This window comes from Metabacillus flavus (genome assembly GCF_018283675.1).
Taxonomy (GTDB): Bacteria; Bacillota; Bacilli; order Bacillales; family Bacillaceae; genus Metabacillus_B; species Metabacillus_B flavus.
The window spans coordinates 3,446,433-3,561,775 of record NZ_JAGVRK010000001.1; the positions used below are offsets into that span (position 1 = coordinate 3,446,433).

General features: G+C 42.7%; 114 protein-coding genes, 4 pseudogenes and 1 riboswitch (2 of these 119 cut by a window edge). Of the genes and pseudogenes, 21 read left to right on the forward strand and 97 right to left on the reverse strand.

Annotation, left to right across the window (positions count from 1 at the left end):
- From ppaX to J9317_RS17770, 19 genes are all read right to left on the reverse strand, one after another.
- Window positions 1-206: the start of a pyrophosphatase PpaX gene (gene ppaX, locus J9317_RS17680; protein WP_211561068.1), read on the reverse strand. It extends 442 nt beyond the left edge of the window; 206 of the gene's 648 nt are visible here — the first part of the coding sequence; it begins with the start codon at window positions 204-206; its stop codon lies off the left edge, out of view.
- Window positions 181-1,140: a nucleoside recognition domain-containing protein gene (locus J9317_RS17685; RefSeq protein ID WP_211562484.1), complete on the reverse strand. Its 960-nt coding sequence runs from the start codon at window positions 1,138-1,140 to the stop codon at window positions 181-183. The genes ppaX and J9317_RS17685 overlap by 26 nt, the downstream gene beginning before the upstream one ends.
- Before the next feature lie 15 nt (window positions 1,141-1,155).
- The gene (gene lgt / locus J9317_RS17690; protein ID WP_211561070.1) at window positions 1,156-1,968 is read right to left on the reverse strand and encodes a prolipoprotein diacylglyceryl transferase; all 813 of its coding nucleotides are present in this window, start codon (window positions 1,966-1,968) and stop codon (window positions 1,156-1,158) included.
- Between the two features lie 28 nt (window positions 1,969-1,996).
- A complete protein-coding gene (gene hprK / locus J9317_RS17695; RefSeq protein WP_211561072.1) occupies window positions 1,997-2,923 on the reverse strand; it encodes an HPr(Ser) kinase/phosphatase in 927 nt (308 codons plus the stop codon).
- A 207-nt stretch (window positions 2,924-3,130) separates the two neighbouring features.
- Window positions 3,131-3,991 carry a metallophosphoesterase gene (locus J9317_RS17700; protein ID WP_211561074.1) on the reverse strand — a complete coding sequence of 287 codons (861 nt, stop codon included), beginning with the start codon at window positions 3,989-3,991 and terminating at the stop codon, window positions 3,131-3,133.
- Window positions 3,992-4,100: 109 nt separating this feature from the next.
- Window positions 4,101-4,466 (reverse strand): phage holin family protein, encoded by a 366-nt coding sequence (locus tag J9317_RS17705; RefSeq protein ID WP_211561076.1) that lies wholly within the window; start codon window positions 4,464-4,466, stop codon window positions 4,101-4,103.
- Window positions 4,459-4,662 (reverse strand): PspC domain-containing protein, encoded by a 204-nt coding sequence (locus tag J9317_RS17710; protein ID WP_211561077.1) that lies wholly within the window; start codon window positions 4,660-4,662, stop codon window positions 4,459-4,461. The genes J9317_RS17705 and J9317_RS17710 overlap by 8 nt, the downstream gene beginning before the upstream one ends.
- A gap of 5 nt (window positions 4,663-4,667) precedes the next feature.
- On the reverse strand, window positions 4,668-5,786 hold the full coding sequence (locus tag J9317_RS20940; protein WP_211561079.1) for a DUF4097 family beta strand repeat-containing protein: 1,119 nt from the start codon (window positions 5,784-5,786) through the stop codon (window positions 4,668-4,670).
- Between the two features lie 63 nt (window positions 5,787-5,849).
- Entirely contained in the window at window positions 5,850-6,167 is a 318-nt protein-coding gene (locus tag J9317_RS17720; protein ID WP_211561081.1) for a magnetosome magnetite crystal formation protein family, read from the reverse strand.
- 95 nt (window positions 6,168-6,262) lie between these two features.
- Complete coding sequence (gene uvrA, locus J9317_RS17725; RefSeq protein ID WP_211561090.1) at window positions 6,263-9,136, reverse strand: excinuclease ABC subunit UvrA; 2,874 nt, start codon at window positions 9,134-9,136, stop codon at window positions 6,263-6,265.
- A gap of 6 nt (window positions 9,137-9,142) precedes the next feature.
- Complete coding sequence (gene uvrB, locus J9317_RS17730) at window positions 9,143-11,122, reverse strand: excinuclease ABC subunit UvrB (protein ID WP_211561093.1); 1,980 nt, start codon at window positions 11,120-11,122, stop codon at window positions 9,143-9,145.
- Window positions 11,123-11,317: 195 nt separating this feature from the next.
- Window positions 11,318-11,554, reverse strand: a complete 237-nt coding sequence (locus J9317_RS17735; RefSeq protein WP_035404627.1) for a CsbA family protein — start codon at window positions 11,552-11,554, stop codon at window positions 11,318-11,320.
- Window positions 11,555-11,631: 77 nt separating this feature from the next.
- Complete coding sequence (locus J9317_RS17740; protein ID WP_211561095.1) at window positions 11,632-12,357, reverse strand: glycerophosphodiester phosphodiesterase; 726 nt, start codon at window positions 12,355-12,357, stop codon at window positions 11,632-11,634.
- A 69-nt stretch (window positions 12,358-12,426) separates the two neighbouring features.
- A complete protein-coding gene (locus J9317_RS17745) occupies window positions 12,427-13,761 on the reverse strand; it encodes an ABC transporter substrate-binding protein (RefSeq protein ID WP_211561097.1) in 1,335 nt (444 codons plus the stop codon).
- Between the two features lie 139 nt (window positions 13,762-13,900).
- The gene (locus J9317_RS17750; RefSeq protein WP_211561099.1) at window positions 13,901-14,713 is read right to left on the reverse strand and encodes a carbohydrate ABC transporter permease; all 813 of its coding nucleotides are present in this window, start codon (window positions 14,711-14,713) and stop codon (window positions 13,901-13,903) included.
- Window positions 14,710-15,597, reverse strand: coding sequence for a carbohydrate ABC transporter permease (locus J9317_RS17755; protein ID WP_249292563.1), 888 nt, complete (start codon window positions 15,595-15,597; stop codon window positions 14,710-14,712). The genes J9317_RS17750 and J9317_RS17755 overlap by 4 nt, the downstream gene beginning before the upstream one ends.
- Before the next feature lie 32 nt (window positions 15,598-15,629).
- Window positions 15,630-16,745, reverse strand: coding sequence for an ABC transporter ATP-binding protein (locus J9317_RS17760; RefSeq protein ID WP_211561103.1), 1,116 nt, complete (start codon window positions 16,743-16,745; stop codon window positions 15,630-15,632).
- A gap of 27 nt (window positions 16,746-16,772) precedes the next feature.
- On the reverse strand, window positions 16,773-17,354 hold the full coding sequence (locus J9317_RS17765) for a glycerol-3-phosphate responsive antiterminator (protein ID WP_211561105.1): 582 nt from the start codon (window positions 17,352-17,354) through the stop codon (window positions 16,773-16,775).
- A 262-nt stretch (window positions 17,355-17,616) separates the two neighbouring features.
- A complete protein-coding gene (locus J9317_RS17770; RefSeq protein WP_211561113.1) occupies window positions 17,617-18,273 on the reverse strand; it encodes a haloacid dehalogenase type II in 657 nt (218 codons plus the stop codon).
- A 137-nt stretch (window positions 18,274-18,410) separates the two neighbouring features.
- On the opposite strand from J9317_RS17770, the gene J9317_RS17775 reads away from it, so the two are divergent.
- The 3 genes from J9317_RS17775 (at window position 18,411) to yidC (ending at window position 20,734) form a co-directional block, all read left to right on the forward strand.
- Window positions 18,411-19,505 (forward strand): oxidoreductase, encoded by a 1,095-nt coding sequence (locus J9317_RS17775; RefSeq protein WP_211561114.1) that lies wholly within the window; start codon window positions 18,411-18,413, stop codon window positions 19,503-19,505.
- A gap of 96 nt (window positions 19,506-19,601) precedes the next feature.
- Complete coding sequence (locus J9317_RS17780; protein WP_211561115.1) at window positions 19,602-19,973, forward strand: hypothetical protein; 372 nt, start codon at window positions 19,602-19,604, stop codon at window positions 19,971-19,973.
- Window positions 19,916-20,734, forward strand: coding sequence for a membrane protein insertase YidC (gene yidC, locus J9317_RS17785; RefSeq protein WP_211561116.1), 819 nt, complete (start codon window positions 19,916-19,918; stop codon window positions 20,732-20,734). Before J9317_RS17780 ends, yidC begins: the two co-directional genes overlap by 58 nt.
- A 269-nt stretch (window positions 20,735-21,003) precedes the next feature.
- Here the strand turns inward: yidC and J9317_RS17790 are convergent, their stop codons facing one another.
- Window positions 21,004-22,593, reverse strand: coding sequence for a peptide chain release factor 3 (locus J9317_RS17790; protein WP_211561117.1), 1,590 nt, complete (start codon window positions 22,591-22,593; stop codon window positions 21,004-21,006).
- Window positions 22,594-22,892: 299 nt separating this feature from the next.
- On the opposite strand from J9317_RS17790, the gene J9317_RS17795 reads away from it, so the two are divergent.
- Window positions 22,893-23,948, forward strand: a complete 1,056-nt coding sequence (locus J9317_RS17795) for an NAD(P)H-dependent flavin oxidoreductase (RefSeq protein WP_347880538.1) — start codon at window positions 22,893-22,895, stop codon at window positions 23,946-23,948.
- Entirely contained in the window at window positions 23,945-24,382 is a 438-nt protein-coding gene (locus J9317_RS17800) for a GNAT family N-acetyltransferase (RefSeq protein WP_211561119.1), read from the forward strand. Before J9317_RS17795 ends, J9317_RS17800 begins: the two co-directional genes overlap by 4 nt.
- A 377-nt stretch (window positions 24,383-24,759) precedes the next feature.
- On the opposite strand, the gene J9317_RS17805 is transcribed toward J9317_RS17800, so the two are convergent.
- Entirely contained in the window at window positions 24,760-25,341 is a 582-nt protein-coding gene (locus J9317_RS17805) for a histidine phosphatase family protein (protein WP_211561121.1), read from the reverse strand.
- 134 nt (window positions 25,342-25,475) lie between these two features.
- A riboswitch (SAM riboswitch) is annotated at window positions 25,476-25,579 on the forward strand.
- A 107-nt stretch (window positions 25,580-25,686) separates the two neighbouring features.
- Between J9317_RS17805 and J9317_RS17810 the strand changes: the two genes are divergently transcribed.
- The gene (locus J9317_RS17810; RefSeq protein ID WP_211561123.1) at window positions 25,687-26,463 is read left to right on the forward strand and encodes an alpha/beta hydrolase; all 777 of its coding nucleotides are present in this window, start codon (window positions 25,687-25,689) and stop codon (window positions 26,461-26,463) included.
- A gap of 3 nt (window positions 26,464-26,466) precedes the next feature.
- On the opposite strand, the gene J9317_RS17815 is transcribed toward J9317_RS17810, so the two are convergent.
- From J9317_RS17815 to J9317_RS17825, 3 genes are all read right to left on the reverse strand, one after another.
- Window positions 26,467-27,033, reverse strand: coding sequence for a biotin transporter BioY (locus tag J9317_RS17815; protein ID WP_211562486.1), 567 nt, complete (start codon window positions 27,031-27,033; stop codon window positions 26,467-26,469).
- A 70-nt stretch (window positions 27,034-27,103) separates the two neighbouring features.
- Window positions 27,104-27,856: a VOC family protein gene (locus tag J9317_RS17820; protein WP_211561130.1), complete on the reverse strand. Its 753-nt coding sequence runs from the start codon at window positions 27,854-27,856 to the stop codon at window positions 27,104-27,106.
- Between the two features lie 63 nt (window positions 27,857-27,919).
- The gene (locus J9317_RS17825; protein WP_211561131.1) at window positions 27,920-28,072 is read right to left on the reverse strand and encodes a hypothetical protein; all 153 of its coding nucleotides are present in this window, start codon (window positions 28,070-28,072) and stop codon (window positions 27,920-27,922) included.
- Between the two features lie 311 nt (window positions 28,073-28,383).
- Here J9317_RS17825 and J9317_RS17830 point away from each other — a divergent pair, with 311 nt between their 5' ends.
- The 4 genes from J9317_RS17830 to J9317_RS17845 all read left to right on the forward strand — a co-directional run bounded on the left by J9317_RS17830 (window position 28,384) and on the right by J9317_RS17845 (window position 34,907).
- On the forward strand, window positions 28,384-31,086 hold the full coding sequence (locus J9317_RS17830) for a M14 family metallopeptidase (protein WP_211561132.1): 2,703 nt from the start codon (window positions 28,384-28,386) through the stop codon (window positions 31,084-31,086).
- A 772-nt stretch (window positions 31,087-31,858) separates the two neighbouring features.
- Window positions 31,859-33,142: an ABC transporter substrate-binding protein gene (locus tag J9317_RS17835; RefSeq protein ID WP_211561134.1), complete on the forward strand. Its 1,284-nt coding sequence runs from the start codon at window positions 31,859-31,861 to the stop codon at window positions 33,140-33,142.
- An 80-nt stretch (window positions 33,143-33,222) separates the two neighbouring features.
- A complete protein-coding gene (locus J9317_RS17840) occupies window positions 33,223-34,083 on the forward strand; it encodes a carbohydrate ABC transporter permease (RefSeq protein WP_211562488.1) in 861 nt (286 codons plus the stop codon).
- The gene (locus J9317_RS17845; RefSeq protein ID WP_211561136.1) at window positions 34,083-34,907 is read left to right on the forward strand and encodes a carbohydrate ABC transporter permease; all 825 of its coding nucleotides are present in this window, start codon (window positions 34,083-34,085) and stop codon (window positions 34,905-34,907) included. Before J9317_RS17840 ends, J9317_RS17845 begins: the two co-directional genes overlap by 1 nt.
- 167 nt (window positions 34,908-35,074) lie before the next feature.
- Here J9317_RS17845 and J9317_RS17850 read toward each other — a convergent pair whose 3' ends face one another.
- The 7 genes from J9317_RS17850 to J9317_RS17875 form a co-directional block, all read right to left on the reverse strand.
- Entirely contained in the window at window positions 35,075-36,079 is a 1,005-nt protein-coding gene (locus J9317_RS17850) for an inorganic phosphate transporter (RefSeq protein ID WP_211561138.1), read from the reverse strand.
- A 16-nt stretch (window positions 36,080-36,095) separates the two neighbouring features.
- On the reverse strand, window positions 36,096-36,719 hold the full coding sequence (locus J9317_RS17855) for a DUF47 domain-containing protein (protein WP_211561140.1): 624 nt from the start codon (window positions 36,717-36,719) through the stop codon (window positions 36,096-36,098).
- A 288-nt stretch (window positions 36,720-37,007) separates the two neighbouring features.
- On the reverse strand, window positions 37,008-37,508 hold the full coding sequence (locus tag J9317_RS20945) for a substrate-binding domain-containing protein (protein WP_347880568.1): 501 nt from the start codon (window positions 37,506-37,508) through the stop codon (window positions 37,008-37,010).
- Window positions 37,505-37,999, reverse strand: a complete 495-nt coding sequence (locus J9317_RS20950; protein WP_347880539.1) for a LacI family DNA-binding transcriptional regulator — start codon at window positions 37,997-37,999, stop codon at window positions 37,505-37,507. Before J9317_RS20950 ends, J9317_RS20945 begins: the two co-directional genes overlap by 4 nt.
- Window positions 38,000-38,200: 201 nt before the next feature.
- Window positions 38,201-39,571, reverse strand: coding sequence for an MATE family efflux transporter (locus J9317_RS17865; RefSeq protein ID WP_211561142.1), 1,371 nt, complete (start codon window positions 39,569-39,571; stop codon window positions 38,201-38,203).
- A 196-nt stretch (window positions 39,572-39,767) separates the two neighbouring features.
- Entirely contained in the window at window positions 39,768-41,462 is a 1,695-nt protein-coding gene (locus tag J9317_RS17870; RefSeq protein WP_249292227.1) for a choice-of-anchor I family protein, read from the reverse strand.
- A gap of 396 nt (window positions 41,463-41,858) precedes the next feature.
- Window positions 41,859-42,410 (reverse strand): STM3941 family protein, encoded by a 552-nt coding sequence (locus J9317_RS17875; RefSeq protein ID WP_211561144.1) that lies wholly within the window; start codon window positions 42,408-42,410, stop codon window positions 41,859-41,861.
- Between the two features lie 181 nt (window positions 42,411-42,591).
- Here J9317_RS17875 and J9317_RS17880 point away from each other — a divergent pair, with 181 nt between their 5' ends.
- Window positions 42,592-43,299 carry a DUF421 domain-containing protein gene (locus J9317_RS17880; protein WP_211561152.1) on the forward strand — a complete coding sequence of 236 codons (708 nt, stop codon included), beginning with the start codon at window positions 42,592-42,594 and terminating at the stop codon, window positions 43,297-43,299.
- A 496-nt stretch (window positions 43,300-43,795) separates the two neighbouring features.
- Here J9317_RS17880 and J9317_RS17885 read toward each other — a convergent pair whose 3' ends face one another.
- From J9317_RS17885 to J9317_RS18050, 34 genes and pseudogenes are all read right to left on the reverse strand, one after another.
- Window positions 43,796-44,977, reverse strand: coding sequence for a PDZ domain-containing protein (locus J9317_RS17885; RefSeq protein ID WP_431190713.1), 1,182 nt, complete (start codon window positions 44,975-44,977; stop codon window positions 43,796-43,798).
- Window positions 44,978-45,135: 158 nt separating this feature from the next.
- Window positions 45,136-45,486 carry a swarming motility protein SwrAA gene (locus tag J9317_RS17890; protein WP_211561156.1) on the reverse strand — a complete coding sequence of 117 codons (351 nt, stop codon included), beginning with the start codon at window positions 45,484-45,486 and terminating at the stop codon, window positions 45,136-45,138.
- Between the two features lie 401 nt (window positions 45,487-45,887).
- Window positions 45,888-47,357, reverse strand: a complete 1,470-nt coding sequence (locus tag J9317_RS17895) for a S41 family peptidase (RefSeq protein WP_211561158.1) — start codon at window positions 47,355-47,357, stop codon at window positions 45,888-45,890.
- A gap of 194 nt (window positions 47,358-47,551) precedes the next feature.
- On the reverse strand, window positions 47,552-48,895 hold the full coding sequence (locus tag J9317_RS20955; RefSeq protein ID WP_211561160.1) for a murein hydrolase activator EnvC family protein: 1,344 nt from the start codon (window positions 48,893-48,895) through the stop codon (window positions 47,552-47,554).
- 78 nt (window positions 48,896-48,973) lie between these two features.
- Window positions 48,974-49,864 carry a permease-like cell division protein FtsX gene (gene ftsX / locus J9317_RS17905; protein ID WP_211561162.1) on the reverse strand — a complete coding sequence of 297 codons (891 nt, stop codon included), beginning with the start codon at window positions 49,862-49,864 and terminating at the stop codon, window positions 48,974-48,976.
- Window positions 49,857-50,543: a cell division ATP-binding protein FtsE gene (gene ftsE, locus J9317_RS17910; protein ID WP_211561164.1), complete on the reverse strand. Its 687-nt coding sequence runs from the start codon at window positions 50,541-50,543 to the stop codon at window positions 49,857-49,859. The genes ftsX and ftsE overlap by 8 nt, the downstream gene beginning before the upstream one ends.
- A gap of 291 nt (window positions 50,544-50,834) precedes the next feature.
- Window positions 50,835-51,146, reverse strand: a complete 312-nt coding sequence (cccB, locus tag J9317_RS17915; protein WP_211561166.1) for a cytochrome c551 — start codon at window positions 51,144-51,146, stop codon at window positions 50,835-50,837.
- Between the two features lie 44 nt (window positions 51,147-51,190).
- Window positions 51,191-52,057, reverse strand: a complete 867-nt coding sequence (locus J9317_RS17920; protein WP_211561168.1) for a YitT family protein — start codon at window positions 52,055-52,057, stop codon at window positions 51,191-51,193.
- A 195-nt stretch (window positions 52,058-52,252) separates the two neighbouring features.
- Window positions 52,253-52,609: a hypothetical protein gene (locus J9317_RS17925; protein WP_211561169.1), complete on the reverse strand. Its 357-nt coding sequence runs from the start codon at window positions 52,607-52,609 to the stop codon at window positions 52,253-52,255.
- A gap of 69 nt (window positions 52,610-52,678) precedes the next feature.
- A complete protein-coding gene (locus J9317_RS17930) occupies window positions 52,679-53,050 on the reverse strand; it encodes a hypothetical protein (RefSeq protein ID WP_211561170.1) in 372 nt (123 codons plus the stop codon).
- Between the two features lie 96 nt (window positions 53,051-53,146).
- A protein-coding gene (gene prfB / locus J9317_RS17935; RefSeq protein WP_249292230.1) for a peptide chain release factor 2 occupies window positions 53,147-54,245 on the reverse strand; the annotation gives its coding sequence in 2 pieces (ribosomal slippage) (window positions 53,147-54,181 and window positions 54,183-54,245; 1,098 coding nt in all).
- A 112-nt stretch (window positions 54,246-54,357) separates the two neighbouring features.
- Window positions 54,358-55,152, reverse strand: a complete 795-nt coding sequence (locus tag J9317_RS17940) for an alpha/beta hydrolase (RefSeq protein WP_211561174.1) — start codon at window positions 55,150-55,152, stop codon at window positions 54,358-54,360.
- Between the two features lie 227 nt (window positions 55,153-55,379).
- Complete coding sequence (locus J9317_RS17945) at window positions 55,380-55,529, reverse strand: hypothetical protein (RefSeq protein ID WP_211561175.1); 150 nt, start codon at window positions 55,527-55,529, stop codon at window positions 55,380-55,382.
- 97 nt (window positions 55,530-55,626) lie between these two features.
- A pseudogene (secA, locus tag J9317_RS17950) lies at window positions 55,627-58,136 on the reverse strand (preprotein translocase subunit SecA).
- Window positions 58,137-58,351: 215 nt separating this feature from the next.
- Window positions 58,352-59,620 (reverse strand): arginine deiminase, encoded by a 1,269-nt coding sequence (arcA, locus tag J9317_RS17955; RefSeq protein ID WP_211562492.1) that lies wholly within the window; start codon window positions 59,618-59,620, stop codon window positions 58,352-58,354.
- A gap of 161 nt (window positions 59,621-59,781) precedes the next feature.
- The gene (locus J9317_RS17960; protein WP_347880540.1) at window positions 59,782-60,156 is read right to left on the reverse strand and encodes a globin family protein; all 375 of its coding nucleotides are present in this window, start codon (window positions 60,154-60,156) and stop codon (window positions 59,782-59,784) included.
- The gene (locus tag J9317_RS17965; RefSeq protein ID WP_211561177.1) at window positions 60,153-60,458 is read right to left on the reverse strand and encodes an antibiotic biosynthesis monooxygenase family protein; all 306 of its coding nucleotides are present in this window, start codon (window positions 60,456-60,458) and stop codon (window positions 60,153-60,155) included. Before J9317_RS17965 ends, J9317_RS17960 begins: the two co-directional genes overlap by 4 nt.
- Window positions 60,459-60,630: 172 nt before the next feature.
- Entirely contained in the window at window positions 60,631-61,200 is a 570-nt protein-coding gene (gene hpf / locus J9317_RS17970) for a ribosome hibernation-promoting factor, HPF/YfiA family (RefSeq protein WP_035404754.1), read from the reverse strand.
- A gap of 332 nt (window positions 61,201-61,532) precedes the next feature.
- The gene (locus J9317_RS17975) at window positions 61,533-61,916 is read right to left on the reverse strand and encodes a DUF8042 domain-containing protein (RefSeq protein WP_211561179.1); all 384 of its coding nucleotides are present in this window, start codon (window positions 61,914-61,916) and stop codon (window positions 61,533-61,535) included.
- Between the two features lie 117 nt (window positions 61,917-62,033).
- A complete protein-coding gene (locus tag J9317_RS17980) occupies window positions 62,034-62,246 on the reverse strand; it encodes a hypothetical protein (protein ID WP_211561180.1) in 213 nt (70 codons plus the stop codon).
- Between the two features lie 116 nt (window positions 62,247-62,362).
- Window positions 62,363-62,926, reverse strand: coding sequence for a DUF5381 family protein (locus J9317_RS17985; protein ID WP_211561182.1), 564 nt, complete (start codon window positions 62,924-62,926; stop codon window positions 62,363-62,365).
- A 14-nt stretch (window positions 62,927-62,940) separates the two neighbouring features.
- A pseudogene (locus tag J9317_RS17990) lies at window positions 62,941-63,375 on the reverse strand (hypothetical protein); the annotation flags it as partial.
- 236 nt (window positions 63,376-63,611) lie between these two features.
- On the reverse strand, window positions 63,612-63,962 hold the full coding sequence (fliT, locus tag J9317_RS17995) for a flagellar protein FliT (RefSeq protein WP_211561187.1): 351 nt from the start codon (window positions 63,960-63,962) through the stop codon (window positions 63,612-63,614).
- Window positions 63,962-64,363: a flagellar export chaperone FliS gene (gene fliS / locus J9317_RS18000; RefSeq protein WP_211561190.1), complete on the reverse strand. Its 402-nt coding sequence runs from the start codon at window positions 64,361-64,363 to the stop codon at window positions 63,962-63,964. Before fliS ends, fliT begins: the two co-directional genes overlap by 1 nt.
- 16 nt (window positions 64,364-64,379) lie before the next feature.
- Window positions 64,380-65,873: a flagellar hook-associated protein 2 gene (locus J9317_RS18005; RefSeq protein ID WP_211562496.1), complete on the reverse strand. Its 1,494-nt coding sequence runs from the start codon at window positions 65,871-65,873 to the stop codon at window positions 64,380-64,382.
- Between the two features lie 24 nt (window positions 65,874-65,897).
- Window positions 65,898-66,242, reverse strand: coding sequence for a flagellar protein FlaG (gene flaG, locus J9317_RS18010; protein WP_211561191.1), 345 nt, complete (start codon window positions 66,240-66,242; stop codon window positions 65,898-65,900).
- A 114-nt stretch (window positions 66,243-66,356) separates the two neighbouring features.
- Window positions 66,357-66,680, reverse strand: coding sequence for a DUF5381 family protein (locus tag J9317_RS18015; protein ID WP_211561193.1), 324 nt, complete (start codon window positions 66,678-66,680; stop codon window positions 66,357-66,359).
- Between the two features lie 322 nt (window positions 66,681-67,002).
- Entirely contained in the window at window positions 67,003-69,105 is a 2,103-nt protein-coding gene (locus tag J9317_RS18020) for an ADP-ribosylglycohydrolase family protein (RefSeq protein WP_211561195.1), read from the reverse strand.
- A gap of 18 nt (window positions 69,106-69,123) precedes the next feature.
- The gene (locus J9317_RS18025) at window positions 69,124-70,275 is read right to left on the reverse strand and encodes an ADP-ribosylglycohydrolase family protein (protein ID WP_211561196.1); all 1,152 of its coding nucleotides are present in this window, start codon (window positions 70,273-70,275) and stop codon (window positions 69,124-69,126) included.
- Window positions 70,276-70,287: 12 nt separating this feature from the next.
- Window positions 70,288-71,742, reverse strand: a complete 1,455-nt coding sequence (locus J9317_RS18030; protein WP_211561197.1) for an extracellular solute-binding protein — start codon at window positions 71,740-71,742, stop codon at window positions 70,288-70,290.
- A gap of 37 nt (window positions 71,743-71,779) precedes the next feature.
- On the reverse strand, window positions 71,780-72,658 hold the full coding sequence (locus J9317_RS18035) for a carbohydrate ABC transporter permease (protein ID WP_211561198.1): 879 nt from the start codon (window positions 72,656-72,658) through the stop codon (window positions 71,780-71,782).
- A complete protein-coding gene (locus J9317_RS18040; RefSeq protein ID WP_211561200.1) occupies window positions 72,659-73,558 on the reverse strand; it encodes an ABC transporter permease in 900 nt (299 codons plus the stop codon).
- A 90-nt stretch (window positions 73,559-73,648) separates the two neighbouring features.
- Window positions 73,649-73,960 carry a DUF4387 domain-containing protein gene (locus tag J9317_RS18045; protein ID WP_211561202.1) on the reverse strand — a complete coding sequence of 104 codons (312 nt, stop codon included), beginning with the start codon at window positions 73,958-73,960 and terminating at the stop codon, window positions 73,649-73,651.
- Window positions 73,944-75,317 (reverse strand): acyclic terpene utilization AtuA family protein, encoded by a 1,374-nt coding sequence (locus J9317_RS18050; RefSeq protein WP_211561204.1) that lies wholly within the window; start codon window positions 75,315-75,317, stop codon window positions 73,944-73,946. Before J9317_RS18050 ends, J9317_RS18045 begins: the two co-directional genes overlap by 17 nt.
- Before the next feature lie 210 nt (window positions 75,318-75,527).
- Here J9317_RS18050 and J9317_RS18055 point away from each other — a divergent pair, with 210 nt between their 5' ends.
- Window positions 75,528-75,944 (forward strand): VOC family protein, encoded by a 417-nt coding sequence (locus tag J9317_RS18055; protein ID WP_211561207.1) that lies wholly within the window; start codon window positions 75,528-75,530, stop codon window positions 75,942-75,944.
- A 148-nt stretch (window positions 75,945-76,092) separates the two neighbouring features.
- Window positions 76,093-76,605: a Uma2 family endonuclease gene (locus J9317_RS18060; RefSeq protein ID WP_347880569.1), complete on the forward strand. Its 513-nt coding sequence runs from the start codon at window positions 76,093-76,095 to the stop codon at window positions 76,603-76,605.
- 101 nt (window positions 76,606-76,706) lie between these two features.
- Here J9317_RS18060 and J9317_RS18065 read toward each other — a convergent pair whose 3' ends face one another.
- Window positions 76,707-77,147 carry a cell wall hydrolase gene (locus J9317_RS18065; RefSeq protein WP_211561211.1) on the reverse strand — a complete coding sequence of 147 codons (441 nt, stop codon included), beginning with the start codon at window positions 77,145-77,147 and terminating at the stop codon, window positions 76,707-76,709.
- 190 nt (window positions 77,148-77,337) lie between these two features.
- Here J9317_RS18065 and J9317_RS18070 point away from each other — a divergent pair, with 190 nt between their 5' ends.
- The 6 genes from J9317_RS18070 to J9317_RS18095 all read left to right on the forward strand — a co-directional run bounded on the left by J9317_RS18070 (window position 77,338) and on the right by J9317_RS18095 (window position 82,978).
- Entirely contained in the window at window positions 77,338-77,970 is a 633-nt protein-coding gene (locus tag J9317_RS18070; protein ID WP_211561213.1) for a hypothetical protein, read from the forward strand.
- Between the two features lie 33 nt (window positions 77,971-78,003).
- On the forward strand, window positions 78,004-78,660 hold the full coding sequence (locus tag J9317_RS18075) for a hypothetical protein (RefSeq protein WP_211561215.1): 657 nt from the start codon (window positions 78,004-78,006) through the stop codon (window positions 78,658-78,660).
- Between the two features lie 130 nt (window positions 78,661-78,790).
- A complete protein-coding gene (locus J9317_RS18080) occupies window positions 78,791-79,450 on the forward strand; it encodes a hypothetical protein (RefSeq protein WP_211561217.1) in 660 nt (219 codons plus the stop codon).
- Between the two features lie 624 nt (window positions 79,451-80,074).
- Window positions 80,075-80,680 carry a hypothetical protein gene (locus J9317_RS18085; RefSeq protein ID WP_211561219.1) on the forward strand — a complete coding sequence of 202 codons (606 nt, stop codon included), beginning with the start codon at window positions 80,075-80,077 and terminating at the stop codon, window positions 80,678-80,680.
- Window positions 80,681-80,688: 8 nt separating this feature from the next.
- Window positions 80,689-82,626 (forward strand): DUF6792 domain-containing protein, encoded by a 1,938-nt coding sequence (locus J9317_RS18090; protein ID WP_211561221.1) that lies wholly within the window; start codon window positions 80,689-80,691, stop codon window positions 82,624-82,626.
- 16 nt (window positions 82,627-82,642) lie between these two features.
- The gene (locus J9317_RS18095) at window positions 82,643-82,978 is read left to right on the forward strand and encodes a hypothetical protein (RefSeq protein WP_211561222.1); all 336 of its coding nucleotides are present in this window, start codon (window positions 82,643-82,645) and stop codon (window positions 82,976-82,978) included.
- A 440-nt stretch (window positions 82,979-83,418) separates the two neighbouring features.
- On the opposite strand, the gene J9317_RS18100 is transcribed toward J9317_RS18095, so the two are convergent.
- The 10 genes and pseudogenes from J9317_RS18100 to J9317_RS18145 form a co-directional block, all read right to left on the reverse strand.
- Window positions 83,419-83,793 carry an immunity 22 family protein gene (locus J9317_RS18100; RefSeq protein WP_211561223.1) on the reverse strand — a complete coding sequence of 125 codons (375 nt, stop codon included), beginning with the start codon at window positions 83,791-83,793 and terminating at the stop codon, window positions 83,419-83,421.
- A 12-nt stretch (window positions 83,794-83,805) separates the two neighbouring features.
- Window positions 83,806-85,764 (reverse strand): LXG domain-containing protein, encoded by a 1,959-nt coding sequence (locus tag J9317_RS18105; protein WP_211561225.1) that lies wholly within the window; start codon window positions 85,762-85,764, stop codon window positions 83,806-83,808.
- 8 nt (window positions 85,765-85,772) lie between these two features.
- A complete protein-coding gene (locus J9317_RS18110) occupies window positions 85,773-86,054 on the reverse strand; it encodes a YwqI/YxiC family protein (RefSeq protein ID WP_211561226.1) in 282 nt (93 codons plus the stop codon).
- A gap of 15 nt (window positions 86,055-86,069) precedes the next feature.
- Window positions 86,070-86,438: a YwqH-like family protein gene (locus J9317_RS18115; protein ID WP_211561227.1), complete on the reverse strand. Its 369-nt coding sequence runs from the start codon at window positions 86,436-86,438 to the stop codon at window positions 86,070-86,072.
- 211 nt (window positions 86,439-86,649) lie between these two features.
- Window positions 86,650-87,462: pseudogene (locus J9317_RS18120) on the reverse strand (DUF2262 domain-containing protein).
- Window positions 87,463-87,617: 155 nt separating this feature from the next.
- The gene (locus tag J9317_RS18125) at window positions 87,618-88,664 is read right to left on the reverse strand and encodes an ADP-ribosylglycohydrolase family protein (RefSeq protein WP_249292232.1); all 1,047 of its coding nucleotides are present in this window, start codon (window positions 88,662-88,664) and stop codon (window positions 87,618-87,620) included.
- A 13-nt stretch (window positions 88,665-88,677) separates the two neighbouring features.
- Window positions 88,678-90,843, reverse strand: coding sequence for an ADP-ribosyltransferase (locus tag J9317_RS18130; RefSeq protein WP_211561228.1), 2,166 nt, complete (start codon window positions 90,841-90,843; stop codon window positions 88,678-88,680).
- A gap of 25 nt (window positions 90,844-90,868) precedes the next feature.
- Window positions 90,869-91,135, reverse strand: coding sequence for a DUF5344 family protein (locus J9317_RS18135; protein ID WP_211561236.1), 267 nt, complete (start codon window positions 91,133-91,135; stop codon window positions 90,869-90,871).
- Between the two features lie 510 nt (window positions 91,136-91,645).
- Window positions 91,646-92,266 (reverse strand): ADP-ribosylglycohydrolase family protein, encoded by a 621-nt coding sequence (locus J9317_RS18140; RefSeq protein ID WP_347880570.1) that lies wholly within the window; start codon window positions 92,264-92,266, stop codon window positions 91,646-91,648.
- Window positions 92,267-92,310: 44 nt separating this feature from the next.
- Window positions 92,311-92,940, reverse strand: coding sequence for a hypothetical protein (locus tag J9317_RS18145; RefSeq protein WP_211561238.1), 630 nt, complete (start codon window positions 92,938-92,940; stop codon window positions 92,311-92,313).
- 125 nt (window positions 92,941-93,065) lie between these two features.
- Here J9317_RS18145 and J9317_RS18150 point away from each other — a divergent pair, with 125 nt between their 5' ends.
- Entirely contained in the window at window positions 93,066-94,010 is a 945-nt protein-coding gene (locus J9317_RS18150; RefSeq protein ID WP_211561240.1) for an endonuclease, read from the forward strand.
- Window positions 94,011-94,398: 388 nt separating this feature from the next.
- Here the strand turns inward: J9317_RS18150 and J9317_RS20690 are convergent.
- From J9317_RS20690 to J9317_RS18210, 12 genes and pseudogenes are all read right to left on the reverse strand, one after another.
- Window positions 94,399-94,515 (reverse strand): annotated as a pseudogene (locus J9317_RS20690) (flagellin); the annotation flags it as partial.
- Between the two features lie 341 nt (window positions 94,516-94,856).
- The gene (locus J9317_RS18160; RefSeq protein WP_211561242.1) at window positions 94,857-95,705 is read right to left on the reverse strand and encodes a flagellin N-terminal helical domain-containing protein; all 849 of its coding nucleotides are present in this window, start codon (window positions 95,703-95,705) and stop codon (window positions 94,857-94,859) included.
- A gap of 173 nt (window positions 95,706-95,878) precedes the next feature.
- Window positions 95,879-96,097 carry a carbon storage regulator CsrA gene (csrA, locus tag J9317_RS18165; RefSeq protein ID WP_211561244.1) on the reverse strand — a complete coding sequence of 73 codons (219 nt, stop codon included), beginning with the start codon at window positions 96,095-96,097 and terminating at the stop codon, window positions 95,879-95,881.
- Window positions 96,098-96,109: 12 nt separating this feature from the next.
- Window positions 96,110-96,529: a flagellar assembly protein FliW gene (gene fliW / locus J9317_RS18170; RefSeq protein WP_211561245.1), complete on the reverse strand. Its 420-nt coding sequence runs from the start codon at window positions 96,527-96,529 to the stop codon at window positions 96,110-96,112.
- Window positions 96,530-96,550: 21 nt separating this feature from the next.
- Complete coding sequence (locus J9317_RS18175) at window positions 96,551-97,120, reverse strand: DUF6470 family protein (RefSeq protein ID WP_211561246.1); 570 nt, start codon at window positions 97,118-97,120, stop codon at window positions 96,551-96,553.
- 53 nt (window positions 97,121-97,173) lie between these two features.
- A complete protein-coding gene (gene flgL / locus J9317_RS18180; RefSeq protein WP_211561247.1) occupies window positions 97,174-98,067 on the reverse strand; it encodes a flagellar hook-associated protein FlgL in 894 nt (297 codons plus the stop codon).
- Window positions 98,068-98,077: 10 nt separating this feature from the next.
- On the reverse strand, window positions 98,078-99,631 hold the full coding sequence (gene flgK, locus J9317_RS18185; protein WP_211561248.1) for a flagellar hook-associated protein FlgK: 1,554 nt from the start codon (window positions 99,629-99,631) through the stop codon (window positions 98,078-98,080).
- Window positions 99,632-99,649: 18 nt separating this feature from the next.
- Complete coding sequence (locus J9317_RS18190; protein WP_211561249.1) at window positions 99,650-100,132, reverse strand: flagellar protein FlgN; 483 nt, start codon at window positions 100,130-100,132, stop codon at window positions 99,650-99,652.
- A gap of 18 nt (window positions 100,133-100,150) precedes the next feature.
- Window positions 100,151-100,411: a flagellar biosynthesis anti-sigma factor FlgM gene (flgM, locus tag J9317_RS18195; protein ID WP_211561252.1), complete on the reverse strand. Its 261-nt coding sequence runs from the start codon at window positions 100,409-100,411 to the stop codon at window positions 100,151-100,153.
- Window positions 100,412-100,491: 80 nt separating this feature from the next.
- A complete protein-coding gene (locus J9317_RS18200) occupies window positions 100,492-100,908 on the reverse strand; it encodes a TIGR03826 family flagellar region protein (RefSeq protein WP_211561253.1) in 417 nt (138 codons plus the stop codon).
- A gap of 57 nt (window positions 100,909-100,965) precedes the next feature.
- A complete protein-coding gene (locus tag J9317_RS18205) occupies window positions 100,966-101,652 on the reverse strand; it encodes a ComF family protein (protein WP_211561254.1) in 687 nt (228 codons plus the stop codon).
- A complete protein-coding gene (locus J9317_RS18210; RefSeq protein WP_211561255.1) occupies window positions 101,649-102,986 on the reverse strand; it encodes an ATP-dependent helicase ComFA in 1,338 nt (445 codons plus the stop codon). Before J9317_RS18210 ends, J9317_RS18205 begins: the two co-directional genes overlap by 4 nt.
- Window positions 102,987-103,160: 174 nt before the next feature.
- Between J9317_RS18210 and J9317_RS18215 the strand changes: the two genes are divergently transcribed.
- Window positions 103,161-103,310: a hypothetical protein gene (locus J9317_RS18215; protein ID WP_211561256.1), complete on the forward strand. Its 150-nt coding sequence runs from the start codon at window positions 103,161-103,163 to the stop codon at window positions 103,308-103,310.
- Here the strand turns inward: J9317_RS18215 and J9317_RS18220 are convergent.
- From J9317_RS18220 to J9317_RS18260, 9 genes are all read right to left on the reverse strand, one after another.
- A complete protein-coding gene (locus J9317_RS18220; protein WP_211561257.1) occupies window positions 103,307-103,480 on the reverse strand; it encodes a hypothetical protein in 174 nt (57 codons plus the stop codon). The genes J9317_RS18215 and J9317_RS18220 overlap by 4 nt on opposite strands.
- Window positions 103,473-104,648, reverse strand: a complete 1,176-nt coding sequence (locus J9317_RS18225) for a coiled-coil domain-containing protein (protein WP_211561258.1) — start codon at window positions 104,646-104,648, stop codon at window positions 103,473-103,475. The genes J9317_RS18220 and J9317_RS18225 overlap by 8 nt, the downstream gene beginning before the upstream one ends.
- 115 nt (window positions 104,649-104,763) lie before the next feature.
- Window positions 104,764-105,606 carry a DegV family protein gene (locus J9317_RS18230; RefSeq protein ID WP_211562502.1) on the reverse strand — a complete coding sequence of 281 codons (843 nt, stop codon included), beginning with the start codon at window positions 105,604-105,606 and terminating at the stop codon, window positions 104,764-104,766.
- A gap of 173 nt (window positions 105,607-105,779) precedes the next feature.
- A complete protein-coding gene (locus J9317_RS18235; protein ID WP_249292570.1) occupies window positions 105,780-106,190 on the reverse strand; it encodes an SH3 domain-containing protein in 411 nt (136 codons plus the stop codon).
- Window positions 106,190-108,238: a TRAFAC clade GTPase domain-containing protein gene (locus J9317_RS18240; RefSeq protein ID WP_211561263.1), complete on the reverse strand. Its 2,049-nt coding sequence runs from the start codon at window positions 108,236-108,238 to the stop codon at window positions 106,190-106,192. Before J9317_RS18240 ends, J9317_RS18235 begins: the two co-directional genes overlap by 1 nt.
- Before the next feature lie 12 nt (window positions 108,239-108,250).
- Complete coding sequence (locus J9317_RS18245) at window positions 108,251-110,767, reverse strand: GAP1-N2 domain-containing protein (RefSeq protein WP_211561264.1); 2,517 nt, start codon at window positions 110,765-110,767, stop codon at window positions 108,251-108,253.
- A 6-nt stretch (window positions 110,768-110,773) separates the two neighbouring features.
- Window positions 110,774-111,880, reverse strand: coding sequence for a TRAFAC clade GTPase domain-containing protein (locus J9317_RS18250; protein WP_211561266.1), 1,107 nt, complete (start codon window positions 111,878-111,880; stop codon window positions 110,774-110,776).
- Window positions 111,881-112,001: 121 nt separating this feature from the next.
- Window positions 112,002-115,001 (reverse strand): fibronectin type III domain-containing protein, encoded by a 3,000-nt coding sequence (locus J9317_RS18255; protein ID WP_211561268.1) that lies wholly within the window; start codon window positions 114,999-115,001, stop codon window positions 112,002-112,004.
- A gap of 67 nt (window positions 115,002-115,068) precedes the next feature.
- A protein-coding gene (locus tag J9317_RS18260) for an Hsp70 family protein (RefSeq protein ID WP_211561270.1) crosses the window boundary here: on the reverse strand, window positions 115,069-115,343 show its final stretch. Its footprint extends 1,804 nt past the window's final position; 275 of the gene's 2,079 nt are visible here — the last part of the coding sequence; its start codon lies off the right edge, out of view; it ends in the stop codon at window positions 115,069-115,071.

Here is a 115,343-nt window from a genome sequence, read left to right on the forward strand (position 1 = left end):
TACATCCCTATCATTTCCTCGACTTTCTCAGGATCGATTGAGTGAAAGGTATCGTGCAGAGTCGGACCGATAAACGGCAGGACAAGCTCGCGGCTGTACTCGCCGGGCCTGTAGTGATTCAGTGTATGAAGAAACGATTCGATAATCAATTCGTTTGTATTAATTAATGTTCCGTCCAAATCAAACAGAATGGTATTCCTTTTCATGAACAGGTTCCTTTCTAGCTGAAGAATCAGGCTGCTTCCATAGCTTTGCAATAATGATGGTTAATAGGACCGCGGTGATGACTCTTATTAAAAATAGTGGCAGTACTGGAATTCCGAGCGGAACAAAAATAAGTGTATCTTCCACCACAGCATGGCAGGAAACGAGGAAAATAAAAGCAAGTGTGAGATCACGGTAGCTCACTCCGTCCTCTTTCACTGCCTGAATCATGACGCCCGCTCCGTATGCGAGTCCAATCGTTAAGCCGGCAACGAGTGTCATTGAGGTATTCTCTCTCATTCCAAGGAATCTCGTAACCGGGGCCATCCATTTGGAAAATACCTTTAGCCAGCCAAGATCCTTCATAAACTGCATGATGATCATAAGCGGAATCACTATGGCCGCAAGCTGCAAGATTCCAATCACGCCCTTGCCGATTGAATCAAGCAGGATTTCTCCCCATCCATTCGGCTGAGTCTGGCTTTTCGAAATGAAGCCGTACTGCGCCATTTCACTGCCGCCTCTCCAGAACAGATTGATGACAGCCGCCGAAATTATGGCGAGCCCCACTCTCACAATGAGAATCAGCCAAAGCTTAATCCCCACTTTGGCAGCTACTGTCGATTCGATAATCAGATTATGAGAGAATGACAGCATGACGGCTAATATAAAAACTTCCTTAACAGATAAATCGAGTGTCAGGATTCCGGCAATGCCTGCGTACAGGTTTAAAAAATTCCCGAGGACAAGCGGGATGGCCGCCTCTCCTCTTAATCCAATCAGCCCCATCAGAGGTGCTATAAGCTGAACAATCCAATCTAATACAGGTGTATGACGAAGGATCCCTACGAGAAGCGTCACGGGAAAAATGACTTTTCCAAGCGTCCATGTTGTAGCAAGCCCCGTCTTCCAGCCATTTGCTAAACTCGCCTTCAGTCGAATCACTCCTTATTATGAATCCAGATATCTCTTCTTTGAAAGGCCGCTCATGCGGCGGTAAATGATAATTCCGACTGCCGTTAAAATCAGCACAATCGAGATGACCTGGGCAATGCGCAGGTCTGCGGTCAGCATTAAACTGTCCGTTCTCATTCCCTCAATGAAGAATCGGCCGATTGAATACCAGATTACGTAGGATAAAAACAGTTCCCCTCTTCTTAAATTCACTTTTCGCAGGAATAGCAGCAAAACAAAGCCGGCTAAATTCCAAAGGGACTCATATAAAAAGGTCGGGTGATAATATTGACCGTCTATGTACATCTGGTTAATGATGAAATTTGGCAGATGGAGATTTTCTAAAAATCCTCTCGTAACCGGACCGCCGAAGGCTTCCTGATTCATGAAATTTCCCCAGCGCCCGATCGCCTGCCCCAATATGATACTCGGCGCTCCAATGTCAGCGATTTTCCAAAATGACAGCTTTTTGATTCTGGCAAAGACTACGCCTGTTGCCACTGCGCCAATCAGACCTCCGTGGATGGCGAGTCCTCCCTGCCAAATCTGAGGAATCATTGCGGGATTCTGAGAATAATAATCCCACTGAAATGCTACGTAGTAAAGCCTTGCGCAAATGATTGCAATCGGAATAGCAAAGAGTACTAAATCGACAAATGTATCTTTATGAAGACCTCTTCTTACACTTTCCCTTACTGCAATCCACAGGCCGAGCAGGGCCCCGAGGCCGATTATGACCCCGTACCAATGAACCTGCAGCCCTCCAAGCTCAACCGCAATCGGATTAAGCGGCTGGATCGTTCCTAACATTCCCTTCAGCTCCTCTTCTGACCGTTAATCAGCGTTCTCCTTCTTCAATTACATCAGCAAGCTTTGTCGTGAATTGCTCAGCAGCATTTAGACCCATCCGCTTCAGACGGAAGTTCATAGCTGCTACTTCAATAATAACGGCCAAGTTTCGTCCGGGGCGAACCGGTACCGTCAGTTTTTGAATATTTGTATCAATAATTTTCATCGTCTCTTCTTCTAAGCCCAGGCGGTCATATTGCTTTTTCGCATCCCATGTTTCCAAATCAATCACAAGCGTTATCCGCTTATTGCTCCGGACTGCACCGGCCCCGAACAATGTCATCACGTCAATAATGCCAAGTCCGCGGATTTCCAGGAGATGTTCAATCAGTTCAGGCGCATTTCCAATCAGTGTGTTTTGATCCTCCTGCCTGATTTCAACACAATCATCGGCTACAAGACGATGGCCGCGCTTAACAAGCTCAAGTGCGGTTTCACTTTTCCCCACACCGCTTTTACCGATAATCAGTACTCCTACCCCATAAATGTCAACCAATACCCCGTGCACGGCTGTAGTAGGGGCAAGCTTGCTTTCTAAAAAGTTCGTTAAATGACTGGATAGACGGGTAGTTTTCATGGAAGAACGCAGAACAGGTACGCCGCTTCTTTCAGAGGCCTCCGTCAGCTCCTCTGGAATATCAAGCTCACGTGAAACGATTATTGCGGGAGTAATCGGAGTACATAACGCCGTCATCCGCTCTTCTTTTTCATGACGTGATAATTTTTCAAAAAACGAAAGCTCGGTTTTGCCTAGAATCTGAACGCGATCCTTCGGGTAGTATGCAAAATAACCCGCAATCTCAAGTCCCGGTCTGGACAAATCGCTTGTTGTAATAGGCCGGTTAATCCCTTCTTCACCGCTAAACAGTTCCATCTTGAATTTTTCCATTAAATCCTTTGTACGTACTTTAGGCATAGATGAGCCCTCCTTTAGCCAACACCATAAGTGAAATCTTCTTCCATTTTAGCACTTTTATCTCTGCTGATATAGTCTTTCAAGACGGCGTCTGAATTGCGGCAAGGTTTAGGAGAATTTTTTCTGGAAAGCTAAATTGCGATAACGGGTAAAAAGGACTGCACAACATAGGAGCAAGTCAAAAAAGAACCTCCTGAATAAGAAGGTTCAATCCATTTTCAAAAAATAAGGTTTTGCCCATTCTTTATCCAAATAAGGAGAGTAGGACCTGACTCGGATCCCGCCTTGTTTCCAGGTTAAGATCTGCATGTAACCGCCGCCGCCTTGAGGGAGCCCCTGGTAGTTGGCAAGCAGCTGATAGACTTTTCTGCCCTTTTGGGGTACGTCCACTCTTTTGGCAATTCCGTAATAATGGCCGCTAAGGACCAGTTTTACATTTTTATTTGGGACGACTACATCCTTATAAATTCTATCTCCATTTTTGCTTCGTGTTCCCTGATACGTCAGGTAATCATGAAAGGCCATAACCGCTTCTTTGTTCCTATAATGCTTCAGCACACGGTTCATCCATTTCACTTCCCCTTTGCCGGCTTTGCACCAGCCCATGTAAAGAAAAACCTTGCCACCCGCTAAGTCATAGTGACCGCAGTTATCTAAAAAGGAACCCTTATAATACGGCTTGGCATCAAATCGATGCTCCCCGAAAAAACGATAGTATGGCTGAAGACCCCCGCTGCCTGTAAAGTCATGATTGCCAGGCAGAACACCATATGAAAATCCTTGGGCATCAAGCCTGCGGAAAGCCTGATGATTTCTTTCCCATTGGCTGTACTGACCGGAATTATGCACCAAGTCTCCTGTATGAACTAAATAAGAAAGTCTTTCGGGCATTCTGTTTTTTACAATCCAATTCATTTGACTCGTTAAAATTTTCGGATGGTCTCTAACGTAATATTGAGTATCCGTCATCCATACAAAAGAGAAATCCTCACCGGCATGTCCTTTATAAGGGAGAGCAGTTAAGACAAAGATGACCAGCAGGATGAGCAGTATGCGTATATATTTCATTTCATCACCTGGTCGTTATCATTCCCATTTTCACTGAAAGTACAAATGAGATTTTACTGGGAGCGCTGCAGACTGTGAAAATAAAAAAGACCAGCGGCTCAGCGCTGATCTACTTGTTATCCCGTATTTGCTCAATAACCCCTTTTTGCACGACAAGGTGCAGCAGGGAAATGACAATGGCCGCTAAAATGGCGGTTCCGAATCCATCGATATTAAATGCGTCACCCATGATTGCTTGCGTAATCATGAGGGTAATGGCATTGATGACAAAGAGGAACAGACCAAGTGTTAACACTGTAACGGGCAGTGTCAAAATAACCAAAAATGGTTTTATTAAAAAATTGATAATAGATAGAACCAGGCTTGCCACGACTGCAGCCCAGATGCTGACAATTTGAAAATTGTCTTTGAAAATCAGCGCGCAGACCATTAAAATGACTGCATTGATTAAAACGCTGATGATCCACCTAACCATGTATCTGGTCCCCGTCTTTTTTCAGTAAAAGCACTAAAACAAAATAAGCAATAATTAACGGTGCACCGCCGGTAGCAAACATAGCAATTACGTAAATCACGCGCAGCAGGTTTGCATTTAAACCAAATCTCTCTGCAATGCCTCCTAATACTCCGGCTAATTTTTTATTCGTAGTTGAACGAGTCAGTTTTCCCATTTTTCTCACCTCTCCATATGCTTTAAAACAACAGAGCCTGTTTTTGAATCAGCGAACACAGACAAATCACCTTTAGCGGTTTCGTTCGATCGGAATTTCAATTCCTTTGCGATCGACTCGTGTTTTTCACTTGTTACTTCTAGAGCATCCAAGTAGCAATGCAGGGACCCGAGATTTGATTTCAATTCCCCATTTGCCTTAACGGCTTGCGGAATTGAAATTTCCACGCTGCCGGTGGCGGCACTGCAATGAATCGTTTTGCATTCAGGATCTGACGCGTGCAGGAGGATTTTCCCGTTGAAGCTCTGCAGGTCAAGCTTCCTCCCTGCTCCGCTTACGTCAATCATTCCGTGAATGGTTTCGGCTTCGACCGTTTGAAATTGGTGCTGAGCCAATTTAATTTGCCCATTTGCTGTTTCAAGCTCTGCTTTTTCACCGCTCAGTGATGTTAGTGAGATCACTCCGTTGGCGGTTTTGGCTTTAAAGTCCTTTACTGTTAGCTGTTCCCCTCTTATCGGACCGCTAAACAGCTTAACTTTCGCAGACTCATATACCTTTGCCGGCAATAAGATGAGAACATTCGCCTTCATTGATTTTTTCTCGCATTGAATTCTTAGCTTGCTGCCTTCCATTTCACAATAAAAGCTTTTAAGAAAGGCCTCTTTTGCCTGAGCAGAATCCTCAGTCTGATAAACCTTCGTTTCGCATTCAATGCGCACTTCATCTTCTGGCCAAGGTTTGAATGTGACGTTGCCATTGACTATTTGTACATCCCATTCTCTCAGACCTTTTCCGCTGAATTGAAAAATATGCTGAACATCAAATGATGAGCCAATGGCTAAATCCAGATCCAATTCTTTTACTTTCTTCACGGCAAAATCAATCCAGCTCATTAGTTTAGATGCGGTTTTTCCGGAAGATGAACCTTCCTGGTTCTCTTGATAAGCACTCTGCTGGCCGCCTTTGTCATCCTTTTTCAGTAAAATTGAGGGTGTAAAGGAAGCCCATTTTTTCTCATGGCTTTCCTTCTCATGATCAAGCTTTTCTATGAGAGAGAGCGCTTCTTCTACATTCAGCTTTCCTTCCTCTACAAGCTTCAATATTCTTCGGCGTTCTTCCTGCACGATAACTCCTCCTAAAAATACAACCTAGTAACACCCTATTCGGCAAGATGAAAATCAATCCCTTTAAACTGTTTTTAATATCTTAATTCCCTTAACAATGTTCCAAACGAAAACGATAAGGTTAACAATCAAGACGACGGGGAAACCCGAGAGAAAAACAATTCCAATCAGCTCATTCTGTCCGGCAAAGGCAGCACCAAGGAAAATAAACAGGTAGGCAATAATAGTGATAGCCGGAATAACATGAGAAAAAAATGATTTTTTTGCATGTGATTTTGTTTCAGTATCATCTGTGACAAAGTAAACGATAAGCGGAAGCAAGAACGGTGCAAACAGCACACTAAAATAACACAGGGCAGAAAGTAATTTATCGGTTTTCATGAAGTTCCATCTCCTTTACATACTTTTACGATTCTAAAAGGTGATTGGTTTCACTATATGAAAATAGCCAGCTCAATAAATGAGCTGGCCCGAACTTATTTCGCGACGGCTTCTTTTTCTTTAACGAGTTTTTTCATCCGTTCGCGTTCCCGTTCAACAATCGGTTTTAAATAATGTCCGGTATAGGACGCCTTTTCTTCCATAACTTGTTCAGGTGTACCGGAGGCAATAATCTGGCCTCCGCCATTTCCGCCTTCCGGACCAAGGTCGACCAAATAATCCGCTGCTTTAATGACGTCGAGATTATGCTCAATAACCAGTACCGTATCTCCATTCTCAACAAGACGCTGAAGCACCTTTAGCAGCCTGGCGATGTCATCAACGTGCAAACCGGTCGTTGGTTCATCGAGAATATAAAGAGAGCGCCCGGTTGAACGGCGGTGCAGCTCGGAAGCAAGCTTCACCCGCTGCGCTTCTCCGCCAGAAAGGGTAGTGGCCGGCTGGCCAAGAGTGATATATCCAAGTCCGACATCATAAATGGTCTGCAGCTTGCGGTGTATTTTAGGGATGTTCTCAAAGAAATCCAGCGCATCTTCAACCGTCATTTCAAGAATATCCGAAATATTTTTGCCTTTGTATTTTACTTCAAGTGTTTCCCGGTTGTACCGCTTGCCATGGCACACTTCGCAAGGTACGTATACATCCGGAAGAAAATGCATTTCAATCTTGATGATCCCATCACCGCGGCAGGCCTCGCAGCGGCCGCCTTTTACATTGAAGCTGAAACGGCCCTTTTTATAGCCTCTGACCTTTGCCTCATTTGTCGAAGCAAACACATCTCGGATATCATCAAATACGCCTGTGTAGGTCGCTGGGTTGGAACGGGGCGTTCTGCCGATCGGCGATTGATCAATGTCGATTACTTTATCTAAATGTTCAATACCTAAAATCTCTTTATGCTCTCCAGGCTTTGTTTTAGCTTTATGAAGCCTTTGCGCAAGCGATTTATGCAGAATTTCGTTAACGAGCGTACTTTTTCCTGAACCTGATACACCCGTAACTGAAATAAAAGTTCCTAAAGGAAATTTAACCGACACATTTTTCAGGTTATTTTCCTTTGCTCCTTTAATCTCAATATAGCGGCCATCCGGTTTTCTCCGTTCCTGAGGGAGAGGGATAAATTTTTTGCCGGACAGATACATTCCGGTCAGAGAATCCTTATCCTTCATTACTTCCTTTGGAGATCCGGCGGAAATTACGTTTCCTCCGTGCACGCCCGCTCCGGGACCGATATCAATTAGATAGTCGGCAGCAAGCATCGTATCTTCATCATGCTCTACGACAATAAGAGTATTCCCGATGTCCCGCATATTCTGCAGCGTTTCAATGAGACGGTCATTGTCACGCTGATGAAGGCCGATGGACGGTTCATCCAATATATACAGAACGCCTGTCAGCTTGGAACCGATTTGAGTAGCAAGCCTGATCCTTTGTGCTTCTCCTCCGGAAAGGGAGCCTGCTGAACGGTTCAAGGTCAGGTAATCCAGGCCGACATTGATAAGGAAGCTGAGCCGCTCGCAAATTTCTCTTAAAATTAATTTGGCAATTTTCATTTCCTTTTCAGTCAAATCAAGCTTCCCGAAAAAGTCGTGCGCTTCCTGAACAGAAAGGGTGGTCGTTTCCCCAACATGGCGGCCGTCAATTTTAACAGCGAGCGTTTCTTTCTTCAGCCTGTATCCTTTGCACGTAGGACACGGCTGCTGAGCCATATATTTTTCCATCTGCTCGCGGATGTAATCCGAACTCGTCTCACGGTAGCGGCGCTCAATGTTTTTCATTACACCTTCAAACTTAATATAACTTTCTCTTACCTGCCCAAAGTCGTTTTCATAGCGGAAGTAAATTTCATCTTTACCGCTTCCGAGTAAAATCTTATCCAATTGATGATTTGGCAGATCCTTGACCGGGATATTCATATCGATTCCATAATGGCTGCAGACAGCTTCCAGGAGCTGCGGATAATACTGAGAGCTTGTAGGCTCCCATGGAGCAATAGCATGCTGTTTAAGCGTTAGGTGCTCATTCGGAATGACCAGTTCGCGGTCTACTTCCAGTTTAGAACCAAGACCGTCACATGAAGGACAGGCGCCAAAAGGACTGTTAAAAGAGAACATCCTTGGTTCAAGCTCTCCAATAGAAAATCCGCAATAAGGGCATGCATGATGCTCGCTGAACAAAAGCTCCTCCTGCCCAATGACGTCAATCATGACCTTTCCTTCACCAAGGGCAAGCGCTGCCTCAAGAGAGTCGCTGAGTCTTGCCTCAATTCCGTCTTTGATTACAATCCGGTCAATCACCACTTCGATGGAGTGCTTTTTGTTTTTTTCCAGGATGATTTCTTCAGAAAGCTCCTGCATTTCTCCATTCACACGAACCCTGACATACCCCTGCTTTTTGATGTCTTCCAGGGTTTTGGAATGAGTTCCCTTCCGTCCTGAGACAACTGGAGAAAGAACCTGCAGCTTCGTGCGCTCCGGGAATTCCATGATCCGGTCCACCATCTGCTGGATGGTCTGTGAAGTAATTTCAATCCCATGGTTCGGACAGACAGGGCGTCCAACCCGTGCATAAAGAAGTCTTAAATAGTCATAAATTTCTGTTACCGTCCCAACCGTCGATCTCGGATTCCGGCTCGTTGTTTTCTGGTCAATGGATATAGCCGGAGATAATCCATCAATGGAATCAACATCGGGTTTGTCCATTTGGCCGAGGAATTGCCTGGCATAGGCAGAAAGCGACTCGACGTACCTGCGCTGCCCTTCCGCATAAATCGTGTCAAAGGCAAGCGATGATTTTCCTGATCCCGATAGGCCTGTCAATACGACGAGCTGATTCCGCGGGATCGTGACATCTATATTTTTAAGGTTATGCGCTCTGGCTCCCTTTACTACAATGTGTTCACTAGCCATACTTTGTCATCCTTCCGCTTTCAGCTCTATTAGCAAGTCACGAAGCTCTGCGGCCCGTTCGAAATCCAGTCCCTTGGCAGCATCCTTCATTTCTTTCTCCATTTGGGCAATCACTTTTTCACGCTCTTTCTTAGTGAGCTTCGCAATAGCCGGCGCTGCTTGATCTGTATCTTCTTCTACTGCTTCCATCGTTGCCCGTATTACATCGCGAATTTCTTTTTGAATCGTTTTCGGTTCAATCCCGTGAACGCGGTTGTATTCTTCCTGTGTTTCACGGCGGCGCTTCGTTTCATTTATTGCAACTTCCATTGAATTCGTAATTTTGTCCGCATACATAATAACGTGGCCATTTGAGTTTCTGGCTGCTCGTCCGGTAATCTGAATCAGAGAACGTTCAGAGCGAAGGAACCCTTCTTTATCCGCGTCCAGAATGGCTACCAATGACACTTCAGGTATATCCAGTCCTTCCCGGAGAAGGTTAATTCCGACGAGAACGTCATGTTTACCGAGCCGCAGGTCGCGTATTACTTCAATCCGCTCGAGTGTTTTTATTTCGGAGTGGAGGTAATTGACTTTGATTCCAATTTCTCTGAGGTAATTGGTCAGATCCTCGGACATCTTTTTCGTTAAAGTGGTAATGAGAACACGTTCATTCTTTTCGACTCTTGCATTGATTTCCCCGATTAAATCATCAATTTGTCCCTGAATAGGCCGGACTTCAATAGTAGGATCGAGTAATCCGGTAGGACGGATGATCTGCTCCACCATTTCGTCTGTATGCTCTATTTCATACGGTCCCGGTGTCGCCGAAACATAAACCATATTCGTCATATGTTTTTCAAACTCTTCGAATCGAAGCGGTCTGTTATCTTTTGCAGAAGGCAAACGGAATCCATGATCGACCAGAACCTGCTTGCGCGCCTGGTCCCCGTTGAACATTCCGCGCACCTGCGGAAGGGTAACGTGAGACTCGTCGACAACAATCATAAAGTCGTCCGGAAAATAATCAATTAATGTATAGGGAGTGGAACCGGGAGGTCTTAAAGTAAGATGACGGGAATAGTTCTCAATTCCAGAGCAAAAGCCCATTTCTCTCATCATTTCAAGATCATACCTCGTCCTTTGCTCAAGTCTTTGAGCCTCTAGAAGCTTGCCTGCTTCCCTCATCTTGACTAATTCTTCCTCCAGCTCTTTTTCAATGTTTCCTATAGCAACGCTCATTTTTTCTTCACGGGTTACGAAGTGAGAGGCAGGGAAGATCGCAACGTGTTCGCGCTCGCCAAGTATTTCCCCGGTTAAAGCGTCCACTTCCCGAATCCTGTCAATTTCGTCCCCGAAAAATTCAATTCTCATGCAGTGCTCATCCCTGGATGCAGGAAAGATTTCCACGACATCCCCGCGTACCCTGAATGTTCCGCGCTTGAAGTCAATGTCATTCCGCTCATACTGGATGTCTACAAGACGTCTTAAGAGCTGATTCCGTTCAAGTTCCATTCCTGTTCGAAGAGAGACTACAAGCTCTTTATATTCTTCCGGAGAACCGAGGCCGTAGATGCAGGATACACTGGCAATGATGATGACATCCCTTCGTTCAAACAAAGAGGTAGTGGCGGAGTGGCGCAGCTTGTCAATTTCGTCATTGATGCTTGCATCCTTTTCTATAAAAGTATCGGTCTGAGGAACATAGGCTTCCGGCTGATAGTAATCATAATAACTCACAAAATACTCTACAGCATTGTTAGGAAAAAACTCCTTAAACTCACTGTAGAGCTGGCCTGCCAGCGTTTTATTATGAGCAATCACGAGGGTCGGCTTATTGACTTCCTTGATGACATTTGAAACGGTAAATGTTTTCCCTGTTCCTGTTGCCCCTAGAAGCGTCTGGTGTTTCTTTCCTTCATTGATTCCTTTAACAAGTTTCTTAATGGCCGCGGGCTGATCGCCTTCCGGCTTATACTTCGAGACTAAATCAAACCGATGTTCCACACAAATGCCCCCAATTCACGCATTATCGTCTTTATATTTTACCATACACTATATGGGAAATTCCAAAGATACGAACTGACGTTTGCAGTTTTTTTCATTCTGTCTATCAGTTTTCCCGCTTTTGGCCTTTCGCAATCTTTTTCTTTATATGCAGCTTATATGTACAGAAAAAACCGCGCATCGCACGGTTTCTGTCTATTTATTCAAATGGTTGGGCTTGCGGTTCATTTTACGTGCGTACATAGCTCCTGCAACAAGCGATACAGCATCCAGCCCCACAATATAGTCAAATTCTGTATACCCTTTAAAGTAAGAAGCGATGATGAGTGCAGCGGTTAAAGCAGTCCCTACTATATAACTGTACGTTACTCTCGTAAAAAGCACGACAAGAACAAACGGAAAAATCAATGCCAGAATGGCTTTCGTCAGCATTGTGAAACGCCCTCTTCCTTCTTGATATTACCGTTATTCTATCATGCTCCGAGAATGCTGGATAGGCTAATAGTGAGCTAATCTTCAATTCTGCCCAACAGCAAATCTGGAAAGTCTGTCATCACTGCCGACACTTTTGTATGAATAAGACTTTGATATGAACCGAGGTCATTAATTGTATAAACCCTTAACGTTCCTCCGTTATTCATATAATCCAATCCGGGTGCGGAGAGACTGAATTCTGCCGGACAGTGTATGCTGTCGCACCCCAGTTCTTCAGCAATCGCGGCAGCGTTCGGCTCAACCCCTTCAAAAAGCCAGGCGATTTCAAACGTCTTATTCAATTGTTTCATTTTACTCACGCTTGCTTTGTTAAAAGAGGAGAGAATGATTCTGCTGGCAAGCTTTTTGTCTTCCGCAAGCAGCATTACTTTTTCCTCAAGCCCAGGATAGTCGAATACATCATTTTTCAATTCGATATTTAAAGTCATACCTGACTGGTCTTCCAAAAGCAAGTCCAGCACTTCCTCTAGATGAGGAATCCTTTCATTATGAAAAGACGGATGAAACCAGCTTCCTGCATCTGCATTCCGCAATTCCTTATATGTCATGTCCTTTACATATCCCAATCGATCTGTCGTTCGGTCAATTCTTTCGTCATGAATGACGACAAGTTCACCGTCTTTTGACATTTGAACATCCAATTCAATTCCGCTTGCCCCCACTTCTATCGCCTTTCTAAAAGCAAGCATCGTATTTTCCGGATACTGTCCGCTGCATCCTCTGTGAGCAAATATCTTCATGTCTGCAACTCCATTCTAAGAAATAAAGGGCCGGCCAAGATGATCGTCTCCCGGCCAGCCCTTTGAAGCTTACTTCTGCTTGCGATTAGCCATCTCAAGCGATCGTTCTGTTTCCTTTGCTGCCCGATTCAATGCTTCTTGAGGATCTGTCCCTTGATATAAGCTTTCCATTCCAGTTACAACTTTTTGTCTGGATTCAGGGAAAACGGAAATCAAGGCTCCTTGTGTAGCCGGAGAAGGCTTTGTATTTTTCAGCTGGTCCACCGTCACCTTAAGCTGAGGATACTTCTCCCACTCTTTTTTCACGATATCCTGCTCATATGCTTTCGGATTGATTGAGAAATAACCGCTGTCAACATGCCATTTAGCCTGCACTTCAGGTGTAGAAAGATACTTCATGAAATCCCATGCGCCCTGCTGTTCCTCTTCTGCAGTACCTTTGGACATCCAAAGTGATGCTCCGCCAACGACAACCCCTTGTCTTTCGATACCATCAGGAACAGGAATATAAGCAACCCCTATATCAAACGGAGCGTTGTCAATCAATTCTTTGATTCCTGCAGAGGAGTCAAGGAACATGGCAATTTTTTGTGATTGGAATGCTGCTCTCATTGAATCCCAGTTCTGTCCGCTATTGTAGAATGATCCATCTTTGTGCATTTGGCTGATCAGATCAAAAACTCGTTTTCCTTCCGGTCCATTGAAAGTAGCTTTTTCCGCGTCCCCTTTGCGTCCATTTTCCTTATCCACATAGGTTCCGCCCTGTACAGCTACCATTTCTTCAAAAAACCACCCGTAATTTAGGATCGAAAATCCTTTTTGGCTGCCAGTCGTAAGAGCTTGTGCTGCACTTTTCAGCTCGCTGTAAGTTTGCGGAGCTTTTTCAGGGTCCAGTCCAGCTTTTTTAAACGCATCCTTGTTATATACCAAAACTGGTGTGGAAGAATTAAAAGGCATAGAATACTGTTTGCCATCCACTGTGTAGTAATTGGAGATATTTTTTTCCCATTGAGATGTGTCAAATTTGTCTTGATCAATAAACTTTTGGACAGGCTCGATTTTGTTGCTGTCGATCATATACTTTGTGCCAACTTCAAACGTCTGCATAATGGTTGGAGCTTCAGGAGATCCCGCAACGGTATTGAATTTTGTAAGGGCTTCTTCATATGTGCCTTGAAATACAGGCTTAACCTCAATCTTATCCTGGGATTTATTGTATTCATTTACAATCTCTTTTAAAGAAGTCTCTAAATCTCCAGCCATTGCATGCCAAAACGTTACTTCAATTTTACCTTCAGCGTTTTTCTTCACAGGCTTTGCTGTTTCTTTCTCCGGCTGTGTTCCGCCGCATGCTGAGAGCACGATCAGCATTAGCGCAGTAATCAATATCAATACCTTTTTCATCTAACATCTCTCCTGATTTTTATTTGATTATGCATGGACCGGCTTGATTCCCCTTCATATGTAGAAGAAAGATGAACCGGCCAATCCATGCCCTCATTCAGCTAATTGACGGGTGAAATACCCGCTGTTTGTACAAACGTTATTTTATTGCACCTTGAGTCAACCCTTTTTGAAGGTGCTTCTGTCCTGCGAACAGCAGAATCAGAGTAGGCAGGACAACAATGACTGCAGCCGCCATGACTGTTCCCCATTCGGAAGAAACCTCTTGTGATTGCATTTGCTTCAGACCAATTTGAACTGTTCTTACCTTCTCGTTGTTTGTGACGAGAAGCGGCCATAAATACATATTCCATGTAGTTAAGAAGCTGTAAATAGCAAGAGTTATCATACTCGTCTTGGATACAGGCAGGACCACTTTCCAAAAAAAGCGGAATCGGCTTATACCTGCTACCTGCGATGCTTCAAAAAGCTCATATGGAATCGTCTTAAATTGCTGCCTGAGCAAGAACGTTCCAAAGGCAAGTGCAAAAAATGGAATGGTAAGCGAGCTGTACTGATTGATCCACCCAAGCTTCTGCACAATTAAGTAATTCGGAACCATCGTCGCTTCCCAAGGGATCATCATCGTAGATATAAAGAGAAAGAAGAGTGTATTTCGTCCTCTGAATTTAATAAACACAAACGCGAATGCCGCCAATGATGACACGATTAGCTGGCCTGCTGTTACAGTGACCGATACAATAAGACTGTTCATTAAAAAATGAAGCAGGGGAACTTGTTGAAAGGCCGATTGATAGTTTTCAAAGGAAAAGGACGAGGGAAACAGCTTCCCCTGAAGGACTTCTCCTCCTTGCATGAAACTGATCATGACTGCATATACAATCGGAAACATCATGAACAGAGCTGAAATAACGAGCAGCACGTACAATAAACTTTTTTTCATAAGGCTCATTGATAATGCACCTTCTTTTCTCCAAGCCTGAATTGCAATACCGTCACTGCCAGTATGCAGAAGAACAGCAGGACCGCTTGTGCACTGGCCGAACCAGCATTGTAATTAACAAAGGCATCCTGATAGATCGAGTAAACAATCACGTTGGTGGATTGTACCGGACCGCCTTTGGTTAAAATATCGATTTGGCCAAAGGTCTGAAATGCATTAATAAGAGAAACAGTAGTAATGAAAAATAATGTTGGCGACAGCATCGGGAGTGTAATTCGTCTAAGCTGATAAAAGGATCCTGCTCCTGAAATTCTTGCACTCTCGTAAAGCTGTTCATCAATGTTCTGCAGGCCGCCAAGCAGGATTAGAAAGGCAAAGCCTGTGTTCATCCAAATGGTTGATAGAGCAACAGAAAGTAAGGCAGTGTTTGGATCCAGCAGCCACTGGTGACCCTCAAAACCAATCAAATTCAAAAGCTTGTTAAACACTCCAATGGAGGGATTGTACATAAACATCCAAATGATTGAGGATGCTGCGACACTCATTCCCATTGTTGAAGAGAAAAGCGTCCGGAAAATGCCGATGCCTTTAAGCTTCAGGTTAGCGATTAAAGCAAGGAATAATGAGAGCAGAATACCTGCCGGAACTGTATACAGGACAAACAGTCCTGTTGCCTTTGCACTGTTTAAAAATGCCTCGGACTGGAGCAGATACGTGAAATTTTCAAGTCCGATAAATGCTATAGGATTGCCTTGAGGATCTGTATAGAAAAAACTGAGATAAATCGTTCTGATCATCGGGTAAAACAGGAATACACCAAACAGCAGCAAGGATGGAAGAAGGTACAGAAGACCTGCAGCTAAATCAGAAAATCCATTTCCGGTTTTCACCATTGTTTTAGCTTGATTTTTCTTAACCAGTGCATTCATATTGGCTGCTCCCGTGAAGAAGCAGATGACGATAAGCCGGTGCTCAGCCTGGTTCCATTCTGAGAATCAAAGAAAATCAGATCCTCGTGATTAAAGGTTAGTTCAATCGGATCACCCGGTTCTAAATCCCATTGTCCAGGCCATCTCGCAATCCATTGCTTCCCTTCGGAGATGTCAAAGCTTAGCAGCGTTTCTGTTCCGAGAATTTCAGCATTGGCAATGATTCCTGTAAGCTTTCCTTCTCCGATTGGCGCCTGTTTTAAATGCTCCGGACGGATTCCCGCTTCTACAGACTCCGATCCTAAAGACAGCAATACCTCCTGAGGAAGATCGAATAAATGCTTCTCCCCAAGGTGAAGAAGGTTTCCTTCAGCCTTAGCGTGCACGAGATTCATTGGAGGGGATCCAATAAACGAAGCGACAAAGGAATTGGCCGGCTGGTTGTATATTTCAAGAGGTTTGCCCAGCTGCTGAATTTCCCCCTCATTCATAATCATCATACGGTCTGCCATCGTCATAGCCTCCGTTTGATCATGCGTCACATAAATCATCGTAATTCCAAGCTTCCGCTGAATCTGGCGAATTTCAGAGCGCATTTTCGCTCTCAGTTTTGCGTCCAGGTTAGACAGCGGCTCGTCCATCAGACATATAGGTGCATGCGTAACGATGGCTCTGGCCAGTGCTACACGCTGCCTTTGACCGCCGGAAAGTTCACGCGGCTTTCTTTTCATCAAATCAGATAGACCGAGCATTTCACATGCTTCCGCACATCGCGCTTTTTGCTCCTGCTTGGAAATTTTTTTCGAATATAATCCAAACATAATGTTTTCAGCTACTGACAAATGAGGATACAGAGCATAGTTTTGAAAAACCATCGATAGGTCCCTTTTGCTAGGGTGAAGATTGTTTGCCACACGATCTCCAATTCGCAGCTCCCCTCCGCTCACTTCTTCAAGTCCTGCAATCATCCGCAGAATGGTGCTTTTCCCGCACCCTGAAGGACCAACCAGCACGAAAAACTCCCCAGGCCTGATTGATGCATTTATAGAATCAATCACCATATTCTTGCCGTCATAGGATTTGCTGAGGCTGGAAAGTTCTACACTTTTCATCCTTTATTCCACCTTTCTGCTTATCCTTTAAAATTCAGGCTTTTTCCAAAGCCATGGCTTTCCAGTCGAAACTGCCATTGCGCCGCTCTCTAGTGCAGCATGAATATGTGCTTTATTTGAAATCAATCCGCCTGTAATGATCGGCAAATCGGTTTTTGCTTTTACTTTTGTAATCAGTTCAGGAATAAGACCCGGCATAAGCTCCAAAGCATCGGGCTTAATTTCGCAGGAAGTTTGAAGACCGTTCTTCAGTGCATCTGTATCCACTAAAAACAAACGCTGAATCGTCAACAAACCCTCTTTTTTAGCGAATTGGATCAAGGAACTTTTGGTCGTTACAATCCCTGTAGGTTTGACATATTTCGCTATAAATTTAAGCCCTTCCTTGTCAAAACTAATGCCCGGAATCTTTTCCAAGTGCAGGAAAACGAACCTCCCATTTTCCTTGAGCAAATCGACATACCGCTTGATCACACTGATATTCCCCGTTAAAAGAAAAGCCGATCGAATATCCGACTCAAGAAAAAGTTCAAGACTCTTAGGGTCTTTTATCGAAGAAATAAGCCTGTCGTTTTCAAGGTGTTTAATAAACTCACGCTGTATCTCCATCCTGCTTCCTTCCTTCCTCTACAAACAAAAAAATCCATAAAAACGAACGAGGATTCTTTAAAGCATCCCCTTCTTTTTATGGTTTCTCATATTTAACCGATTTACTATTCACTTGTCTTTCCCTAAATTCATATTACTGCATAATTATTAAGGTACTGTTTGCCGGATGTTTAGCAATGTAAACATTATATTTCAACTTCGTTAACTTATTGGAAAAAAGCTCCTCCACATGGAAGAGCTGGTTTTTTTGATTCGGTCTGGATTATTTTTCTTCCAGAAGGCCTTTTAAATCAGAATATATATTCGCTGGTTCGAACCCTAATGCTGATACAGGCTCCCTTGCCCGATTAATCCAGGCAGTCTTAAATCCAAAGCTTGAAGCACCTGCAATATCCCACTGATTAGAGGACACAAATAATATATCGGTTTTATCGAGTCCAAGCTTTTCCATCGCATAACTGTAGGAAGCAGGTGACGGCTTGTACTGTCTGATTTCATCTGCGCTCAAGGCTCCTATGAGATCTTGAAATCCATTATTTTCAATCAAAGGTTCGAGCATTCCTCTCGTTCCATTAGAATAAATAAACGTTTGTTTACCTTTAAGCTGTTTTAATACTTCTTCCGTTTCTTCGAAGGGACTCAGCTGTTCGTATTCTTTCATTAATTCTGCACATTCTTTTTCGCTCCCTTCTGTGCCATGAATCGCCAAAGAAGCTCTCAGCGCTTTTTCAGTCAGCTGATCAAAAGGCTCATATTTTTGCAAAATCTGTGTCAAAAAACAGTATTCAAGCTGTTTTTCTCTCCACGTCCGACTGATTTCCTCCCCTTTTCCCTGAAAATGCTGCTCGCATTTTTCTTTTACAGAGTAAACGTCAAACAAAGTGCCGTAGGCGTCAAATAGAATCGCTTTAATTGTCATGAGAAGGCCTCCTTTGTATCTGTTTTTTATATTTCACAAAACAGCCCCTGCAAAACACTGCAGAATGCTGATAAGTGATTAACATGGTGAAAACGGGTAAGGTTTGATTACACGCAATAATATTGGAGGATTGAGCCATGGGAAATTACCCGGAACTTTTTGCAGAACAGCTACTCGGACCTTATAAATTAAAAAACCGCTTCATTGTCTCGCCGATGACGCGAATCAGTGCAGATGAAGATGGAATGGCTAATTCCCGAATGGAACGCTATTACAAACGCTATGCAAAGGGCGGATTTGCCGCCGTTATTTCTGAGGGGATCTATACAGACGGCCGCTACAGCCAGGGCTATTTAAATCAGCCGGGTTTAGTATCCGCCGGCCATATTGCTTCCTGGAGACCGATTACTGAAACCGTTCAGGATCACGGCGCCCTGATTATTGCCCAGCTCATGCACGCAGGCGGCCAATCTCAGGGAAACATTCATTCAAAACAAACAGCAGCACCATCTGCTATTGCCCCTAAAGGCGAACAGCTCGAGTTCTATGGCGGCTCCGGTCCATATGCCGTACCTAAAGAAATGAGTGAACAGGATATAACGGAGGTGAAAAGAGGTTTTGCAGCCGCAGCTATGAATGCCCGCCAGGCCGGTTTCAATGGCGTAGAAATTCACGGAGCAAATGGATATCTGCTTGATCAGTTCCTGACAGCGAGCTTAAATGAGAGAGAAGATTCCTATGGCGGTTCCCTGCAGAACCGGATGAGGCTGTTAATGGAAATCATATATGACGTTCAGCAGGCGGCAGGAAACGATATGATCATCGGTATCCGGATTTCTCAGGCAAAGGTGTCGGATTCAAATTATAAATGGCCGCATGGAGAGAAGGATGCAGAAGCGATATTCTCCCTTCTGGGAAAAACACCGCTGGATTATATTCACGTTACGGATGCCAATGGTACTGCATCATCCTTTGGTGACGGCACAAAATCACTTGCAGCAGCAGCAAAAGAATATAGCGGATTGCCGGTTATCGCCAACGGGCAGCTGCAGGATCCGAGAAAGGCTTCTTCCTTAATTTCCTCTGGAGAAGCTGATTTTGTCAGCCTTGGTACAGGAGCTTTAGCCAATCCTGATGCACCGAAGAAGATCAGCAAAGGGAAGGATCTTGAGGCCTTCAATCCTGAGGAAATTCTCATGCCGCTTGCAAACATAAAAGATTTAGAGCTGTAAATCTTCGAGCCGCCGGGACAATCCGGCGGTTTTTTGAATGCCTTCCCTTAAAAAATGATATAATAGAAGCATTACAAAGGAAGGGAGGTGAACTAGGTGTTTCTGGATTTGGATTTTTTAAATGATATGAGCCATTTAATTCTGCTGGTAACCCTTGTCGTCTCGGCTGGCGGAACCCTCGCTTTAGCCTATGTTTCAGGAAAAAGTGTTAAAATGGACATGTCGATAAAAAGAAATTGGCAGCCGGACATATCAGCTCCTAAACCCTGCCGCTATTTTATCGGCGGCATGGATCAGCTGCATACTTGGATTATCAGAATTATGAAAATGGCCTCTTCACCAGATGATGACGGGGACCGCCACCCCTTCTCGTACGATACACAAGCGATAAAAATACGAGGAGGGCACTTATGCCAAACCATTCATCTATGTTCACGTTCCTTAAACGGTCAAGTTTATTACTTCTGACTTTTTCGGTTCTCCTGCTAAGCGGATGCTCGGCAGATCATACACCAATCAATAGCGAGACAACCGGGTTTTTTAACCATTTTGTTGTTTTCCCTTTTTCTGCTTTGATCAAGTATACTGCTTCTCTATTCGGAGGCAGCTATGGAGTAGCGATTATCCTCGTTACATTTCTAGTCCGTCTGCTCCTTATGCCGTTCATGATGAAGCAATACAAAAATCAGCAGCAAATGAAGAAAAAAATGGCGATCCTGCAGCCTGAAATGAAAAAGCTTCAGGAAAAATACAAAGACAAGAAAAAAGACCCGGAATCACAGCGTCTTATGCAGCAGGAAACGCTTCAGCTTTATCAGAAGCATGGGTACAATCCGCTGGCTATGGGCTGTCTGCCGATCCTGATCCAGACTCCTATTCTTTTCGGATTTTACTTTGCGATACAAAGAACTCCGGAGATCGCCGCGCATTCCTTTCTCTGGTTCGACCTTGGGCATACGGACGCCATTATGCCGTTCATCGCAGCAGCCGTTTACTTCCTGCAGGCAAAAGTCTCCCAAATGGATATGCCGGCAGAACAGCAAAAGCAAATGGCCATGGTCGCCTATGTGATGCCAATTATGATGGGGGCTGCGTCATTCGGAGCAGCTGCATTCCTTCCCCTGTATTGGACCATTGGAGGCATGTTCGTCATTCTGCAGACGCTGCTTGCAAAGCACCTGTACAAAGAAAAAGATCTTTCTGCTGTTCCAAAAACACTGGAAAATTAGGGTTTCAAAGCGCCTCAGCTACGGGGGCGCTTTTTTTTTGGCTTCGGTTGTTGAACAGCGGCGCGGAATGTCGAATAGCAGCGAAAGTATGTCGAATAGCCGCCAAGAAATGTCGATTATCAACCGGAAACTGTCGAAAAGCGCCCATTCGGCAGTTTTCGCCAAAAAGAGTGGCAGCCGCCAAACTTTTCAAGATAAGCGCACAGCTTTTTATTCCGGTTTTCTCCCAAAAAAAGGACGCCCGGCATTCCGCCGGGCATCTTTTCATCTTATTGAGCCGTATAGCTCTGATAATCATTGCTCTCAAGCAAATCGATTAGCTTAATGTCTTTGTTATTATCTCTAAAATAACGGTACGTAAAGGAATTTTCGAAGAGGACAGCGTACTGGCCATAGCGGTCCTTTACGAGCATACTGCGGTTATCGAACTTTTTGCGGTCCACTTTTTCATCCTCGATCCAGCGGGCAATCCTGTCACCGAGAGACGTCAATTCAATTTCAACACTGTACTCGGAACGCATGCGCTCTTCAAACACTTCGAATTGCAGCTGGCCGACAGCGCCAAGAATGATATCATCTGTAAGCTCCTGGCGGAAGAGCTGAATGGCGCCTTCCTGTACAAGCTGGTCGATTCCTTTTTTGAATTGCTTCGACTTCATAACATTTTTCGCTCGAACCTTTTTAAACATTTCGGGCGGGAACTGCGGAAGCTCTTCATATTCAAACCGGTCTTTACCCGCTACAAGGGTATCCCCGATTTGATAGGCATTGGGGTCGTAGATTCCGATGATATCACCCGGGTAGGCAATGTCCACTGTTTCCCGATCTCCTGCCATGAAGGATTGCGACTGTGCAAGCTTAATGACTTTATTCGTTCTGCTTAACGTTACGTTCATTCCGCGTTCGAACGTACCGGAGCAGATACGCAGGAAGGCGATCCGGTCTCTATGTTTTGTGTTCATATTAGCTTGTATTTTGAAAACATATCCGGAGAAATCCTCTTTTTCCGGCTCGATAAAACCTTCGTTTGTGCGGCGCGGCTGAGGTGAAGCAGCAAATTGAAGGAACGTATCAAAGAAGGTTTGAACACCAAAATTGGATAGGGCGCTTCCGAAGAATACAGGAGTCAATTCACCTTTTCTAACACGTTCAGGATCAAAATCATTGCCGGCCTCATTTAGAAGTTCAAGCTCTCCCAGCGTGTCCTGGTAGGTTGGATTTTCGTAAATATCAGCTGCTTTTTCTTCCATTTCATTTACTTTATAAACGGTCTCTTCTTCATTCCCATTGAAGCGGACAAATGATTCGGAATAGCGGTCATAAATGCCGAGGAAGCGTTTCCCCATTCCTACCGGCCAGTTCATCGGATAGGACTCGATGCCGAGTACCTCTTCAATTTCCGCCAGCAGTTCAAGCGGGTCACGCCCTTCACGGTCCAGCTTGTTCATGAACGTGAATATGGGGATTCCGCGCATCCGGCAGACTTTAAACAGCTTAATTGTTTGCGGCTCGACCCCTTTTGTTGAGTCGATAATCATCACTACACTGTCAACGGCAGTCAGGGTACGGTACGTATCTTCACTGAAGTCTTCATGTCCGGGAGTATCCAGAATGTTGACGTGAAATTCATGATAAGGGAAGCTCATTACACTGGATGTTACAGAGATTCCGCGCTTTTTTTCAATTTCCATCCAGTCGGATGCTGCGAACTTTCCTGATTTCTTTCCTTTTACGGTACCCGCAGAACGGATCACGTTTCCGAAGAGAAGCAGTTTTTCTGTTAATGTTGTTTTCCCGGCATCCGGGTGGGAAATAATCGCAAACGTTTTGCGCTTATTAATTTCCTGTTTTAAGTTCATGTATATACCTCGTTCTATATCAGTTTATTCAGCTCTTAGAGAAGAGTCGGGTTTAAATATCAAGATGCACTTCAAAAAATATACCATAAATGAAGGTTAAAAAGCTATCGGGTCCGGTGCCCAATTATCATATTCCACTTGCGCTGAATTGTCTCAATCTTTTGGTTTTCGTGAATCCGGCTATTCTTTTTTGCCGAACTGCTGTCGTTTCAGCTTTAAGAACAGACCTATTTTTGCTGCAATAGAAGGAAATACAGAGGACTTTGTCAAAGTTTCTATAATGAAATGGAGGAATGAACGTGACAGCATCCTTAACAGAACTGCTTCGCATCAATTATCCCATCATCCAAGCGCCAATGGCAGGAGGCATTACCGGCCCGGAACTGGTTTGCGCTGTGTCCCGCTCAGGCTGCCTCGGCTCAATCGGTGCAGGCTATATGGCACCTGGAGACCTTTCAGCGTTACTCTCAGATATCAAAAAGAACATCAATCAGCCCTATTCCGTCAACCTTTTTGTCCCTGAACAGCCTGATGCCTCCCGGAGTGAAATTCAAAATGCGTTTGAAGCCTTGCGCTCATTCCGTGAAGAACTCCATATAGATGAAAATCCCCCCGTATTTAATGAAGGGACGAGCATTTATGAGGAGCAGCTCGAAATCGTTTTAAAGGAAAAGGTTCCCGTATGCTCCTTTACCTTTGGCATGCCGGCAAAACACATCATTCAGGAATTAAAGGATAACGGATCCATCGTTATTGGCACGGCCACTTCCGTGATGGAAGCAATCCTTCTTGAAGAACAAGGAGTTGATGCCATCGTCGCCCAGGGAAGTGAAGCAGGCGGACACCGCGGAACGTTTTCAGGTCCGCCCTTTCATCACATGATGGGGCTGATGTCTCTCATTCCGCAGATTTGCGACTTTGTTAAAATACCCGTCATTGCAGCTGGCGGAATTATGGATGCACGAGGATATAGAGCTGCCCTTTGCTTAGGAGCGCAGGGCGTTCAAATGGGAACGGCCTTTTTAACGGCTTTTGAGAGCAGCGCTCATCCTGCATACAAAGAAGCGGTTTTGAACGCACGCGAGGATCAGGTAGTGGTTACGAATGCTTTCTCAGGAAAAGAAGCACGCGGAATTAAAAATCAGTTCATATATGAAATGGAAAAAGAAACAAGAATTCTCCCCTACCCGCTGCAAAATGATTTAACAAAGGAAATCCGAAAAGCGGCTTCGGAACAAAATAACGCAGAGTATATGTCATTATGGTGCGGACAAAGCCCTAGGCTTAGCCGCAGCCAGTCTGTAGAAAGCCTGGTTCAATCGATTTTATCTTTATCAAAGGATGCGACATTATGATTGTCACCTTTATACATTCCGAAGAAGCGGTTCCTCTCAGGCAAAAGCTGCTAAGACCCGGCCAGCCCGTAAGCTCTTGCCGCTACGAGAATGATAATAACGAAAGTTCCTTCCACCTGGGGTGCTATGAAGATGAACTCCTAATCAGCATTGCAAGCTTTTCGGAAGAAGTCATTCCGCTTCTATCTGGAGATCATCAGTACCGCTTGCGGGGCATGGCTACCCTGCAGGAATACCGAAACAGAAAGGCAGGCAGCTCTTTGCTTATTAAAGCGGAACAGGTGCTCGCCGAAAGAAAAGTGGATTTGTGGTGGTGCAATGCGAGAACAAGTGTGGAAGCGTATTACTTAAAGCAGGGATTGCATCCGGTTGGAGGAGTTTTTGAAATAGAAGGAATCGGACCTCATCAGGTCATGTATAAACAGTTAAAATAGGGATATCCAGTTGGTTTCCGCTGCAGGATGGCTCGCTCTTAGGAAAGCGAGCGCTTAAGTCTCCTCGGTCCCAAGTGCCTGCAGCCTATACCGCTTTTGTTCAAAAAAACAACAGTAATCTTTTAGGAAAGAGTCATTTTATTTAGCCAGCTTAAAAACAACTTAAGTCACTCCATCTTTTGATTGAAAATTTTAATTGAAAATCAGATTAACCTTAAGGTAAGAAAAAGAAGGAGGCGTCTAATAATGCCATTAGAAATATGGATTGCTATCGGAATAGCGCTATTTGGCGGGGCACTAGGAAGTCATATGAACAACAAGAAAAAGAGATAAAAAAAGCCTGCCACTCATTAAAGCTCGAGTAATGAGCTGGCCATTTATTTGATTTCCAGATGTTTTGTGCAATTATAAAGGCCGCATGACCACTTTGAGTCTTCTATTAGAAGATGCGTGATCGAGGTATTTTTTAATGGCTCACGTTCTTCATTCACCGGCGTTAGTTCCTGAAGAAGATGCCTGATAAATGAACCATGGGTCACCATTAGAATGTTCTTTCCGGGATGCTTCTTTAGGATCTCTTCAACAAATTCTACCCCTCTTTTTGTCACTTGCCTGGACTGCTCTCTGCCCAGGTCAAGTTCTCTCCAGCCAGTTCCCCATTTGTCCAAACGTTCAGCTTCTGTTGTTCCTTCAATTTCTCCGCCTCCAGTTTCCCGGATGCGTTCATCTGTTAACACCTCTAATCCTCCATGCTTCTTACTGATGAAATCTGCCGTTTGTTTTGCACGTAGCAGCGGACTCGAATAAAGGAGATCCCAATCTTCCCCCTTAAGACGTTCTGCCAGCATTTCCGCTTCTTTAAGCCCTTGTTCATGAAGCGGAATATCGGAGCTGCCCTGCGCTCTTCCCTCTATATTCCATTCCGTGATGCCATGTCTGACAATCCCCAACTTAGTCAATTATTCCACTTCCATTCTTTAAATTTCTTAGTGTTATAGACTATTTTATCGCGTTCTGATGGACAAGTCTCCATTGACACATTACATAGGCCATGATAATATACTTAAAACCAAGTAATTATATAGGATTAATTAAATTATCAAGAGTGAACGAGAGAACTGGCTCTATGACTTCACAGCAACCTCCATTTGGAAAGGTGCTCCTACCAGCAAAGCGCGATGCTTTGGCCGATAAAGAAATGTTGACCGTAAACTTTCTTAGCAGCCAATGCCAAAGAAGGTTTTTTTATTTGGCTGTTTCAAAGCTATCAAACAGAGTCTATTGTTTTAAGGAGGAAGGCAGTTATGAAAGAACTGAAAAGAGTAATGACTGGCGCTCAGTCCTTTTCCATTCATAAGAGTTCTGAACAGGCCATTCTTTTGTGCCATGGCTTCAACGGCACCCCTCAGAGTATGGAATCGCTGGGAGAAAAATTTGCCTCATTGGGCTATTCTGTTTATGCTCCCAGGCTTGCCGGACATGGTACATGTCCGTCCGATATGGAGCTTTGCTCGGTTCAAGACTGGTACCGCTCCTTGGAAACTGCTTATTTAAAATTAAGAAGCCGATTTAAAAAAGTATTTGTTATCGGACAATCCATGGGCGGCAGCCTGACGATTAAGCTTGCCAGCCAATTCACGCAAATCGATGGAATAGGTCTTATTAATGCAGCACTTGAAGTTCCAGAGTATGAAAAGATTGTGGGAGATACAGGTTTCATTAAAGAAGGACGGCCAGATATAAAGGATCCGTCTGTGGAGGAAATCGCTTATGAAAAAATACCTGTTAAAGCCATTTCCGAGCTGAGAAAAGCTATGAATGAAGCAAAAGTCAAGCTTGCAGAAGTCACGTGTCCAGTCGTTGTATTCTGTTCTCCGGAGGATCATGTTGTTCCTGCCGCCTGTTCTGAAAAGATTATGGAGTCCATTTCCGCCAACAGAAAAAAGGTGATTAGCCTTCCAAATTCTTATCATGTAGCCTCCATGGATTTTGACCAGGATTTGATCGTAAGAGAAGCCAATCAATTTTTTTCCATACAAAAAACAGCCCTTCCTGCTAATAGGAAGAGCATGAACGCCTGAATTCTAGGCTGCTTGAACCTTTTGATTAAGCAGCTTCGCTTGAATAAGCCGTCTTCTTACAGCAATTCCAATCCAGCTCGCCAGCGCCGCTTTTATGAGGCCAACTGCTACAAATGGCCAGACACCAACAGCAAGTGCCTTGTCCCACGGCAAACCTAAGACGATTTTTAGCCACACCGTTCCGAAGAGCAATGTAACCAGCATCCCAATCGTGTTTGCGGCGAGCGCAAACATGAGCGTAAACTTTGTTTTTTCAAGGAAATATCCTGTTAAAAACGCCGCCGCAATGAATCCGATTATGTATCCCCCGGTTGGCCCCGCCAATATGTGAAGACCGCCTTTCGCCTCCGCAAAGACAGGCAGGCCAATCATTCCAAGACCAGCATATACAGCCATAGCCAAGGCCCCATACCGGCTGCCGAGAATAGTAGCCGCAATTCCTACTGCTAATGTCTGTCCGCTAATCGGAACGATTGGAAGCGGAATTTCAATTTGTGCAAATACAGCTGTGATTGCCGCAAACATTCCAGATAAAATAAGCATGCGGAGCTTTTCCCTTTGTTTTTGCATCATTCTCTTCCCCTTTGTTAACCTTTATAAACTTAAAGTTAACATAAGGAATCGATTTCTGTAAAAGGTTTTACAGAATATAGGTTCCGCCATGCCACATTTTCTCACGGGGCTCCCTATTATTTTTTTCATAGAAAGAAACCGCGTAAATCCCTTTTTCATGATGACATTCTGATTTTCTAAAGCTTACGAACGTGTCTCCCAACGATATTTTCACGTCTTCACCCTCTTTTTCATCTTTCTCCAGCTGAAGCCACTCCGACCATTGAGAAGCCGCCTTCTCAGGATTTTCAGAGAGGTAGATGACTTCACGGATCATTTTTATTCCATTTGGGTGAGGCGCAAGTGCTCCCGTCCGAATTAAATCCTCTTTTCTAACTTCATCCGACTCGCCCCATTCGATGAAAAACGGCAGAGGAAATTCTGATTCCGGCTGTTCGGCGAAAAGCATCCTCCAGGAGATTTTGGTCCCGTCAGCCCTAGTCCGGCTTCCTGAAAAAGGACCTTTCACCGTAAGCCCTGCACCCTTCAATTTTTCAGCTAACACATCCATCTCATTGGTTCGAATGGCCATTTGACAAAGGCTTTCATTTTCCTGGCGGGCACACATTTGAATGAGCGGGTTGTCCGATTTTTCAGCCTTGTCTTTATCCTCAATTGCCAGAAATTCAAGATACGCGAGACTAAAATAGCTTAAACTGTTTGCTGTTCCCCAATTCTCATGGCTTCCCCCGGGAACTGTATGAAAACCGAGCAATTGAAATTCAGCTCCCGCTTGAACGGGCGGCTGTTTTACATAATGAACGATATGATCGAGCTTCATCTGCATCCCTCCCATTATTTAGTTTTATAGTAGAGGGATTTGGGAGAAATAACAAGAAAGCAGCTAATCTCTATAGTTATCCGTTTGGCGCTCCTCCTTAATTAGCAGTTCCCAGGAGCTTTTCCCGCGGTACTCCATTCCCCACCGATCCTTGAGCAAGCTTGCCGTTAGCCCAATAAATAAAAGACCCGCTGCAGCTAAAAGAAATTCAATCATCGTTCTCCCCCTTTTAGGTACAAGTGTATGTCAAGGGGGGAGTGGTTATGTTCGTTCGGAGGTTACTTTCCACCCAAAATACATCAGACAAAAAGGAACAAAAAACGAGCGATTCACTTCTTTTCCGACACATGAATATGAATAATAATACATGTTTATATAAATTAATCTTTATAAAATCACATTAAATCTATAAATGTATGCAAAATAACTAATATTAATTCATTTTTCTCTTTTTCTCTTGCTCAACCTGTGATAATCTTTTCTTGTATTGTAATTTTTTGATAGATACATAGAAAGGAAGGGGAACTATGGGTAAAAAGAGCTTGTCTATTTTAATGGCAATGATGGTGTTTTTCACATTTGGTTTCGCCCCGGTTCAGGCAATAACAACAAGTGAGTCTGTGTCAGCAGCAACTATGAAAGCAAGCCAGTCCCTCATCTCCATGACGGAAGAAAGAGAGATTGAAGTTACCGCCGATCTGGGTTATTCGGCAGACTTAAGCAAGCTGCAATGGACCTTTGGCGGAAAGCCTCTTGATCAGTGGAAGCAATGGGATCCTTCTGCAAAGAAATACTCCGGTTCACCTTACATTACGTTTTCAGAACCGCCTGCCTACATAGATGGAACAACCAAGATTAAAGCGAAACTGAAGTTCAGCCTCCTCTACGGAACAGAGGATGTCTCCCCAAGAAGTCTTCGCACGCTTTACCCTGCCTTAATCGGAACCTATGAATTAGCCGTAAAAGATCCTGCAAAGGGACAAGCCGCGAACGTTCCTCTTAAATTGAACGTCTATGATGAATATTTAAAATGGGATGAAATTAAGCCTGCCATCGATAAAATCAGCAAGGAAGCCATCAACGGCCGCTATGTTTCTTATCAAACGCTCGGGTCTTCATCTGAAGGAAGACCGATGCACTTTATGGTTCTCGCAAAGGATAAAGCCTCTGTTGATCAATATTTAAATCAAATCGCCCAGCAAAAACTTGAAAATCCAGCAGAATTGAAGAAAAAAATGGCAAATGGCCAGCTGAAGAATTATAAAGTGCCCATCTGGATCAACAATATCCACCCAGACGAGTCACCGGGAGTGGACGCCATTGTAGAGCTGTACCGCATTTTTGCCACAGAAAAGAGCAAATCCTTTAAAACGGCCGACAACCAGGGCCGGGAGAAGGAAACGAGTATCAATATCGACAAAGCTCTCGACAATGTCATTTTTCTTTTCAACTTCACGCAAAATCCGGATGGGCGCGTATACAATACCCGTCAAAATGCAAACGGATTTGATTTAAACCGTGACAATACGTACCAAACGCAAATCGAAACTCAAAATCTCGCAAAAGGCCTTTCAAAATGGCTTCCGGTATCCCTGCTTGATTTCCATGGATTTTACGATGAGTTTGTTATTGAACCTTGTACTCCTCCTCATAATCAAAATTATGAATATGACCTGCTTATGGATGGTATGGTCGAACAGGCAGAACAGATGGGAAAAGCGGGAATCGCCAATACAAAATATGATAGCTACCTGATCCCCTTAAAGGATTGGCCGAACAAATTCGATGATGCCACACCTTCTTACACCTCCACCTTCTCTATGTTCCATGGAGCAATGGGACATACGGTTGAGATTCCTGACCTTAATGCGGAATCCTACAAAGCTCTCGTAAATGCTGGTTTAGGGGCAGCCAAATATGTATCTGAAAACAAACAGGAGCTATTTAGGAATCAGCTTGATATTTACGAGCGCGGCATATTGGGCAAGGACGACCGGGCTACAGACAAATGGTTTGTCAATCCGGAAGGTGAAGAAATCGGACGCGACCGCAAAGGAAATAAAAGTTTTTTCCCGGATTACTATGTCATCCCTGTAGATAAGAAGCTTCAAAAGAACGTACTTGAAGCACATAAAATGGCCGACTATTTGATTCGCAATGGCATCAAGGTCAGCCAATCATCCAAAACGATTAAGGCCGGAAAACAAACGTATCCAAAGGGCTCTTATGTCATTGATATGAAACAGGCAAAACGCGGATTCGTCAATGCCGTCCTTTATGATGGAGAGGATTTATCAGATTGGGAAGAAATGTACGCTGAAGTGGTTAACAGCTTCCATGACCTCCGCGGGTTCACCCGAATGGAAGTCCGCTCTGCAAATGCCTTTGCAAAAGGACTGCAGCCGGTGAAAAAAGTGACGGCTCCAAAGACGGAGGTAAAGGAAAAAGCGGACAGCTACGTCGTTAAGAATTCCAGCAACGAAGCCGTAAAAGCCGTGAACAAGCTTCTCAGAATGAAGGCTCCCGTTCAGCAGCTGACGGCAGGAGGCAAGGGCTATGCAGCAGGAGATTATGTGATATCCGGCAAGGAATTGGGATTGGTTAAAGACAGCTATTACCTGGATCTCATGTCTTATGATAAAAAAGGCAAAACGAAAGTACTCAAGCAGCCTAAAGTATTCAGCACCGGATCGGCCGCTTCGAAATATGTACTAAAAGAACTGGGATTTGAAATTGCCAAAAGTGAAAACGAAGCCGATGTTGTAGTGGATGATGCAGGACTCGCAGCCAAGGCGCTTATCCAAACCGGCAAGCCATATATCGGAATCGGAAGCAGCTCACTGAACTTTGCAGAGAAAGAGAATCTGCTGCCGGGATTTGATTACTCCACCACCACCGGTTCCCGAGCATCCCATGAAGGACTTTTGTGGACAGATGTATCAGCAGGCCAGATGATGACAAGCGGATATGCGAAAAAAGAAAAATTATATATCGCCACAGGCTCCTACATTAAAGCTGTTCCAAAAGATGCAGCGATTCTTGCAAAAGTTGCTAATCAACCCAACTTTTTCATTAGCGGATGGTGGCCGAAGCATGAAGTTCTGCAAGGCCAAACCATTGCCTTCACGAAGGGAAATATCACCTTATTTGCAAACGACATAACCAATAAAGCACACCCGCAGTATAGCTATCGATTGCTTGCAAATTCTATTTATGCGGCGATGAAATAAAATCTTAAAGGCAGACGGTCCAAAACCGTTTGCTTTTTTTTTGGCTCCTTTCTAAAAAGATTCTTGTTCTTAAATAAGGTCTATAGACAACAATTGGTAGGTTGATAGAAGAGGGAGGTGCGAGACTCCTAAGGTAGCAGCGGAAAAGGTGAAACCCTGCAGGCACTATACTCAGAAGGCTCACCGCCGATCAGGTGGAAAACAACCGAGCCATCCTAAGATAAGCACTTGAAGCGGGAATCAACAGGGAAGCTGAAGAATACAAATGTTATTAAAATGCCCCTCTTTCTAGCATTCTTTCAACTGCGTTTTAAACAATTAAATCAGGAAAAAAGCCTGTGTTTACATAGTGGTATTTAGACCTTTTTTTATTTTATTTCATTTTTTTGAAATTTTATTGAAAACGATACCATATTAAGTTATAATCATCTCAAGATAAAAAGAAAGCGCTATCAAAAAGCGCTGGAAATGCTGCATTCTGTCATCCGTTATGCACGAATCTATTAGTCTATGTTTTGTATGGCTGAAGGACAGATCTGCAAAGCATCACTAAGTTTGATTGCAAGGAGGGGTGTTTGCGTCCGTAAAAATCTACATTGGTTTATCTGCTTTTACGAGGAAAGGCGCAATTAGCTTCTAAGGACAAGCCGTATTTATGTGTTCAGGGGTCAGCAGTGATCATGATACATATGCACATGGCAAAGAAACCAAGGCTGGATGCAAACTTAATATCGGGGAATACATTTTTAAAAACTTAGGGGGAGAAATGAACATGTTAAATAAAAAGACACTGCTGCTATCATCTGCATTAATTTTAGGTCTTGCAGGCTGTTCTACTGGCGGAGGAGACAAAACCAGTTCTTCAAGCAATAAAGGCGACGTCACCCTTAATATTTTCCAGGGTAAAGTGGAATTTAAAACTCAATTTGAAGATTTGGCTAAGAAATATGAAGAAGAGCATCCGGATGTAAGCATTAAGGTACAAACGGTAGGCGGCGGTAATGACTACGCAGGAACATTGAAAACGAAGCTTGCTTCAGGGGAAGAACCTACAATCTTTACAGTATCCGGCCAAACAGACATCGATCAGTACCGTGATCGTCTTTCAGATCTTAAAGACACGAAAGCAGCTGATTTAGCGGTTGAAGGGGCCCTTGATAACGTTAAGCAAGGTGACGAAATCGTAGGACTTCCTGTTAATCTTGAAGGATACGGAATTATCTATAATAAGAAGATTTTTAAAGACGCAGGGATTGATCCGGCTTCTATTAAGTCCATGGAAGATTTGAAAAAGGCTGCAGAAACACTTGATAGCCAAAAAGACAAGTTAAAGCTTGATGCGGTATTTGCACTGGCTGCAAAAGAAAAATGGGTTCAAGGAAACCATGCTGCGAACGTATTTGTCGGCGATGATTTCAAATACGATCCTAAAGCAACCTACGAAGCAAAAGATGTACCATTAAAAAACAGCGCTGCATTTAAGGAGTACATCGATCTTCAGAATAAATATTCTGCACAGCCGGTAATCAACCTGGATTACTCCCAGCAGGTTGAAGAATTGTTTTCTACCGGACGCGTAGCTATGATCCAGCAAGGTAACTGGGTTTATCCAACCGTTGAACAAATGGATCCTGAGCTAGCGGAAAAAGGCATTGGCATTATTCCAATCCCGTTAAACGGCGAAGCAAAAATGCCTGTAGGTGTACCTAGTTACTACGTTGTAAACAAAAAAGCAGATGAGAAACAGCAAAAAGCGGCTCGCGACTTCCTGGATTGGATGTATACTTCCGACACAGGTAAGGAAGCTGTTCTATCAGAATTTAAGTTTATCCCTGCCTATGAAGAATATGATTCAAGCAAAATCGCTGATCCACTGTCTAAAGAAATTTACAAGTATACACAGGATGGAAACACTACAACTTGGGTATTCCAGAACTTCCCTCTTGATTGGAGCGATATGTTCGGTGCTGAAGTGCAAAAGTACCTGGCAGGAAAATCTTCATGGGATGATCTTGTGAAAGAAATGCAGTCAAAATGGTCGAACGCACGTAAATAAAAGCTAGAAAAGAAAAAGATAACAAGATCTTTGTTATCTTTTTCTTTACATAATTCAGATTGAAATGAGGTTCAGCCATGATGAAAAATAAAGATGTAATGTTTTGGGTATTTCTGGCACCGGTTTTACTAGCTCTCGGCATCGTCATCATCGTTCCCCTTATATACGGCGTATACTATTCTTTTACCGATTGGGATGGAGTAAACGAAGCCCAATTTATCGGAATGGAAAACTATCTTAATCTTTTTTCGGATAAAGATTTCCTGAATTCACTCTGGTTCACCTTTAAGTTCTCAGTTGCTACCGTCATTATCGTGAATCTTATCGGTCTCGGCCTCGCAATGCTTGTTACCTCTTATATTAAATCAAAGAATTTACTTCGGACAATATTCTTTATGCCGAATCTCATTGGCGGACTGATCCTTGGTTTCATTTGGCAGTTTGTTTTCACTAAAGTTTTCGATGCGATTGGACGGGCCACAGGCATTGAATGGATGCAAGGCTGGCTATCTGATTCCACCACAGGATTCTGGGGCATGGTTATTTTGACAAGCTGGCAAATGGCCGGCTATATCATGATCATTTATGTTGCATACCTTGAAAATGTGCCGCAGGATTTGCTGGAAGCTGCAGAAATCGATGGAGCCAATTCATTCCAAAGATTCCGCAGCATTACCTTCCCTTTGGTGGCACCTGCATTTACGGTCAGCTTGTTCTTGACCCTATCCCACTCGTTTAAAGTATATGACCAGAACTTAGCCCTTACAAACGGGGGGCCTTACAATTCTACACAGGCCGTATCAATGGATATTGTTAATACAGCCTTCCAGGTTAACCAAATGGCATCTGCCCAAGCTAAAGCCATTATCTTCTTCATTATTATTGCAGCGATATCCTTAACACAGGTTTATATCAACAAGAAGAAGGAGGTCGAGCTGTAATGAAGAAAAGAAAATCAGCTGTCAGGTGGACCCTTGAGATTGCAGGAATTTTATTAGCGCTTCTCTGGCTCTCTCCATTCTATTTGATGATTGTCAATGCGTTTAAAACGAAGCGTGAAATTTTCACCAACACAACCAAGCTGCCGGAGGTGCTTGTGCTTGATAACTTTAAACAAGCATTTGAAGAGCTTAGCTTTCTGCAGACGTTTTTCAACTCAATCCTGATAACAGGTCTGAGCGTAGCGTTTATTATTTTCTTTTCTTCCATGGCAGCATATGCTCTCTCCCGCAACAACAGCAAGCTGAGCGGAATCATCTTTTTCGTCTTCATCGCGGCAATGCTGATTCCATTCCAAGCTGTCATGGTTCCGCTTGTGGCTTTGTTCGGTAAAGCATCTGCATTGAATTTCTACGGGCTGATCTTTATGTATATCGGATTTGGATGCAGTCTCTCCATCTTCCTTTATCATGGAGCGCTCAAAGGAATTTCGAAATCGCTTGATGAAGCGGCAACGATTGATGGCTGCAATAAATTACAGGTTTTCTGGCATATCATCTTCCCTTTATTAAAACCAATTTCAGTTACGGTAGGTATTTTAAATGTAATCTGGATTTGGAACGACTTCCTTCTTCCGTCACTTGTAATCAGCGGCGATGGAACGGATACGATTCCTTTGAAGCTGTTTTTGTTCTTCGGTCAATATACGAAGCAGTGGCACCTTGCCCTTGCAGGTTTAACCATCTCAATTATCCCGGTTATCATTGCGTACTTCTTTGCGCAAAGACAAATTATCAAAGGGGTTTCCGATGGAGCAGTGAAATAAATAACCATCAAAAACAGGCATCCTCATCTGCGGATGCCTGTTTTTTCAGTTCGGCCGGCTGCGAAGAAATGATCAAATAAAAACCCCCTTTTTCAGGGGGTTTACACATATTATTTTGGCTCTCTCTGGCCGCTCTAATCAACAGTGGCAAAAGAACAGCGCAATTATTAAAATACCAGATTCAGAAGCAAATAGAGAATTCCTGCAAGCAGCGCAGAAATAGGCAGTGTGATCACCCATGTAATGAGCATCGTTTTAGCTGTTCCCCATTTTACGCCCTTCACCCGGTGTGCGGATCCAACACCAAGAATGGAGGAGGAAATCACGTGAGTCGTACTTACCGGAAGATGAATGAAGGTCGCTCCGAAGATAATCGCTGCAGATGTAACATCTGCTGCTACTCCATTAACAGGGCGGATTTTCATGATCTTTCCGCCAACGGTTTTAATAATCTTCCAGCCCCCTACAGAAGTACCGATTCCCATTGCAATTGCACAGGAAAGCTGTACCCAAAAAGGGATTTGGTCCGGGTCTGTATGGAATCCATTCGCAATAAGGGCAAGCGTAATGATTCCCATAGCTTTTTGGGCATCGTTCGTACCGTGTGAATAGGCTTGAAGCGCCGCCGTCGCTATCTGGATCCTGCGGAAACGGTTATTCGTTTTCGTCAGCTGGTGATTACGTTTAAAAACAATCTTAAAAATGCTGTAAATGATATACCCAATCACAAATGCAAGAATCGGGGAAATTAAAAGACCTTGAATAATTTTAATGAATCCAGCCCAGTTCAGAGCACTGAATCCAGCAGCTGCGATAACAGCTCCGGCTATTGAACCGATTAAAGCATGAGACGAACTGCTTGGAATACCGTAATACCAAGTGATAAGGTTCCATGTTATGGCAGCGATTAGTGCGGCCAGGATAACCAGTGATCCATTAGCAAGTGTGAAGGGGTCAACGATGTCTTTCGTGATTGTCTTTGCTACACCTGTAAACGTAATCGCCCCTAGAAAGTTCATGACCGCTGCCAGAATAATGGCATGACGCGGTTTTAATGCTTTCGTGGAAACGGATGTTGCAATTGAATTTGCTGTATCATGAAATCCGTTGATAAAATCAAAAGCCAGTGCTCCGATGACAATAAGTATGGTGATAATCAGTGTCATTTCCATAATCAGTAATCAGCCCTTACGCGTTTTTCATGATAATGGTTTCGAGTGTGTTGGCAACGCCCTGGCAGCTATCAGCGATTTCTTCCAGCGTTTCGAATATCTCTTTGTGCTGGATAATTTTTATCGGATTTTCTTTTTCCACAGCAAACAGGTTTTTCACGGAAGTACGAAGCAAATTATCGCAATTTGATTCAATTTCTTTAATCCGGATGGCACGTTCGCGGACTAGTTCAAGCTTGCGTTCTGATAGCAAATCTATAGCAATGGAGATTTCAATTACCGCTTCATTCAGCAGGGTAACGAATTTTCTCATATGATCAGTAGGCTGGGTGACAGAGTACATCTCGAAAAGAGCGGCCGCTTGTTCAAAGCCATCGATTACGTCGTCGAGGATCATAGCGAGTTGAAGAATATCCTCCCGCTCAATTGGAGTAATGAATGCTTGGTTTAATTCTTTAATGATCGTATGAACCAGGGTATCCCCTTTATTCTCATACTCTTTTACCGTTTCAAAGAATTCCTTTAAATCATGAGCATTGGAAATCTTGTATGTGACAAAATATTCGGAAGCCACTTTAATGTTATCCGCAATGTCAGTCAGCATATCTGAAAACTTATCCTTCTTCTTTGAGAAAACCATTTTCTCTATCCCTCCATGGAGCCAATTATTTTTATCTATTTATTTTGCATCCTTAGGCATTATATAAAAATTTGTCGAATCACGAAACAGCTAGGCCCCAACATTTACAAACTTGTAATATAAACCCCCTTACATCTTTAACATTAGTTGGATATAATAAAAAATTCACTTTCATTCCCTGATTAGTTTTTACTAAAAAACCCGCTTCATACAAGAAGCAGGTTCATAACATACTATTCTGTTATTCCACCAAATACACAAATGAAACCCCTTACATTTTTCTTGTACTTAAGTTGAACACCTTTCTACAATCTCCAGTTTAAGGGGCTCCTCCGGCATTTCTGGTGATTCCTCTTCTGGAAGCAGCAAATTCAGCATGAGCTTCATGGCTCTTTCCCCCATCTCATAAGCTGGCTGACGGATTGTGGTTAATTGCGGAAAGGTCATCTCAGCAATCGGCTGATCATCGAAGCCGATAACAGCTAAATCTTCAGGTACATTCAAGCCCATAAGCCTCGCTTCAAAAACAATACCTGCTGCAACTTGATCACTTCCAGTAAAAATAGCAGTAGGCCGGTCCTTCATAGAGACAATCTTTCTCAATACTTCTTTTCCATCATGATAATCCGCTGCAATCCGAAACGCCCAATCATCATGTATCTGCAGATCCGCTTCTTCCATGGCCAGTTTATAACCGGTCTCCCGCTCGATTGAAATGAAGCTTCGAAAGCTCCCCTGGCAGAATGCGATTCTTTTATGGCCTTTTTCTATCAGATGTCTCGTCCCTATGTACCCCCGTAAACCTGGTCAAGACGCACATTTGGCGTTTTTGAAGCATGGTCATACTCGTTGCACATAACAACTGGTCCGTATGACGTATAATCCTGAATAATATCCCATGAGTTTTCAATAGAAGTAAGAATAATTCCATCCACTTGCTTTGACATGACTAAATTAAAAAATTGCTTTTCCGTATTTTTGTCATACCTGGTCTGGCAAACGAGCAAACGAAAACCATTTTCAGTTGCAACGGTATCAATTCCCTCGAGTAAATAAGAGAAAAAAGGGTTAGTCAGCATCGGAATGAATACAGCGATGGTATCTGTTTTTTGACTCCTTAATGTCTGAGCGGAAGAGTTGGGATAGTAATTCAGCTGTTTCATGGCTTCCTCTACTAATCTCTTCTTTTCCTCTGAAACGTAAGGAAAGTTGTTCAACACCCTTGAAACAGTTGACCGTGATAAACCTGCCAGATTTGCAACATCTGTAATAGTGGCCAATCAAGTCCCCCCTATCCTTGCCCTCTTGCTATGAAATCGATTTTTGAAATCGTTTTCAAAATAATTTTATACGAAACCCAAGGGAATAACAATAATAATTCGGGTTCCCGAAAGAATATTTTCAACATTCAGCCAAAAGATAGTTCTCCCTTTTTACCTGTATATAAAAAACCACTCTACGAGAGAGCGGTTTTGATGGTGCTAGGCTGCGCCAGACTGCTTAACGAGCGCGAATTTCTCCCATTTCCGGCTCTTCCAGCGGAAGAACATGATGACACCGCGTGTCCATTCATCTGCTGCTATGGCAAGCCATATTCCTGCGAGTCCCATATCCAGATGAAAAACTAAGAAATAGCCGAGAGGGACGCTTATTCCTACCATTGAGATCATTCCCATCCAAACCGGGAATTGAGCATCTCCTGCGGCTCTCAACGAGTTAATGAGGACAATATTGATGGTTCTTCCCGTTTCAAGCACAACACTTAGCAAAAGGACATTTGCTCCAAGTTCGATTATTTCCTTATTATCCGTGAACATTTCCATGAGCGGATACCGAAGAAGAATAATCACCCCAACCATGCCAAGGGTCACTGCTCCTGCCCATTTCACGCTTCTCCAGACCTGCCCGTAAGCAACCTGATTTTGCCCTCCGCCTACATACCTGCCGACCATAATCGCTGTCCCCATCCCGATTGCAATTGCAAACAGGAAGATAAACATCGATAGATTGGACGCATATTGCCGTGCAGCCAGCGAGGCCGGTCCCAGGAAAGTGGCGTAAAAAAGAAAGACAATTTGGCACGCTTGATACATCACCTGCTCAAAAGCCGAAGGAATACCGATTTTCAATATTTTAAAGACATACTCTTTTGAAAAGGATAGATAGTCCTGTATGTTAATTCGAACTTCCATAATCCGATATAAAAGCCAGAAGAAGACAACCAAGGCCGCAAAGCGGCTGACGATGGATGAAACTGCCGCTCCCTGAACCCCAAGCTCAGGAAAGCCGAAATGACCGAATATCAGCAGGTAGTTTCCTGCTATATGAATAATGTTCATACCAAGTGAAACGAACATTGCCTCTTTCGTGAAACCGTGGACGCGGATAATCGCTGCAAGAGAGTTAATAATAGCTTGCAGAAAAATCGCTCCGCCAACAATATGGAGATACCCTTGCGCGTTGGCTAAAACTTCCCCTTGGAGATTTAATGATTGGAGCATTGTGCTGCTAAACAAGAGGAAGCATGCGCTGATTACAAGTCCCGCTGCCAGGTTCAAAACGACGGCAAGTGCTGAAATTTTCGCGGCCTCCTGCAATCTTTTCGACCCAAGATACTGAGCGACAACAATGGACGCTCCGTTCCCGATGACTTCCAAAATAAGAATGGCAATATGCAAAAACTGATTAGCAGCGCCAACCCCGGATACCGCATCATCTGAAATAGCGCTCAGCATAAATGTATCGGCAATTCCCATTAGCATAAATAAAAAAACTTCAAGAAAAATGGGCCATGTGAGCAGGAATAAATTTAATTCCTTCGCTGGCTTTTTTACTGTTTGTGAGTGATCCATGCTGTCACCTTCTTACTGAAAAAATGGAAATATAAACAAAGAGTATCGTACCACAGATCTCTCTAGTCCGGCACACTCTTTTCATGAATTTTACAATTTCCATACATAAGGTTTTAATCCAATCGCCTGCATGGCATCCCATTAAAAGATAAAAAACGGAATCCGATCCGGATTCCGCCTTTCTCGATTCTTACTATTAATTTTTCAATACATCTTTAAGGAGCTTTTCAAGCCCGGCAAAAACGGACGCTTCATTGAGCTTGGATTTTTTTGTTTCTTTTTCTAACTGGTTTACTGCTACAGTTCCGCTCACTTCATGGCCTGCGAGAACAAGCGGGCGCTTCGTTGGGCTTGCTTCGGCAGGAATGAAATCAAGTCCTTCCGGAGATACGTCACCTGCAATACCATCTTCAAAGCTGCGGGTGTTGAGGTAGTTTGCAAACTTCGCTTTTTTCGGCTTTGAAATATCATAGGTCATAATTCCGCCGATTCGCTCAAGTCCGATGAATGCATAAACTTTTCCATCAGCTTTGCCGATTTTTACATCCTCCGGCTCAGGACCTTTCTTTACGCTGCGTTTGTCCAATTCAATATCATCGTTAGACCCGTTAAAGTTTTTAGGGAAACGTTCAGCTGTTATTTTCTCAAACTCGCTTCCACTGTCATACACAAGCTCCATTGTGTCAGCTTTCCAAATCGAAAATGAGCGGCCTCCCAGTGTGTAGATGGCGTCATTTCCTCTGTCTGTCAGCACTTCAAGCTTGTCATAAGCCGGATTCTTCTTCATTTCCCCAAGCTTTTCCTTTGCTTCCTTTTTGGACATGCCCTTAAACAGCTTGCTGTCCAAGGAGATATTATCCTTCACATCTTTAAAGTCTTTCACATTTTCGAATTCTTCCCATTCTGTAGCATCGCCTTCATTTCCAGTAATCAAATAGCTTGTCCCGTCAATCTGAACCTGAGAAATGGAATCCGGCATATAAGAACCCAGGATTGGGAGGTTTTCCATATTGATTTTGCCGTCTTTTGCAGCATCCAGCTCATTTCCTTTTACGGAATGATCCTTGTATCCAAGGGATTTCACTGACAGGATTTTCCCTTTCTCCACATCAACAGTTGCAATGGCGTTGTTCTCTTGAAGGGTTACGTATGCTTTGCTGCCGTCATCGGAAAGGGCCATGTATTCAGGCTCCAGATCCGCAGCCGCTCCGCCTTCCTTGTTGCGGATGTGAACATCTTTATCAATGACCTTTGAATTATCGAATTTCATGTGCTTCGTTTTTCCGGTTTTGTAATCAACAACTGTTACAGAGCCTTGTGGATCTGTCCCTTTTTCAAGCCCGGCTCTTGGTTCGCCTTCATCCGCAGTTAAAATGGATGAGCCGTCCTTGCTCATTTTAATCATGTCCGGCTGAACGCCTGTATCAAAGGTTTTCAAGATCTTGCCGCTGTAATCCATGACAACGATTTTGCCCGCTTTCCTATAATCCTTTTCCTGAACAGCGGCCACAACGACTTTTTTCTCTGTATTGACGTCAACACTTGTAATATCTCCATACGCAAATGATTCAGAGTTTACTGCTTTCCCGACATCAATGGATGATTCCTTTTCAAGCTGCTGCTCACCATTTGCTTTCAGTCCTTTAAGGCTGACTATGTCGATCGTTTGAGTTTTTCCATTTATTAAGTAAAACTTTTTATTATCCGGATTGTATTTAATGATTTCTGCAACTCCGCCCTCTTCACTTGTTGCTCCTGTGCTGTAGCCGGCAATCTTCGAAAGATCGATCTTTTGCTCCAATTTATGTGAATTTGCTGCCCCTGCAGAAAAGGACGGAACGAGTATGGCCCCAGTCATTACAGCTGCTGCTAACGGTTTCGCGAATTTCAACTAAATTCCCCCTTAAGATTAGCTTACTGATGCTCTATGTAAAATAGTGTAAGGAAGAAGTATGGATGTTCCTATACAGACAAGTTAAGGTTATGTAAATGAAAGATGACACTCACAAAAAAAGGATGCCGTGGAAAGGCATCCCAATTAATCAATTTACATATCTCCGGGCACCTGCACATTTCTCTGCATACCCTTTTGTATCTACCGAAATCATTTCAACTGTTCTTTCAGAATTCGGCGAGTGAATCATCATGCCATTTCCAGCCTCCATGGGTACAAGGTGCACCTTACCAGGAACTTCCCGCATTGTGCAAAAAAGCAGCAGAAGAGAGCTTAAAGCCAGATATTAAGAAAAGCAATCAGGATCCTAAAAATACTTCCTGAGAAAAATAGTTAAAATTGCGATCTGCTTTTAGCGGTCTCTTCACCAAGAGGCATACCGATTGCTTCAAAACGTTCCATAACAGCCTGAAGGTCCTCCCTGGCGATATAATTCAAGTGAATATTAAAAGCAGGAAAACCGGCACTCTTACTGATTTTAGCGATTCTCTTCACCCGGGGAGAAACATTTTCAAGCCGTTCTTCCTCGTTTTTCAGCAAGACTCCTATATACCTTTGATTTTGCAGAACATAGGGAATCACACCATCAATATCCCTGATCAAGATCTTCATTGGCTGCTGAGGGACCGGAAATATTGTGATAAATTCTCTTTCAAAAATCAAATAGGGTGACTTGCATAGAATTCTTGCCAGGCATTTGCTGAGTGCCCATCCGACTGTTAGAACAATTGCTATAGAAAGCAAAAACAGCGTTAAATCGATTGAACCCGCCGGACCCAGAAAATATAAAGCAATTGGGATTAAAAAGCTGACCTCAATCAACGCCAATAGGATAAATAATAGCCAAAGCTTTGATTTGTTTTCATGAATCTCTACTCTGTTCATCTAATAAATCTCCCGCCAATAGTCATTTTCGTAAAAATATTCCATTTGTTCTTTCCCTGTTTTATTATATTTTAATCTCCTAATATCGCCTATTTCCCTTTTATTTGCTGTCAAGTATGAATTCTCTATTAGGACGCATTACTAATAATGCTAAATTCGAAAGGGATCGGAGTCAAAACAAATGGATGTCTTATACAGGTCCATCATTATTTTTCTCGCAGGGTACTTTGTGCTAAGGGTGACCGGAAAAAAAGCGGTATCGCAAATGCACAGCTTTGATTTGCTTTATATTCTCATATTGGGAAACATTATTAGCCAGCCCTTACAAAAAGATCATGTGTGGATGGCAGTTCTTTACACACTCCTTCTGGCGATTTTTTATAAAATCTTTATGAAACTGTCTCTTCATAACAAGTTGCGATGGATTTTGTATGAAAGTCCAACGGTTTTAATCCGCAATGGGGAAATTGACAGAAAAGCGCTTAAAAAGGTCCGGGTGCCAATTGATGAATTACTGGCCCAGCTTCGAATAAAAGGTATTACCGAAACGAAAAACATTGCGATTGCCCTGATGGAGGATTCAGGAGAAATCAGCGTCATTCCAAAAGCCGACTATCGTCCTGTCAACCCAAAGGATCTAAAATTAAATGTCGGCCGGGAATTTATCCCCATTCCTCTCATCATGGACGGACAAGTTCTTGATCATAATTTAAAATACCTTCAGCATGATCGGGAGTGGCTGGATAAAAAAATCAGCCATAAAGGAGGCGCAATTGAAAACGTACTTTTAGCCACCTATCAAAGCGACGGAAATCTTCATATTGACACGAAGACCGTCAAAGAACATAAACATGACCCGTTTTATTATCAGCCCGGTGAGGATAATTAGAAAATTACAAAGAAATATTTTCCGAAAATCCTCCACAAGACATTAAAATTAATGGCCAATGACAGCCGAGATGGTGGATAATTCAGAATAACATATTCATTAAAATAGAGAGTTGACGATGGTCAATTCTCTTTTATGCATTAGCTTTGATTTTTCGCTCCCCATCCACATAACTCTTTCAGAAGGGGTAATAAAGTTTAGCTTTATGTGTGACTATACTTATTTGAGGATATTTCTTGGGAACTCAACATTTACTAAGTAATATCTCCTATCTGCCTTTTCAGATCATTAAAGCGAACCCGTCGCACACGCCAGCTAACCTGTGGCGGCAATCGTGTGAAATGCGGAAGGTTCGGCGCAAAACAAATCAACTATTCATTACTCGAACTTACTCTATACAAAAGAGGGCTTTCTTTTAAAGAAAGCCCTCTGCAAGTCATTCAACCGTCTTTCAAGAGTTACTTTTAAAGATTGCGGAGATTTTTGGAAAAACATACTACACCGCCTGGCTCCCCTTCTTCTTCTGCTGCTCTACAAACAGCAGACCAAGCTCATGATGCTCTCCTTCATACGTAGCCCTCTGTGCATAGCGGATTTCACCGTTTAATCCAATGACTTCAAGCTTGCAGAGTGCTCTGTTTTTTTGAAGAGCTTCATAGAATTCACTTGTAGTCTTTACAAAGGAACCGTTCACTTTTGTGATGGTTTCGCCTACCTTCAGTCCAATTTTCTCAGCAGGTGATTTAGGCAGAATTCCTAAAATCATTAAGCCCTTGTCCTTTTTCGAGAAAAAGAAAGGGGCAGACCGGTCGTTCATTTTCTGGCGGATAATTAAGAACACCCGGCCTCCGATGGCTAAGACCATTGCAGCAAACGCCAGAGGAGTCCACCATATGGATCCACAGGCAATCAGTAAGGTTATACCTCCGAGCCAGATGATGCGCTTTCCGGTTACCTGGATGCTTTCCTTTGGCAGAGATCCTCGGACAGACTGATGAAACCCGATAAAAAAAGGAACGATGAACAGCGAAAAGCTTTGTCCATTCATTTCAAATACAGGCCACCACGAAAATACAGAGGTTAACGTGCCTCCGGGAACGAACAGGATAAGCGGCAGCAGCCAAAGACGGTTCGCCGTATGACTTCCGATTGGCAGGCCTCTGCTGCTTTTCAATACGGATGGAGATGTACGAAGATGGCCTGTCCGGTAAACGGCCCATCCTTCAGCAATCAGCAGTATTCCTATAAGGATAGCAAAAACAGCAATATTCAGCTGATCAATTCCTTTTAGAAAAGAAGGCAGACTGTCTTGAGCAAAAGTCATGATTAGGACAGAAGCAGCAAATGCAAGTCCCATGATGAAGGCAGCAGAAAGCCATTGAAATCTAAAAAAGAAGCTTAAAACGGCTGTAGCGGCCCCAATGAGAAAAATCATTCCGACTGGAAGCGAAATCCCCATCAAAATAACCGCTGCAGAAACAATCAATCCTGCAAAGAGTCCCTTCGTATACGTAAAAACCAGGTCCTCATAAATGACCTCCACCTTAGTATAAAAGGAGTTGCGTTCGTTTTTTATACGAAAAAGCCCTGCAAGAAGGGAATAGAGTACAAAGTAATATGTAAGCGGGTGCTGCAGAAAACGCATGGCTCCTTCGAGCAGCTCCATTATCCAAGTCATTAAAACTTCACCATCCCGGCCGGAAAGGCTGAACAGCTTGTCCAGCCCTGCTTCCAGCATTATTCGACGCTTATATTCATCCTAGTCGGATGTATCTATCATCCATTCTATCAAAAGATGCAAGGATTGAATATCGGCCGGAACCGGTTTTAACATGATTATTTTAGATTTCCCCATAAGGAAGAATTAGAAAGTGAGAAATCAAGCAGCGGTGCTTCTATTTTCATATTGAGTGTTTCTTCAAGCAGCTGCATGGAACGTTTGATATCAGTCAGACCAAGTGACAGCCTTTTATAATTGGTTGTCAAATAGGAAAAGTACTCCTGAATGATCTCTTCGTCGATTTCCTTTTTTTCCTTTACTTCCGTATAGTTGGCCAGGTACATACAAAATAAGTGAAGCCATTTGGATGTTTTCGCATTAGAGACAAGTGATGGCTGTAACTGGCTCTTTAATTCTCCCATCAGCTTGCGGTATATTTGTTCTCTCATCACACTAGCCCTTTTCAATTGTAAACCCCCAATATAAAGTGTGTTGTAGAACAGTGTCTACTTTCATAGTAAATACAAAAGAGATTAACAACAACTTCCTAAAGATTCATTTTTTATGGGAAATAGCAGAAGAAACCAGCTATAAGGCATATCTAACTAGGAATTATTGGATTTTACACTGTATTCGAGAAAAAATTATTTCGCAAGTATGACGTTTTTTACGAATTTCACTTTAAATACAGGTCTTTGGAAGCCGGGCCCATCTTTTATATAGAGGATTATATTTTGAAAAATGAATAAAAGGCTTCATTTTATAAGCCTTGCCTACTGGTTACCTATTCCTACTCATTCTATATGATAACCCCCTAATTCGTGAACAAAAAAAAGAACAGACGCGAGTCTGCTCCCAGTTGATTTTTTTAAAATAATACTTTCATGGCTGCCTGAAGCTGGCGGTCTTCTTCTTTATTTAATCGCTTGCCTGCTGCTGTTTCGTTAATCTTAGATGAGGTTTTTTCATCCAAAATTCCGGAAGCCTTCATTCCATTTTTCTGCTGGAAGGCTTTCACGGCTTCCTTCGTCGAACTGCTGTAATATCCATCTGTTCTGCCGGGATCATAGCCAAGTGCTTTCAGCAGGGCTTGGGCTGCTTTTACCTGCTCCCCGTTTGTGTCGGGAGCGAGTGGTTTATCCGTTTGAATCGGAGCAGCATAATAGTACTCAGGCTGTCTCACCTCAACGGTCGGTGTCACTCCCTTTTTATGAATCCAATTTCCATCAGGAGTCAGCCACTTGTAGAGAGTTAATTTGATATTGCTGCCATCTCCCATTGGAACAGCCTGCTGAACCGTTCCTTTGCCGAAGGAGGTTTCGCCTACGATTGGATACCCGCTTGCCTCTTTTAATGCTCCAGCCAGAATTTCTGAAGCGGAAGCGCTGCCTTTATCGATGATAACACTTACAGGATATGCCTTCTTCTCTTTTAGAGTAGAAAAATACTCTGTTTTTTCTCCGGTCCGTTCGGCAATTTGAATATATGGGTGCCCCTTCGTAACAAACTGCTTAAGGATTTCTTCCACACTTTGCAGATAACCTCCAGGATTCCCGCGTACATCCAGCACAAGACCTTTAATGTTTTGTTTCTCAAGCTCCTTTAAATTCTTCGTAAAATCCTCTGCCGTTTTTTCAGCAAACGATGTAATCTCCATGTATCCAACTTTTTTGCCTTCAAAGGTTTTCACTTCACTGAATACAGTCTGCACCGGAATCGTGTCCCGCTTAACAGAGAAGGTGAGACTGCCGCGTGTTCCAGGACGATTCACTTCAATAATTACATTCGTTCCTTTTTTCCCGCGGATTTTGAGGACCGTTTCATTTAAATCCAGGTTTTTTATGGAAGCCCCGTCAATACGGAGAATTTCATCATTTGGCTGAAGCCCTGCCTTAGCAGCCGGAGATCCTTTAAATGGGGAAACGATAATGATATGTTCATCCCGTTTTCCTACCTCTGCTCCGATTCCTTCAAAAGAAGAATCAAGAGAATCGGAAAACTGCTTCGCTGTATCCTGGTCCATATAAACAGAATAAGGATCCTCGAGCTTTGAAAGCATTCCCTGAATGGCGCCTTCCATTAATTCCTCATCATCAATCTTTTCAACGTATTTTGATGAAATGAGCTCGTATGCTTTTTTGATCTTGTCCATTCCTTGAGCAATCCTGGCATGATCGTTGGGAGCGGGTACAGCTGCTGCCGGGCGGGCGTCCACCTGTTCGACGGCTGAAGGCTCAGCCTGCTTTTCCTTCTCCATAAGTTCAATTCCGGCATACATGCTGCCTGCTCCAACCATCATGGCACCTGCAAGCATAAGGGCCGTCATCTTCTGATTCATCATGCTCCTCCTTTTTGTCTGCCCTTAAACAAACGTTTGATTACAGCTTCGTATCAAGGCTCCTACTAGTATATGCCGGGCTTGTACAAAACATGTAAATTTTGGGAGGTGTGTAATCAAAGGGACCGTTTACCATCCAAAAAAGAGCGTCCCGCGTCATAAGACGTTTGGGCCGCTCTTGGAATGGTTTATTTTTATGGAAGGTATTTTCTCGGATTATCCGCACTGCCTTTACCGGTATATCCTCCTGGATGCACCTCAAAGTGAAGGTGTGTTCCAGTAGATCCTCCAGTAGTACCCATGATTCCGATTTGCTGTCCCTGGCTGACAGATTGTCCGCTGTGAACGCTGCTTGAATCAAGGTGAGCATAGATCGTCGTGTAGTTCTTACCGTTAATTACGTGAGAAATGAACACAACATTTCCCCAGCTGCTTGAATAGCTTGAACGAATAACGGTACCGGATGCTGCTGCATGTACAGGAACATTTCCGTTAGCAATATCCACTCCGCCATGAAGCTTCTTCTGTCCACTAATCGGATGAACGCGCATTCCGAACTCAGAAGTATGAGCTCCGGATGCCGGCCAGATGAAAATGGCATTACCGCTTGGTGCCGGTGCCGGTGCTGGTGCCGGTGAAGAATTAGAGCTGCTGTCAGAAGAACCGCCTGATGGACTGCTTTGACGAGCTTGCTCTGCTTTTTGTTCAGCTGCTCTTGCTGCAGCTTCAGCCGCTTCAGCAGCTTCTCTCTGACGTTTTTCCTCTTCTGCTTTTGCACGCTGCATTTCCTGCTGTACTGCTGCTTCCTGTTCTTTCAAGAATACAGACTGATCTTCAAGTTCATGCATCTCATGCTCTGCATCCTCGTTATCTTTCATTACCTGCTGCATTACTGTATTTTTTTCTGCTGATTTTTTGTTAAGGTTTTCTTTAATTGCTTCAAGGTCTGTCAGAGCATTTTCTAATTTTTGAAGTGTACTATTTAGTTCCGCTTCTTTTTGCTCAAGTAGCTTTTTGTCATCATCATGTGCTTTTAATATGTCGTTGTCTGCTCCAATAATTGTAGATACAGCGCCGATTCTTGAAATAAAGTCACCAAAGTCCTGAGCCCCAAGAAGCACATCTAAATAGCTTCCCATACCGCCGCTTTCCTGCAATGCACGCGCACGGTCTCGTACGATATCGTTTCTTTCTTTAATTCTTTGCTTCACTTCTTCAATTTGCTTTTTAAGAGAATCGATTTCTGTTTTTGCATGATCGATATCCGCTTGCTTATCGCGGATTTGTGCATTGGCTGCAGAAATCTCAGTATCCAAGCGTTTAATTTCTTCGTTCAGCTTCGCTTCTTTTTCCTTTAATTCCGCAATTTGCTTCTGCTTGCTGGACATGTCGGATTGAACACCGGATTGCTCGTTTTGAATGTTTCTTTGTTTTTCTTCTAATGTTTCTGCCATTACTCGATCATTGCTCAGTGGAATCAGGACGCCGTTTACACTGACAATAGCTGCGACCCCAAAAGTTAAAAGCTTTCTTCTCACCTTTTTTTCCTCCCCTAATATATCTCTATGTAAGGCTGCGGAAGACTGGCTGAAACAGCCAGTCTAAACCCTTTCGCCTTATACTCTTAAGAATTTTCTAATAGACATCAAACTTCCCCAAACCCCAATCAAGGCTCCAATCAGCAGCAGGATAACGGATACCTGCCATACAAACGGATTGAATGGGAGAAGCTGAGCATATGAATCAGCCACTTGAGGTGCAGCCCACGTATACAGGCTGTTATAGGCAAAAATCAGAATGACGATCGGGATAATCGCACCAAAGGTTCCAAGCATAAGTCCCTCCATAAAAAACGGCCAGCGTATGAACCAGTTGGTAGCACCTACGAGTTTCATAATTTCAATCTCGCGGCGGCGTGCGAAAATCGTAATCTTTATTGTATTTGAAATAAGGAACATCGCTGTGAATATCAGTCCGATAATCAGTGCGATTCCTATGTTTCTAGCTATATTGATGCCATTGAAAAGCTTCTTCACTTCTTCTTTGCCATAATTCACTTTATAGGCACTATCGAATTTTTCGATTTGATTGGCAATTTTAGCAGTGTCCTGAGGTTCTTTTGCTCTTATTACAAATACATCCCGGAGCGGGTTATTTTGATCTCTCAGCTCCATCGCTTCACCTTGTTCACCAAAGCCCTGCTGTATTTTATCAAGCTCTTTTTCTTTTGAAGAAAACTCGACGCTTGCTATATCAGGTATACCTTTAATGTTGGTTTCCAGCTTGGACTGTTCCTCTTTGGAGGCTGTCTCATCCACCAGCACCTTAATTACCACATCATTCTCGATGTTATTGGCAAAGTGGTTGAGGTTCATCATAATGACAAGGAAGGTTCCTACCAGAATTAATGTAACGGCGACGGCGCTGACGGATGCAAACGACATCCATGCGTTTCTGCCGAGGGATTTTAAGCTTTCGCGGAAGTGGCGGCCCAGAGTCTTAATCATAGATTCCGTACTCCCCTCTGGCCTCGTCACGAACAATCTTTCCATCTTCGACTGCAATGACCCGTTTTTTCATCGTGTTAACAATTTCTCTGTTGTGTGTTGCCATAACCACTGTTGTACCGCGGTTGTTGATCTCTTCAAACACGTTCATGATTTCCCAGGACGTATCAGGATCAAGATTTCCCGTAGGCTCATCTGCAATGACCACCCCAGGGTTATTGACAATGGATCGAGCAAGCGAAATCCGCTGCTGCTCTCCGCCTGAAAGCTCATCTGGAAAACTTCTCGCTTTATGTTTAAGCTGAACGAGATCCAGCACTTCCATTACGCGTTTTTTAATCGTTTTGCTGTTTTCGCCGATAACTTCCATGGCGAACGCTACATTCTCATATACCGTTAATCGGGGCAGAAGCTTGAAGTCCTGAAAGACAACACCGATGCTTCTTCTTAAGTAAGGAACCTTGCTCTCTTTGAGCTTCCCAAGATTGACGCCATTAATGACAATTTTTCCCGAGCTCGGTTTTTCTTCCCGGTACATCATTTTAATAAAGGTCGATTTACCGGCTCCGCTTGGCCCTACTACATAAACGAACTCACCCTGGTTAATCTTCACATCAATTCCGTTGATGGCGACTACACCGTTTGGATAAGTTTTAAATATCTTTTCCATTTCTATCATGCAAATCACCCAAAACTAGTTTTTTAGAATCATATATCATATATTCGATTTTTGTAAGTAATTGTCGATTGTATAAACATAGTCCTATTACCAAATCTTTTCTCACAACGTCCATTATAACACCAACATTCGCCAAAAATAGACCCTTTTATATTACATTTTCATTTCATGTCTGTAAAAGAAGTAATGTTTTATAACGGTTTGGGGTATATATAATTGCCTATCTTTAAAAAAACCTATGTAATTTTTTCGACAATTCCCCACAAAAAAAAGACTCCCTGAAGGAATCTCTTACTTTTTCTCCGAAAGCCATTCTGCTACTTTCTTAGCATCTTCCCCTTCGAGTATACCCCGGGGCATGCTGCCCTTACCGTTTTTAATGATTTGTTCAATTTCTGCCGCATCATGCTCTTCCCCGACACGCGTCAGGTTCGGGCCGGCTCCTCCTTTGAGGTCCACTCCATGGCAGCTGGCACAGTTTTGTTTAAAAAGCTGCTCTCCATCCGTTGCCGAAGCTTCCTGTTTAGAAGATGAATCTCCGCCGCCGCATGCTGTTAATGTAAGTGATGCTGTAAATATAAGGGCAAATGCTTTTCTTTTCAACGCAGGTGCCTCCCTAATAGAATGATAAGATTATTATAACCTAGTCAGGCCCGCTTGAAACCCTCTCCAAGAACCTCCGAAGCATCCATAACAACGACAAATGCAGACGGGTCAATCCCTTTTACCAATTGTTTCAGTTTTGTGAATTCGGTTTGATCAACTACACACATTAAGATCGGCTTCTCCATATCTGTATAGCCGCCAAATGCAGAGACCTTCGTTACGCCCCTGTCAATCGTCTGCAGAATCGCTTGTTTAATCTCGTCTTCATGATTCGTAATGACCATTGCCATTTTGGAGCGTCCAAGGCCGATTTGAACGATATCAATGGTTTTGCTCGTTACATAAAGACCTATTAAAGCATAAAGACCTCCTTCTATATCGAAGGCAAAGGTAGCAGCAAGCACGATCATTCCATCGATAATGGCCACACAAGTACCAAGCGTAAGACCGGTATACTTATGAATAATCTGCGCTGCCAGATCTGTCCCTCCGGTCGAGGCCTTCCCTCTAAACACTAATCCCAGTCCAAGTCCCACGCCAATTCCGCCAAATAAGGCTCCCAGAAGCGGATCCATTGTGACGGGATCCGCGTCCTTTGTTAGAAAAACGACAAAGGGCAGAAATAAGGTCCCTATCAACGTTTTAAAACCAAACTGACGTCCAAGCAGGATGACGCCTGCAACAAACAAAGGGATATTAAAAGCCCATTGCACGTATGCCGGCTCCAGGCCAAATGCATCATTTAATATCGTGCTGATTCCGCTGACTCCCCCGGAAGCGACCCGGTTCGGAAGCAGAAAAAGATTAAAAGCAAGCGCCACTATAGCAGAGCCTGCGAGAATATAGACATATTCCAGAATTTTTGCCACAACTGGTTCCTGTGTAAACGACTGCCTCCGCTGTTTCATCTTAATTGTCCCTCCAATGGAATACTTAACCAGACAAGAGTATAGCACCGGAACCCGGCGGTGTAAATGAAGGTAAAATAACGTGGTAAAGGGGTAAAGGATTGGAGTATTTTGCCCTGAAAAGGCAGGTAGTATGCCCGGGCTATGAGGCTTGACCATAAAAAAAACCGGCTGCAGCCGGTTTATCCATTTTCATTATATATTTTTCGGAGCTTTTCCTCTTAAACAGGCAAAAAGGGTGAAAACTGCCATAATGAACAAGCCTGCGTCAATGCAGAGGAAGCCAATCCCCATTGCATATTCTGAGTCGCGAAAGCAGCGATAAACAATGACACTGAATAGGACAGAGCCTCCCAAGGCAATAAATGCAAGCCCCCATAAATAAATGGTTTTCTTAGCCCATATCACGAAAAGGGCTCCTCCAGTACCAAAGGTGATGGCCAAAGCATTATAGGAATGCTCCGAAATATCCGCCAAAAATATACCGGCCGCTCCAAACAAGACACCAAAAAACAATAAAAACGACAGGCTTGCTTTCAATGCAGTTTTCATCCTTATCACCTCCCAAGCATGTTTTATGTAATTACCCGATGTGCGCTAAATAAAAAACATGTAAATTCTTTACATCCGCTGATTATGTGCCGGTTTTCTTTTGGATCGCTCCTTTAACAGGAACAGCACAATGATTGCAGCTCCTATTGCAACGAGTCCGACGATTCCTCCCAAAAACCATTCACCTTGTCTGATTGCTTCTATTGAACCAAGTCCTCCTCCTAATGCTATGCTCGCGGTAAAAAAACCTCCTCCCCAATCTCCTGCTTTGCCATCACTCCATGTCATCAGAATAAATCCTAAACACCCAAGAACCAATGAAATACAATAAACAAGCATTTCCCAGCTGTCAGACTGAAACATGGCAATAAAGGCCGCAAATCCAACTATTCCGCAAAACAAGCCAATCAAAGGTTTTTCCAAACAGCCTAAACAGCCCATTCCCTTCCCCCCGCCAGTTAAAATCCCAAATTTTATTCCCTGTATTTTACTTTTCAAAACAAATAAGCATCCGGAAATATCCAGATGCCATCATGCTTATAGTTTTGATCTCAAGTATGAATCAATAAACGGATCAAGCTCTCCGTCCATTACTGCGTGGACGTTGCCAATCTCAGTGCTTGTTCTGTGGTCTTTCACCATAGAATATGGGTGGAAAACGTAAGAACGGATTTGGCTTCCCCAGCCAATATCTTTTTGCTCTCCGCGGATTTCAGCAAGCTGTGCTTCCTGCTCCTCAATTTTCTTTTGATAGAGCTTGGCTTTCAGCATTTTCATTGCATGCTCGCGGTTTTTAATCTGGGAACGCTCGGTTTGGCAAGATACAACGACGTTGGTCGGAAGATGGGTAATCCGCACGGCTGAATCTGTTGTATTGATATGCTGCCCGCCGGCTCCACTCGCACGGTACGTATCTACCTTTAAGTCCTCGGTACGGATTTCAATTTCAATTTCTTCATTGAATTCCGGCATGATTTCACAGGACACGAATGACGTGTGCCGGCGTCCTGAGGAGTCAAATGGAGAAATACGGACAAGCCGGTGAACCCCTTTTTCCGCTTTTAGGTATCCATAAGCATTATGCCCTTTTATTAAAAGAGTAACGGATTTAATACCTGCTTCATCACCAGGGAGGTAATCAAGCGTCTCCACCTTAAAGCCTCTCTTCTCCGCCCATCTTGTATACATGCGAAGAAGCATCGAACCCCAGTCCTGAGACTCCGTTCCGCCAGCTCCTGGATGAAGCTCAAGAATCGCATTGCTTTTATCATAAGGCTCGCTCAGAAGCAATTGAAGTTCAAAATCGTTCATTTTCCCGGTCAGTTCCTTCAGTTCAGAGGCAAGCTCCTCCTGAAGATCATCTTCCGGCTCCTCTTTTAAAAGCTCATGTGTAATGGTCAGATTCTCATATGATTCACTCATATCCTGGAACTGATTTACTACATCCTTCAAGCCGTTCGCTTCATTAATAACCACTTGTGCGGCATTTTGGTCGTTCCAGAACGCCGGATGGGCCATTTCCTCATCTAGCTCCTGAATGCGCGCTTCCTTTGAATCGAGGTCAAAGAGACCCCCTGAATGCCGCTAATCTCTTAGCTGTTTTATCTAATTCCTGACGAATTTCTACTAAATCCATTTCAGTCACCTCGGTAAGTTTTTAAGCTACTGTTAAACATAAACCACAGGGGTCGAAAAGTCCAGTGAGGGCAGAAAAACAGCCCGGGTATGATTCATTTAAACCGTGCCTGTTAAGAGCATTCCCTCAAAAATGAAATGACTCTCTCTTCATATTCCTGCTTATTTAATCTATATGCTTCAATGTGGCCGCCCATTTCCGGCTGCCACAGATCGATTCCGTCATTAATCTGCTTCATTCTCTCGCTTTCCGTACAAGAGATCGCCGGATCGTTTTTCGCATGAATGATCATGATTTTCTTATCTCTAGTTTGCCTTACAACCTCGATCGGTTTAACGAGATGAGGCTTAAAGCCGAGAAAATTAAGCTTCGTTACATAGGAGGATACTCTTCCAATAAACCGCGGCAGCTTCGTCCAGTATTGAAATGAATCCAAAACATAGGAATCGAGACTTGCGAATGGGCTGTCCGCGATAATTCCTTTCACATCCTCATGCATACAGCCTGCAAGAAGAGAGGTGCTTGCCCCCATGGACCAGCCGATTAAGACAATGTGATCCATTTTTTTCTCTGTTTTCACAAATTCAATCGCTCCATTTAAATCGAGCTGTTCCTTAAAGGCAATCGTCGTTTCATTTCCGTCGGACTCTCCGGCATTTCTAAAATCATACATTAATACATTGTAGCCTTGCGATTGAAATACTTTAACAAGATCAAAAATCGGAAATGGCATATTATAACGGTTCAGCCCGTAAGCATGTGAAAATACAACAACCTTGCTGCTGTTCTCAGCCGGCATCCACCAGCCCTTTAAAGATAATCCATCCGAGCTTGTAAATTGAACCTCTTCAGTCCGAATTCCGTAATTCTCAGGATGTTTTTTCAGAGCAATTTTAGGAGGATGCATCGCCCTCCATATAATATATGAACTCAATCCATAAAACGCGTTCGCTGCAACTATTCCTAAACCCGATCCAACAAAGGCCGCTCTTCTCCAGCGGTTTTGCCTTTGTCTCACTGGGAGTACTGCATGCTGTTCCACTTTCACATTATCCTTTCTACTATCGTTTACACGTTTATATCGCCAGAATCTATTAGTTTTATAGTATCATTGTAAATTTTTCGTAAAGAACATTAGTATACAACATGTTTAAGGATTTTGCCAATTTTCGACACATGAAGGGATTGATTTTCCTGGATTAGATAAGTTGGGGATCGTTTGTCTGACAATTCCGTCTGATAAACCCCGGTTCCGCCCGTTTGTCTGACAATTTCGTCTGACAATCCATAATCTCACTCGTTCGTCTGAAAAACCTTAGCAACCCATACAGAGCAAAAAAAACAAGACCTATTCCGCAGAATAGGTCTTGGTTGATACTATTTATTTCCCGCAGCAATTCTTATACTTTTTGCCGCTGCCGCATTCACACATTTCATTGCGGCCGATTTCAACGACTTTGCGGGTTGGTTTTTTCTTTGGGGCTTCATCGCCTTCTTTAGGATGAACGGCAGTTTGGCCTTTAGCCACTTCTTCACGCTCAAGGTTGTTGCGGATTTCTGCTTTCATGACATATTTTGCTACGTCTTCTTCTATAGAAGCGATCATAGCTTCAAACATCGCGAAACCTTCCATTTGGTACTCGCGGAGAGGATCGTTTTGACCGTAAGCACGGAGATGGATTCCCTGACGAAGGTGATCCATGGCATCGATGTGATCCATCCATTTGGAATCAACCGCACGAAGAACGATAACTTTTTCAAACTCACGCATTTGCTCAAGTCCGAACGCTTCTTCCTTCATGTCGTACTTAGCTTTGATTTTGGCCAGGATGACTTCTTCAATTTCTTCCGTATCCTTGCCGCGGATTTCGTTCAGTTCGAGTACGCCTTCATCCAGATAGCTGGAATTTACGAATTCAACGAGTCCTTCGAAATCCCACTCTTCCTCCACTACCTCTTTCGGAGTGTAAAGGGCAACCGTACGCACAATAGTTGATTTGATCATTTCTTCTACAATGCCGCGAAGATTTTCGGAATCCAGCACATCAAAGCGCTGTTTGTAGATGACTTCACGCTGCTGACGCAGAACATCATCGTATTGAAGAAGCTGTTTACGGGCATCGAAGTTATTGCCCTCCACACGTTTTTGAGCAGATTCGACTGCACGAGAAACCATTTTGCTCTGGATTGGCTGAGTATCATCCATCCCAAGGCGGTCCATCATGTTCATCATATTTTCAGAGCCGAAACGGCGCATTAGTTCATCTTCCATGGATAGATAGAATTGCGTAATACCAGGATCTCCCTGACGTCCGGAACGTCCGCGGAGCTGGTTATCGATCCGGCGTGATTCATGGCGCTCGGTGCCGACTACTGCCAGACCGCCAAGTTCTCTAACACCCTCACCAAGCTTAATATCGGTACCGCGTCCTGCCATGTTTGTCGCAATGGTTACAGCGCCTTTTTGACCGGCAAGCTCGATGATTTCAGCTTCGCTTGCATGGTTTTTCGCATTCAGGACACTGTGCGGCACGCCTTTTTTCTTCAAATGCTGGGAAATAAGCTCTGACGTTTCCACCGCCACGGTTCCGACGAGAACCGGCTGGCCGACAGCATGGCGCTGTGCCACTTCCTCAACAACTGCAAGGAATTTCCCCTGCATGGAACGATATACTAGATCCGCACGGTCATCACGGACGATGTCGCGGTTTGTTGGAATAGCCACAACGTGCATGTTATAGATGTTGCGGAACTCTTCTTCCTCAGTTTTCGCTGTACCTGTCATACCGGCAAGCTTTTTATACATACGGAAGTAGTTTTGGAAGGTAATTGTTGCAAGCGTCATGCTTTCATTTTGGATATCAAGGCCTTCTTTTGCCTCAATCGCCTGATGAAGGCCTTCGCTGTAGCGGCGGCCCTTCATTAAACGCCCGGTAAAGGAGTCAACGATGACAACCTCACCGTCCTGAACGACATAATCTACGTCGTTCTGCATAACTACCTGGGCTTTCAGCGCCTGGTTAATGTGGTGATTCAGCGTAACATGAGAAATATCAAACAGATTTTCAATGCCAAACGCGCGTTCAGCCTTTGTAATCCCATCCTCTGTAAGCTGTACACCTTTTGTTTTGATATCAAATGTATAGTCATCTTCAAGCTTCAGCATGCGCACAAACGCATTAGCCTGCATGTATAGCTTCGTTGATTTGGCAGCCTGTCCGGAAATAATCAGCGGGGTACGCGCTTCATCGACAAGAATGGAGTCGACCTCATCAATGATGGCATAATTGAGCGGACGCTGAACCATTTCTTCTTTATAAAGGACCATGTTGTCGCGCAAATAATCGAAGCCGAGTTCGTTATTCGTTGAGTACGTGATATCAGCGGCATACGCTGCACGCTTCTCATCTTTTGTAAGCTGATTCAGGTTCAAGCCAACGGTCAGACCTAAAAATTCATAGATCCTTCCCATTTCAACGGCATCACGGCTAGCCAAGTATTCATTGACTGTAACGATATGCACGCCTTCTCCTGATAATGCATTTAAATAAACCGGCATAGTGGAAGTCAATGTTTTACCTTCCCCGGTTTTCATTTCAGATATATTTCCTTCATGAAGGGCAATCCCCCCATGAGCTGAACTTTAAATGGATACATGCCTGTTACGCGGCGTGAAGCTTCGCGTACGACAGCAAATGCTTCATTAAGGAGGCTGTCTAGCTTTTCTCCTTTTTCAATACGTTGCTTAAATTCAGTCGTTTTAGCCTGAAGAGCCTCATCTGTGAGCTGTTCCATCTGAGTACCCAGCGCATCTATTTCATTCGCTATTTTTTCGTAGCGGTTCACTGTGCGTTTATTTGGATCGAACACTTTATTCAAGATTCCAAGCATATAAAAACGCTCCTCTGCTGTTAAATATCTAACCGTTCTCTTACAAAATTTGAAAACACATAGAACTATCGTTAATTCTAACACTATTCAATGCTGTGGACAACATTATCCGGGGGCATCAGTAAAGAATTGGAAGAGTAAAACGCTTCATTTTTTCTGAAGGTGCTTTTAAGCATAAAAAAACTGCCGGCTCTGCACAAAACCGGCAGTCTTTCTTATAAATTATCCCTTACAATCGGCATGCTCATACAGCGCGGGCCGCCCCTTCCCCTGGAAAGCTCGGAGCTTGGAATATCAATCACTTCGATGCCATGCTCCCGCATAATCCGATTCGAAACGTAGTTCCGGTTATAGGTCACGACCACACCCGGAGCAATTGCAAGCGTATTGGAACCATCATTCCACTGCTCTCTTGCTGCAACAATTGCATCACCGCCGCCGCATGGAATGAGTGTGACATCGTCTAAATCAAGAACTTCCTTTAACGTTTCAATCAAATTCGTCCGGGTGGAAATGGCCACCCTGTTAGGATCTTCATCATGCTTTTCCAGAATGTAAATGTTCATTTCACCCGCTGGCCCCTGAATCGCAGGATGAATCGTGAACTTATCATAATCCACCATGGTGAAAACCGTGTCCAAATGCATGAATGCCCTGGACTTAGGAATCTCAATTGCAATGACTTTTTTAATCTGATCCTGCTTTTCGAACAGGTTCAGAGCAAGTCTTTCAATACCGCGCGCAGATGTTCTTGCACTCACTCCAATCGCAAGAGTGTCTTTGCTCAAGACGAGCTCATCCCCTCCCTCAACGGGAAAATCATAATCCCTGCCGAGCCATACAGGGATCTCCTCAGAAGCAAAGCGAGGATGATAACGGATAATATAGTCCATAAAAAGCGACTCCCTGCGCCGTGCGCCTTCATGCATTTTATTAATGGTTAAGCCATTTCCAATTACCGCTGCAGGATCTCTCGTGAAATACAAATTCGGCATGGGATCCAAATAAAAAGGGTACTGTTCCGTCATAAATTCATATAAATGACGTTTCCGTCCTTTATCAATCTCAGACGTCCTTACACCTGACATAATTTTTGGAATCAGCTGACCGCCAGGCAAATCAAGAAGAAACTCTTTCAGGCTTTCACTTGCCCCATTGATATTCGACTTGCTCTCTTTTAATAGCTGATCAACAAAATCCTCTTTTGCATTTCCATAATGAAGAGCTTCTTCTGCAAGCTTCTCCAGATAGAGAACCTCCACTCCCTGATCTTTAAGGGTTTCGGCAAATATATCGTGTTCCTCCTGAATGACAGGCAGATAAGGAATATCATCAAATAGCAATTTATGTAAAAGCTCCGGTGTTAAATTTTCTACTTCTCTTCCTGGGCGGTGAAGCATCACCGTTCTTAAGGTTCCTATTTCAGACGTTACATTTAATTTTCCAGTTCCAGTTCCAGTTCCAGCAGCTGCAGCTAGTAGCATTTTATCCAATACGTTCTGCCCCCTTTTGCTCTTTTAATCTGTACCCGGAATCGATTAAATGTTAACTTGCTAAATTTAATTTTTGCCACCTATCTCATTTATACGTGAAAGATTGAAATTATCCCACACTCCTGTAAGCAAATATCCCATCTAAAAAAGGCTCAGGATTGACCTGAGCCTTTCAGCTGGTGATTGGAAAGCAAATCGTTTGCTTCCTTCAAATAATGACAATATGAATCTTTCTCAGGAACCTCAACATCTTCCAGCGCCTTTTCAATACGCTCGAAGTTGTCAATTAAATGCTCACTTTTCATCCCTCTGGACGTTAAAACGTTGTTCAGCCAAACAGCATAATCAGTAAAAATTTTAGGCATCTGCGCTTCATAGGCTGTGGCCAGGTGCTTTAAATGATGCTCATTATCTTCACGGCATTTCCGCTTTCCTGTCTCACCGTATTTTTCAAGCAGTTCAGGGTATTGCTCATATATGCCTTCCACCACTTGCATTATAATTTTATCGGAAATTTGCTTGTTCACTTAGCGACCACCTCATACTTTTTCACGGTCGGCACAATGGCTGCAAGCTCTTGATCAGGGTAGTTTTTCTCATGCTCATGCACCTTTTTAAAGGCGTCGCTTTGGACCCATTTCATATAATAATCTTTCGTTTCCCATTCAATTTGAACCGTAAGCTCTCCCTTTTTCTTTTCATTTTGAAGGAGCTGAAAGGAACGGAAACCTTCATACTGATCAACCATTTTCGATCTTGTTTTATAAATGGAAATGACCTCATCTGCTTTATTCTCAGGTACGTTAAATGTAGAATGAACAATATACAACGGTTCCATCTCCTCTTTTTGTATTCTCTTCAACCTAACATATATTCAGGCTGGAGCATACAACCTTGACAGGAAAGATTTTTCCAATCTAACCTTCAGTATAGGTATGAGTTACCAATTTCCCACATAAAAAAGAGGCGCAGACTGATCGGCGCCTCTTTCTTGTTGAATCTTATTCGTTCGGCTCAATCACGCCGTATTTGCCATCTTTTCTCTTGTAAACAACATTTGTCCGGTTCGATTCTGCATTCGTAAAGACAAAGAAGTTATGACCCAGCATATTCATTTGCAGAATGGCTTCTTCACTATCCATCGGTTTCAACGTGAAGCGCTTCGTTCTCACGACTTCCATCGTGTCTTCATCTTCCTCCTGAGTCTGAACGGCAGTCGGCGTCTCAACAGGATTCCCATTCGCAAACATCAGCTTAGCTGAATCCTGGTCACGAAACTTGCGATTAACCTTTGTTTTGTGCTTTCGAATTTGGCGCTCAAGCTTGTTCGTTACAAGATCGATTGCCGCATACATATCCTCATTATGCTCTTCGCCGCGAAGGACGAGATTCGTCATTGGGATTGTAACCTCCACCTTGGATTCCATATCACTGTAGTAGCTGAGATTCACGTGAACATCTGCATCCACGGACTCCTGAAAGTACCTTTCAAGCTTCCCAATCTTCTTCTCCACGTAATCTCTTAAAGCTGGAGTTACCTCAATATTTTCCCCTCTGACACTGTATCTCATTAAAAACTCCTCCTTTGTAAAGGATATGTAAACTTATTTCTACTTTCCCCTCTTGGATTCCTGCTCAAACGTAAAATTAGTGTGAAGGAATCGTGAAATTTGTAAAATCATGCAGAATGGTTAGGGATTTTGACCTTTTTGAAGGGATAGAGAAGGTATAGCAGCGTGCTCCAGCCCCCAATGCAGCCCGAAATCGGCTATTATACGGATTTATCGGCTATTATCAGAATTTATCGACCGCAATGAAAATATATCGGCTATTATTTTTATATATCGACTTTTCGACAATCTTCAAGACTCATCAAACAAAAAACCGCCTGGATTCCAAGCGGCTATTGCAAGATATACGGCTGAAGCCTTTTTTGTATGCCATCTTTCCACAATACAAACACAGGAGCCAGGCGATCTTTTAAATACGTTTCATACGTCAGCGGCTGAAAAAACATAAACTCCAAATGATCCAGTTCATTAATGACCTCATCAAACCTTCTGATTTCATGAAGCAGTAACGGATCCTCCTCCGCTACTGAATCCATAATCAGCACGTTTGAACTGTCAATGTGATAAAAAGCCCTCATAATATCAGAAAAAACCTTTTCTGCCTCTGTCAATTCAAGTTTATGAAAGCTCTCCAGCACATAATCCAGCCCTTCTTGAACTGTGTTCAGCAAGTGATAATAGAAATGATACAATTCAAAGCGCTCATACGCGTTCAAGTCATCCACCCTCGATATATAGGTCATTTATACTATATTTTATATCGGCTAAATGGAGGGATTGTTGATAGCAAGGAGCACATTAGATTAACATTATTATCCAAAAACACTTCATTTTCAAATGAGTTTATCAATCAGCCAGTGACCCAGAAAGGCAATTTGCACAGGGATCATGATAAGCGGCATGCAGCCATCAAAGCTGCAGCAGCCATCTGCACAGCCGTCGAGACAGCCATCTTTGGATTCTTTTTTCTTTTTTTTCTTGGGCGGTACAGGTTTTTTATATTTATTTTGATAATCTTTTAGAGAAGAAAAATAACCTTTTTCCATAATATCTCCCTTTTATTGAATGTAGATTGACAGTTAATCTGAATGGCTAGTAATATATCTATTTTCTACAAAAAGAACCTCTTTTAGCAGAGCGCTGTTGAGGTTCTTCTTGATTTTTATTTAGAGACATTATTACTTGATTCAGCAAAATAAAAGCCTTTATTATTCTGCAGCCAAACTTCCCGGTCTTTTTCATCCATATATGGCAGAATATAATCACGTACAAACCGATCAAATACTACAGGTCCTACTAAGTTATAAGAAGGAATCCGTTTTCTTTTTCCAGAGCGTGTAATTATAATAATATCTTCATAGATAATTCCACTAAGAGAAAAGAAATGCCGATCCATCCTAATTTCTTTGATGTCGCTAATATTTACTGTCCTTTTATTCTTTACGGCTGATGCAAGGGTTTTCCCTTTATTAATTATTAATATGGTTTTTCTTTTGCTAAAAAATCCCGGCGCTCCCCATAGGAATGTTATCAATCCAAAAGGCATACCAATAAAAGAAGTTGCTATATAAATTAGAGAATAACTGGATTCAAATTTAATGCCTTGAATAAATAATATTAGGCTTGCAATGAAAGTACCTAAAGTGGCAAGCAATCCCCATATAATATGAAAGTTTTTTGTTCTAATTTCAACTATGTTTTCCTTTATCTGAAAAATACCCTGCAAAGAATTATTCCTCCTTAAGTTTGCGCTGAGACAGTCTTTTTATTCAAAATTGCTTTTTCTACAAATTTATCATTGAAAGTCTGCAATGAAAAATTATTTTCAGCAGCACCAGTAATCATCCACGTATGTGATTCACCCGGTATAACAAATGTCACACTTATTATAAGGGGATTGTTATGTTCATCATACTCCAACTCTAGCATGCTATCCATCTTTCCTTTTCTATTGTAAAGGTCATTGGCAAATATACTGAGTTGAGCATTATTTTCTTGTTCAATTGAAACTTGAAGCTCTTCCAAAGTACCCTCACTAGACATATATAGGAGTTTTTCAAACTCTTCTTTATTCCAGTGAATTAATACTTTGTCATTTTCTTTCATTTCTTTCAATTCAAAAAAATCCGTAATTTTTTCATGGATAGAATAATCGGAGATATCCGTAATTCGGTGTACTTGGCCTTCATTTTACCATGTGTTAACTCCTTTATATGTAAAAGTTAATTTTATTTATATATTCCCATTTTAATAGGATAAAAAACCCAATTCATCCCATTATACATTTAAATCCATTATAAGGAAAAATAAATTCAGTTAGCAGTCCAAAAAGACTCATATCAACACATTTTATAGAGGAAAATATACCCAAATAAAAAAACTCCCTGCCCAAACCGGGAGAGAGTTTCACCTTATTTCCGTTTATCATAAAACATCCCATCCGCTTGAACGGACTGATAAGGGTTTACGTATTTGTTCGCCCCATCCTTGGTTTTTTTCAAGCGCTGCATGTCTGCCTGGATAATAGTTTTTACTATGCTCATTTTCTGAACGATCTCTTTGTTCCACTCATTAATCTCATGAAGCTGTTCTTTTTCGCGGTCTGTAAATGGAGCTGCAATTTGCTTCATGGCAGCTTCCCGCTCATTAAGCTTGTTGTCGATTTGCTGAATCAAGGTATCCCGTTCATCCTGTTTTGCAGGCTGATCAAGTAAATTCAGCAGCTGCGCTGTAAGGGTGTGAACCTCTAATACAGAGCTCATTAAATCGAGCCGCCCTGCTTGAATTGCGCTTGGCGGTTCATCTGGATCACTTGCTTCCATGTATCGCGGAATTCGGTCACATACCCTTCTACTTCATCCAGAATGCTTGTATCATTTCCAAGGTTTGCTTCCATAAGACGGCGGTTCATATATTCATAAAGGGACATCATATTTTTAGAAACTTTAAGGTCCATGTTTAAAGTAACCATAAGCTCTTGAATGATTTTTTGCGCTTTTAGAAGACTCGTGTTTTTGGCTTCGATCTGCTTTTGCTCCATAGCCGTACGCGCTTGTTTAATAAATTTTAAACAGCCATTATACAGCATGAGAGTCAATTCGCCAGGGGATGCGGTCGTCACAGAATTTTGCTGATAAGCCTGGTATGGGTTATTTACTGCCAAGTTGTTTCACTCCTCATTAATTTCCGCCGCCGAAGTTGGCTAGCTGTGCTGATTGTGCGTTGGCTCTTTGGATAGCTGATTCCATTGCCGAAAACTGGCGCCAATAGCGATCCTCGATTTGAACTAAACGGTCTTCGAATCGATCAATTTGTGTATCAAGGCTGTCTAAGTTTTTTCCAATGGAAAACTTTTGAGTCGTCATCAAGCTGTTTCCAGCCTTTGCTTCAACCTTTGTTATCGTATCTTTAATGGTAGCACGCAAGCGGCCGGCAAGACCTGATGTCTCAGGAGTTGTACCCTTCGCGTTAAACAGCTCAAATACCGCACTCGGATTGGCCTGGATTTTTTCACGCAGCTTTGTTTCATCGATAATGAGCTTGCCTTTTTCCATGTAATTGGACGTTGTTTTAATACCGATGTCAGAAAGCTGGGTATATCCACTGACATTTCCTGTACCAGTAACCGGTGCATAGAAATCCGTTCTCATTTTATTTAAACCTGATGCAAGAATGGAATCGTTTTTAAGGAGGCCGCTCTTAGCCTTTTCCTCCCACTGCTCAACCTGCTTATCTGAGAGGGACTCACGCTCAGTATCTGTCAGCGGCTGATAGGAACGATAGCGGTCTTCAGAAATCTCACCGTTGATTTTCCCGATAATTTCGTTGTATTTATCTACGAATTTAACGACTGAATCAACAATACTGTCAACGTCTGTTGTACTTGAGATGTTCACGGGCTCGGTTGTCTTTTGTTTTAAATTATATTCCACGCCGTTCATCGTAAACGTATTGGAGGCTTGATCCATTGCATATCCATTTAATTTTATCGTCGCGTTGCTTCCCAGTTTTGTTGGATCCTTCGCAAGGTCGTTTCCCGAAAAAGAAAATCCCAGGCTTTTCATAAAAGACTGTGTATTTGCATCTGTGGAAGAAATCGCCCCGCTCGCCCCTGTTTTACTGCTTGTCATAATGATACTTTCAAAAGTATCTCCCGTCACTTTAGCCTTTATAGCAGATACGCCTAGAGAGGACGAGTTGATTTTATTCAGTACTTGATCAAGTGTATCTCCAACTGCAATCGAGATTTTTACATCTCTTGGAGTAGAAGTACCAGGATCGGTTACCTTGAACATTAACTCCTTTGCACCTGCTTCAACAACTGGGGCTTTCGTGCCCTTCCATGAAGCGGAAGTTGCCAGACTGGTGACCTCAATAGAAGTAGAAAAATTAGCTCCCGCACTAATCGCTTTCGCACTAACCGCACCCTCATTTGAACTGCTGACTGCTTTCTTATTAAACGTGGATTGGAGCGCAAGTGAATTTTTATTAATCGGACTCAGCATATCATCCAATTCTTTAAGAAGCTTGTTCATGTCCCGGTAGTTGTCGCGCTGCCACTCAAACGTCGTTTTCTTTTGTTTTAGCTTATCGACACCCATCCGTTCTGCTTTCATTAAATCACTGACCATCGTATCGATATCCATTCCGCTTGCCAATCCGCCGATTCTCATTGCCACTATTGCTCACCGTCCTGTTTAGCTTTTTTCATCTATAAACAATCCCACAAATTCCGTCATCGCTGCATACATATCCAGCATCTTTTTATTGGGAATTTCACGAACAACCTCTCTTGTCACATCATCCACAACGGTCACATAATACTCGTTGAGCTTTTCATGAAGCACAAATTCCGTATGAGTATTGGCCGGCGCCATAAATTCATTTAAGCTCTCAACAATTTTCTCAAGCTTTTCTTTCGAAACCGGTGGAGTTTCCTTCACTTGATAAGCTGATTCAATGTCTTTTACAGGATTCGTTTTTACCGCTTCTGTGTCTTGCATACGAGGCATTGCTTGAGTCGAAATCGAATTTACAGCCATGGTGGACACTCCTCCATTTAATCATCTAAAACTTATATCGGAGAGTTTGGGGAGTTGTTGAGGGGAAATAGAAAAAACCTCCTTTTGGAGGAGGAGGTTAAAGATTCGTTCTTATTAAATTTTAAATTGTTCCTTGTTTATGAAAGGATCGATGTAATCTCTTTTGTATGTCATAAAATCTTGTTCATGAAGAACGTTGTAAGTTTTAATAAGCACCTTTTTATTTTGTTTAGTAAAAATCACCAAGTCATAATACAGCCAGGAACGTAAAGTAGCTCCCTTATGCTGGATCATGATATCTTTGATGTCTTTCATCTTGACATATTTGCCTTTAGATTCAATTCTCCCATTAGGTTCAGGAGCATTTTTAAAAAGAATTTTATCTTTGTTGAAGAAAACAGGAGCTGAATGAATGAGAAAAAAATGTGCCTGAAACACCGCCTAAAAACCCCAATAGACTATATTTCAAGCCTGAAATTAGAGAATCATAAGTAAACCAAAGACAAATCACTATTACAAAAACAGTAACGATCAACCCAATTCTAGACATTCTGGAATTTGCTTTAACTTCAATGATGTTATGGTTATTTAGTGATTCCAAACCATTCTCCCCCTTTCAATTTTCCTCATGATTCTATAAACTTCCCCACAAATATTCTTCATTAAATTAACAGTAAAGCAATTCAATTAAACTGATCCATATCTAGTTCGGAAACCTAAAAAGCACCCGCTATATTTATTAACGAATGCTTTCTATAAGTTAAAGAGTTCGAATTTTAATATTTTGAAAGCTGCTTGCCCCTTCTTTCAGGCATCCTAAACCATACATCCCATGTGTAAAAAGGCCATTTTCTGCCTCCAGCACTAGTTGGTTATTAATAAAAAAATGAAATACTGATCCGCTGCAATCAATACGAAACGTATACGTTATCCCATGTTCCCACTCAAAAGGAACCGCTTCCAACTTTTCATAACCAAAATCATTTCGGATCAATGATACTTTTCCTTCTCCATCGAACCCTGCAAGGTAATGCCGCATTATGCCCTGAGCCCGGAAAAGGATCAGATGGCTCGTTCCCTCCATAGGGGTAACGTCAACAGAATAGGAGTAATCAGCAGAATAGTAGTTCCCGGTAAACGAGGAGCAGCTATCCGCACATTTACAATTAAGGGCGTTCCCCTCCAAGCTCCACTCCCCCCTATGATGAGCAAAAGGGGTTACCGATTGAAATTCCCTGCACTGCTTGGAGAAATCGATTGTGTAATTGGCTGCTCCATAAATATGAAATTCATCGATAAAAAGCTTGCCGAAGGCCCGGTTATAGGATGGGGAGTCGCTGCTGATTTTGTAGCCGATTTCGTCGATGAGGGAGCCTTTTGTATCGGGAATGATGAATTTCACTTCATGCCAGGATTGGTTTTTCATTTGAATTGGAGCCAGGTCCTGTTCTTTTTTCGTAAAGGTATCGCGTACGTAAGGGGTGAGAATGATTTTTTCGCCGCGCCATTGATCGAGGAAGATTTGGGCTGAAGCGGTTTGACCGCTGTATGCTTTCGGTGAGAAGACCGGCTTGTATTTTTCATCGTTAAATTCTTCTCTTCGGTAAAATGGCTTCCAGAATACACGGCTGCTATCGCCGGAAATCATACGATCGAAAAGAATTTCGAGACTTCCTTTGTTCTGGAACCCTTTCTCTCGTGAGTGCCTTAGTATGGCTTTGAACGGATTGTTTGTTCGAAAACCATGCGTGGAACCTGGGAGAAGAAAATCAAAGTAAACTTCTCCGTGCTTTACGGCCTCTTTTAAATGACGAGGCGTTTCTTCGCGGCCCACCTGATATTTGAGCAGGGCAAGTTCCTTTACAAACGTGGGGATGTCTAAACTATTCAAGTAGCCTGAAACGCTGGAGGTGACGATCGTGTCGTTAATCGGTTTTCTGTAATGGGGAGGAATTTCTTTTAAACCGCTAAATACTCCGCAGATGGTTCCCACGTTCCCAGCATTGCAATCTGTATCCCAGCCGCACATTGTTGCAATCTCAACCGTCCTGGCGAGATTGCCGTTTCCGTATAGAAGGGAGAGAATGCATACGCCCGCGTTCGGGATGATATGGCATTCACCGGGGTATTTATGATAGCCCCACTCCTCCTCCACATAGTGATAGCAAAGGCGGAAATCATCCGGATTTCTTTTATAAAAGGAAATAACCGCTTTTGCGAGCCTTGCATATTCGCATTCTTCCGGAATCTGAGACAGTCCGCACTCTATAATTTCTTCCATAGAGTCTGCTGTAAAAGCGCGAGCAATGCAAGCTGCAATAAACCTGGCGCCGTACAATCCGTTTCCATCGTGGGAAACGCTTGCCGCTTTCTCTGCGTACTCTGCGGCCTTTTCCGGATTGCCTGGAAAAATCAGACCCCATGTATCGATAAATATCTGCCCGCCAATCTGTTCGGCAAGGACCAGCCCATTGAGTTCAGCCGAACCGGATTGCGGCGCAGGAATTCCTTTTTTCAGATTCGAGTAGGCACGATGCTCGGTACTGACCTGCTCTCCGCCCCACCAAAGCATTCCAATCCCTTCCCGGCAGTAATTGAGCCACGCTCTTCCCACATCATGCGGCTCAAGCTCGCGATCAACAGCATCATCCATTAATGCTCTTATAAAAAACACCGGTCCATTGGCATCGTCATCCGCTGAAAACATATTGTAGTCCTTTATATATCCTTTAATATCACCGTAAACGTCCCGTATTTTCTCATACGTCCATTCCCGTGGTTCAACAGGAGCCCCGAGCCGAATCCCGATGTTCATTCCAAGAAATCCTGCATACACCTTTTCGAGGTATTGTTCTGTCTGCAATCAGACCCCTCCCTTTTACTAGGTCAGGTACTTCTTTCTATAGGTATGCAGCTCGAGATCTTTGGCTATTATTTTTTTTGCTGTTTTTGCAAACCGGCTGGAAAGGCCGGCAAAATCCATTCGATTTGCTTTCTCCAGCTGGACTCGATCCTCCTCTTTGATCACTTCATCCCCATGCAGAGCTCCAAGTATAGCGCCGATCATGACACCGATGGAATCCGTATCCCGGCCTGAGTTGATGCCGTCATACATCGAAGGATAAAAGGCTCCGTCATTCAGAACGATAAAGGCCAGGGCCATCGGAAGCTCTTCAATGGAGAAAAGACGGCTCGGTGTATAGTGATTGGATGGCAGACCCGCTTTCCCTTCACTTCGGTGAACGTCATCTCCCATCGGAGAATAGTCTTTCATCACATGCTGCAGCAAGTCGACCACTTCATCCATATCTGCCTTTTTATCTCGCAACAGTTTTGCCTCCCGCGTTACAGCTATAATTGCCTGCTTTGTTCCATCCTTAGCGAAATGAATTGCTGTATCTACAATCCCTTCAACCGTTGTCCCATCTTCAAACGCCTTCGCCACACAGGCTGCTAGTACCCCTGCCGCTTCCAGTCCATAGCTGTTCTGATGACCCATCGCAAAAAGAATCGCTTCGTCGTAGGCACCTTTAGGATTTCCGGCATTAACGATCCCGACCGGCGCGATATACATAGCCGCCCCGCAATTGACCATATTGCCGATGCCGCCTTCTCTTGGCTCGCAGTTGGCCAGCGCATGGCGGGTGAAAATGTATTTTTCCGGATAAAAGAGGCGCTCAATCATGAGTGCCTCTCGTCCAAATTCAGGAATATACGTTTTGCGGTAGGCAATCTCTTTTACAAATTCATTCGCGAGATCGTAAGCATCCAAATGCCGCTCTTCTTTCATATAAACGCGCATCAAGGCGCCCATCATCAGTGTATCATCCGTAACAATGCTGAATCCTCTTTTCTTCCCCAGTGTCACCGCTGCATCCGCATTGGCTTTGTACCAGGGAATATTGAGGGACTCCACCCGTCCGTAAGCTGCCTTAATTTCCTGGTAGGACAATTTTTCAACAGCGGCACCGAGGGCATCCCCAAGTGCTGCTGCAAAAATTACGCCTTTCACGCGTACCTGAAATGGAATCATGATGTTGGCTCCTTACTTCAGTTTTCCGTTCACGAACTTCGTGATCTCATCTCCGCCCGCATTTTTCCACTCTTCCACAAACGTATCAAAATCGCTGATCGGGCGTTTCCCTGTGATGACATCGGCTGAAAATTCCTTATACAGATTTTCCGCTGCATCCCATTTTGCCGAAGACTCTTCATCCAAAATCACTTTGTTGTCCTCGCTGTAATATTGCTGCACCAGCTTTGCCGATTCTTCAGCAGGCTTGGATAGGAGCGGCGTTTTCAGCGTTTTTTCCGGTTTGAAATCCGCGGGTTCCCAGAATCGCGCGTACCATTCGCTGTAATATTTCTCCGTCAGTTGGATTTGGTCATCCGTAATTTTATAATGCTCATTTTCAAATCCAATGCGGTCCAGCATTTGTCCTTTAGGACTGGCAAGGTAATCGAGAACCTTAAAGGCCAGCTCTTTATTTTTAGATTGGGAGGAAATCGCGATCCCGCGGGATTCCTTTGAAATATCCGTTGCACCGTAGCCCTGGAACTCTCCTTTTGCCGGAGGAAGCACGGTCAGCTCTGCCTCTTTGCCATTCACCTGCGTCATTTTCCCGTTATAAATGTCAATTACCTTCCCGTTCGTTCCGACAAGTACCCCGGAATCTCCATCGTAAAAAGCTTTTTCCTTTGTATCCCATTGCTTTGTTGCAAACTGCTGATCTAGAAGGCCTTCCTTGTAAAGCTCACTGTAGAATTCAAGCTTAGCCTTCTCCTTCTCTGATACCTTCGCATACTCATACGTTCCGTCGCTCTTTTTCAGCCACGTTTGATTCAGCCCGAATGCCATGTTGAAGATATAATCCAGTTCCGCAATATCCCCGGCTGCCGTGATCGCATTTTTCGGCTTGCCTCCGCCAGGTGCTTTTTCAACAAGCTCTTTGAAAAAGGCTTTGTAATTTTCAGGTGTAGGGTCCGCCATGAGAGCCTTTGAAGATGACAGCTGATTGAACCAGTCACTGCGGATGACCGGTGTTTTTAAATCCAGCGGCTTGATCCACAGCAGGTAAGGATAATTTTTCATCCTCTTTTCATTGTATGGCTCCATGATTGATTTTAGATTCTTTGATTTTTCAATGTACGGCGTCAGATCCTCAAGCAGGTCCTGATCGGCAATTTGCTGATCGCCTCCCTGAAAATAGATCATGTCCGGAATGTCACCGCTGTAAAGAAGCAAATTCAGCTTTTCCGCATAATTCCCCTGCGGCATTTGAACAAGTTCAAATTTCACGTCCAGCTTCTCATCCTTTTTCAATGCCTTCTCCAAGTTGCTGAAGTACTTCTGAGTAGCCGGATTGGACGGATCCTCATCTTTCAGAACAAGCTTGATTGTGCCTTTCTTGCTTTCCGTCGTCGTTGCCTGATCATTTGAACACGCGGCCATTGTAAACATCATAACGGTTGCCGCAAACAAACCTGCTAGTTTTTTCATCCCTGTTCCCCCTTGAAATGGTATATGAAAGCCTACTTTAATCCTTAACACCTCCTTCAAATGCACCCTTAGCGTAAAACTTCAAAATAAGCGGATAAAGAATGAGAATCGGCAGCATGGAAACGATGATCATGCCGGCCTGAAGGGAAGCAAAATCGAGACTCGCTATTTTGTCATACGATAATACATTCTGAGCACCAAGCAGTGAGGCATTATCCTTTTGAACGACAAACTGCCGCAGGACGACCTGAAGGGGCCATTTATTCGGATCCGTGATGTAAATGGTGGCCCGGAAATACTCATTCCAGTGGTACACGGCGTAAAACAGACCGAGTGTCGCAAGCCCTGGCTTTGATAGGGGAAGCATGATTTTTGTAAAAATACGAAAGTGCCCGGCGCCATCGATTCTAGCTGCCTCCAAAATGCTGTCCGGTACATCCTGAAAAAAGCGGATCAGGATGAACAAATAGTAAACATTGATGGCTTTGTAAAAGATTAGCGACATATAGGTGTTGAGAAGACCAAGATCCTTTACAAGCAAATATTCCGGAATGAGACCGGGTTCAAATACCATGATGATGATGAGCAGGATGAGGACCGCTCTTTTGCCGACAAAGTGCGTCCTTGAGAGCACATAAGCGGCCATTGCTGTTAAAAAGAGATTCAGCGCCGTTCCTGCAACGGTAAGGAACACGGTATTGAAAATACTTCGGACGATGAGCGGATTAGAGAACAGCACCTGATAGTTGATCAAAGAAAAGCCCTTCGGCAAAATATCCAATCCGCCAAGCGCCTGTACCTTTAATGGATCTGAAAAGGACATCGCAAGGAGATTCAGGATTGGAATGAGCACCGATATAGACAGCAGAAGCAGGAGCGTATACACCGTTACCGTGAAAGGCGTTAATTTCTTCATTTACCACACCCCTCTTCCGGTAAGCCGCTTGGAAATAAAATGCGTTCCCAGAATCAGGACCGTACCGATGACCCCTTTAAACAAGCTCGCGGCCGTTGCATACGAGTACTGTCCGTTTACGAGACCAATCCGATATACATACGTGTCCAAAATATCAATCACGGAAATCACCGAGTTGTTCATCAGGTTAAACACCTGATCAAATCCAGCATTCATGAAGAAGCCAAGATTCAGGATGAACACGGTGATAATGGTTCCGGACAGCTCCGGAATGGTGATGTACCTCAGCTGCTGGAGGTTTGAAGCCCCGTCAATGCGAGCGGCCTCATAAAGGGCCGGACTGATTTTCATAATTGCCGCCAGGTAGATGATCGAATCCCAGCCCGCACTTCTCCAAATTTCCGAGAAAACGAGCACCCAGCGGATATGGTCCTTGCTTGTCATATAATCGAGCGACGGCAGCTGAAAAAAGTTCCGGATCAGGTTGACCCCGCCGTCCTCCGGATTCAGAAGGCTTATCCAAATTCCGGCGATGACAACCCATAAAAGGAAATGAGGGAGATAAATAATCGACTGCACCGAATTACGGAACTTCCCATGTCGGACTTCGTTAATCAGAATGGATAAAAGAATTGGCACCGGGAAGAAGAAAATCATCTTCATGGCGCTGATGATGATCGTATTTTTCAAAACGGTAAAAAAAGCCGGGGAGCTGAAGAGCACCTCAAAGTGCTTAAGCCCCACCCACTGATGATCACCAAGAATCCTGTAGTCCTGAAACGCAAGCTTCATCCCAATCAGCGGGACGATATGAAAGGTAATGAAATAGATAAGTGCCGGAATCAGCATGACGTATAAAACCCAGTCTCGTTTAATCCATTTCCATTTAGTCTGCAGCATCCAAATCCAGCTCCTTTTCAGGCAGAGAGTACGTGCACGGTAGAAAATCTGTATCTTTTAAGATCGTAAACCTGTAAAGGGTTTTGCCTGTCAATCTATTTCAATGGAGAAAAGCGGAGCATGCTGCTGGGCTCCATAAACATCCCGGTCGCCGATCGTCCCGGAGGAAACGGTCCGCGCCATCGTGATTTTAATGCCGAGTGCCTGATCAAAGAACACAAAATGATGGATCTGCGACTCGTCTATACCGTATAGCTTCGAGATTGCAGCGGGGGTCATTTCACCTGAATTCTTTACCCTTTCGTACGTGCCGGCTGAATCGAACAGAATATCAAGCGTCAATTCAAATGGCCCTGAATTTTTGCTGCGGATCACTTTTGCCAGTTCATAAAGAGCAGCCATCAGCGACCTCCTCATAATGCACGGTAAAGAAATCCCCCGATGCCTTCATCAAATGATAAATCGAAAATTCGTAAACCGGCCCGAATTCAATGTCACTCGGTGCAAACGGGAACGCCAGATTGCCGGCGGTTGATTTCCGGTTTTCATAGCCGAAATGCAAAAAGGTAGACCGGACCGTTGCACAAATACTGCTCGCAAGCTCCTGCGTTTGCGCCAGTACCTCAAACATGACCCCGACTTCGTGACCGAAAAATGGAACAGGTTCTCTTTCGCCCAGAACCGCGTTCTTCCCATAATGATAAAAACGGATTTCATATTCTTCCGCATCAATTTCGGAGTAATATTCCGCAGTCTGCTGGACAACAAGTTCCTCGACGCTTTCAAGCTGCTCTAGCAGAAGCGGATCGCGGATCCCCGCAAGGACGAAGGTGCGATAGGCTGCCTTCCTTGCCCCTTCAAGCTTGATCCAGTATTCATCGGAAGATTGATACCGGCTGTTTTTCACCTCCACGACCCCTGTCTCTTTTTCTTCAAAAGTACATTTCTCTAAATCGAGAGTGAAGCCTGGACCGTGAAGGATATATGGGTGTTCTTTTTCGTAAAATGTATGGGCGGCCACACTGACGGGAGTGCACCTTCTCTTCTCATTCAGTGACTGGACAGTAAAGGAATCCCCGGTAATCGTTCCAAGAATGCAATCCTTTGTCGTCCCCGGTTCGGCACAAAGGGCCCCGCATTCTAATATTTTCCCAAGGTGATAGCTGAGTCCGGGATCTTTTCCATGAAAAAGACCAACTGCAGCAAAGGGAGACGGATCATAGGCCCGTCCGCAAACAATGATGTCACTATGATTCTCTAATGCAGTTAAAATTGGTTCATGCCCCATTTGGGCAACGATGGAATGGGTTTGCAGGATCGTTTCTGCGTTTAAGGCTGGGATGTTTGGTGTGAGTGGCTGAATTTGATAATGCTTATTCGCATTCAAAACGGTTTCCTGAGGAATGTCCGCCGGAATAAAGGCGATTTTGGCTGATAGCTTTTTCTCGGCTAAAATTTCATAAATAATATCCAATGTCCAATCCAGATGCGGCTTCGCTCCCGCTCCCCCCGCAGATCCCATAATAATCGGGATTTTTCTTGGGAGACCGTGAGTAATCAGCAGCTCCAGATCCTTTTTCGCTGCCCTTCGGCTGACAATTGACACGCCTGCACCAAGCTTATGGGGGCCTGCATCGGTTGAACCGGCATCAACAACGATGCCATGCAAATCATATTCAAGCCCCTTCAGAAAAGAAGAAGCAGGAAATCCGTACCCAAGCATCCCGCACGGTGAAAGAATTCTTACCAAATCGGCCATAGCGGCGGCCTCCTCATATAGTAATAGACTGCTGTACTACTATATGATATGTAATCGGTTACAAATAATAGTAGTTGTAATTCTTTTTCCAGTCAAGGGTGAGGGTGATTTTGTCGAAAGTAAACCGAACAAAAGTTCTTATTTATAAGAAGGAAAATAGCAGGAGCAGCACGAATAAAAGAGTGAATACCATTAAAAGGAGTGTTTAAAATGAAGCATCAAGCGACGCCTTACCTGACATTCAACGGAAACGCAAAAGAAGCCCTAGAGTATTACAAGGAACTTTTCGAAGGAGAAGTTTCAGACGTCCAAACGTACGGCCAGGCAAACTTCCCTACTCCACCAGAAGCAGATGAACTGATTCTTCATTCTCGCTTTAAAAAAGGACCGCTATTTTTCATGGTGTCTGACGCCACCTCTGACCGCGCAGTCACAATGGGATCCAACATCACCCACGTTCTCGAAATGGAAAGCGAAGAAGAAATTCAAACCATTTACTCAAAACTAACGAAAAAAGGAACCGTACATATGGAGCTGCAGGACACGTTCTGGGGAGCGAAATATGCGAAGGTAACGGATCCGTTTGGGGTGACGTGGGATTTGAATTTTGAAAAGGCACAAATGTAACAGCAAAAAAGCCAGCTACCCTTTTGATGGTGAGCTGGCTTTTTGATAGCATCTAAACAAGAAAGAATATGGGGAGAATGGTAAAATGAAAACAAATAACCGTGGAGGGGTTACCATGAAAACTCCTGACTTAAATTGAAAATATACGATTCATGATTGGAATTCCTGGGATGGACAGTGGGAGTTAATTGAAGGAAGCCCCTATAGTATGACACCCTCCTCCAGCTGGTATCATCAGTCTATTGTGCTGAATGTCGGGAGTCTTTTTAAAGGATGCTTGAAGGATAAATCATGCCGTGTATTTACAGCTCCATTGGATGTCTTTCTTAGCGAAGAGGAGGATGTCGTGCAGCCGGATGTCTTTTTAGTATGTGATAAAACAAGAATGACAAGCAAAGGATGCAATGGTGCCCCGGATTTAGTCATTGAGGTTCTGTCACCAAGTACAGCCTTTAAAGACCGGAATATAAAAAAAGAAAAATACGAAAAGCATGGAGTAAAAGAGTATTGGATCATTGACCCTGCCTATCGAATGGTTGAAGTTTTTTATTTAACTGAAAACAGATATACGGCACAGGAATTTCGTGATAACGGCGAAATTTATTCCAGTCAATTTCCTTTTATCACTCTTTCCATGGACTTGATATTTGCGGAGGATTAATGAAACAGCTTTCGTTAATTTTCCGAATTTGCTTAGTTTGAAAAAAGACTACAGCCCCGGAGCCGCCAACTCCACCCGCCGGCCTCTCCAAGGCAGAGCCTCTATCCGTTATACACACTGGCACAGGTTCCAGCTTTTGGTTCGTAATAGCAGTGTTTCTTGAATTGGCCGGATTTTGGCTGACTATACCAGGTTGGGGGGCATGGTGCATAAGGATTAAAATACCATAGGGCATACTTGGCCGGATGATCCCGCCAATAATCAAGATTCTTTTTAGCCAGTCTTTTTTCCACCGACCTCGCCCTGTTATAAAAAACATTTCCCTTTTGAACAGCCTCAAATGAATAGTTCCCGCCTTGCACCTGGAAGATGACCTGCCGGATCGTTCGGACATTTTTAAAATCCGAGCAGCTGGCTTTTGCACGGTTTACAATTACATTTCCCACATACAGCATCCCCTGCTGGCCTTCCCCTTCCGCCTCCGCTCTCATCATCCTCGCCATCAAGGCAACATCGGCATCTGTATATTTCACTCTGGGCATTTTCTTCACCTCAGGATAGTTTATGAAGGGATTATGGAATGATGTCTGAATAGCGGCTGGACTGGTTTGTCTATCCAATGCTTCTGATATCGTCCCCTTATCAATGCAGTTTCCAAAAAACCAGCCTGGAATTTGCTTGAGGTAAATTTTACCTATACTATGAAAGTAATAACCTGCCTTGGAGGAAATTATGAATCTACATAAAATCTTTTTAATCCTTATATCTTTATTTGTAATAGCAGGCTGCCGTTCGAACGAAGCCTCCAACACAACCAAATCTGGTGCTGATCCGGCTGTAAAAGATGAATATACAAAAAGCTATTTATCTTCAGCGAAAGTTGTTGAAGAAGGCTTTTATCAATTTGAATCTAAAACAGGCGGGTATACGATGCTTTTTCCTGTTCATGCAGTAATCTCTAAGGATTTCGGCAACGAAAAGCGAGAGAATGAATTTGAGTCAATTATGTATGGCTATAATCTAAAAGGGGCGTCAATAAGCACCCGAATTACATACGAAAATAAACCAAGCACTAGTGACATTGAAGAAAAACAGCGATTGCTGTCTCTGTCAGCAGGCTACGATGGATCTTACGAGAAGATTCATGCAAAAGGAAAAACAATCTATTTTGCCAAAAAGACATCAGAATTAAAAAATTCAAAGGCTTACGTTTATCTCAGCTTTATCAAAGCAGTCAACAGCAATCAAGCTGTTGAGTTCATTTTTAACACAAGATGCAAGAAAAACGACGAAAGCTGTCAATCAAATGTGAAAGATTTAGAGAACACTGCATTAAAAGTTATGACTTCCGTAAATTTCAAATAGAAATAATCACGATATTTGAAAGGAGAACCAGCCTTGAAAAGGAATTTTAGCCTGATTGCAGCACTTGCATTTGTCATTTTGGGAGGCTGCGGATTGAATGAACCACTAAACACAAAACAGGTCCAAGGAGAAAATAATAAGCCCCAGCCAGCGGCTTTGAAGGATGACTATACGAAGGGCTATTTGACATCAGCCAAAGAAGTGGAAACAGGCTATTTTGAATTTAAGTCCAAGACGAATGGATATACCATGCTTTTTCCAAAAGATGCCGTCATTTCCGATAACTTCGGCAACGAAAAGCACGATAATGAATATGAGTCTATTTTATATGGGGCAGAGGTAGATGGTGCCGGCATTGACACTCAAATTACTTATGAGAACAATTCCAATACGAAAAAAATCAACCCTAATTTAAGCCTATTGTCTTCATCAATCGACTATAAAGGAACTTTTAAAGAGGCAAAAGAAGATGGAAAAGTGAAGTATTTCGCTAAAGAAACCATCCATATCGAAAAGGCAGTTACTTACAGCTACTTGAGCTTTATTAAAGCTGACAAGAGCAATCAAGCTGTCCGTATCGTTTATACAGTTACGTGCCAAAAAGATAATAAAACCTGCATGTCAAAGGAGAATACTTTTGAACAGGATGCTATTAGAATCATGAAATCTGTTTCCTTTAATCAAGAGTGAACGAACGGCGGCTGGTTCATCCCTTCTTTTTCGTCTAGGCCCAAACTTATTCCGTTTTATATTGTTGGATAGTAGGAATATGTGGGAGTAATTAAATGTATGGATTCGTGGTATTTGAGGGGGTTTCATTGTGAAATTAAATAAAAGCATTTATGCAATTTTTAGTTTACTGATTATCGGAGGCTGTGGGAAGAGTGAAAAAGTTTCAGAAGGGAAATCTGGGCAAAAAGAAAGCATTCAGCAAGAGACACCAGCATTAAAAGATGATTTCACCAAAGAATATTTAACCTCAACTAAAGAAGTGGAAAAAGGTTTTTATCAGTTCAAATCAAAAACAGGTGGGTACACCATGCTTCTCCCAGTTGAAGCTGTTATTTCAAAAGACTTCGGAAACCAATTAGATGAAGATTTTTACGAAGCCATCATATATGGTGCTGAAATTGATCAAGCAAGCATAGACACTCAGATTACCTATGAAAACAACCCAATCACAAAAAATATTGAAGAAAACTTAGAATTATTATCAAGTTCATCAGGCTATAAAGATTCCTATAGTGAATCTAAGGAAGACTCTAAAACAATCTATTATGGAAAAGAGACGATGGAGTCAGAAGATTATACTACTTACAAGTATATAAGTTATATAAAAGGAAACAGGTCGGATCAGGCTGTTCGTTTCATTTATGGAGCATCATGTAAGAAAAGCAATGAGAGCTGCGGAGGTAACGCAGAGGAACAAGAGAGAATAGCAAAAAAAATAATACATTCCATCACTTTTAACAGGAAGTGACCAAATGGATACTAAGCATAATGAACAAGTATTGTCTTCAGACGTAATTACGGAGCGTATCGCAAAATTGGAATACAATAGACCGAAAACTTCAAGCACGGTGGAATTATTTCAGTGCTGTTCCCTTACGATGTGACTGTATCCAAAGATTTTAATGAATGGTTCTGTTAAAGTCTAATGTTGATTTTTAACATCTGTTGACTGGAGTGGAAGGCGCGAGACTCCGAGCTGAGAGCAGCGGGACAGGTGAGACCCCGCAGGCGCAAAGCGGCGAGGAGGCTCAGCGCCCGCCCCGCGGAAAGCGATCGCCTGCTAACTGCAATCAACAACCAAGTTTAACAGAGCCTAATGAAAAATGAAAGAACTCAACATTTTTACGAACAAGAATAGTCCCTGCAATAGACAGTCATCAGACCAAAAACCTAATCTGCATTGGAATTGAGGTCTAAATTCCCGTGATAAAAGAATCGAAATCATGCAAATGTCCGTTTTATATTGTTGCACAGTGGGAATATGTGGTAGTAATTAAATGTATTGATTTGTGACATTTGAGGGGGCAAAATTTTGAATCGGCTCATTAAACTTGGCATTATACTTAACTTACTTATTATTGGGGGCTGCGGCATGAGTGAGAGTAATCCTGAAAAGAAGGCTGTTCAAGGGGAAGGCACTTCAAGCGAAACCCCGAAAGTAGCAGCAGCAGTACAAGATGAGTTTACAAAAAGCTATTTAACCTCTACAAAAGAGAAGGAAAAAGGTTTTTTTGAATTCAAGTCAAAAACCGGGGGCTATTCCATGCTTTTTCCTGCAGAAGCGGTCTTATCCAATGAATTTGGCAATGAGCGAAAGGGAAATGACATGGAAGCCGTCATGTTTACCGGAACTCTGGAAAAGGCTGATATGATCACCCAAAGCATTTACGAGAACCTTCCCATTACAAAAGACATTGAAGCCAATCTAGATTTACTGTCAACCTCCGTCAGTTATGATGGAAAATATGAAGAAGTAAACAAAGAGGACCGAAGCATCTACTATGGCAAAAAAACCACTGACCTGGATGATGCAATTGCCTATAACTACTTTAGTTTTATAAAAGCCAAAGATGGTAATCAAGGTGTACGCTTCATGTACAGTGCAACTTGCAAGAAATCGGATAAGTCCTGCGTTTCGAATCTGGAAAAGCATGAGCAAATTGCTAATAAAATAATTGAATCCGTTACGTTTAAGTAGGTGTCAAAATGAATTCAAATAAAGAGCTGCTGTCAACCGAAACCTTGCGGGCCCGGATTACCAAACTGGAATATGACATTCCAAAAAATCCATCAGAAGCCCAAATAAAAGAATTTCAAGAAAAGGTCCGTCAAATTTATATCGAAGAAACAGGTGAAGCCCCTCCCTCAGAAATTTCGATCTATCATTCGGGTTCAAAAAAGTATCAGAATGCTGAAGATTCAGGTTTCGATGGAACGGTTATCCACTTTTATGATCCGGAGAAAAAAATCAACCAATCCTACACCATCACCAGAGGCAGTGAGATGGGAGAGGATGCGGGAGCAGGAAAACCACTGGATTGGTTATATAATGTATTTGGAATTTATACTGGCAGAGACCGTGCTCAATTTGATCACGCTAACCGATTCGCGGAAAACGTAAATAAAGAGATTACATCCAAGACAGGAAATTCTTCAATCCCCCCTTTAGAACGGTATGGACTAGGCCATTCACTTGGAGGAAATCTGATTCAAATGCTTCAGCTTCAAAATGGGGCGTTCAAGAAAGTTTATACTTTTAACGACGCGCCTCCAAGCGCCTATCAACTTGCTTATGTTGACCAAGATTTTTTGCTGAATGTTAGGAACAAATTCAATATAAAAAATCCTAATGACATTTACTCTATCCCTAGCGCTGATCTCGAAAAATTTGCCACCGACTACTACAAAGAACGTGGTAAAAACATCCACCACACAACATCTGCAGATGAGATCCTCTTTGCCATATCCGGTTTTCGAGGCTTTCTGTTTTTCGGAGATCGTAAAATAATTGAGACAAATCCGGATTTTGATGGACTTAAAGATGTGCTTGATAACGTATCCGATGAGGACCTCGCAGTTATCCAAAAGAAGCTTGCAGAGATTGCTCCTTATTACGAAAAGGATGGCATTGACGGGATTGTTTTCGGGGTGACTGGCTACGATAAGAAGTTTTGGGATCAATCCTTTGAAACTCTTAAAGATCTTGACCTTACTACTCTAAATCCTATCGAACGAGCCGAGAATGCAATAACCGTTGCGAAAACGATTGTTGCAATGAAGGATCATGTGGCGCTGATGATAAATAAGGTGACAAGTCTGAAGGATGAATTGCCTGCCTTATTATCAATAGTTGGAACCGTTTCTGCTGAAGAAAGAGAAAAAATCGAATCAGTCATAGACGGGATGGTCGACAACCTTGAGACGATGAAGGCTGCTATCGAAAACATTGGGGATGTGGCCACTTTAGAAAGGCTTCGAAATGGCGACCTTAAAGGATTTTTAGAGCAGATCGAGGTATTAATGAACACATCGGATATCATTAAAACCGAATTTAATGAATTTAAGGCAGGGTTTGGTTCCATTAAGACGATTCTTGAAGAACTGATGGAAAAGTTCGGAATGGCAACAGAAGCTCACCTTATGGATGCTGTAATCAGCGCACTTTCTTTAGAAGGATTCTCATATGAAGGCGACGATATGTTTAAAGCAAAAATGGTAGGAGGCAAACCAATTATGATTAACCTTTCCTCCGCCCTCCGCCTTTATAAGGAAGGCCTAAACATTTATGAGGAAAAGAATAACCTTCTTAAGCAGTTAAAAGAAGCGTACCATCGAGAGTATACAGATGATTATACACGAAGAAAAGGTACGCTGATGAAGGCGATTGCCTCAACAGATTCTGATATTGGCTGGGCCCAAAGCAGGCTTGGATACAGCACGACCGTTTATAAAGTAACAAAAATTGATGTCCAGGAAACCATTTACCCAATTCCTCCCGCCAACACCGCAACCTTCCAAGAGCTATTCCACTACCATGAAACCGAACAGGAAGCAGGAGTCAAACAAATCATTCAAATTAAAAATTCTGTTGAAAAATTCTTTCAAGAGGACCAAAAAGTAGCCTCAATGTTTAAGCTAATTTAAGAGAAGAGGGATGAAAATGCCGCAGCTGTCTTTCCTGCATCAGCTTGTGCCGGAACAGGATCTTACCCATAAAGCCGGGACCTTCCATAGTCTGCTTGATGAACTAAACGCAGCCGGAACAAAACTCACCCAAACCGTTCAAACCGAAATGGAAGCCCAATCAGGCGAACTCGTCGATAAAATAAGCGAAAAAATCCAGCAGCACCAAAAAATCCAAGAGGATGCCATTTCCCAGCAAAAAGCCTCTATGACCGCTCTGGCCTACCAATACAGCAGCTTTGTTAACAACATGAACCGGCAGATGACGACGATTTATTATGAGGAGGATAAGGAAGCGGTGGCTTTAGTTTAAAGGTTTATAGTTGGAAGACTGTGTTTGTGCAGTCTTTTTTGGTTTATTATCAGTAATACTGATTAAAATCTAAATACCGGCAAATCTCTCTAAAATAAATTTTCTTAAAACAGTATGCTATAACAATATTCTTTACCGTTATGAATCACGTTTTCCCAGATTGTTATAGTTCTTATCTTAAAAAACTTAAAAACCACTTCCCTTTTTCTTGGAAAGTGGTTTTTTATATTGTCCGTTATCTTCGGACTAGTTCTATAAAATTACAAGCCTTATTTTTAGAATTTACCGTTTGTACCCCAAATTTTTTATCTCATAAAGTAATAAAGAATTGCGTGTATTTTTAAACTGACTGATTATATAGTTTTTATTAGCTTTACAAAGCAACCTTTCTTAACCTCTGTGTTATCTATAAATTCAACCCATACCTATTATGCATACTATCACTCATATTTTGTAGCAGTAATAAAATCAAAAGATCCAGCTCCAATTATTTTATCGGTATACTCAAAATTATATATGAGAATTACTGCATTATACTTTTTTTTCAAATCTATGTTTCTCTCAATTTTCGGTATGATAATTTCTTCATACGAACAACCACCTAATAAAGTAGAAATATCGCTACTGCTATACTCATAGGTTGCTTTTTCTATAGTATCCTCGTCTGTTTCATCCATATCGATATTATAATCCATAAAAAATTTTGAAGGGACAGACTCGCCATCATCATCATACGTTAAGTCTACATACTCTTCTATAGAGTCTTCTTCTTTAATATTACCTAACCAAACAGAAACCCATCCTTTTTTTTCCACTATAGGACCCTCCTACTTTAATCTAAGACTTTTCGGTAAAGACATAACCCCACCCTCTAGTCTATAATTAGCCCAATTATTAAGTCGTCTAACAAATGTATTATAGTCGCTTGAAGTATCAATTATTGCTAACAATTCATTATGCGCTTTAGTCGAGCCTAATCCTCCATGAATACCGTTAGGGTTTACAAATTTAACATCAGATATTGCCGTACGTAAATCTTTAATCTCTTCAGCACTAATATTCCAATACTTAAATTGCGGAGCTCTTGAAACTAAGTGCCACTCGTGTAAGCCACCAGGTTCTCTAAGCTGACGTTCAATTTTCTTTCTAATTTTTTTTTCTTTCCAAAGTTCGTCTAATTCACTTTTTGTAAGGGAATTGAAGAATTTATTAAAGTTCCCACTCTTTGCAGTTGGTATATCGTCAACTGTTAATTTAGTTATATCTTTTATATCTTTATCATTATTTATTAACTTAGCTTCATCTCTTATTTTACCATTTGTACTGGTTATAATCCCACTAACACTCTCCCTAGCATCCCCCAAAACATCCCGCAGAGTATCCGGAACATTCGGCCCTAAAGTCTCTACCAAACTAGGAATTGGCTTATCCAGCACATCATTTATTTTCTGATCCAGCCATTTTTTCGTATTCCCAAGCGGTCCTTTTACAACGTTATCATAGGTATTCTGCAGAATCTTATTAACCTTCTCTGGATTCAAAACATTCCTTGTTTTGCTGAAAATGTCTGCCACTTTGCTGCTGAGGTTTTTCATATGGATGACGGTTTTAAATAGATTGGATTGTACAAAGTCCACTACACTCTTTTTATAATGTTCGACATGTTTGATCAGGTTTTCCTGCATAAAGGCTTTTAATTTTGTGGTATCCATGACGTTGTAAGGGATTTTAGCAGGAATTCCATCTGGCCCGTTATTTTTGGCGGCCAGTTTCCCAAGCTTACTTAGGTTGCCGGCTTTGCTGACTTTGTCGATACCGCCTATGAAGAAGGTTGCAGCGATGGAGAGGAATTCATATGTAAAAAATCTCGATATGCTGCGTGCATCCCCGTTCATAACATCTCGGTCCCATGCAGTTAAAAAGGCGTCAATCATGGCTGCAATGGTTTTGTCGTAGTTAATCAGAGCGTTGATAATTCCCATTAACAGTCCTGGCAGATCCGTAAAAATGGCGATGAGCAGTTCAAATAAACCGACGATCAGATCCTTGATGAAGTTTACGATTCCTTCAACAATCCCTACAAAAACGTCCCCGATGATCTGCAGGAGATTTTTGTCTTCTTTTACTTCAGCATTCACCGGCTTTTCACAGGTCCAATTTTGAACGGATCCTGGGGCAGAAGCTTTCACATGGGCTGGCTGAAAGAGGTTTTGCAGGTCGGTTACTTTCTTTAATACGGTTTCAAGCTCCTGCTCAAGCTTGGTGAGCGCTGATTCCTGATTATAGTCGAATTCTCCAAGGAGGTTCCTGGTTTGGTTCTTTTCCGTCCTCGCCTTTTCCACCATTTCTGCGAAGGAGGTATCGTTTAACTTTGGCAGCCCTACAATGTCCGCGACACCGTCCATCGTAGAATTTGTTTCATTTACCATTTGGTTTGTCCGGTCTTTCGCTCTTGTTAAATCCTGCTCAAGCTGCTGCTCGAGGAAGGTTTGGCTGATAAAGCCTGAACTTGAAGGCTCGAGGAGATCCAGCGATTTTTTCATTCCGTCCAGAGTTGTCTGATAGTTTGCCAAAAAAGCGCTGTAGCTGGACATGAGGGGGAGGTGATGCTTCTCATAGAAGAAGCGGATGGCCTCTCCGCCCTCTCCTTTGAACGTATCATCGAGCCCGACGATCCCCTTTACCGCCGTTTGAAGCTGCTTGATCTGCGCTTCCTGCGACGATACCTTCTTCTTCGTTTGATCGATGCCCGAGTGAAACGCATCGACATCTAATACATTTGTCATCCAGTTCCTCACCTTTCCCCGGATATGGCAGCTGATAGATTTTTGTCTGCTTTCTTCATTTGATCGACGGATTGCTTGGTGGCATCTGTGTTCATGATCAGCAATTCCTTATAGGTTTCCATCGCTTTTTGACAGGCTTCATTTAATTCATTCAGCTTCTTCATCGCATCCATTTCATTGCCCTCGCCAACGCCTGAAGGGAAGTCTGTATGAAAAGCTTGTATGGACGCCTGCATAGCTGCTAATGCCTTTTCAATTTCGTCATACTGAATTTTTATTTCAGTGGCCATTTACAAGATCTCCCTTCATCTGGCTTTTGCTGCCTGAATCGCCTTGCTTCTCTCTTCTGCTTCCAGTGAGGCGATGGCCGCTTTTACACTATTAATCTCGGCTGTTATCTGCTGGATTTTTTGGCTTAGCACCTGAAACGCCTGGTTAAATTGTGTTGTTTGAATATCCTTGTAAGCAGGATGCATATCGTTCTCTCTTATTAAGTTAAAATCATTGGACCGCTCTCCGTACCATGCTTTAGCCGTCAAGTCAGGCTCTGTCACCATATTCTGGCTGCTGAAAAAATCAAACTGGTGATCGGATAATTCACTGCTGCATTTGCGCAGTCGCTGCAGCTTCTCTTCCAAATCACGCAGCTTTGCGTTAAGGGCTGATAAAGACAAGACATCACACCTCCAATTGTTCATTCCTCTCAAAATTCTAACATTATTTCCTTTTTATACCTATTAGTAAATAGTCCTTGTTTTCAGCCTTTCTACAAAATCAGATAAGACTTTTTGCCTGATTTCGACTTTTTATTCGGGAGGAAGTAACTAAAAAGTGGTCATAACAAAAAAGGCACTCCATCTTAAGGAGAGCCTTTCATTTAATCTATTATCCCGCTATTTCCGCAGACGTTAAGTCCCCGTTGATATTTCCATTTACAATGATCACATGTCCCCAAAACAGATCCCCGTCAAGATAGAAAATCTCAAAATCCCCATTCGGGTCAACACTTATCGAGTCAAGACTTATCAAGCTCATAAACATGTCTTGTGTGATCTCACTTAGCTCGGATTCATCGTCATCCTCAAGCCAATCATTCGCTAATTCTCTCAATTCCCTCGCAGCAAATCTTTTAATTTTTCCGCTCCATTCTTCCTAATCCTTGAATAGGATATGGGCTGTATGTATGGCAGCTTCCATCTTTCGCTCATCCTTGTGAAAATCAAAAAACAGCTTGCATTTTTTTTTCTCCCATAACGCCTCTTTCTCAAAGACTTTTATTCTCTTATCAAGTTCAAACCTGCCCAATGTATCGTCCATGTAATAAACAGGCCTCATTGCCTCTCGCAAGATCTCCTCCAGTTCATCATCTCTATAGGCTGAATCCAAAACATCCACAAGCATCATAGAACCTTCCGCTTGACGAACCTGCAATTTAACAATCGAATAACTATTTAATAGATGTTTTGAATGCTCCCACTCTTTATCACTGACCTTCCACTTCAGCCTAATATCCTCTACAGCAGCAGCTTCTCCAGCAGATAAGTCCTTCCGGGCTATTAAATCTATGGATGCTGTCCACATGACATCATCACCCGCTCTGCCGGCTCCAACCCCAGAAGCCCCGGTGATTGCTGCTATCTCTACTATTTGTTCGGAAAATCCACTTTCAAAAGTGCTTTTTTCGTTCAATTGTCCCAAAATTGAAATCCCTCTTTCACTGATATTTATAATCTAGAACTCTATCTATTAAGATAGATCTCATTATTAGGTAAAGTATATTACTTAGATTGGCTTCTATAATACTTTTTCAACCTTAAATAAAAAACTCCAGCCCGAAGCCGAAGTTTTGATAATTATTTTCCATACTCCTCTTTTACCGCCTTCTCTGCACAAAAATCGAAGAACCTTGATAAAAGTTCATCTATTTCTTTTTTTCTTGCAATAGATTCTACCCACTCAACAGGAATTGCATCCATGTGCCTAGACAGATGTCCTTCTACCTTATACAATATTCCGGCCATTGTACCTGTAATAGATCCCACAGTATCTGTATCATCACCTAAATTAACCGCCTTTAAAACGGCGTCTTTAAATGACAAAGTATTGCCAAGACACCAGATCGCTGCCTCCAGAGTATGAACGACATACCCATCTGAACGGATTTCTTTTTCCGGTAAATTGAAGAAGTCAGGTTTAAATAGACGGGAGTAAAACTGGAGCTCTCGAATATATTCATGATTATCTTCAAAGTTGTCATAAAAGAGTTTTTTGGTCTGTTGCAATGCTGTTTCTGGAGTGTTGTTGTAGTATATTCTAATTAAAAATTCTATATAAATTATTGATCCTACGATTGAACGGGGATGTGAGTGAGTTACCTCTGTGTACTTTTTTATCGCTTCAACTTTCTCTAAAAAATTAAAATTTTTATATAAAACAAACACAATAGGAGCAATTCTCATTAACGCCCCATTTCCATTGTCAAATTCGGTATTACCTCCGCACTCACTTGGAGGCAAGCCCTTTTCATATCTGTTTATAGATTCGATTGTTGTCCTCCCGATGTCAAACATCTCACCATAAGGAGTCCAATATCCTTTCGTTCTGTATTGAGAAAATTTCCCCAGTAAGCTGCTGGGATCCCCTTCTTCAAGTAAGTTCTCTATCAAACATAGGGTTAATGAAGTATCATCCGACCATGTCCCAGGAGGCTGCTGATAAGTTCCGTAGCCAGTAATCCCTTCAATATGAAAACTTCCTCTTTCTTTAAACTCAACAGGAACACCGATCAGATCACCAACGATCCCGCCATACAGGGCTGGCATTAGCCTCTTTTTTAACCCAATTTTCAGGAAAGTTATGCTGTCATCTCTCCATTTGTCTTCTAAGCTTCCTCTTCTCAAAAGATCACCCTCTTTACTTAAAATCAAGTTTTATATGCAGTTTATCATCATTATCCAGGAATGCTTCTCTTATAACCATCTCTTGACGGGCTTGCAACAATAATTCTGCCTCATGAGGGAATTGACTGATTTGACCAATATAAGCCCCATTAGCACCTTTAGGTACATTTATCTCCCAAGATACCGGTAAATGCTGAAAAGAAGATTCTTTTGCAATTGAAGTACTCATAAAACCATAATCAATAAATGTTTTACCGATCAGATCCTCAGTAATGATTTTTCCCATGTCGTTAAGATTAATAATATCATCTAGAGGACCTAGATCTGTTCCGCGGAAAACATTAATATCATGAGGTACTTGTGCCTTATATAAACTAGATGATAAATCCTGAATGATCCCAGGGTCAATACCATGTAAACTGTCATCAAATCCTCTTAGATATTTATTGATTATACTAAAATCACTGCCTGTATATTGCTTTAACGCTGCAATTTCTCTTTCAGGTAAATTGTGAAGCCAATCTGAGTAATATTTTTCTCCCCATTCGTGTGCTTCATTTAAAGTACGAATCGTTTGTTTATTTTCTCGAGGGAGTGATTCTGTACCTCTTCCCCCGCTGGAATTAGAAGAGAACTTGGTCAGAATATCACTAATCGGTTTTTTCTCTACATTAACTAAAGGAATTTTCACTCCATTAGCTTCTGCATTCATAACTCTTAGTTTAACCGGTACTGGAGTATTAACAAGTTTGTTCCCAACCTGCTTGATTGATTTTTGCATATCCACCATAAATTTATTGGCTAATGAAGGTCCAGGGCGAAATACATCTTGAATCTTATAACCTACCTTGCTGCCAATCTGCTTAAGGCTTTCATCAGCTTTGGCTAGTTTGTCCTTTACATAGTTAGTACTGTAAGGGAACTTGCTGCCTAGTTTTTGCAATCCACCTTTATCGATAAAATGTGCTCCCCCGCCAACTAACCCCATTGTCAGCCCATTCAATAACGCCTGCTGTCTCTGTTCTTCTGTAAGCTGGTTACCGAACATATCCTTACCGCTACCAAATTCCCATGCACTGTTGGCAATGTACAAACCATAAATTCCTTTTTCCGTTTTATATAGCATATCCATGGCTTTTGTTCCCTGATAGGCATTCAGTGCATGATTCATACCATTGATTCCTTTTGCTGTTTTATAAATGGCACTGCCGCCTTTAACTGCCCTGCCTGCCCATCCAACAACCGGGATAAAACCGGCCGCTGCCATGGCTCCTGCTGCAATCCTTTCAGAGGCACTAAGCTTCTTTCCTGTAACTGGATCTACCCCTTCAGTTGCGCGTTTGTAATCATAGTATCCGCTGAACTCTCCAGTGAAAGTCTTTACGCCATCCCATGCTTTTTCATACCATTCTTTGTTCTTCTCTGCCTCAATTCTAGCCTTCTCGGCAGCTATCTCTTTCCTTATTTGTTTAGCTTTTGCTTCCTGGTCTTTGAACGTTTTTACTTTGTTTGATACCGTTTTTCGGACATCTTGTATTGCATTCGCCTGATAGGCTTTTACATTAAAATTAATAGGCTGGATGGTTCCCCCTTTAGAGGTCGCCTCCATTATAGCGATATACGCCAGCTGAACAGCTGACTGTGCATCCATACTATCCATATAACGGCCAATCAGTGTACCTTCATCCAGATTATTCAACGCTTCAACCGTTTCCGTCCTTTTCTTATCCGCTTTGTGCCTATTCGTTTCAAATGATTCCTTAGAAAATGGGGTGAGTGAAATAATATCTTCTATACTACTAAGAATGGCTTTTAACTCACTATGCTGTGAATCAACCAGTGACTGACTATTTTTCGATCCAGTTTCCAGCTGCTCTTCTAAAAAAGGAAGCACTACCCTTGAGTCATCCGATAAGTTGGCATCACCTGCATACCCTGGTACAGCCTGATAAAAAGCAAGCAAATGCTCAATGAGCTTCTTCCAGTCGCCTGTCAAATCAATCTGGGCCTGGTAGAAAGCTTTGATGTTATCCGCGCCTTTTCCCTGAAACTCAGCATTATCCACCAAAGCCTGAAATTTTTTCTCAAGAGAATCCAGCTTGCCATTTAACATTTTATACTGATTAATTCTTGCATCAATAGCCGTAAACAATCTGCTTGAATCATAAACCTTCCCCATTTGCCACGCTGCCCTTCATCTTAAATTAAGAATGAGTAATTGCCTCATCCTGCTCTTTTAAAGAAGTCACATTCGCTTTCGTATCCTCAATATTCTTTGAAACTGCCTCTATGTACTCCTTGGCCATCTTGTGAATGGATTCTTCCCGCTGAAGCATGAGGTCGGTAAACGAAAGCTTTATATCCCCCAATGAAGCAGCATCAAAAGGTTCAATCACAACCTCCTTTAATGCACTTTCCATCTCTTTTAGCTGATTCATTACTGTTGAATGATCAAGTTTAATCGTTGTCATCATTCCACCTGCCTATTTTAGATGTATCCTTAAATACATAAATGTAACAATCTACTAATTTTATCATTTTTGTAATGCATACCCCAATTGGTAGAAAGTCCTGCATTTTATTTGAATTTCCTTAAGGGTAAGGGAAATGGACTAGATTCCTGAAAGTAAATGAGGATTATAGGTGGTACGCAGACAGTAAAAACACCTCTCATATAACTAAGAGGTGTTTTTAAAAAGCACTGGGGGGGTTCTTAAAAGAAACCTCTAATTTGATTGGATGGTGCTTATACTTTAATTCGAGGCAATGACAGAAGTAGTATAGTATAACTTCGTGGAACATTTTTATGGAACAAGATTAATCGAGTGGTGACAGGAAGAACCTTTCATTGCCGCCTGTTAAAAATGTCTAATTCTTCCTGATAATTTGCATCTTGTTGCAGCCTAGGCTTGGTCGCTCTGGCAGGCACCAAGAGTCTTAATTGAAGACATTATAATAATCTGGTGAGATGTATTAAATACTTATTGAAAAGAAGCGGCGGAACCGTCCCCGTGCTTCCCCATTAAGCATAATCTCATTTTGGCTCCTATAATATTTTTCAAACTTAAATAAAAAAACTCCAGCGCGAAGCCGAAGTTCTTACAATTACTTTCCATACTCCTCTTTAACCGCCTTCTCTGCACAAAAATCGAAGAACCTGGATAAAAGATTGTCAATATCCTCTTTTCTTGCAATTGAATCCATCCATTCAGCTGGTACGGCATCCATATGTTTGGACAGGTGTCCCTCAATCTTATACAATATCCGGCCATTGTGCCTGTAATAGATCCCACAGTATCTGTATCATCACCTAAATTAACTGCCTTTAAAACGGCGTCTTTAAATGACGAAGTATTGCCAAGACACCAGATCGCTGCCTCCAGAGTATGAACGACATACCCATCAGAACGGATTTCATTTTCGGGTAGATTGAAAAATTCAGGATTAAATAGACGGGAGTAAAACTGGAGCTCTCGAATATATTCATGATTTTCTTCAAAGTTGTCAAAAAATAGTTTTTTGATTTGCTGTAACGCTGTTTCCGGAGACAGTGCTCGTGTACTTGCACCAAAGGGGCATTTATAAGATCTTGGTTTTACAATTCCATCTCTTTTTGGTTGGTGACAGGCATCGGCTTGTAATTAAATTAATTTTTCCCAAAATACACCTTCTTTACCTTATCTATTTCAGTTTGTGTAATATCTAACTCACTGCCCCATTGATCAAAAAATTCATCAAATTTTTTAAGGAGAAGGCAAAAATTGTAAGCAATGATAGAAGCGCTATTAAGAGGCCTTCCTTTAGAGAAGAAGATTTTTTCCCCTGATTTAAAAAGATAATAAACACTGTATTTACCCTGATCTTTACACAAATTAATAGCGTCTTCTTTTTCAATATCTGCAGAAAAATACTTTGGATGTATTTGCTGCTCAAGTATGGATTTTACAGCATCCATATCATCATCAATACATGCAAGGCTTTCTCTTACTCGTTGATCGACTGGTAACTTGTACAATTGTCCTTCTGCTATTATGTAAAGACCTAATAAACCGGTGGTCTCTTCTTCAAATTCCCCAATTTTCATTTCCTGGCCGCGCTCAACCTTCAATAGTTTCCATGTGTTCATGTCATTATTTATTAATTTATACCCGACATCCAGATTGGCACTTCCATCATAATTTCTGGGATAAAGAGTTATTTCAACTTTTCCATCTGCGTTTTGTTGATGCATTGCATAGTGGTTTAATAGGGTTTCGTAGATTTTAGTTTTTAACATACGTTACCTCCGGAGTAATAGGGTTGGAAGTTAATCTATATTTCTTTAATTATAAATGGTGTTTCAGAAGAACGTATGATCTTATATAATATTAAATATACCTTCAGATGGGAGGATTTTGCAAAATGGAACAGTTAGCAGGCATTACTCTATCTAAAAAAGCAATTGAGATAGTGACAGGAAAACTATTAGGAGATGCTAATATATCCAACCAAACGGGACGGAAGCCAAGATTTAGATTTTCTCACTGCTTGAAGGACCGGGGCTGGTGCCAGTTTTGTTATGATCAGTTGAAAAATGACTTACCTCTCAATGAACCGGTTTATCGACTAGTAAAGGATGAACGAATTCAAGGCGGGTACACGGAACAATACTATGTACAATCCAAAACTCATCCAGCTATTGAGTTATTAAAATCAATCTGGTATACAGATGGGAAGAAAAAGCTCCCTTATCTTTTTCTAGAACAGCATCTAACACCCCTAACGCTAGCGGTATGGTATCAGGATGACGGAAATCTTAAATTGAAAGAATTGATTCCGCGAAAGATTACTCTTTCCACTGAGTCTTTCTCATTAGTAGAAATAGAATTTCTCCAATCTCTTTTAAGACAGAAATTCAGTTTAGCTTTTTCAATAGATTCAAAGAAACGGCTCCTCCTCTACAATCAGCCTCAAATTTATTACTTCTTAAGATTAGTTCAGCCTTACATACACTCGAGTATGCAAAGAAAGCAGTTTGTACCACGTATAAATGAAATCCACTTCACTAAAAAAAGGACAACAATCTATTTGCCTGGTGACATTCTGTTAACGAAACCAACCGCACAAATACAAAAACAATTAGAAAATCTCTCTTATATCCATACCCAAATTTCAAATGAACCAATGAATGAAGAATTTTATAAAGAATATGTATTAGCCCCTCAATCTGAGGCACGCAGAGGATACCAAATTGAATTGGCTCCTTCCGAGCTTCAGGAGCTAGCTAAGGTACAGGCTTTAACGGGATTGAGGATAAGCAGGATTATGCAGATTTGTTTTGAAATTGAAAAGAGACCCTCAAAATGAGAGTCTCTTTGTAAATTAAGATTAACGAAGCAACTGAAGAACACCTTGTGGTTGTTGGTTGGCTTGCTTTGCCGTCATGCCTTTCAGCTATGGAATAGACTATATCTTCATCCTTAAGATTCTTAAGGAGCTGGGCACTTCGAATGGCTGCTGCCACCCTACGGATTTCATCGTCATGGCATGTCGCTTTAGACGGTTTATCCTAGTCGTTGAACCTTCTCCAGAGTTTCCTCACAGGAGCTTGGCTGCTGATTATCCAATCTTTCTTCTTTTCAGCCCTTCACGTCTGCCGTTTCCAGCTACGTTGTGGGGAAGAAAGCTTCAGGAAGTTCCAGCAATTCACCCAGTTATGATCCAGCTCGTTACCAAGCGGGACGCCCTGCAATCATTATCTCAAAAGTTGTAATACTCCTTGAGGCATCTGATTGGATTGAGCCAGCATTGCTTGTGCTGCTTGAGAAAGAATAGAATTCTTTGTTTGGTTCATCATTTCTTTCGCCATCGTGCGAACATTTACTTTCATAAATGACCAGACTATATCTTCACCCTCTGGAATTCCAGTAAGGGTCGGGCACTTCGGATTCGCAATGCTGATGACCATTGCTTCACCTACGGATTTCATCACCATAGCTTGCGCCTTAGATGGTATATCCTAGTCGTTGAACCTTCTCCACTCTTTCGAGACAGGAGCTTGGCTGCTGATTGCCCAATCTCTTCTTTTTTTAAAGCCCTCACGTTTGCCGTTTCCGGCTGCGTTGTGGCAAGAAAAGCTTAAGGGGTTTCCAGCAATTCACCCGATTATGATCTCTAGCCGTTACCAGCTAGGACGACTGTGCTTGTCACTGCTTATGCAGCTAAAGCATAATCTACGTCGCGAATACGAGATTCTGCGGCAGTTAGGTTTTCGGAAGAAGTGTTAACATTGTTGATTGTGTGCTCTAAACGGTTTTGGTTTGCACCTAACTTAGAACGTTCTGCAGAAACTTTTTCAATTGCATTCTGGATTACTGTTACAGCATTTCCCGCTGTTGCTGCAGTACCTAAATCTAATCCATATTCTGCAGGAGTATTATCAGTCCCATTTGTTACATCTTGTGTTGTAGTGAAATTTGCTGTTGCCGGAGCGGAAGAAGTAATCCCAAGAGCATTTGCACGCATATCAGCAAATTCAAGAGTCATAGTTTGACTTTCGTTCGCACCTATTTGTGTTGAAAAAGATGATTTTCCAACTACAGTAGTTAATCCGCCTACTACTGTTCCTGCAGTAGTTGTTCCTGCAGTAGCATTTAGAAGTTTTTGTTTATTAAACTCCGTAGTGTTACCTATACGGTTAATTTCAGAAGTTAATTGGTTAACCTCTTTTTGAATTTCGCCACGGTCTGTACTTGTATTGGTATCATTACCTGCTTGAACGGCTAGTTCACGCATACGTTGAAGAATATCATGTGTTTCGTTTAATGCTCCTTCTGCAGTTTGAATCATAGAGATAGAATCTTGTGCATTTCGAGAAGCTTGGTCTAAACCGCGGATTTGTCCACGCATTTTCTCAGAAATCGCAAGTCCAGCAGCGTCGTCTCCAGCGCGGTTGATACGTTGTCCAGAAGAAAGTTTCTCCATAGACTTAGCTTGACCAGCGTTAGCAGTAGAAAGCTGACGGTAAGTGTTAAGAGCAGCAATATTATGATTAATTCTCATTATTAAAATTCCTCCCTGATTTTCGGTTCCACATCCATGTGGTTATTTTAAGCAGTGTTTAAAGTCGGCCGCCTTTAGGTACTGCTTGTTACATATCTTATATCGACATTCCTTTACAGGGTTTAATAGTTTTTTGGAAAAAAATTAAAAACCTTGAGCTCGTGTCTCAAGGTTTAGGATTTCTTTAAGTTTTTCAGTAAATCAATCGATAGGGAAGCTGCGCTGCTGTTTTCTTCCTGAATTGATAAGTAGATTTCTTTTCGGTGGATGTCGATGTTTTTGGGGGCATTGATTCCTAGTTTGACTTGTCCGTCTTGGATGCTGACGACGGTGATTTCGATGTCTTCGCCTATTCGGATGGCTTCGTTTAGTTTTCTGGTTAGTACGAGCATGTTCCTGCCTCCCTATTGCACTATGCTGTGCTTGGTTTTGTAGGATGGGTGGTTCAGGATGACTTGTTTGGCTTGTTTTGTTTGTTCGTTTACGATGATGGGCCCTTGAAGGTTGGCAGTAGATTGTTCAAATGGATCCTGAACTGTCAGGATGACCATAATTTGAATTTGATTGACGTCTTCAATTTTTAATGCTTCCACTATATTTTGGTCCAGGTCAAACTCGTAGTCTTTGAAAAATAGAAAAGGGCTTGTTACGACGAATGCAAGTTCAGCTGTTGTGGCAGATTGCAGGATTAAGAAGGGAGAGCCTTCTTCTAATGGTAGAATGACAAACTCTTTTTCCGATGCAAATCCCGGGATGCCTGCTGCAAATTTTAGGATTTGAGAGTCATCGACTTCTACTTCCCCATGATATTTTGTGTTTAGCATGTTGTCCCACCTCTTTTTTCATTATACCTTGATGTCGATGGTTACGAAATCAATTTTAAGATTCGGATTTTGGAGCATGTCTATTTGAACTTTTCCTGGTGTGTAGTCCAGGATTGGTTTATTTTGCTGCACGTCAATGACCGGCTTTCGTGCCTGGACATCTATTTTTACTTTTGCTGGTTCGTAGTTTACTTTTACACTTCCAGCCCGGGGAATGAACCCAATATTAAATTCATACATTGGAGATTCGCTGTTTTGTTTTGCATGATCCGGAATCGGGTTGCCTCCATATTCAATGCGCATGAGCTCGTCTCCTTGGGATGAGACTCTCGCCATTCCATCGAGCCAGTCCTGATAGCCTTGCTGGGCAAATTCTTGAATTCTCCTTGAGATGCTTTTGAGGTCCACATCTGCTCGTGCCTCTGTCGTATCAATAGAGAGCTGTCCTTTTGTTGTTTCGATCAATAGGTCGGCTTTAGGCTGTTGAATGGATAGATCAGCCTTGGGCTGCTGCTGTTCCATTTTTGCTGAAATCGTTGTTAAACCAATTCTGCCTTGTGTGCTTTGGATTCGAATTTGCGGGATCTGCATGTGTTTTCAGCTCCTAAACGAAAAGCTGTCTTAAGAAAGACAGCTCAAGTGTATTATCTTAGGAAATCCATAAGGGTAGGCTGAATGATTCTCGAGCTTACGCTTAGTGCGGCACGGTGGACGCTTTCCTGCATTTTAAGGTCTGTGATGACGCGTTCGATGTCGGCGTCTTCGTTGTCTGAAAGGATACGGTTTGCTGTTACTTCCTGCTGGCCGATCCGGTCATCAATCAGCTCAAGGCGGTTGTAGCGCGCTCCAAGCTTCGCCCGCTCTGCATTCAGTTTATCAAAGTGTTCATCTAAATTAGAAAGGAGCTGATCCCCCTTCGTCATTTTCCCGTTGGTGTTGATATCATCGACAATTCCCTGCAGCGTCTGGAATAGATTATTGCCTGCTCCGCCGATTTTGCCTCCGAATGCTTCAAGGGCATTCACGTTCACTTCTAATTCCACGCCTTTGGAGACGGATATTTTATAATCAGCGGCTGCCGGATTAAAAGTACCTGATGCATCTACCGGGGCGCTATCTGTTTTCGTCCCGTTAAAAATATAGCGGCCTGCAACCTGGGTATTAGCAACACCTTGCAGATCCTTTTTCAGCTGTTCAATCTCTACTCCAATAGCCTTTGCATCCTCAGCGCTGTTTGTACCGTTTTTCGCCTGCAGCAGAAGTTCGCGTGCCCGCTGCATAACCTGCGTTGCATGCTCAATCCCACCCTCGGAGTTCTCCATCCATTGGTAAGCTTCCGAAAGGTTCCGCTTATATTGCTCTACTTCTGTTAGATTCGTGCGGTACTGCATCCCCTTCATGGCGACTACCGGATCGTCAGAAGGACGGTTGATTTTTTTGCCTGTTGACAGCTGGTCCTGCAGGTTTCCCATGCGGCCATAGCTACTGCTGATTTGTCTTAATGAATTATTTGCGAGCATTCCTTGTGTTACGCGCATGCTTTGTCACCTACAGTCCCATTTTATTGATAATCGTATCCAGCAGCTCGTCCTGCATCGTGATCATGCGGGCAGATGCATTGTAAGCATGCTGGAATTGAATCATGTTTGTCATTTCTTCATCCAGTGAAACAGCGCTGATCGATTGGCGGCGAGATTCTACGGAGTCTTTCAGCGTATTCGTGTTGTTCAGCATTCTTTCTGCTTCCTGCGAATCGACAGCCATACCCCCGATCATGCCTTCGTAGAAGGTTTGGAACGTAGCACTGTTTGGAAGGGCTGTGAGCTTCCCGTTTTTCACTTCCGCAAGCTTCAGTGCATTAGAACCATCGCCGGCTGTCGGGGTAGGTCCTTGAGCAGCTGCAATATAATCCGTAGAAGTCATGATGATATCCGCCACTTTAATTCCTTCAGCACCGGTTTTTCCTGATTTGAATTCAAAAAAGTCATAGCCTGTTCCATTAGCAGGGGGGGTTTTAAACTGGTTTAAATTATATCCTGCTTTATGAATGGAGTTAAATTCCTGAACGAATGCATTAGCCAGATCATCCAGATCCTTAATCATTTCCACATAGGCGCCTTTAGAGGTGCCGTTATCTGCGTAGCCATGTGATTGTACAAGTCCCTGGATTTTCCCGGTATTCTGCACATCACCGATCGCGATCGTTTTCATATCTGTGTTAGCTGGCGGATCCGGCACTTCGTCAAGTTTAAAGGAAGTAACCATGCCGTTAGCATCGTAGCCTACGCTGAAGCTGGCTGCCGTCTGATTGGCTCCATCAACAAGCTTTCCAACACCTGTAATTCCGTCCTTACCAACAAGTTCAACCGTTACGACACCCTCTGCTACTTTAAGAGCATTGCCGCCCGGTTTCACTGGATACGAAACTTTTACAGGGACAAGATTTGATAAAGTATCAATTAATCGATCACGTTCATCATATAAATCATTCGGCAAATATCCATGAGGTTCAACTTCAGATATTTGCTTATTAATATTGTTCAATTGTGTGGCGATCGATTCCACCTGCATGGCTGTTGTGTCCATTTGAGTCTTTAAATCCTTTTGTACACTTTTCAATGACGTTGATAAATACTGAAAAGTATCGGCGACGGCAATTCCACGCTGCTGAACAACAGCCCGTGCACCTGAATTCGTAGGGTTTGCAGCTAAGTCCTGCATGGATTGCCAGAATCGATCCATAGTTTTGGAAAGTCCTGCCTCAGAAGGTTCGTTCAGAATTTCTTCCATTTTCAAAAGTGCTTCAGAGCGTGCTTCATAGAAACCCGTTTTAGTATTTTCTCCGCGATACTGTGTATCCAAAAACTTATCACGAATCCGCTCAACAGTATCACCCTCCACTCCAGTTCCCATTTGACCCGGAATTTTCGGCATTTCCAGACCAGGATATGGATAGGCTTCGGTTGCTTTAAACGTAACCCGCTGCCTCGTATACCCAGGCGTATTGGCATTCGATATATTTTGCCCTGTCGTATAAAGCGCCGACTGCTGAGCTGACATTCCGCGTTTTGATATTTCCAGTCCTGCAAAGGTTGAACCCATTTTCGATCTCCTCCAGATTTATGCTTTCGAATCAAAGAGGGATCTTCGATTCGGTTCGGTTTTTCTCATTGTATCAGGCCGCTGGTAGTTGGGCGTCTGCTCTCTTGGCATCAGCATATCGAGTGACATGGTGACAAACTGCAGCGCACTTTGAGTCATTTGCTGATTGAGCTGGTTGGCAGCCTTCAGCTTGTCCATGACCTCTTTGAATTCCTCTTTCAATTCGGTAAGGCGAGTCTTTTCAGCACCTTCCGCTTTTTCCGCGCATGCCGTGAGGGTCAGATCCGTGTGACGTCCGAGAAACGCAGAGGCCTGAGTAATTCGCTCAGTTTCTGTCTGTTTAATGGACTGCACAAGAGCCTGTTCATGCTGCAATACTTGCTTTAGCTCGTCCGTCTGATTGTGCTTGAGCTGATCTGTTTTTTTCAAAGCGGTCTGGTATAAATCCAGATGCAGCTCAAGGAGCCTGTCTAATGTAAGTATGAGCTTGCCAGCCTGCATGGCGGTTCCTCCTCTATATTACTGTTTATAAAAATCCGCGAACTTGCGGGCGATTTCACTCGGGTTTACTTCATACGTGCCGTTCTCGATTTGAGCTTTCAGCTGATCGATTTTTTCCTGGCGTGCTTCTGCAATTTTGTTTGTAGACTGAAGCTGTTTCGCAGCATTTGAAATTTCGATCTTGTCTTGCTTTTGCTGAACGGCATCCTGCTTCATGATTTGCTCTGCATTTCTTTTATATGGATTGATTCCGTTCGTGCCGTAGTTATTGATTTTCATCTTAACGCCTCCATCTGCCAGAGTTAACGGGCTTATTTACCGTTCTTATCGTCTCAATTGCCCGTTCGTTAATAGGGATTTTACTTTTTGGGTGAAAAGGAGTAGAACGTTTTTTTCTCCTCATGGGTCATTAGACGCTGATGCTCCTCCTCACGTTGGAGTTGAGCAAGCTGATCGTGCAGGCCTTTTGTACAGGAAGAACATATTTTGCCTTCCCGAATCATATTCCCGCATTTCTCGCATGGATAACCGAGGTTCGGAAAATTAGAAAGCTGCAGTCTTCCAAGCCGGATGAATTTTAGGATTAGCTCTTCAGCCACTCCTGTCCCGCTCACGACTTCCGCTATCCTTGCTTTGCGGTTTTCACGCTTTCTTAAAAAGCCGTACACCGTTTCAAACTGTTTTTCTTCTATTTTATAGCAATCTCCGCATACTGTGCGGAATTGTGTCTTAACAAAAAGAGCATTGCATTTCGGACAATTCGCTAGGTCATTCATAAAGGTATCTCCTCTTATCTTACTCTATTTCTAATATCGGCTGAAGGGGCAAAACCTTTAGCCTCTGATTAAAGTAAAAGACGAGATGTCCTTAGCTCCCGCTTCCTTCAGAAGCTTTGCTGCCTGGTGGATGGTATTGCCTGTTGTGTATATATCGTCAACAATCATAAGAGATAGCCCCTGTACATTTATTTCAGGATACTTTCTAAACAATGGCCCTCCGGATAGCCGTTCTTTTCTGGTTTTTTTGGACTGTTTTTCTGAAGCGATTCTTTCTAACGGATGCAGAATCTTGCGTCGGGCAATACGTGCAATCAGCTCGGCCTGATTAAAGCCTCTTTCCATCAGGCGTTCAGTGGACAACGGGATAGGAACCAAAATCATTTTTCTGGGAATGATCTTCGCTGCAGCCCGGATATCCTGTTCAAACAAACGGATGAGTTCCGCATCTCCCCGGAATTTGAATAGATTCATGACTTCTTTTACGGATTCTGTGTAGGAATAGATGGATTGGTTTTGAGTGAACACGTCTTTATACTCCGCACTTTCTTGCCAGCGGATACAATCCGGACAGATTGATACGCTTTCCATTGGTCTGCTGCATTTCGTGCATCTTGTGCCAAAGATTTTCGTTAATTTTTCGTTACATGGCTCGCACGACACCGGGTCCGGATCCGTACCAAGCAGGATTCCCCAAGTGACCTGCTCCTGCATTTTATTGTGGCAAAGAATACACCAGGTCATTTAAAAGCCTCCCGGTTCATCTTTTTGATATGCAGCCTTGACTGAATCATCGCATTCGTTTTGCCGTAGTGAAAAAACACCACGTCCCCAGTCGGGTAATCCTGATGTCGTCCCACCCTGCCGGCAATTTGAACAAGAGCGCTTTCCGTAAAAATATCCTCCTCCGCTCCAAATACAGCAGCATCGGAATCTGGAACCGTCACTCCCCGCTCCAGAATGGTGGTCGTCACAATCAGTGGAGAAATCCTGTCCCTGAAACGCTGCACCTTTTCTTTTCTATCCGGATCTTCCGAGTGGACCCCTTCTATTAAAGGATGGATATTCTGCAGAATGGCTGTGACATGATGAAGTGCCGGGATGTTGGGAACAAAAAGAAAAGCTGGCTTTTCTTTATCAAGATGCTCCTGAATCCATTTTAGGAGGGGCTTAGGAAGCTTGTTCCGCTGAAGACGCCCTTTATAGCTGCCAATCCACTGAAAGCGCGGGACTGGAAGCGGATGCCCATGATAGCGTCCGGGGATTCGAACCGAGGGAAGCTTGTTTGAAAGAGCTCTTTTTTGCATTTCTTTGGAAGGGGTGGCGGTTAGGAAAATGAGGGAGCTCTCCGGTTTCCTTGCTTTCTGAACCGCTTCCTGCAGCGTCTGATCAGCAGAGAACGGAAACGCATCAACCTCGTCAATAATGATGCAATCAAACGTTTGTTTAAACCGGAAAAGCTGATGGGCCGTGGATAAAACGAGTCGGGAGGATTTGTAGCGGTCCTCACTTCCTCCGTATAAAGCAGCAGCATCGGCTTTCGGAAAAGCCTGTTGGAAACGCGGATACAGCTCGAGTACCACATCTGTTCTCGGTGTAGCGAGACATATCCGTTTGTTTTGCTTCAGCGCCTCTTCTATTCCTTGAAACAGAATTTCAGTTTTTCCCGCTCCGCACACAGCCCAGACAAGAAGCTCCGACTGATTCTCCATTGCATGCTTAATACAATTGGATGCATGACTTTGAAGTTGAGAAAGTGTGCCGGTCCAGTCTAGTCCTGAGGAAGATTGGGTTACTGGAGTGGCCCCAATCCAGCTATAAAGCGTTTCACACTCACTGACCCGCCCCATCATGATGCAGGAACGGCAGTAGGTGCAATGCCTGCCGCATTTGGCGCAGTGGAAGGAGGCGAACAAATGGCGCTGCTTATTTAGGCAGCGCGTGCATTGGAATTTTCCTTTTGTACCTGTGACACCTTTTTCTTTTTGGATGTCTTCGTTTTCGAGCATTTCTGAGGGGAAAGGAATTTCAGAGGCCAGGAGGTGGCGGCCTGAGAGGTGGTGCTGTAGTGAGGACATTGTTTTTACTCCTTTTTCTTTTTATTATGAACAGAAGGAGAGAACGTTGTCTAACCTATAAAAAGAAATTATTAAACAGTAAATTAAATTTTCTAGTGTACTAAATGATGTATTAATCTTTAGTTGAGACATAAAATAAAGAACAAAATAAAGTACTCTTTGGAGTTGACGAAAATGAAAAAACTAATGCCCATGATAGATCCTAGAAGCTTGGAGATGATGATAGATGCTGAAGTGGAGGCTAGCAAGCAGCGAAATGAAAGTGCTCTTCGAAAATCAAAAGAGTTACTAAAAAAATTAAAGGCCAGGAGTGGCCGCTCCTAGCCTTGATCATTGATAGTCTTTCTATTATTTGTTATCGAAAGTTTACTTTTTCTCATTTTAACCGCTCGTGCAAGAATTTCTTCATTTCTTTTTTTACTAATTGTTTGTTCTTCTAAGATTAATTCCTCTAGAGTTTTATTCCATTCCAAGGCAGCTTTTAATTTACTCATCATTTTCAGCCCCTTTTAACCGATTTTTAATCTCGTCAACAGAATGTTGTATTAGCAAACAAGTCCAAAATAAATTAAATGTGGATTCTATCTTAATTTTAGCCGTTTTATTTAACTCATGCAATTCGTTGTTCAGTATTTCAATGTCTTCATCCGATAAATGAAGCTGAACCACTATTTTTTTCTTCAGAGAAATAGGAATTAACTTTGCTACTGTACTCTCTCCAAAAGCAGTTTTCCCTTTATAGGTATGAGCTCTAATGACCACATTACTTTTTTCTTCCATTATAATCTTTTTTTCCATTAAATGTTCATTTAATCCACTTGAAGTTAAGTATTCATATTCATTTTTTCTATTCAATTGATAAACAGAGTAATCATAATCGAAATTCATTTCCCTTAATACATCAGAATGGAAATCTTTATCCACAAACATTTGCATGTTGCGCCGCGAATTTCGAACGATACTGCTATAAACCTCTTTTTCTTTTTGAGTAACCTTTAGGGCCTGTTCCAGCTCTTCCATTACAGTTTTCACAGCCGAATCATCCTGCTGGTTCTTTTGAAGCTCGTCCCTTAGCATATCCAACTGGTTTTTCAGATCTTGAATATCCTCATTTTTCGAATCAATTGTTTGTTCTAACCCGTTTATGTAAGTTTTATGTTCATTTATACGCGATTCGGTGAGAGTATGATATTTCTCCGTAATATTTGGAATTTTTAATTCCTCTTTCAATTTTTTGAAAGAAAAAAATTGGTCATCAATTAGATTAATGAAGGCCTCATACTCTTCTTTTCTATATTTTTCGAATGCTCCTAAATTAAAAAACTCATTACCGGGAACAGTCATTATTTTTAAAGTCTCTCTCCTCCAATACAATACCGCTGAAACAGATATGCAGAATAGGAAGAAAACTTTCGCCTCAGTATTGAAAGTATTGAAAGGATAATATGGAATCCATAGGGAGCCGCCTGTAATAAATGGAAGCAAAAACTTCCCCCAGAAAATATAATTCCTCATGTTTCGCACTAAGTATTTCCCCATGTTTTTAATGGTTAAGGGTGTACTTAAATTTTTTTCAGTAGACTGGAAGCCTTTTTTTAACTTTCTTATATAGGGATCCGCATTTTCAACTAGCAATTCTAAATAATCATCTGGCTTCCTCATGCTTTAATCCCCCCGAGTCAATATAGTCAAGGCAATTATACAATATACGGAAATTTTTATACATATTTTTACACAAGAACAAAAAAACAACCAGCCAAAAGACTGATTGCTCCCCTTATTCCATATACCATCCCAGCCCAAGTGCACCTTCCCCTAAATGGGTTCCGATTACAGCACCAAAGTAGCTGAGATAAAACGTAACATGAGGGTATTTCTCTTCAAGCTCTGCCTTCATTGCCTGCGCTTCGTCCAGGCGATTGGCGTGTATAACAGCAGCCCTCATTGGAAGACCAAGCTTTGCGTCCTCTTCAAAAAGCTCATAGATCCGGTTGACCGCTCTTTTGCGGGTTCGGATTTTTTCATACGGCACGATCACTTTATCTACAAAGTGAAGCAGCGGTTTGACTTGCAGAAGACTTCCAATCAATGCCTGGGCGCCATTTAGGCGGCCTCCGCGCTGAAGGTTGGAAAGGTCGTCCACCATGAAATAGGCGCGGACGCTTTTTTTCATTTCTTCAAGCCGCTTCATGATTTCTTCCGGATCTTTGCCATCCCGAGCCATTTCTGCTGCTTCAATGACGTAGAATCCTTGCACCATGCAGCTGATTTCGGAATCGAACGAAAAGACTTTGATGCTATCGGTCATATTTCCTGCAGTAATCGAACCATTGTAGGTTCCGCTAATCCCGGAGGATAAGTGAATACAGATGACCGCATCGTACTGTTTGGAAAACTCTTCGAAAAGATCGAGGAATTTCCCAACTGGAGGCTGAGAAGTTGTCGGAAGCTGATTGCGGGATTTTACCTCTGCGTAAAAAGCCTCTGCACTCAGTTCCAGCTCTTCCTGGTATGTCTCGCTGCCAAAAATAACGCTGAGCGGAATAAGGTGAATATCCAGCTCGTTTAGCAGCTCTTTAGGTATGTAAGCTGTACTATCGGTTAAAATTGCCGTTTTCATCGTCAAAAGAAACCTTCCTTATAACGTATTTAAATAATGAGTTCAAATGGATTACTCTCTATTCTATAGAACTTTACGTAAAAATTCATTAAATGTTTCATTTAATTTTGAAAGGGAACTGAAGATTATAAAAAACCGGCTTTGAAATTTTTTATTTCAAAGCCGGCTTCCCTTTATTCTTCTTTCACTGCCTTGGAGCTGATCCACAATTTTTCGTCTGAATCTGAAAGAAGGACCTCATACCAAACTGTTTCGCCAACCATTTGCTCTCCTGTCACTTCAAGTTGATCGCCTTTTTTCAACTGAGCCGAGATCGTCCCATCTTTTACCCCGGGAGAATTGCGGACATTCGCTCCTTCTGTCACAATCGTAACGAAATCAGGAAGAATTTCCTCCACTTCTTCTTCTATTTCTTCTTCCGGTTCTTCAAACGCACCGACATTAATAGGTGTGCTGTACCAAGCAGCCATATCGCTAACACTCTTCAAAACTGAACCGCTGAAAAAGGCAGCTAGAACACTGAATACGAGGAGCGTCAAAACCGCTGCTAAAATACGTGAACCGTGTGTCTTTATAAAATTCATCACGATGCTTCCTCCTTTTGTCCTTCAGGAGGAGATTCTTTTAGATTCTTATCTGCTTCACTCAGCAGCCATAAAAAGGGAGCAGCCGGATTTCCCGCTGTTTTAGGCTGAAGCGAGCTCACCGGGAAGAAACGGGCATTTGGAAATTTATTTTCAAGCTTCCTCAAGAAGTTACTTTGTCCCATTTCACTTAAAAATTGCTTAATGGCCTGATGACTGTTTTCCGGTGTCCCAGCAGCCCCGGCAGCAAGCTCCTTAGCCGCAGCCGATGACGTATGAATCTTTGAGAAAATATCGAATTTATTTAGTACAATGGCAATCGGTTTTGACACTTTTTCATGAGCTTTCATTCCATACGTTTCTTGAAGCTCAATTAACAGCCGGTCAAAAACGTCCTCAAAGGGATCATTCTGCTGCGAACTGAATGACTGCTTAGCTTCTTCATAGAAGGCAGGGATTGTAGAGGGATCCATGACAAACACAAGTCCTTCAAAGGATTTGAAATAGGCATGGGTCCGAAGTTGGTACCCCCCTGTAAATACTTGCCCGCTCGGATCATACAAGCTGATCAGCCTGTCTGCATTCCACTGCTTCTGATGGAGCTTTAACTGATGGGCTACAGGTATTTCCAGCCCGGTTTTTGGATAATTTCCGGCTGACGAACGATAATGAACCAGGCTCTGAAAATGCTCCTGATCTTTTTGCTGGGCAAATTGAACGTTCCAGCTTTCTTTTTTATCCTTCATGAAGGCTTCCAGTGCAGTCATGATAAACGTCGTTTTCCCTGCTGAAGCGGGTCCGATTACAGGAATTCGAATCGGCTTCGTTTCGCCGCTGCTTAAAGACTTTGTGCAGGACGAACAAACACTATATAAATCTGTTCTTCCAAGGAATTTCACAGAAGGGATCTTCGCTCCGCAGCGGCATTTCCGCTTTAGGATCCCATATTTTCCCGGAAGCAAATCATTGTGTTCGGATGAGCAGGACGGACATAAATAAGACGGCAGCTTGCTTGTATGGTGACATTCCCTGCATACAGCCTCAATTTTATTTTGCTTCCTGAATAATCGATCCGCACTGCCCACAGCGAGTAAAAACCCATACACTGGAGCAGCCCATAGGACAAGGACAGCATAGTGGGCAGCAAGCAGGATGCCCGCCAAGAGCCAGCCCAAGGTAAGGACAGTGACAATGGCAGCCGCCAAAACAATGCATTCATAGAGATGATACATTTTATTATAAAAAGAATGTGAAGGACGAAATTTTCGTTTCATAGATCGTAAATAATCATTTATTTCCGCGCCCAGATCCACTGACAGCTTTTTAAAATCCTTAAATGCCTTTCCAAAAATATAATGCTCCATTGCAGGCTGGTCTGCATTATTCGGAATATGGCGCTGCCTGTAAACGTTTTTCTTAAAAGCATTGATATAGCGGAAAAACGTACCGTAAACACCCATGATCATTCCTGATAGCAATACTGGTAAAAACAGCAGTGGCAATGCGTATAACCCTGCGATTAAATGAAACATTCTGCCTTTCTCATAGAATTTATTCGTAATGCCGTGAAAAAGCGTAAAAGCAAATCCGCAAGCAATAATAACGTGCCAATTTGCGGCTAGGGAAAAGCCGTATAGCGCAGCAAATTCCTTTAATCCATACAGAGAACTGAGCTCAGGCTGAAAGAGAAAAAAATTCCAGCCAAAGATAATCCAGTAGGATGCGAGGCAGCCGCATAAAAACACGAGTCCCGGCTGAAGGAACAGACATCCCAGGAAGAGAATACCTGCTCCAAGTATCCGCTCCCCTATAAAGTCCACACTAAAAGGAATCATCATTTGTGACAAAATCATCAGGAACAAAGAGAACCATACAATAAAACCATCTTTCAGCTTAAAGCTTGCATAGGACGCTGCAGCTGAGGGAATGACGAGGCCCCATAGCAGGTTCAGTCCCGTACCTTCTAAATTACCCTGCCAGAAAACTAGACTGAGCAATAGAGAAACAATCGATATTACTCGTAATGTATATTCATTAAACGTTCTCATTGGTTTCCTCCGTCATCGCCTTGAAAATAGACCTTTCATTTTTCCAAACAGGGTTTGGCCGCTCTCAACCTGTTCCTGAATACGAGGCCAATAATTTTCTTTAGACCGTGATTTCCGGCCGCTCTTTTCTTCCATCTTTTCACTAACATGCTTATAGAGCTTCTTGTTTTGGGTCATGAACTGCACGATGCGATCTTCCAGTTCCTCGTCAAGCTCTTCTGAATGGCTTATATTGCGTATAAATGCGGTCAGAAGACTAGAATAAGCTGGAGAATTTTTTTCCTCGAGATTCTGCAGCACCTGCCAGAATAGAGGAGAGCGTTTTGTTCCTGCAAGAAGCTTAATAACATCGTCGGGATTCTCTTCTGTTTTCATGCGAACCGGAAGCACCCAAGCTGCGAATTGAAAGTACTGCTTGTCTCCAAGCTTTATTAGATGAAGAGGAAGCTCACTCAGATTAAACCCATACGGAGTTTCCCTATCGTGTATGATGCAGCCTGCCGTTAACAGGTAGGACTTGTCAGGTTTCGTTAGTTTGGCATTTTTCCAATCATAGAGATTTCTTACAAGGCTCTTATCCCGGTTCGTTTCAGAGGTGAAAGAGAAAATCCCTTCTGTTTTTTCTATTAACCTGCTTTTTTCAGATGGATTAATAGTCAACTGAGATCCTCTTTGTAAAAGCACTTGCATCTCAGCTTTTATAGTTTGAGTATTTTCCAACTGGTTGAATGCTTCAAAAACAGCAGGAAGCAGGGAATCTAAATTCATACGGTGCCCAGTTGCTGCCTGAGCATTTAAAAAGTCCGATATCGGCAAGTCTGAGCCGGATAGCTTTTCTTTCTGCAAATTTACGAAGAGGGTCTCCGCAGCTGCTGTCTCGTCAAGATCCATGATTTTAGCTAGATTGCTGTTCAGGTTTTCTTTAAAGTAACCCTCAATTTTTTCTTGAAGCCTATTTTTAGAGTGAATATACAGCAAAGCATTTCCCATCGTCCGGTAATAGTCGTTCAGCAGCCCATTTACCACTCTATCTGCTTGTTTCTCAATAAGCCATAAAGCACTCGTTAAAAGTAATTTTCTATAACTCTCCTCTGAATTCAGCCAATGGATACCCTTTAGCTCGTGCAAAGAGATGGTTTCCTCAAGGAAGTAGCCGATGATATCCGAATAATAGCCTTCTTTTCCCCATTTTAAAATTTCGCTCAGTTTCTTTGGAAGTTTTTCTTTTATTTGCGGGTATCTTTGGCTGGTTTTAAGACACAGTTCAAGAATCTGTTCTGCTTCTGCACTTGAGCGGATCCCTTTTAGCAAATGCTCTGCGGCGTCCAGGAAAAACGCTGTCGAGAACTGGGTTAAAGCTCCCCCACTTCCCTCTTTTTCAGAAGCAGTAAAAAGCAAAGAAGTGACTCTTCTAACAAGCTCCAGATCAAGATCGGCTAAAAACGCTTTTTGATCATCTTTGTTGTCTTCAAGCCCATTTTTAAGACTATAAGCCATATTAATCAAAGCCTGCTCCGGCGCATGTTTTTCTGCATATTCCAGGGCAGCGGCGAGCTGGCCCCCGGAAACATTCTCTGCTGACTGTTCAAAAAACATATAAAGATCTTTTGCGCGGGATAAAGATCCCTCAATGGAATCGATGTTCATTCCTTCAAGGAAATCATAAAATGGTTTCGTTTTTGACCAGCCTTCATTCAGCAAAGAAACTGCAAACTCTGCATAATCATGGTTTTTCTCAAATTGGCTAAAACGTTCTTGTTCGAAATCGAATACAAATGCCTGGTGCCTCATCATTCCTTCGCTGATGGTTAAAGCTGTCCCCTCTGAAACAGCTCCATTTAAAAGCGCTTTGCTTTTGAGAGGATCATATGTATACGTTGTAAAGGTAAGATGATGGGCAAGACGAAGCGGAAACGACAACTGGATGGCAGCAAACCACATAGGGATCCGATCTTCGTAATCAACGATAATCAGCCTTTTGCCATTCTGGATTCCTTCAATTGCACCTGACACCATCCTCACAAGGACGTCCCATCCATTGTTTTCATGTAAGAAATCCAAAACGGAATCAATGCTTAATCTTCCGCCCTTGAGCCCTGCAAGAACAGGAAGGGGAGCAGGTGCTGTTTCGGATTCACTTTCTTCCTTCGTTAAGCCACTTACAAATACCGGGCTGAACGCATATGTAAATGGATAGTCATTTAGTGCCCCATCTGTAATTAAAGTATGGCTAAATGAATTTCCGAAGCGGCCTGAATAATCCCTGCCAGTATATTGAGTCAGGGATAGGCCAATTTTTCCGCTGTTTAAGCGGATAAATGAGAAGGACTTAGGAAAAAGGGTGCTGATTTCCTCCGCAGTTGGATTCGGAGGAAGGTGAGACGGACGCTTATAGGTACAGTAAGCTTCAATTTCCGTTTTTTCAGCGTCTGTCATTTCCTTTGATTTCGAAAAGGTTTGAAATCCTGGTCCTGACCCCAATCCGCTGACAGCTGAAGTATAGTAATGCTGCAAAAATTCTCTAGACAAGGCCCCTCACCCTTTCCTCATATGGCTTTTGATGATTTGATTTTTCCACAGTAGCCATAAAAACGGATCTTCCACCCGGAATGGTTCAATCTTCTCAACTCTGCTGTCTGTTCCCGGGTCCATTCCAAGAGCGGATAAGCCGAAAAATGCATAATGTTTATAGTTATGCTCAAGCAAATTTGTAAGATTTCCTTGCGTCCAGCCCTGAACTAGCGCCTTCATTTCATTGGAGACTCCTTCAAAATCAACCGTATCGAATCCCCTTTGATCGGTGTGGCGGCTTGGCTGATGGAGCTTGCTGCCCGGATCAAGAAGCGGCTTAATGGCATCCATTTTAGAAAAACTGAGAGCCATCGGAATTTCGATTTTCTTAGAAACTTTCATTTTCAGCAAATTTCGAATCATATTTGTCGTCCGATTAAGCAGGTCATTCACACTGTTTTCATTATCGAGGCGCGGCAGATTCACCGGCAGTCCCTTTTCATGAATCTGATCTCTTACAGACTCCAGCTGAAGGGGATCGAGCAGACAGATGACGCCGGCTGAATGGCTAATGTAGCGGACGTGCTGTGCCATTATTTTTTCATCCTTTAAGTCTTCGCCGGCTGTATCAAACAGAGCAAGCGTAATGACCTTTGTGCCGAAAATGCCCTCTCCAGAAAACGAAAGTGTATAAAGAAGCGGTTTTTTTACATCTGCATCTGTGCCTGTCGCCGAGGAGGTTACTTCAAGCGTTGTTTTATGTTTAAAAAGCGGATCTCTGAAATTCGTATTGTAGCGGCGGATCGTGTCGTCGTTTTCCGGCTTTAGGAAGCAGTTATAAGCGCTTCCGATGCTGTTTTGAATGCTGTCGATTAAAACAGAAATATAGTGGCTCTTCCCTGTTTGCTTAGCCCCGATTACAGCGATGATATAATCCTCATAATCTGCAATGGTGCTTGGAAGATTGGAGTGGCAGGAAGGGCAGATTCGTACATCTGCCTGAGACCCGCACTTATCGCAAAAACAGCTGGATGGCATCACCGGCTTTATAGCAGAGAGGAAGCTCTTTTTGCTTGCTGGCGGTTCAATAGCGGTTGAATAGAGAGGGGTGCCCCAATAGGTAGAATACACCGTATCCTCCTCCGTGCAGCTCTCTTTTGAACAGCGGAAATGAACCTCCTCGATTTTATGTTTATTAAAGCAGTACGGACACACATATTGTCTTTTTATCATCTTTTTGGCGAGCTCCCTTTTAATGGATTAATAAATCCCCGAATGGCTCGAGGGTAAACCGCTTGTAATCTTTTGGATTGGATAAAAATACTTTTACGTAGCAGCCCTGTTCTGAATGGCTGCTAATATCGGTTAAGGCGTCTGCCGGCATCCGGCCATCTTCAATAGCGGCAATTTCTCTTCCATCGGTAATTGAGATTGGCTGCCTGCCGCTCTGTTTGATAATGACCATCCGAGGAAGAGGGACTGCAGGATTTTCCGAGCTAATGCGAATGAATTTCTTTTTCTTGAAAAATTTCATCTCTACTTTGTAGGAAAGCCGGATTGGCTGGGAATTCGTATAATAATAGCTTTCGCCTTCGGAATATGTGATTTCACCATTCAACTCTTCCATGATGAACACTTTAATGAATAAATTTCCGCTTCCGGGCTGATCGATCAAGTAGCCTCCAAATGCATTATAGGCAGTTAAGGAAACCTCACGATGCACAGCCGCCGGGTCCTTTGGTTCCTGAGGAAAAGAGTGATAGCTGTAGGCAACCACTGCATGTTCTACTGTTTCAGGCCAGTTCCATGTCAGAAGGAGTTTGCCCTGATCATTCATAACCGCATCAAGATCTGTTACTTCAAACATTTGCTTCACTGCTTTGGGTGTTCCTGCAATCGCCATTTCTCCCACTTTTGTAACCGGCAGGACAGAGCATCTTCCGCTCTTTGGAAGATCAAGGACTCCTTCACATGCATGTGGCACCCGGAGTAATCTGCCGCCATAGCGAGGGGACAAATCTTGAAATAAGCTGATTTCTCCGACTTGCACTTCGTCAAAGGGGCTTTCTGAAATAAGGAAGTAGACCTCCCCTTCTGCCGGTTTGGTGCATTGGTATTTTATGGTGTCTCCTGATATGCCGATAGACAAATCCTTTATAGGCTCCGTGTTCATTGCAACAGCCATGACCGGCTTACCGTTTGAGAAAATTATTCTTCCAGATTCATCCTGATATTGCACCATGACGAGGTAGCCGTACCTTTTGCCCTTTTCCACATCCGTATCGATTAGCTCATTTCCTTTAACCCCGCTAAGTCTTACTCCGTCTCCCCTGCGTGACGGCTGCTGATTCTCTTTTTTCCACACTTCGATTTTCGATCTTGGAGGCGCCTTCCAAGTAATTGTGATGGAATCAGAGGCCGCATGAGCCTGAAGGTTTTCTGCTTCTGCTGTAAAGAAACCTTGGCCTGATGCTTTATGAGGAGCAGAGCTTACCTTGCCGCGTTTCGAAAGAATTGTATAAGAGTAGCTTTTTCCAGCTTCCACAGATGAATCACGGTAGGAGAAATCAGCTGTCTCAGCCAGCAGCTTTTCTTCGTGTGATCCCGCTTCTTTTCTGAGAAGCTGGTACACGATGCTGCCCTTGGATACAGATGGCTTCCAGCTAATAGTAATGGTTTTGCCTGAAGGTTGTATCATCCCATTTAGTGGAGGTTCAGGGGGAATATGGCTTAATTTCTCTTCAGCATCCTTGTTATCAGCGCAAACGCTTATCGCTTCAATGCAGAGCTTTTCTGCTTCAGCTTGATTTGAAGCAAGCATAGCCTTTTGAACAAGGGAATCTGCCAGTCTAATCTTTAAAGCAATTTCTCTCTCAAAATATCCGTGTTCAGGAAGGGCGGCATCTAGCTTTTTCAGTCTGATCCATTCCTGCTCAGCCCGATAGAACCGTTTAAATTTCATTTCCGATTCAATTTTCTGAACCTGATCTGAGACTCTCTTTTTGTGTGAGGCAATTTGCTGGAGTCCCGCTGCTGTTTCATTGTTATCCCATATCTTTCTAGCCCTTTCAAAGTAAGCCTTTGCTTCATCAAGCCGGTTGCACGATAGAAGAAAAAAACCTTCGTTCAGAAGCTTTTGATGGGTAAATTGGCCGCTGATTGGGAAGGAACAGCTTGAACAATGATTTGAATTGTTTTTGTTCATCGTTCCGCACTTTTTGCACGGGGCGTTTAATGCATCTCCGCAGTTCGTACAATGCCTGCTTTTATCATCATGAATAACACCGCATATTCCGCATTGCAGCAGTTGTACTTCCGTTTCAGCATCTCCCTTTACGGACCTTAATTCAGCCCCTTTTTGAGCACAGTACAAACGAATATGATCTTTTGCCAGCTTTTGAGGCACTCCCTCTTGCTGCAGCCTCTTCATTAAAGCTTCATAGGTGAAGAAGTCTACAACTCCCCCTGCGCATGCTATCTCTAAAAGGTTGTTTGCTTGTTCAAGCCTCATGCCCGCCAAGGAGTTATCATACTTTTTCCGTTCTGTTTCGTTATGAAAAATCTGTTTAGCAATTGAATAAAGCTGCCTTCGTGACTCCGTATCCTGGCTGCCTTTAGCTTTTCTTTGGTAAAGTGCAAATTGCTCATTGGCCTCTGCAAAAAGAACGGATCGAGCGGACCCTTTTTCGGGAATGCCGAGAAAATCATACAAAGTAGGCAGGGAGCCTGCTAAAGGCTTTACATTCAAGCCTGAAAGCAGCGACGCAATCTCTTTTAATGTAGACGGATTAGTCATTTCAAGACCGTCTGAACTCGATTGTTTAGTTTTCTTTTTCCCTTCTTTCACTTCTACATTTATCCGCTTCTGAATCGCTGCTTCAGGAACACTCAGCTTAGCTTTAATAAAGGAAATCTCCAGTTTCGTAATGAATCCTTTGGAAGAAGCGATTTCAATCATTCGATCCAGCTGCTCATTTTGTATCCGTTCAAGTTCCCGTTTCTTCTCCAGTTCTTCGGTATGGGCTCTTTCTGCTTCCTCTTCCCAAAATTCGTCATCCACAAGGCGGCTGATCATTTCACCTGTAAGGGAACTGAAGTACTTCGCCTCCTCCCCGCGCTTGCCAGGCATATTGGCTCTGGAGTTCCAGTATTTTTTCTTTGTTTCAATCGCAAATTTAATTTTGTCCTTATCCAGTTCAGGAGGATTGCAGGACAGCTCTAGCAAATTATAAAAATTAGGACGTCCTGTCATGAGACGTTCTCACCCCGCATCTCCTTTAACTTAAAAAAGGCGGAGATTTCAAATCTCCAGCCTCTTTTCAACGCAATAATAATGATCTGGATTTCTGTTTTTGTTTGATCCCGTTCAATTCTTGGGCAATTTTCGAGAAAGAGCTCTGAAGCTTTGTCACGTCTGTGAAAAGAGCGTTCTCATCAGATGTTGCTATTTCTTTAAGGAATTTCCAATCTGCTGATCCGAAGCCGATTGCCACGATGTCAGCCTCCGCATCTCTGCAGATTCTCGCCCGGTTAATGGCTTCCTTTGGATAGGACCAATGACCGTCTGTAAGAACAATAATGAATTTTATTCCTT

Coding starts and splice junctions, on each gene's coding strand:
- lgt (WP_211561070.1), bottom strand. CDS start 1,968: ATGTTAGGAACGATCCAGCCGCTTAATCCGATTGCGGTTGAGCTTGGA.
- hprK (WP_211561072.1), bottom strand. CDS start 2,923: ATGCCTAAAGTACGTACAAAGGATTTAATGGAAAAATTCAAGATGGAA.
- J9317_RS17700 (WP_211561074.1), bottom strand. CDS start 3,991: ATGAAATATATACGCATACTGCTCATCCTGCTGGTCATCTTTGTCTTA.
- J9317_RS17705 (WP_211561076.1), bottom strand. CDS start 4,466: ATGGTTAGGTGGATCATCAGCGTTTTAATCAATGCAGTCATTTTAATG.
- J9317_RS17710 (WP_211561077.1), bottom strand. CDS start 4,662: ATGGGAAAACTGACTCGTTCAACTACGAATAAAAAATTAGCCGGAGTA.
- J9317_RS17720 (WP_211561081.1), bottom strand. CDS start 6,167: ATGAAAACCGATAAATTACTTTCTGCCCTGTGTTATTTTAGTGTGCTG.
- uvrA (WP_211561090.1), bottom strand. CDS start 9,136: ATGGCTAGTGAACACATTGTAGTAAAGGGAGCCAGAGCGCATAACCTT.
- J9317_RS17735 (WP_035404627.1), bottom strand. CDS start 11,554: ATGCTGACGAAAGCCATTCTGGCATTGATTTTTCCGTTTGTTCTTGTC.
- J9317_RS17740 (WP_211561095.1), bottom strand. CDS start 12,357: ATGAAGATATTTGCTCACAGAGGATGCAGCGGACAGTATCCGGAAAAT.
- J9317_RS17745 (WP_211561097.1), bottom strand. CDS start 13,761: ATGAAAAAGGTATTGATATTGATTACTGCGCTAATGCTGATCGTGCTC.
- J9317_RS17750 (WP_211561099.1), bottom strand. CDS start 14,713: ATGAGCCTTATGAAAAAAAGTTTATTGTACGTGCTGCTCGTTATTTCA.
- J9317_RS17755 (WP_249292563.1), bottom strand. CDS start 15,597: ATGGTGAAAACCGGAAATGGATTTTCTGATTTAGCTGCAGGTCTTCTG.
- J9317_RS17760 (WP_211561103.1), bottom strand. CDS start 16,745: ATGAAAAGTGTAGAACTTTCCAGCCTCAGCAAATCCTATGACGGCAAG.
- J9317_RS17765 (WP_211561105.1), bottom strand. CDS start 17,354: ATGGAGATACAGCGTGAGTTTATTAAACACCTTGAAAACGACAGGCTT.
- J9317_RS17770 (WP_211561113.1), bottom strand. CDS start 18,273: ATGACAATTAAAGCGATTCTATTTGACGCCTACGGCACTTTGTTTGAC.
- J9317_RS17775 (WP_211561114.1), top strand. CDS start 18,411: ATGGGAAATTACCCGGAACTTTTTGCAGAACAGCTACTCGGACCTTAT.
- yidC (WP_211561116.1), top strand. CDS start 19,916: ATGCCAAACCATTCATCTATGTTCACGTTCCTTAAACGGTCAAGTTTA.
- J9317_RS17790 (WP_211561117.1), bottom strand. CDS start 22,593: ATGAACTTAAAACAGGAAATTAATAAGCGCAAAACGTTTGCGATTATT.
- J9317_RS17800 (WP_211561119.1), top strand. CDS start 23,945: ATGATTGTCACCTTTATACATTCCGAAGAAGCGGTTCCTCTCAGGCAA.
- J9317_RS17810 (WP_211561123.1), top strand. CDS start 25,687: ATGAAAGAACTGAAAAGAGTAATGACTGGCGCTCAGTCCTTTTCCATT.
- J9317_RS17815 (WP_211562486.1), bottom strand. CDS start 27,033: ATGCAAAAACAAAGGGAAAAGCTCCGCATGCTTATTTTATCTGGAATG.
- J9317_RS17820 (WP_211561130.1), bottom strand. CDS start 27,856: ATGAAGCTCGATCATATCGTTCATTATGTAAAACAGCCGCCCGTTCAA.
- J9317_RS17825 (WP_211561131.1), bottom strand. CDS start 28,072: ATGATTGAATTTCTTTTAGCTGCAGCGGGTCTTTTATTTATTGGGCTA.
- J9317_RS17830 (WP_211561132.1), top strand. CDS start 28,384: ATGGGTAAAAAGAGCTTGTCTATTTTAATGGCAATGATGGTGTTTTTC.
- J9317_RS17835 (WP_211561134.1), top strand. CDS start 31,859: ATGTTAAATAAAAAGACACTGCTGCTATCATCTGCATTAATTTTAGGT.
- J9317_RS17840 (WP_211562488.1), top strand. CDS start 33,223: ATGAAAAATAAAGATGTAATGTTTTGGGTATTTCTGGCACCGGTTTTA.
- J9317_RS17845 (WP_211561136.1), top strand. CDS start 34,083: ATGAAGAAAAGAAAATCAGCTGTCAGGTGGACCCTTGAGATTGCAGGA.
- J9317_RS17850 (WP_211561138.1), bottom strand. CDS start 36,079: ATGGAAATGACACTGATTATCACCATACTTATTGTCATCGGAGCACTG.
- J9317_RS17855 (WP_211561140.1), bottom strand. CDS start 36,719: ATGGTTTTCTCAAAGAAGAAGGATAAGTTTTCAGATATGCTGACTGAC.
- J9317_RS17865 (WP_211561142.1), bottom strand. CDS start 39,571: ATGGATCACTCACAAACAGTAAAAAAGCCAGCGAAGGAATTAAATTTA.
- J9317_RS17875 (WP_211561144.1), bottom strand. CDS start 42,410: ATGAACAGAGTAGAGATTCATGAAAACAAATCAAAGCTTTGGCTATTA.
- J9317_RS17880 (WP_211561152.1), top strand. CDS start 42,592: ATGGATGTCTTATACAGGTCCATCATTATTTTTCTCGCAGGGTACTTT.
- J9317_RS17885 (WP_431190713.1), bottom strand. CDS start 44,977: ATGACTTGGATAATGGAGCTGCTCGAAGGAGCCATGCGTTTTCTGCAG.
- J9317_RS17895 (WP_211561158.1), bottom strand. CDS start 47,357: ATGAATCAGAAGATGACGGCCCTTATGCTTGCAGGTGCCATGATGGTT.
- ftsX (WP_211561162.1), bottom strand. CDS start 49,864: ATGATTAAGACTCTGGGCCGCCACTTCCGCGAAAGCTTAAAATCCCTC.
- ftsE (WP_211561164.1), bottom strand. CDS start 50,543: ATGATAGAAATGGAAAAGATATTTAAAACTTATCCAAACGGTGTAGTC.
- J9317_RS17920 (WP_211561168.1), bottom strand. CDS start 52,057: ATGAAACAGCGGAGGCAGTCGTTTACACAGGAACCAGTTGTGGCAAAA.
- J9317_RS17925 (WP_211561169.1), bottom strand. CDS start 52,609: ATGAAAACTGCATTGAAAGCAAGCCTGTCGTTTTTATTGTTTTTTGGT.
- J9317_RS17930 (WP_211561170.1), bottom strand. CDS start 53,050: ATGGGCTGTTTAGGCTGTTTGGAAAAACCTTTGATTGGCTTGTTTTGC.
- J9317_RS17940 (WP_211561174.1), bottom strand. CDS start 55,152: ATGCATCCTCCTAAAATTGCTCTGAAAAAACATCCTGAGAATTACGGA.
- arcA (WP_211562492.1), bottom strand. CDS start 59,620: ATGCTACTAGCTGCAGCTGCTGGAACTGGAACTGGAACTGGAAAATTA.
- hpf (WP_035404754.1), bottom strand. CDS start 61,200: ATGAGATACAGTGTCAGAGGGGAAAATATTGAGGTAACTCCAGCTTTA.
- J9317_RS17980 (WP_211561180.1), bottom strand. CDS start 62,246: ATGGAAAAAGGTTATTTTTCTTCTCTAAAAGATTATCAAAATAAATAT.
- fliT (WP_211561187.1), bottom strand. CDS start 63,962: ATGAGCTCTGTATTAGAGGTTCACACCCTTACAGCGCAGCTGCTGAAT.
- J9317_RS18005 (WP_211562496.1), bottom strand. CDS start 65,873: ATGAGAATCGGCGGATTGGCAAGCGGAATGGATATCGATACGATGGTC.
- flaG (WP_211561191.1), bottom strand. CDS start 66,242: ATGGCTGTAAATTCGATTTCGACTCAAGCAATGCCTCGTATGCAAGAC.
- J9317_RS18025 (WP_211561196.1), bottom strand. CDS start 70,275: ATGATTCCATTTCAGGTACGCGTGAAAGGCGTAATTTTTGCAGCAGCA.
- J9317_RS18030 (WP_211561197.1), bottom strand. CDS start 71,742: ATGAAAAAACTAGCAGGTTTGTTTGCGGCAACCGTTATGATGTTTACA.
- J9317_RS18035 (WP_211561198.1), bottom strand. CDS start 72,658: ATGAAGAAATTAACGCCTTTCACGGTAACGGTGTATACGCTCCTGCTT.
- J9317_RS18040 (WP_211561200.1), bottom strand. CDS start 73,558: ATGCTGCAGACTAAATGGAAATGGATTAAACGAGACTGGGTTTTATAC.
- J9317_RS18045 (WP_211561202.1), bottom strand. CDS start 73,960: ATGGCTGCTCTTTATGAACTGGCAAAAGTGATCCGCAGCAAAAATTCA.
- J9317_RS18050 (WP_211561204.1), bottom strand. CDS start 75,317: ATGGCCGATTTGGTAAGAATTCTTTCACCGTGCGGGATGCTTGGGTAC.
- J9317_RS18055 (WP_211561207.1), top strand. CDS start 75,528: ATGAAGCATCAAGCGACGCCTTACCTGACATTCAACGGAAACGCAAAA.
- J9317_RS18065 (WP_211561211.1), bottom strand. CDS start 77,147: ATGCCCAGAGTGAAATATACAGATGCCGATGTTGCCTTGATGGCGAGG.
- J9317_RS18070 (WP_211561213.1), top strand. CDS start 77,338: ATGAATCTACATAAAATCTTTTTAATCCTTATATCTTTATTTGTAATA.
- J9317_RS18085 (WP_211561219.1), top strand. CDS start 80,075: ATGAGTGAGAGTAATCCTGAAAAGAAGGCTGTTCAAGGGGAAGGCACT.
- J9317_RS18090 (WP_211561221.1), top strand. CDS start 80,689: ATGAATTCAAATAAAGAGCTGCTGTCAACCGAAACCTTGCGGGCCCGG.
- J9317_RS18095 (WP_211561222.1), top strand. CDS start 82,643: ATGCCGCAGCTGTCTTTCCTGCATCAGCTTGTGCCGGAACAGGATCTT.
- J9317_RS18105 (WP_211561225.1), bottom strand. CDS start 85,764: ATGACAAATGTATTAGATGTCGATGCGTTTCACTCGGGCATCGATCAA.
- J9317_RS18110 (WP_211561226.1), bottom strand. CDS start 86,054: ATGGCCACTGAAATAAAAATTCAGTATGACGAAATTGAAAAGGCATTA.
- J9317_RS18130 (WP_211561228.1), bottom strand. CDS start 90,843: ATGGGGAAGGTTTATGATTCAAGCAGATTGTTTACGGCTATTGATGCA.
- J9317_RS18135 (WP_211561236.1), bottom strand. CDS start 91,135: ATGACAACGATTAAACTTGATCATTCAACAGTAATGAATCAGCTAAAA.
- J9317_RS18145 (WP_211561238.1), bottom strand. CDS start 92,940: ATGTTAAAAACTAAAATCTACGAAACCCTATTAAACCACTATGCAATG.
- J9317_RS18150 (WP_211561240.1), top strand. CDS start 93,066: ATGGAACAGTTAGCAGGCATTACTCTATCTAAAAAAGCAATTGAGATA.
- J9317_RS18160 (WP_211561242.1), bottom strand. CDS start 95,705: ATGAGAATTAATCATAATATTGCTGCTCTTAACACTTACCGTCAGCTT.
- csrA (WP_211561244.1), bottom strand. CDS start 96,097: ATGCTCGTACTAACCAGAAAACTAAACGAAGCCATCCGAATAGGCGAA.
- fliW (WP_211561245.1), bottom strand. CDS start 96,529: ATGCTAAACACAAAATATCATGGGGAAGTAGAAGTCGATGACTCTCAA.
- J9317_RS18175 (WP_211561246.1), bottom strand. CDS start 97,120: ATGCAGATCCCGCAAATTCGAATCCAAAGCACACAAGGCAGAATTGGT.
- flgL (WP_211561247.1), bottom strand. CDS start 98,067: ATGCGCGTAACACAAGGAATGCTCGCAAATAATTCATTAAGACAAATC.
- flgK (WP_211561248.1), bottom strand. CDS start 99,631: ATGGGTTCAACCTTTGCAGGACTGGAAATATCAAAACGCGGAATGTCA.
- J9317_RS18190 (WP_211561249.1), bottom strand. CDS start 100,132: ATGCAGGCTGGCAAGCTCATACTTACATTAGACAGGCTCCTTGAGCTG.
- flgM (WP_211561252.1), bottom strand. CDS start 100,411: ATGAAAATCAATAACTACGGCACGAACGGAATCAATCCATATAAAAGA.
- J9317_RS18200 (WP_211561253.1), bottom strand. CDS start 100,908: ATGAATGACCTAGCGAATTGTCCGAAATGCAATGCTCTTTTTGTTAAG.
- J9317_RS18205 (WP_211561254.1), bottom strand. CDS start 101,652: ATGACCTGGTGTATTCTTTGCCACAATAAAATGCAGGAGCAGGTCACT.
- J9317_RS18210 (WP_211561255.1), bottom strand. CDS start 102,986: ATGTCCTCACTACAGCACCACCTCTCAGGCCGCCACCTCCTGGCCTCT.
- J9317_RS18215 (WP_211561256.1), top strand. CDS start 103,161: ATGAAAAAACTAATGCCCATGATAGATCCTAGAAGCTTGGAGATGATG.
- J9317_RS18220 (WP_211561257.1), bottom strand. CDS start 103,480: ATGAGTAAATTAAAAGCTGCCTTGGAATGGAATAAAACTCTAGAGGAA.
- J9317_RS18225 (WP_211561258.1), bottom strand. CDS start 104,648: ATGAGGAAGCCAGATGATTATTTAGAATTGCTAGTTGAAAATGCGGAT.
- J9317_RS18230 (WP_211562502.1), bottom strand. CDS start 105,606: ATGAAAACGGCAATTTTAACCGATAGTACAGCTTACATACCTAAAGAG.
- J9317_RS18235 (WP_249292570.1), bottom strand. CDS start 106,190: ATGAATTTTATAAAGACACACGGTTCACGTATTTTAGCAGCGGTTTTG.
- J9317_RS18240 (WP_211561263.1), bottom strand. CDS start 108,238: ATGAGAACGTTTAATGAATATACATTACGAGTAATATCGATTGTTTCT.
- J9317_RS18255 (WP_211561268.1), bottom strand. CDS start 115,001: ATGACAGGACGTCCTAATTTTTATAATTTGCTAGAGCTGTCCTGCAAT.